Source organism: Rhizobium sp. 2MFCol3.1, from assembly GCF_000377565.1.
GTDB lineage: Bacteria > Pseudomonadota > Alphaproteobacteria > Rhizobiales > Rhizobiaceae > Rhizobium.
In genome coordinates this window covers 54,504-166,635 of record NZ_KB898358.1, presented here as the reverse complement: position 1 = coordinate 166,635, position 112,132 = coordinate 54,504, and the positions used below count along the sequence as shown (strand labels likewise).

At 63.3% G+C, this 112,132-nt stretch carries 116 protein-coding genes and 2 tRNA genes (2 of these 118 only partly in view); 56 read left to right on the top strand and 62 right to left on the bottom strand.

All coding sequences use genetic code 11. The features are described 5' to 3' along the window. Positions 1-148, top strand: partial view of an MATE family efflux transporter gene (locus D460_RS0114315; protein WP_018899247.1) — the 3' portion only. It extends 1,223 nt beyond the left edge of the window; the window shows 148 of its 1,371 coding nt (coding positions 1,224-1,371); its start codon lies beyond the left edge, outside the window; the stop codon is at positions 146-148. A 96-nt stretch (positions 149-244) separates the two neighbouring features. Here the strand turns inward: D460_RS0114315 and D460_RS0114310 are convergent, their stop codons facing one another. The 11 genes from D460_RS0114310 to rsgA form a co-directional block, all read right to left on the bottom strand. Then, positions 245-670 carry a GFA family protein gene (locus D460_RS0114310; protein ID WP_018899246.1) on the bottom strand — a complete coding sequence of 142 codons (426 nt, stop codon included), beginning with the start codon at positions 668-670 and terminating at the stop codon, positions 245-247. A 707-nt stretch (positions 671-1,377) separates the two neighbouring features. After that, positions 1,378-1,917: a GrpB family protein gene (locus D460_RS0114305; RefSeq protein WP_018899245.1), complete on the bottom strand. Its 540-nt coding sequence runs from the start codon at positions 1,915-1,917 to the stop codon at positions 1,378-1,380. Between the two features lie 5 nt (positions 1,918-1,922). Further along, on the bottom strand, positions 1,923-2,537 hold the full coding sequence (gene phnN, locus D460_RS0114300) for a phosphonate metabolism protein/1,5-bisphosphokinase (PRPP-forming) PhnN (RefSeq protein WP_018899244.1): 615 nt from the start codon (positions 2,535-2,537) through the stop codon (positions 1,923-1,925). Continuing rightward, positions 2,534-3,673, bottom strand: a complete 1,140-nt coding sequence (locus D460_RS0114295) for an alpha-D-ribose 1-methylphosphonate 5-triphosphate diphosphatase (protein WP_018899243.1) — start codon at positions 3,671-3,673, stop codon at positions 2,534-2,536. Before D460_RS0114295 ends, phnN begins: the two co-directional genes overlap by 4 nt. A gap of 14 nt (positions 3,674-3,687) precedes the next feature. Continuing rightward, on the bottom strand, positions 3,688-4,383 hold the full coding sequence (locus D460_RS0114290) for a DUF1045 domain-containing protein (protein WP_018899242.1): 696 nt from the start codon (positions 4,381-4,383) through the stop codon (positions 3,688-3,690). Between the two features lie 120 nt (positions 4,384-4,503). After that, on the bottom strand, positions 4,504-5,850 hold the full coding sequence (gene phnE / locus D460_RS0114285; protein WP_018899241.1) for a phosphonate ABC transporter, permease protein PhnE: 1,347 nt from the start codon (positions 5,848-5,850) through the stop codon (positions 4,504-4,506). Further along, positions 5,850-6,830 (bottom strand): phosphonate ABC transporter, permease protein PhnE, encoded by a 981-nt coding sequence (phnE, locus tag D460_RS0114280; protein ID WP_018899240.1) that lies wholly within the window; start codon positions 6,828-6,830, stop codon positions 5,850-5,852. The genes phnE (D460_RS0114285) and phnE (D460_RS0114280) overlap by 1 nt, the downstream gene beginning before the upstream one ends. Before the next feature lie 70 nt (positions 6,831-6,900). After that, positions 6,901-7,812 (bottom strand): phosphonate ABC transporter substrate-binding protein, encoded by a 912-nt coding sequence (gene phnD, locus D460_RS0114275; protein WP_018899239.1) that lies wholly within the window; start codon positions 7,810-7,812, stop codon positions 6,901-6,903. Between the two features lie 87 nt (positions 7,813-7,899). Continuing rightward, a complete protein-coding gene (gene phnC / locus D460_RS0114270) occupies positions 7,900-8,745 on the bottom strand; it encodes a phosphonate ABC transporter ATP-binding protein (protein ID WP_018899238.1) in 846 nt (281 codons plus the stop codon). A gap of 204 nt (positions 8,746-8,949) precedes the next feature. Beyond that, positions 8,950-9,537, bottom strand: coding sequence for an NYN domain-containing protein (locus tag D460_RS0114265; protein ID WP_018899237.1), 588 nt, complete (start codon positions 9,535-9,537; stop codon positions 8,950-8,952). Positions 9,538-9,672: 135 nt separating this feature from the next. Next, the gene (gene rsgA, locus D460_RS0114260) at positions 9,673-10,692 is read right to left on the bottom strand and encodes a ribosome small subunit-dependent GTPase A (RefSeq protein WP_018899236.1); all 1,020 of its coding nucleotides are present in this window, start codon (positions 10,690-10,692) and stop codon (positions 9,673-9,675) included. Between the two features lie 260 nt (positions 10,693-10,952). Between rsgA and D460_RS35950 the strand changes: the two genes are divergently transcribed. Beyond that, positions 10,953-11,876, top strand: a complete 924-nt coding sequence (locus D460_RS35950; RefSeq protein WP_018899235.1) for a DMT family transporter — start codon at positions 10,953-10,955, stop codon at positions 11,874-11,876. Positions 11,877-11,938: 62 nt separating this feature from the next. On the opposite strand, the gene D460_RS0114250 is transcribed toward D460_RS35950, so the two are convergent. The 7 genes from D460_RS0114250 to phnG all read right to left on the bottom strand — a co-directional run bounded on the left by D460_RS0114250 (position 11,939) and on the right by phnG (position 17,440). Continuing rightward, positions 11,939-12,556: a DapH/DapD/GlmU-related protein gene (locus D460_RS0114250; RefSeq protein ID WP_018899234.1), complete on the bottom strand. Its 618-nt coding sequence runs from the start codon at positions 12,554-12,556 to the stop codon at positions 11,939-11,941. Further along, complete coding sequence (phnL, locus tag D460_RS0114245; RefSeq protein WP_018899233.1) at positions 12,553-13,263, bottom strand: phosphonate C-P lyase system protein PhnL; 711 nt, start codon at positions 13,261-13,263, stop codon at positions 12,553-12,555. The genes D460_RS0114250 and phnL overlap by 4 nt, the downstream gene beginning before the upstream one ends. A gap of 65 nt (positions 13,264-13,328) precedes the next feature. After that, positions 13,329-14,105: a phosphonate C-P lyase system protein PhnK gene (phnK, locus tag D460_RS0114240; protein WP_018899232.1), complete on the bottom strand. Its 777-nt coding sequence runs from the start codon at positions 14,103-14,105 to the stop codon at positions 13,329-13,331. A 235-nt stretch (positions 14,106-14,340) separates the two neighbouring features. Then, on the bottom strand, positions 14,341-15,222 hold the full coding sequence (locus D460_RS0114235) for an alpha-D-ribose 1-methylphosphonate 5-phosphate C-P-lyase PhnJ (RefSeq protein WP_018899231.1): 882 nt from the start codon (positions 15,220-15,222) through the stop codon (positions 14,341-14,343). Beyond that, on the bottom strand, positions 15,219-16,328 hold the full coding sequence (locus D460_RS0114230) for a carbon-phosphorus lyase complex subunit PhnI (protein ID WP_018899230.1): 1,110 nt from the start codon (positions 16,326-16,328) through the stop codon (positions 15,219-15,221). The genes D460_RS0114235 and D460_RS0114230 overlap by 4 nt, the downstream gene beginning before the upstream one ends. Positions 16,329-16,331: 3 nt before the next feature. Next, positions 16,332-16,955 (bottom strand): phosphonate C-P lyase system protein PhnH, encoded by a 624-nt coding sequence (gene phnH / locus D460_RS0114225; protein WP_018899229.1) that lies wholly within the window; start codon positions 16,953-16,955, stop codon positions 16,332-16,334. Further along, positions 16,955-17,440: a phosphonate C-P lyase system protein PhnG gene (gene phnG, locus D460_RS0114220; RefSeq protein WP_018899228.1), complete on the bottom strand. Its 486-nt coding sequence runs from the start codon at positions 17,438-17,440 to the stop codon at positions 16,955-16,957. The genes phnH and phnG overlap by 1 nt, the downstream gene beginning before the upstream one ends. 117 nt (positions 17,441-17,557) lie before the next feature. Between phnG and phnF the strand changes: the two genes are divergently transcribed. After that, positions 17,558-18,289 carry a phosphonate metabolism transcriptional regulator PhnF gene (gene phnF, locus D460_RS0114215; protein WP_018899227.1) on the top strand — a complete coding sequence of 244 codons (732 nt, stop codon included), beginning with the start codon at positions 17,558-17,560 and terminating at the stop codon, positions 18,287-18,289. An 8-nt stretch (positions 18,290-18,297) separates the two neighbouring features. On the opposite strand, the gene D460_RS0114210 is transcribed toward phnF, so the two are convergent. The 4 genes from D460_RS0114210 to D460_RS0114195 form a co-directional block, all read right to left on the bottom strand. Further along, the gene (locus D460_RS0114210) at positions 18,298-18,585 is read right to left on the bottom strand and encodes a type II toxin-antitoxin system RelE/ParE family toxin (RefSeq protein ID WP_018899226.1); all 288 of its coding nucleotides are present in this window, start codon (positions 18,583-18,585) and stop codon (positions 18,298-18,300) included. 5 nt (positions 18,586-18,590) lie between these two features. Then, positions 18,591-18,872 (bottom strand): hypothetical protein, encoded by a 282-nt coding sequence (locus D460_RS0114205; RefSeq protein ID WP_026283135.1) that lies wholly within the window; start codon positions 18,870-18,872, stop codon positions 18,591-18,593. Positions 18,873-18,979: 107 nt separating this feature from the next. After that, positions 18,980-19,138 (bottom strand): hypothetical protein, encoded by a 159-nt coding sequence (locus D460_RS35945; protein WP_018899224.1) that lies wholly within the window; start codon positions 19,136-19,138, stop codon positions 18,980-18,982. A gap of 83 nt (positions 19,139-19,221) precedes the next feature. After that, entirely contained in the window at positions 19,222-20,088 is an 867-nt protein-coding gene (locus tag D460_RS0114195; protein WP_018899223.1) for an oxidoreductase, read from the bottom strand. A gap of 87 nt (positions 20,089-20,175) precedes the next feature. Here D460_RS0114195 and D460_RS0114190 point away from each other — a divergent pair, with 87 nt between their 5' ends. Beyond that, positions 20,176-20,577 (top strand): helix-turn-helix domain-containing protein, encoded by a 402-nt coding sequence (locus D460_RS0114190; protein WP_018899222.1) that lies wholly within the window; start codon positions 20,176-20,178, stop codon positions 20,575-20,577. Between the two features lie 62 nt (positions 20,578-20,639). Here D460_RS0114190 and D460_RS0114185 read toward each other — a convergent pair whose 3' ends face one another. The 7 genes from D460_RS0114185 to D460_RS0114155 form a co-directional block, all read right to left on the bottom strand. Beyond that, positions 20,640-21,275 (bottom strand): 2,3-bisphosphoglycerate-dependent phosphoglycerate mutase, encoded by a 636-nt coding sequence (locus tag D460_RS0114185; protein WP_018899221.1) that lies wholly within the window; start codon positions 21,273-21,275, stop codon positions 20,640-20,642. Positions 21,276-21,296: 21 nt separating this feature from the next. Beyond that, complete coding sequence (gene dapB, locus D460_RS0114180) at positions 21,297-22,121, bottom strand: 4-hydroxy-tetrahydrodipicolinate reductase (protein ID WP_018899220.1); 825 nt, start codon at positions 22,119-22,121, stop codon at positions 21,297-21,299. 23 nt (positions 22,122-22,144) lie between these two features. Next, on the bottom strand, positions 22,145-23,932 hold the full coding sequence (locus D460_RS0114175) for an ABC transporter ATP-binding protein (RefSeq protein WP_018899219.1): 1,788 nt from the start codon (positions 23,930-23,932) through the stop codon (positions 22,145-22,147). Positions 23,933-24,049: 117 nt separating this feature from the next. Then, positions 24,050-25,081, bottom strand: coding sequence for a glucokinase (locus D460_RS0114170; protein ID WP_018899218.1), 1,032 nt, complete (start codon positions 25,079-25,081; stop codon positions 24,050-24,052). Between the two features lie 33 nt (positions 25,082-25,114). Continuing rightward, a complete protein-coding gene (locus tag D460_RS0114165; RefSeq protein WP_018899217.1) occupies positions 25,115-25,498 on the bottom strand; it encodes a methylglyoxal synthase in 384 nt (127 codons plus the stop codon). A gap of 105 nt (positions 25,499-25,603) precedes the next feature. Next, complete coding sequence (gene mepA / locus D460_RS0114160; protein ID WP_018899216.1) at positions 25,604-26,677, bottom strand: penicillin-insensitive murein endopeptidase; 1,074 nt, start codon at positions 26,675-26,677, stop codon at positions 25,604-25,606. Positions 26,678-26,806: 129 nt separating this feature from the next. Further along, positions 26,807-27,379: a hydrolase gene (locus D460_RS0114155; RefSeq protein ID WP_026283134.1), complete on the bottom strand. Its 573-nt coding sequence runs from the start codon at positions 27,377-27,379 to the stop codon at positions 26,807-26,809. A gap of 51 nt (positions 27,380-27,430) precedes the next feature. On the opposite strand from D460_RS0114155, the gene D460_RS0114150 reads away from it, so the two are divergent. The 10 genes from D460_RS0114150 to pncB all read left to right on the top strand — a co-directional run bounded on the left by D460_RS0114150 (position 27,431) and on the right by pncB (position 37,670). Continuing rightward, positions 27,431-28,045 carry a TetR/AcrR family transcriptional regulator gene (locus tag D460_RS0114150; RefSeq protein ID WP_018899214.1) on the top strand — a complete coding sequence of 205 codons (615 nt, stop codon included), beginning with the start codon at positions 27,431-27,433 and terminating at the stop codon, positions 28,043-28,045. Positions 28,046-28,159: 114 nt separating this feature from the next. Continuing rightward, entirely contained in the window at positions 28,160-29,998 is a 1,839-nt protein-coding gene (locus D460_RS0114145; protein ID WP_026283132.1) for an extracellular solute-binding protein, read from the top strand. A gap of 158 nt (positions 29,999-30,156) precedes the next feature. Continuing rightward, positions 30,157-31,248 carry a microcin C ABC transporter permease YejB gene (locus D460_RS0114140; RefSeq protein WP_018899212.1) on the top strand — a complete coding sequence of 364 codons (1,092 nt, stop codon included), beginning with the start codon at positions 30,157-30,159 and terminating at the stop codon, positions 31,246-31,248. Continuing rightward, positions 31,248-32,396, top strand: coding sequence for an ABC transporter permease (locus D460_RS0114135; RefSeq protein ID WP_018899211.1), 1,149 nt, complete (start codon positions 31,248-31,250; stop codon positions 32,394-32,396). Before D460_RS0114140 ends, D460_RS0114135 begins: the two co-directional genes overlap by 1 nt. 70 nt (positions 32,397-32,466) lie before the next feature. Then, positions 32,467-32,745, top strand: a complete 279-nt coding sequence (locus D460_RS33040) for a hypothetical protein (protein ID WP_018899210.1) — start codon at positions 32,467-32,469, stop codon at positions 32,743-32,745. Beyond that, complete coding sequence (locus tag D460_RS0114125; protein ID WP_018899209.1) at positions 32,745-33,212, top strand: PIN domain-containing protein; 468 nt, start codon at positions 32,745-32,747, stop codon at positions 33,210-33,212. Before D460_RS33040 ends, D460_RS0114125 begins: the two co-directional genes overlap by 1 nt. Beyond that, a complete protein-coding gene (locus D460_RS0114120; RefSeq protein ID WP_018899208.1) occupies positions 33,212-34,840 on the top strand; it encodes an ABC transporter ATP-binding protein in 1,629 nt (542 codons plus the stop codon). Before D460_RS0114125 ends, D460_RS0114120 begins: the two co-directional genes overlap by 1 nt. A 21-nt stretch (positions 34,841-34,861) precedes the next feature. Continuing rightward, positions 34,862-35,827, top strand: a complete 966-nt coding sequence (locus tag D460_RS0114115; protein ID WP_018899207.1) for a glyoxylate/hydroxypyruvate reductase A — start codon at positions 34,862-34,864, stop codon at positions 35,825-35,827. Positions 35,828-35,912: 85 nt separating this feature from the next. After that, positions 35,913-36,215, top strand: coding sequence for a hypothetical protein (locus D460_RS33035; protein WP_018899206.1), 303 nt, complete (start codon positions 35,913-35,915; stop codon positions 36,213-36,215). A gap of 150 nt (positions 36,216-36,365) precedes the next feature. Continuing rightward, positions 36,366-37,670: a nicotinate phosphoribosyltransferase gene (pncB, locus tag D460_RS0114105; RefSeq protein ID WP_018899205.1), complete on the top strand. Its 1,305-nt coding sequence runs from the start codon at positions 36,366-36,368 to the stop codon at positions 37,668-37,670. Positions 37,671-37,902: 232 nt separating this feature from the next. Here pncB and D460_RS0114100 read toward each other — a convergent pair whose 3' ends face one another. Next, on the bottom strand, positions 37,903-38,622 hold the full coding sequence (locus tag D460_RS0114100; RefSeq protein WP_037111397.1) for a L,D-transpeptidase: 720 nt from the start codon (positions 38,620-38,622) through the stop codon (positions 37,903-37,905). A gap of 238 nt (positions 38,623-38,860) precedes the next feature. Then, positions 38,861-38,950: transfer RNA gene (locus D460_RS0114095), tRNA-Ser, on the bottom strand. 227 nt (positions 38,951-39,177) lie between these two features. Between D460_RS0114095 and D460_RS0114090 the strand changes: the two genes are divergently transcribed. From D460_RS0114090 to deoA, 9 genes are all read left to right on the top strand, one after another. Next, entirely contained in the window at positions 39,178-39,495 is a 318-nt protein-coding gene (locus D460_RS0114090) for a hypothetical protein (protein ID WP_018899203.1), read from the top strand. A 369-nt stretch (positions 39,496-39,864) separates the two neighbouring features. Next, positions 39,865-40,857, top strand: a complete 993-nt coding sequence (locus D460_RS0114085) for a BMP family ABC transporter substrate-binding protein (RefSeq protein WP_018899202.1) — start codon at positions 39,865-39,867, stop codon at positions 40,855-40,857. A 71-nt stretch (positions 40,858-40,928) separates the two neighbouring features. Beyond that, positions 40,929-42,440, top strand: coding sequence for an ABC transporter ATP-binding protein (locus tag D460_RS0114080; protein ID WP_018899201.1), 1,512 nt, complete (start codon positions 40,929-40,931; stop codon positions 42,438-42,440). Positions 42,441-42,447: 7 nt separating this feature from the next. Beyond that, complete coding sequence (locus D460_RS0114075; protein ID WP_018899200.1) at positions 42,448-43,551, top strand: ABC transporter permease; 1,104 nt, start codon at positions 42,448-42,450, stop codon at positions 43,549-43,551. A gap of 11 nt (positions 43,552-43,562) precedes the next feature. Beyond that, positions 43,563-44,534, top strand: a complete 972-nt coding sequence (locus D460_RS0114070; protein WP_018899199.1) for an ABC transporter permease — start codon at positions 43,563-43,565, stop codon at positions 44,532-44,534. Between the two features lie 4 nt (positions 44,535-44,538). Then, a complete protein-coding gene (locus D460_RS0114065) occupies positions 44,539-44,925 on the top strand; it encodes a cytidine deaminase (RefSeq protein ID WP_018899198.1) in 387 nt (128 codons plus the stop codon). Next, positions 44,925-45,731 (top strand): purine-nucleoside phosphorylase, encoded by an 807-nt coding sequence (locus tag D460_RS0114060; RefSeq protein ID WP_018899197.1) that lies wholly within the window; start codon positions 44,925-44,927, stop codon positions 45,729-45,731. Before D460_RS0114065 ends, D460_RS0114060 begins: the two co-directional genes overlap by 1 nt. Continuing rightward, complete coding sequence (deoC, locus tag D460_RS0114055; RefSeq protein ID WP_018899196.1) at positions 45,728-46,504, top strand: deoxyribose-phosphate aldolase; 777 nt, start codon at positions 45,728-45,730, stop codon at positions 46,502-46,504. The genes D460_RS0114060 and deoC overlap by 4 nt, the downstream gene beginning before the upstream one ends. 1 nt (position 46,505) lies before the next feature. Beyond that, positions 46,506-47,813 carry a thymidine phosphorylase gene (gene deoA, locus D460_RS0114050; RefSeq protein WP_018899195.1) on the top strand — a complete coding sequence of 436 codons (1,308 nt, stop codon included), beginning with the start codon at positions 46,506-46,508 and terminating at the stop codon, positions 47,811-47,813. Here the strand turns inward: deoA and D460_RS0114045 are convergent, their stop codons facing one another. The 7 genes from D460_RS0114045 to D460_RS0114015 form a co-directional block, all read right to left on the bottom strand. After that, positions 47,814-48,347, bottom strand: coding sequence for a TIGR02281 family clan AA aspartic protease (locus D460_RS0114045; RefSeq protein WP_018899194.1), 534 nt, complete (start codon positions 48,345-48,347; stop codon positions 47,814-47,816). 161 nt (positions 48,348-48,508) lie between these two features. Further along, positions 48,509-49,138: a uracil phosphoribosyltransferase gene (gene upp / locus D460_RS0114040; protein WP_018899193.1), complete on the bottom strand. Its 630-nt coding sequence runs from the start codon at positions 49,136-49,138 to the stop codon at positions 48,509-48,511. Between the two features lie 133 nt (positions 49,139-49,271). Then, positions 49,272-50,240, bottom strand: coding sequence for an adenosine deaminase (locus D460_RS0114035; protein ID WP_018899192.1), 969 nt, complete (start codon positions 50,238-50,240; stop codon positions 49,272-49,274). Next, a complete protein-coding gene (locus D460_RS0114030; protein ID WP_018899191.1) occupies positions 50,237-51,457 on the bottom strand; it encodes a phosphopentomutase in 1,221 nt (406 codons plus the stop codon). The genes D460_RS0114035 and D460_RS0114030 overlap by 4 nt, the downstream gene beginning before the upstream one ends. Positions 51,458-51,564: 107 nt before the next feature. After that, on the bottom strand, positions 51,565-52,128 hold the full coding sequence (locus tag D460_RS0114025; protein ID WP_245267749.1) for a TadE/TadG family type IV pilus assembly protein: 564 nt from the start codon (positions 52,126-52,128) through the stop codon (positions 51,565-51,567). Positions 52,129-52,142: 14 nt separating this feature from the next. Further along, the gene (locus D460_RS0114020; protein ID WP_018899189.1) at positions 52,143-52,760 is read right to left on the bottom strand and encodes a TadE/TadG family type IV pilus assembly protein; all 618 of its coding nucleotides are present in this window, start codon (positions 52,758-52,760) and stop codon (positions 52,143-52,145) included. A 104-nt stretch (positions 52,761-52,864) separates the two neighbouring features. Then, positions 52,865-53,302 carry a pilus assembly protein N-terminal domain-containing protein gene (locus D460_RS0114015; protein ID WP_026283129.1) on the bottom strand — a complete coding sequence of 146 codons (438 nt, stop codon included), beginning with the start codon at positions 53,300-53,302 and terminating at the stop codon, positions 52,865-52,867. A gap of 401 nt (positions 53,303-53,703) precedes the next feature. Here D460_RS0114015 and D460_RS0114010 point away from each other — a divergent pair, with 401 nt between their 5' ends. The 10 genes from D460_RS0114010 (at position 53,704) to D460_RS0113965 (ending at position 63,229) form a co-directional block, all read left to right on the top strand. Beyond that, positions 53,704-53,892, top strand: coding sequence for a Flp family type IVb pilin (locus D460_RS0114010; RefSeq protein WP_018899187.1), 189 nt, complete (start codon positions 53,704-53,706; stop codon positions 53,890-53,892). Between the two features lie 104 nt (positions 53,893-53,996). Beyond that, entirely contained in the window at positions 53,997-54,509 is a 513-nt protein-coding gene (locus tag D460_RS0114005; RefSeq protein ID WP_018899186.1) for a prepilin peptidase, read from the top strand. A 110-nt stretch (positions 54,510-54,619) separates the two neighbouring features. Then, positions 54,620-55,432: a Flp pilus assembly protein CpaB gene (gene cpaB / locus D460_RS0114000; RefSeq protein WP_026283128.1), complete on the top strand. Its 813-nt coding sequence runs from the start codon at positions 54,620-54,622 to the stop codon at positions 55,430-55,432. An 11-nt stretch (positions 55,433-55,443) separates the two neighbouring features. Then, positions 55,444-56,949 carry a type II and III secretion system protein family protein gene (locus D460_RS0113995; protein ID WP_026283127.1) on the top strand — a complete coding sequence of 502 codons (1,506 nt, stop codon included), beginning with the start codon at positions 55,444-55,446 and terminating at the stop codon, positions 56,947-56,949. A gap of 17 nt (positions 56,950-56,966) precedes the next feature. Further along, positions 56,967-57,701 carry a CpaD family pilus assembly lipoprotein gene (locus tag D460_RS0113990; RefSeq protein ID WP_026283126.1) on the top strand — a complete coding sequence of 245 codons (735 nt, stop codon included), beginning with the start codon at positions 56,967-56,969 and terminating at the stop codon, positions 57,699-57,701. A gap of 17 nt (positions 57,702-57,718) precedes the next feature. Beyond that, a complete protein-coding gene (locus D460_RS0113985) occupies positions 57,719-58,996 on the top strand; it encodes a CpaE family protein (protein ID WP_018899182.1) in 1,278 nt (425 codons plus the stop codon). A gap of 22 nt (positions 58,997-59,018) precedes the next feature. Then, positions 59,019-60,491: a CpaF family protein gene (locus D460_RS0113980; protein WP_018899181.1), complete on the top strand. Its 1,473-nt coding sequence runs from the start codon at positions 59,019-59,021 to the stop codon at positions 60,489-60,491. Positions 60,492-60,495: 4 nt separating this feature from the next. Further along, on the top strand, positions 60,496-61,503 hold the full coding sequence (locus tag D460_RS0113975; RefSeq protein WP_018899180.1) for a type II secretion system F family protein: 1,008 nt from the start codon (positions 60,496-60,498) through the stop codon (positions 61,501-61,503). Positions 61,504-61,516: 13 nt separating this feature from the next. Beyond that, positions 61,517-62,503 carry a type II secretion system F family protein gene (locus tag D460_RS0113970; protein WP_018899179.1) on the top strand — a complete coding sequence of 329 codons (987 nt, stop codon included), beginning with the start codon at positions 61,517-61,519 and terminating at the stop codon, positions 62,501-62,503. A 93-nt stretch (positions 62,504-62,596) separates the two neighbouring features. Continuing rightward, positions 62,597-63,229 (top strand): LysE family transporter, encoded by a 633-nt coding sequence (locus tag D460_RS0113965; RefSeq protein ID WP_018899178.1) that lies wholly within the window; start codon positions 62,597-62,599, stop codon positions 63,227-63,229. 5 nt (positions 63,230-63,234) lie between these two features. On the opposite strand, the gene D460_RS0113960 is transcribed toward D460_RS0113965, so the two are convergent. Beyond that, on the bottom strand, positions 63,235-64,065 hold the full coding sequence (locus D460_RS0113960; protein ID WP_018899177.1) for a tetratricopeptide repeat protein: 831 nt from the start codon (positions 64,063-64,065) through the stop codon (positions 63,235-63,237). A gap of 143 nt (positions 64,066-64,208) precedes the next feature. Here D460_RS0113960 and D460_RS0113955 point away from each other — a divergent pair, with 143 nt between their 5' ends. From D460_RS0113955 to D460_RS0113945, 3 genes are all read left to right on the top strand, one after another. Beyond that, positions 64,209-65,597: a leucyl aminopeptidase gene (locus D460_RS0113955; protein ID WP_018899176.1), complete on the top strand. Its 1,389-nt coding sequence runs from the start codon at positions 64,209-64,211 to the stop codon at positions 65,595-65,597. A 175-nt stretch (positions 65,598-65,772) separates the two neighbouring features. Beyond that, positions 65,773-66,117, top strand: a complete 345-nt coding sequence (locus tag D460_RS0113950; RefSeq protein WP_018899175.1) for a MarR family winged helix-turn-helix transcriptional regulator — start codon at positions 65,773-65,775, stop codon at positions 66,115-66,117. Between the two features lie 16 nt (positions 66,118-66,133). Then, on the top strand, positions 66,134-66,991 hold the full coding sequence (locus tag D460_RS0113945; RefSeq protein ID WP_018899174.1) for an NlpC/P60 family protein: 858 nt from the start codon (positions 66,134-66,136) through the stop codon (positions 66,989-66,991). Here D460_RS0113945 and D460_RS0113940 read toward each other — a convergent pair. From D460_RS0113940 to D460_RS0113905, 8 genes are all read right to left on the bottom strand, one after another. Then, the gene (locus D460_RS0113940; protein WP_018899173.1) at positions 66,984-68,375 is read right to left on the bottom strand and encodes an amidase; all 1,392 of its coding nucleotides are present in this window, start codon (positions 68,373-68,375) and stop codon (positions 66,984-66,986) included. The genes D460_RS0113945 and D460_RS0113940 overlap by 8 nt on opposite strands. 46 nt (positions 68,376-68,421) lie before the next feature. Further along, positions 68,422-69,288, bottom strand: coding sequence for an ABC transporter permease (locus D460_RS0113935; protein ID WP_018899172.1), 867 nt, complete (start codon positions 69,286-69,288; stop codon positions 68,422-68,424). A gap of 1 nt (position 69,289) precedes the next feature. After that, a complete protein-coding gene (locus D460_RS0113930) occupies positions 69,290-70,237 on the bottom strand; it encodes an ABC transporter permease (RefSeq protein WP_018899171.1) in 948 nt (315 codons plus the stop codon). A gap of 497 nt (positions 70,238-70,734) precedes the next feature. Then, positions 70,735-72,264: an ABC transporter substrate-binding protein gene (locus D460_RS0113925; protein WP_026283125.1), complete on the bottom strand. Its 1,530-nt coding sequence runs from the start codon at positions 72,262-72,264 to the stop codon at positions 70,735-70,737. A gap of 190 nt (positions 72,265-72,454) precedes the next feature. Continuing rightward, entirely contained in the window at positions 72,455-73,372 is a 918-nt protein-coding gene (locus D460_RS0113920) for a LysR family transcriptional regulator (RefSeq protein ID WP_018899169.1), read from the bottom strand. Between the two features lie 42 nt (positions 73,373-73,414). Further along, a complete protein-coding gene (locus D460_RS0113915; RefSeq protein WP_018899168.1) occupies positions 73,415-74,410 on the bottom strand; it encodes a P1 family peptidase in 996 nt (331 codons plus the stop codon). A gap of 172 nt (positions 74,411-74,582) precedes the next feature. After that, positions 74,583-74,777, bottom strand: coding sequence for a hypothetical protein (locus D460_RS0113910; RefSeq protein WP_018899167.1), 195 nt, complete (start codon positions 74,775-74,777; stop codon positions 74,583-74,585). Positions 74,778-75,300: 523 nt separating this feature from the next. After that, the gene (locus D460_RS0113905) at positions 75,301-75,942 is read right to left on the bottom strand and encodes a dihydrofolate reductase family protein (protein ID WP_018899166.1); all 642 of its coding nucleotides are present in this window, start codon (positions 75,940-75,942) and stop codon (positions 75,301-75,303) included. 117 nt (positions 75,943-76,059) lie between these two features. On the opposite strand from D460_RS0113905, the gene D460_RS0113900 reads away from it, so the two are divergent. Together D460_RS0113900 and D460_RS0113895 are read left to right on the top strand one after the other, a co-directional pair. Continuing rightward, complete coding sequence (locus D460_RS0113900) at positions 76,060-76,404, top strand: metalloregulator ArsR/SmtB family transcription factor (RefSeq protein ID WP_018899165.1); 345 nt, start codon at positions 76,060-76,062, stop codon at positions 76,402-76,404. 5 nt (positions 76,405-76,409) lie between these two features. Beyond that, complete coding sequence (locus tag D460_RS0113895; RefSeq protein WP_018899164.1) at positions 76,410-76,910, top strand: SRPBCC family protein; 501 nt, start codon at positions 76,410-76,412, stop codon at positions 76,908-76,910. A gap of 7 nt (positions 76,911-76,917) precedes the next feature. Here the strand turns inward: D460_RS0113895 and D460_RS0113890 are convergent, their stop codons facing one another. The 4 genes from D460_RS0113890 to D460_RS33030 all read right to left on the bottom strand — a co-directional run bounded on the left by D460_RS0113890 (position 76,918) and on the right by D460_RS33030 (position 83,397). After that, positions 76,918-79,845, bottom strand: coding sequence for an aminotransferase (locus tag D460_RS0113890; protein WP_018899163.1), 2,928 nt, complete (start codon positions 79,843-79,845; stop codon positions 76,918-76,920). A 150-nt stretch (positions 79,846-79,995) separates the two neighbouring features. Beyond that, on the bottom strand, positions 79,996-80,880 hold the full coding sequence (purU, locus tag D460_RS0113885; RefSeq protein ID WP_018899162.1) for a formyltetrahydrofolate deformylase: 885 nt from the start codon (positions 80,878-80,880) through the stop codon (positions 79,996-79,998). Between the two features lie 182 nt (positions 80,881-81,062). Continuing rightward, positions 81,063-82,331 carry a hypothetical protein gene (locus D460_RS0113880; protein WP_018899161.1) on the bottom strand — a complete coding sequence of 423 codons (1,269 nt, stop codon included), beginning with the start codon at positions 82,329-82,331 and terminating at the stop codon, positions 81,063-81,065. A gap of 4 nt (positions 82,332-82,335) precedes the next feature. Beyond that, entirely contained in the window at positions 82,336-83,397 is a 1,062-nt protein-coding gene (locus D460_RS33030; protein WP_018899160.1) for a glycoside hydrolase family 5 protein, read from the bottom strand. 132 nt (positions 83,398-83,529) lie between these two features. Between D460_RS33030 and D460_RS0113870 the strand changes: the two genes are divergently transcribed. The 4 genes from D460_RS0113870 (at position 83,530) to D460_RS0113855 (ending at position 87,065) form a co-directional block, all read left to right on the top strand. Further along, positions 83,530-85,260 (top strand): GumC family protein, encoded by a 1,731-nt coding sequence (locus D460_RS0113870; RefSeq protein ID WP_026283123.1) that lies wholly within the window; start codon positions 83,530-83,532, stop codon positions 85,258-85,260. Positions 85,261-85,375: 115 nt separating this feature from the next. Further along, entirely contained in the window at positions 85,376-85,717 is a 342-nt protein-coding gene (locus D460_RS0113865) for a hypothetical protein (protein WP_018899157.1), read from the top strand. Between the two features lie 138 nt (positions 85,718-85,855). Beyond that, positions 85,856-86,443 (top strand): sigma-70 family RNA polymerase sigma factor, encoded by a 588-nt coding sequence (locus D460_RS0113860; protein ID WP_026283122.1) that lies wholly within the window; start codon positions 85,856-85,858, stop codon positions 86,441-86,443. Continuing rightward, positions 86,427-87,065, top strand: coding sequence for a DUF1109 domain-containing protein (locus D460_RS0113855; RefSeq protein ID WP_245267748.1), 639 nt, complete (start codon positions 86,427-86,429; stop codon positions 87,063-87,065). Before D460_RS0113860 ends, D460_RS0113855 begins: the two co-directional genes overlap by 17 nt. Positions 87,066-87,108: 43 nt before the next feature. Here the strand turns inward: D460_RS0113855 and D460_RS0113850 are convergent, their stop codons facing one another. Further along, positions 87,109-87,324 carry a hypothetical protein gene (locus tag D460_RS0113850; RefSeq protein WP_018899154.1) on the bottom strand — a complete coding sequence of 72 codons (216 nt, stop codon included), beginning with the start codon at positions 87,322-87,324 and terminating at the stop codon, positions 87,109-87,111. A 297-nt stretch (positions 87,325-87,621) separates the two neighbouring features. On the opposite strand from D460_RS0113850, the gene D460_RS0113845 reads away from it, so the two are divergent. Then, positions 87,622-87,882 (top strand): hypothetical protein, encoded by a 261-nt coding sequence (locus tag D460_RS0113845; protein ID WP_155947749.1) that lies wholly within the window; start codon positions 87,622-87,624, stop codon positions 87,880-87,882. Between the two features lie 176 nt (positions 87,883-88,058). Here the strand turns inward: D460_RS0113845 and D460_RS0113840 are convergent. Continuing rightward, positions 88,059-88,145 (bottom strand) — tRNA-Leu (locus tag D460_RS0113840). 253 nt (positions 88,146-88,398) lie between these two features. Here D460_RS0113840 and D460_RS0113835 point away from each other — a divergent pair. After that, a complete protein-coding gene (locus tag D460_RS0113835) occupies positions 88,399-88,788 on the top strand; it encodes a BA14K family protein (RefSeq protein WP_245267750.1) in 390 nt (129 codons plus the stop codon). Positions 88,789-88,826: 38 nt separating this feature from the next. On the opposite strand, the gene D460_RS0113830 is transcribed toward D460_RS0113835, so the two are convergent. Beyond that, positions 88,827-89,108 carry a SelT/SelW/SelH family protein gene (locus tag D460_RS0113830; RefSeq protein WP_018899151.1) on the bottom strand — a complete coding sequence of 94 codons (282 nt, stop codon included), beginning with the start codon at positions 89,106-89,108 and terminating at the stop codon, positions 88,827-88,829. A 126-nt stretch (positions 89,109-89,234) separates the two neighbouring features. On the opposite strand from D460_RS0113830, the gene D460_RS0113825 reads away from it, so the two are divergent. Further along, a complete protein-coding gene (locus tag D460_RS0113825) occupies positions 89,235-89,972 on the top strand; it encodes a type 1 glutamine amidotransferase (protein ID WP_018899150.1) in 738 nt (245 codons plus the stop codon). Between the two features lie 62 nt (positions 89,973-90,034). Here D460_RS0113825 and D460_RS0113820 read toward each other — a convergent pair whose 3' ends face one another. The 4 genes from D460_RS0113820 to D460_RS0113805 all read right to left on the bottom strand — a co-directional run bounded on the left by D460_RS0113820 (position 90,035) and on the right by D460_RS0113805 (position 94,217). Then, positions 90,035-91,309: a Gfo/Idh/MocA family oxidoreductase gene (locus D460_RS0113820; protein ID WP_026283121.1), complete on the bottom strand. Its 1,275-nt coding sequence runs from the start codon at positions 91,307-91,309 to the stop codon at positions 90,035-90,037. Positions 91,310-91,359: 50 nt separating this feature from the next. Then, positions 91,360-92,187, bottom strand: coding sequence for a sugar phosphate isomerase/epimerase family protein (locus D460_RS0113815; RefSeq protein ID WP_018899148.1), 828 nt, complete (start codon positions 92,185-92,187; stop codon positions 91,360-91,362). 77 nt (positions 92,188-92,264) lie between these two features. Next, on the bottom strand, positions 92,265-93,413 hold the full coding sequence (locus tag D460_RS0113810; protein ID WP_026283120.1) for a Gfo/Idh/MocA family oxidoreductase: 1,149 nt from the start codon (positions 93,411-93,413) through the stop codon (positions 92,265-92,267). A gap of 135 nt (positions 93,414-93,548) precedes the next feature. Beyond that, entirely contained in the window at positions 93,549-94,217 is a 669-nt protein-coding gene (locus D460_RS0113805) for a TetR/AcrR family transcriptional regulator (RefSeq protein WP_018899146.1), read from the bottom strand. A gap of 201 nt (positions 94,218-94,418) precedes the next feature. Here D460_RS0113805 and D460_RS0113800 point away from each other — a divergent pair, with 201 nt between their 5' ends. The 7 genes from D460_RS0113800 to D460_RS0113770 all read left to right on the top strand — a co-directional run bounded on the left by D460_RS0113800 (position 94,419) and on the right by D460_RS0113770 (position 103,162). Then, positions 94,419-95,705 carry an ABC transporter substrate-binding protein gene (locus D460_RS0113800; RefSeq protein WP_018899145.1) on the top strand — a complete coding sequence of 429 codons (1,287 nt, stop codon included), beginning with the start codon at positions 94,419-94,421 and terminating at the stop codon, positions 95,703-95,705. A gap of 5 nt (positions 95,706-95,710) precedes the next feature. After that, positions 95,711-96,673 (top strand): sugar ABC transporter permease, encoded by a 963-nt coding sequence (locus D460_RS0113795; RefSeq protein WP_026283119.1) that lies wholly within the window; start codon positions 95,711-95,713, stop codon positions 96,671-96,673. Then, positions 96,666-97,550 (top strand): carbohydrate ABC transporter permease, encoded by an 885-nt coding sequence (locus tag D460_RS0113790; RefSeq protein WP_018899143.1) that lies wholly within the window; start codon positions 96,666-96,668, stop codon positions 97,548-97,550. Before D460_RS0113795 ends, D460_RS0113790 begins: the two co-directional genes overlap by 8 nt. Before the next feature lie 37 nt (positions 97,551-97,587). After that, a complete protein-coding gene (locus tag D460_RS0113785; RefSeq protein WP_018899142.1) occupies positions 97,588-98,661 on the top strand; it encodes a Gfo/Idh/MocA family oxidoreductase in 1,074 nt (357 codons plus the stop codon). A 22-nt stretch (positions 98,662-98,683) separates the two neighbouring features. Next, the gene (ugpC, locus tag D460_RS0113780; protein WP_018899141.1) at positions 98,684-99,763 is read left to right on the top strand and encodes a sn-glycerol-3-phosphate ABC transporter ATP-binding protein UgpC; all 1,080 of its coding nucleotides are present in this window, start codon (positions 98,684-98,686) and stop codon (positions 99,761-99,763) included. Between the two features lie 77 nt (positions 99,764-99,840). Further along, positions 99,841-100,710 carry a phosphotransferase gene (locus D460_RS0113775; RefSeq protein ID WP_018899140.1) on the top strand — a complete coding sequence of 290 codons (870 nt, stop codon included), beginning with the start codon at positions 99,841-99,843 and terminating at the stop codon, positions 100,708-100,710. A 1-nt stretch (position 100,711) separates the two neighbouring features. Next, positions 100,712-103,162 carry an FAD-dependent oxidoreductase gene (locus tag D460_RS0113770; protein ID WP_026283118.1) on the top strand — a complete coding sequence of 817 codons (2,451 nt, stop codon included), beginning with the start codon at positions 100,712-100,714 and terminating at the stop codon, positions 103,160-103,162. Between the two features lie 18 nt (positions 103,163-103,180). On the opposite strand, the gene D460_RS0113765 is transcribed toward D460_RS0113770, so the two are convergent. Both D460_RS0113765 and uxaC read right to left on the bottom strand, forming a co-directional pair. Next, a complete protein-coding gene (locus D460_RS0113765; RefSeq protein ID WP_018899138.1) occupies positions 103,181-104,635 on the bottom strand; it encodes a mannitol dehydrogenase family protein in 1,455 nt (484 codons plus the stop codon). Next, on the bottom strand, positions 104,632-106,047 hold the full coding sequence (uxaC, locus tag D460_RS0113760; protein WP_018899137.1) for a glucuronate isomerase: 1,416 nt from the start codon (positions 106,045-106,047) through the stop codon (positions 104,632-104,634). The genes D460_RS0113765 and uxaC overlap by 4 nt, the downstream gene beginning before the upstream one ends. A 193-nt stretch (positions 106,048-106,240) precedes the next feature. Between uxaC and D460_RS0113755 the strand changes: the two genes are divergently transcribed. The 4 genes from D460_RS0113755 to D460_RS0113740 all read left to right on the top strand — a co-directional run bounded on the left by D460_RS0113755 (position 106,241) and on the right by D460_RS0113740 (position 109,620). After that, on the top strand, positions 106,241-106,450 hold the full coding sequence (locus tag D460_RS0113755) for a SlyX family protein (protein WP_018899136.1): 210 nt from the start codon (positions 106,241-106,243) through the stop codon (positions 106,448-106,450). A gap of 141 nt (positions 106,451-106,591) precedes the next feature. Beyond that, positions 106,592-107,038 (top strand): PACE efflux transporter, encoded by a 447-nt coding sequence (locus D460_RS0113750; RefSeq protein ID WP_018899135.1) that lies wholly within the window; start codon positions 106,592-106,594, stop codon positions 107,036-107,038. A gap of 94 nt (positions 107,039-107,132) precedes the next feature. Further along, positions 107,133-107,759, top strand: coding sequence for a ribonuclease D (locus D460_RS0113745; RefSeq protein ID WP_018899134.1), 627 nt, complete (start codon positions 107,133-107,135; stop codon positions 107,757-107,759). A gap of 229 nt (positions 107,760-107,988) precedes the next feature. Next, complete coding sequence (locus D460_RS0113740; protein WP_018899133.1) at positions 107,989-109,620, top strand: hypothetical protein; 1,632 nt, start codon at positions 107,989-107,991, stop codon at positions 109,618-109,620. Between the two features lie 105 nt (positions 109,621-109,725). Here D460_RS0113740 and rpsA read toward each other — a convergent pair whose 3' ends face one another. After that, complete coding sequence (gene rpsA, locus D460_RS0113735; RefSeq protein ID WP_018899132.1) at positions 109,726-111,426, bottom strand: 30S ribosomal protein S1; 1,701 nt, start codon at positions 111,424-111,426, stop codon at positions 109,726-109,728. Positions 111,427-111,594: 168 nt separating this feature from the next. Next, positions 111,595-112,132, bottom strand: partial view of a (d)CMP kinase gene (cmk, locus tag D460_RS0113730; protein ID WP_018899131.1) — the 3' portion only. Its footprint extends 113 nt past the window's final position; 538 of the gene's 651 nt are visible here — the last part of the coding sequence; its start codon lies off the right edge, out of view — the gene reads right to left on this strand; it ends in the stop codon at positions 111,595-111,597.

Sequence of the window (112,132 nt, the reverse complement as noted above, 5' to 3'; positions counted from 1 at the left end):
GGTCGCCATCATTGTCATCGCCGCTTTCTTGGACCGAACGGCCATCTGGTTCGCGTTTCCGATCGCTGACGGGCTGACCGTGGCGATCGCTGCGGTGGTTCTCGGCGCGGTCGCGATGCGCGGCGAAGAGCGGATGAGACAGGGGTGATGGAGCCGGAAGCATAAAGATCATTGGCCGCAGGACGCCCAAGCGCGGCGACAGTTCCTGCGGGCATTCAGCCAGCGACCGAGCATCGCCCGTCGTTCACTCGAACGGCTCGAACCAAAGCACGCCGGCGACCTCGGATGTGCCGCCGGCATCGTTGGGGTGGGCGATGCCGTTCATGACCTTTACTTCGGCGAAATCGAAGGGGCTGACGCCTTCGAGGACGGCGACGTTGATGCCGAATTGGCTGGTATTGGAGCGACGCTGGTGGTGGGTGTAGATGCCGCAGGTCTTGCAGAAGTAGTGCTTCGCCGTGCCGGTGTGGAACTGATAGAGCGTCAGATTGTCCTCGCCCTCGACGAACTCGATGTCGTCGAGATTGGCGGAGGCGGCGATGGCGCCGCGCATGCGACAATAGGAGCAGGTGCAGCGGCGGATGGTGTTGAACTCGTCGGTCAGCCGCACCTTGAACTTTACCGTGCCGCAGTGGCAGGCGGCGTTATGCTGGGGTCTTGCGTCGGTCATGGGGTGGTACCTTGTGATGTTGGTCGGACGGTAGAGAAGGGGTGTGTCGGCTGCAAGACGGGATGGGATTTTGTGGGTGACGTTAGCGCCAGGAGCCCCCTCATCCGCCTGCCGGCACCTTCTCCCCGCGGGGGAGAAGAGACAAGTGGCGGCCGCTCGCCCGGTCATCTTCTCAATGTTTCTTAGGGACGTTTCAGGGACGCTCAAGATCGCGCAAAACAGTGCGCCCAGCCCCTTCTCCCCAGCGGGGAGAAGTGCCGGAGCGATAGCGAGGCGATGAGGGGGCCGCGGGCTCAAACGTTGCGACTCCAGCAATACGAACACCGCAAAACCCCGCGCCGGAGACCTCTCCGCGACGGCATGACAAGCTGGGAATGGGCAGGCGACGGTCGGTATAAAGTATGATTGTCAGGCAATATCGCCTGCCCGATCATATCAAGACTTCCGGATATCCAGGCCGACAGGAGCGTCTCTCGGCCTTTCGCTTCCGGAGGGATGAGAGGTCCTGACGACCAAATCACCCACCTTTCAACAACCATCACCGGACGCCGGGCTTGCGCCCTGATGTGTCAGATCCGGTTCGCGACCCGGCTCCCTGTCCAATGACGCTGTCAGTATGGGAGCGACGACCGCGGCGGGGATGGATGGGGACGACGAAATTCTCAAGCGGCTGATATCGCGGCGATTTCTTTCGCCGCGCAACAAAATTATCCCCGCGACGCCGATATCTCGGCCTCGGCGCGGCGCAGCGTCTCGGCAACGAAGGCGCTCTTGCCGCCAGTGTAGTGGTCCCAGTCGCCGGCGGCTTCCTCGGCGAGGCGCTGCTTCAGCGCCTGGTATTCGGCGGCGCGGTCCGGGTGGAGGCGGAGGTGGTCGCGGAAGAGGAGGCGGTCGTGGTGGGCGGGGTTCGCCTCAAGGCAGAGGTAGAGGCGCAGGCCGTAACCTTCGTGCTCGCGGGTGAATGGCAGGCGGCCGTCGCCATGCGGGTCGCCGTGGGCGCGGAAGCCGGAGAGCGTGAGTTTCTCGGTGAGGGTGGCGAGGGCGGCAGCGTCGATCAGGACGGCGTCGAGGTCGATTTTCGGCTTGGCGGCGAGGCCGGGGACGGCGGTGCTGCCGATGTGTTCGACAGCGAGGATGAGGTCGGGCGCGAGCGACAGGAGTTCGTCGCGCGCGGCCTGGAAGAACGAGGGCCAACGCGGATCATACTGGATAACCAGGATTGGTCGATTTGGCCGGATCGGCCGCATCGTCGTCAGCCGATTTCCTGGAGGAAGCCCTCGAGCACCTCGACCATGCGGCGTTCGCCCTGTTCCAGGGACCCGCTATTGTCGAGATCGACGACGTCGTAATCACCGCGCACGGTGAGCGGGCCGCGGGCCAGGCGGGCCATGATGTCTTCGTGGGTCTCGCGGCCGCGGGCCTCCAGCCGGCTTGCCAGCACGTCGGCGCGGGCGGTGACGTTGATCACCTTCAGGCGGGGGAAGACGGCGTGGAAATGGTGCAGCGCCGAGCGTGAGCCGTTGGCGATGACGAGGCTTCCCGCTGACAGCGACACCGAGACTTCCGAGGGGATGCCGTATTTCAGGCCGTGGGCTTCCCACCAGACGGAGAAGCTGCCGGCCTGCTCCATCGAGGCGAAGCCCTGAGGCGAGACGGCGAGATGATCCTCGCCGCCGGCGTCGTGATCGCGGGTGATGACGCGGCGGACGAAATGGACGTCCTGCCGCTGCCTGAAATGCCGGGCGGCGGCTGCCATCAGCGTGTCCTTGCCGGCGCCGGAGGGGCCGACCACGACCACCATGATGCCGTGCTCGGTTCCGGGAACGACGTGGGGCTCGTGCGAGGGATGCGTTTCGTGCGCGGTCATGCGACCCGGCGCCCTTCGCGCCAGACGGAGCGGCTGACCGGAACGCCCTCGTCGCGGAAGACGCGAACGAGATCGGCGCGGAGCCCGGTTGCGATGCGGCCGCGGTCGTTGAGGCTCACGGTGCGCGCCGGCGTCGACGTCACCATGGCGATCGCCTTCGGCAGCGAGATGCTCTCGACTTCGTCGGCGATCAGGAAGGGTGCGTAGAGCAGGCTGAGCGGCACGTAATCGGACGAGAGAACGTCGAGCACGCCGCGCTCAGCGAGATCGCGCGCAGCGATGTTGCCGGAGTGCGACTTGCCGCGCACGATGTTGGGCGCGCCCATGAGAACGCTCATGCCGTTTTCATGCGAGGCCTTGGCTGCGTCGAAGCTGGTCGGGAATTCGGCGAGACGCACGCCGTTTTCGATCGCCTCGTCGACATGGGCGAGCGTGGCGTCGTCGTGGCTGGCGACGGTGATGCCGCGCTCGGCGCAGACCTTCGAGATCGCGACGCGGTGCGGCGTCGAGTTGCGCTCGGATTCAGAGACCCGGCGATCGACGAACTTTGCGAACTCGGCATCGGTGAGGCCGCGCTTCTTCTGGTAGTAGAAGATGTACTGGTCCATGGTCTGGAACTGGCGCTGGCCAGGCGCATGGTCCATCAGCGAGACGAGGCGGACATAGGGGTCGTTTTCGAAATCGGCGAAGTGCTGCAGCACGTTGTCGGCTGAGACTTCGCAGCGCAGGTGGATGAGGTGCTCGGCGCGCAGGCGGCCCTCTTTCTCGGCCTTCTGGATGGCATCGGCCATGTCGCGCATCTCGCCATGCTCGAAGCCGCCGTCTTCGTCGGCGCCCATGCGCAGGCAATCGAAGACCGTGGTGATGCCTGACGTCACGATCTGGGCGTCATGCGCCTGGATCGCCGCCGTCTTGTTCCAGCGCAGGCCGGGGCGGGGCGAATAATGGCCTTCCAGATGATCGGTGTGCAGCTCGACCAGGCCGGGGATCAGGTAATCGCCCTCGAAATCCTCGCCGAGGCGGGAGCTGCCGCTTGCGATATCCTCGATCTTGCCGTCGCGAACGAGGACCGATCCTTCGACGATTTCATCCTCGAGGACGATGCGGGCGTTGGAGAAGACGGTTTCTTTGGTCATGGGCGTCAGATCTTTCAAGGTTTGGCGGCGGCAAGCGGCCACCAGGAATGGGCGGTAAATGGCGCGCCGCGCGTCTCTTCGACGAAAACGGCAAGGCCCGAAATCAAAAGCGGCCGGCCGGTGAAGGCGGCGAAACGCTCGGCGAGAATGGTCTTCATCACCTCGGCGCGCTCTTCCGGCACCTGGCCGGAAAGCGTCATGTGGAAACCGAAGTCATCCATCACGTAAGGATAGCCCCAGCGCAACAGATTGGCCCTCTGGCTTTCGCTGAGCTTGTCCGGATTGCGCCGGGCGATATCGGCTTCAGACAGTGCCGCGCGGAACGGTTCGAAGGACTTTACCACGGAGGCCGCGAATTGCTGAAGCGGCGGATGCAGGGAGCCGGGCACGAGCGCGAAGAACCGGCCGAGCTGGCCGAGCACGAGCTCGGGGATCTCGAAGGCCGGCGTGCGGTCCGCGAAATCCTCGACGGCCTGGATGAGATCCTTTTCGGTGACCGAGGAGGCGAGATGGAACGGCGCCTTGATGGTGGCGTGGAAGGCGTAGCGGCGCGGATCGGCGGTGAGCTCGAACTGCTCGGCGGCCGGGAGATCAGGATAATCGGGAGCCGGATAAGTTTCGCCGGTGAAGGCATCGCGGCCGAGCCAATGGGCAGCCGCCACGTTCAAGGGATCACCCTTCGGCGGCGTGAAATAGAGTGCGTATCGCAAGGCCAGTATCCCGGAAATCTATGTGGATGCGGGAGGCAGTCTGCCGTGATTTGACCGCCCGCCGCAAGCTTGCTTCCGGCTAAAAGATTTCCGTGACAGAATGATGATGATCAAGACCCATCAATGGGTCTTTTTGCCCATCACCCGCGAACGCAGCGCATTGGAGATATTGTCGAAGACGAAGACGACGATGAGGATGAGGAGCACCATGTAGGCGACCTTGTCCCAATCGGAATTGGTCTTCATGGATTCCAGGAGTTTCAGACCGATACCACCTGCGCCGACAGCGCCGATGACGGTGGCCGAGCGGGTGTTGGATTCCCAGAAATAGAGCGACTGCGAGATGAAGATCGGCAGCACTTGCGGCACCACGCCGAAGCGCTGGACGACGACGGGGGATGCACCCACCGACTTGACGCCCTCGCGCTGCTTGTCATCCACATTCTCCAGCGCCTCGGCATAGACCTTGCCCAGCGCGCCGGTGTCGGTGAAGAAGATGGCGGCGATGCCGGGGATCGGCCCGGGTCCGAAGGCGCGGGTGAAGAACAGCGCCCAGATCAGCATGTCGATGGAGCGCAGGAAATCGAAGAGGCGCTTCGTCGCCCAGTTGGCCGAGCGGTTGAGCGTGATATTGCGCGCGGCGATGAAGGCCAGCGGAAAGGCGAAGAGCGAGCCGAGCAACGTACCGACAAAGGCCATGACCAGCGTCTGCATCAGCTTCGACAGGATATCGCCGTGCTGCCAGCTTGCATTGTTGAGGAAATTGTCGAGCACGAGCGAGGCGTTGGACTGCGCGGGATCGATGCGATCACCCGACAGCATGAGGCCGGCGACATCGACGAGGCTCTTGCCCCAGAAGGGCGACTGCGTGTCGAAGAAGAAATTGGCCCAGCCGAGGAAGCGGCGCTGCACATAGACCTGCGTCGAGCGGATTTCCGCCTGGCCCTCGAAGCCGAAGGAGACGGTGACCTTGCTGTCGTCCTGCTTCATGACGGCGGGCGCACCCGGCGGCAGGATGGCGCGATCCTTGGTGATCTCGACAGGATAGAGCTTGCCGCCGAGATAGACGTCGACACGTTCAGGCGTCACTTCCATGCGGTCGGCATCGCTGCCGTAGGTGACGGTGTAGCCGCCGGCAGCCGTCGGCAGCATCCATGCGATGACCGCATCCTTCGGATACTGGCCACGGCTGGTCCATTGCGGCACGACCTTGCCATCGACGAAGCGCAGGCGCGGCTGGGCGCGCCAGGAATACCAGTCCTGGACGTAGATCGAGGCGCGGTCCCAATTGCCGTTGACGAAGGTCGGGATGACCTTGAAGAAATTGAATGCGAGCGCGAGGTAGATGATGACGAGGCCGGCGATGAGCGCGAGACCCCAGCGCTGCATGAAGCTGCGGTGGAAGACCTCGGGATAATTGTCCAGCAGGCGCTGGCGATCGGCGGCGTTGACTGTGAGCGACGACATCAGGCTGCTCCTCGGCCGAATTCGAAGGACTGCTTGCCGATCATGCGGCGGCGGAGCCAGGCGGAGAACTGGTCGACGCAGACGACGGTGATCAGAAGCAGGATGATGATGGCATAGGTCTTCGCGGCGTGATCGCGGCCGATCGCCAGGCTGAAGACCTCGCCGATACCGCCGCCGCCGACGGCGCCGATGATGGTGGAGGCGCGCACGTTGATCTCGAGACGCAACAGCGTGTAGGAGACGAAATTGGGCATGACCTGCGGCAGAATGGCGAAGCGGACGCGCTCGAGCCAGCTGGCGCCGGATGCGCGCAGGCCCTCGTCCGGCTTCATGTCGGCATTCTCGACCACTTCGAAGAACAGCTTTCCAAGCGCGCCGATGGTGTGGATCGACACCGCGATGATGGCCGAGATCGGGCCGATCGACAGGATGGCGGCGAGCAGGCCGGCAATCACGATCTCCGGGAAGGCGCGCAGGATTTCCATGATGCGGCGCACGACCCAGCGGGTGGCGCCGGCGCCGACCAGATTGGTCGAGGCGAAGAAGCAGAGCACGAAGGCGCCGGATGCACCGAGAATGGTCGAGACGATGGCGACGTTGATGGTGATCGCCAGCTGGTAGAAGAAATTCGGGATGTAGAAGCTGTCGGTGATGTAGACGCGGTCGCTGACGTAATCATACTTGATCGAGCCATCGGCATAGGGCGACGGCAGATCGAACATGGCACGGAAGATTTCGAGCGGGCTATCAGGCACGAAGTGCTTCATGAAGTCGAAGAGATAGGGAAGGCGCTCGAAGAACTTGCCCGAATTGGCGCTGTTGGCGAAATCGAGCGAGGCACCGAGGACGATCAGGAACACAACGATCGAGATCACGGTGTAGATACGCCGGGTCCGGACCTGCTGCTGGTAATGATCGAGAATTGTGCGGGAGCCTTGCTGCAGTCCGCCCATGTGGTCGGGTTCGGCCACGTGCGCCATGTTGAGCATCCTTGTTGAACGAACGGCGGCACCATGATGATGCCGCCGCGAGTTTATTCAGAGGTTCGGATCAACCGCCGATAACCGACTTACGAGCGTCGATGATCGTCTGGTAGAAGGACTGGTCGACCGGCGACCAATCGACGTAACCACCGCCGGTGAAGCTGTCGAAGCAGCCCTTGTCGGTCTTCGGCAGTTCGGCGAAGTAGGCGGTAACCTTCTTCTGGATGTCTGCTGGCAGCTTGTTGGAAACCATCAGCGGGCCGTTCGGGATCAGCGGGGACTTCCAGACCTGGACGATATCGTCCATGTCGAGCAGGCCCTTGGTGACCATGATGTGCAGGTTGCCGGAGGTGTAGCCCTGGGCCCAATCGCCGGTGGCGGAGCCGAAGGTGGTGCCGACGTCGAACTTCTTGTCGAGAACGCCGAGAACGAGGTTCTCATGGCCGCCGCCGAAGCCGGTTTCGGAGAAGTACTGCTTGACCGGCATGCCGACATCCTTCGGCAGCGAGACGTTCGGGACGAGGTAGCCCGAGGTCGAGTCCGGATCGGCGAAGCCGAGCTTCTTGCCCTTGGCGTCGGCGAGCGTCTTGATGCCCGAATCCTTGCGGGCGACCATGATCGAGTAGTAGCCGGTCGAGCCGTCTTCCTGCTTGGTGGTCAGAACCGGCGTAACGGCGTTCGGATCCTTGAGGTAGATCGAGGCGTAGGAGGAAGCGCCCATGACAGCGAGGTCGATGGTGCCGCCCAGCAGGCCCTGGATGACGCCGTTATAGTTCGGCGACGGGAAGATCTGGACTTCCGAAACGCCGGTAGCGGCAACGAGGCCCGGCTTGACGCACTCGGTGCGGCGAACCTGGTCGGCTTCGTTTTCACCGCCGTCGAGGCCGATACGCAGGACCTTGACGTCCTGAGCGTAGGCCTGGCCTGCAACGGTGGCGATGGCGATCGTTGCCATCAGGATCTTGCGGAACGCAGACATGGTAGTCTCCTTTGGTGACGTTTGTCAGTGACTTTAAAGTACTGGGGAGCTGTGCTTTTCCGGCTTTTTCCCCCGGCCGGAAACTTGTCAGCGCATGACGGCGGAGGCGGCCATCACGCGGGATACGGCGTCCTGCTGCTTGCCCTTGATGTTATCCAGGCTGGTGGACGTCATGGTCTCGTCGATGCCGGCGCCGTTCTTGTCGGTGCCGTAGATCTCGTTGACGGCGTCGGCCGTCAGTTCGGACGGCTTGCCGTCGAAGACGACGCGGCCGCCGGCCATGCCGACGATGCGCTCGCAATAGCTGCGCGCGGTGTCGAGCGTGTGCAGGTTGGTGATGACGGTGATGCCTTCGCGCTCGTTGATATCGCGCAGCGCGTCCATGACGATCTTGGCGTTCAGCGGGTCGAGCGAGGCAATCGGCTCGTCGGCAAGCAGCATCTTCGGCGCCTGCATGAGGGCGCGGGCAATCGCCACGCGCTGCTGCTGGCCGCCCGAGAGCGTGCCGGCCATCTGCAGCGCCGTCTGCTCGATGCCGAGGCGCTCGAGCGCCGCGATCGCCTGCACGCGCTCTTCGCGGGTGAAGACGCCGAGCAGGCTGAGCACGGTGGAGCGATGGTTCAGACGGCCGAGGATGACATTGGTCATCACGTCGAGGCGCGGCACGAGATTGAACTGCTGGAAGATCATGGCGCAATCGCGCTGCCAGTTGCGCAGCGACTTGCCGCGCAGGCCCGACACCTCGTTGCCGTTGAAATGGATCGAGCCGGAGCTCGGCTCCTGCAGGCGGTTGATCATCCGCAGAAGCGTGGACTTGCCGGCACCCGAACGGCCGATAATGCCGACCATCTGGCCCTGAGGGATGTCAAGCGTCACACTATCGACGGCGATCTTCTTGCCGAATTGACGGGTGACATTCTTCAGCTCGAACATCATGCTCTTCCTCATAGCCCAAACGCGATATGAGGGAGTGCATTAGGCCCGGTCCATGAAGCTCCAATGTCAGTTTTGTGTAAGTGCTGTCACAAACGGGGCTACTGTGGATTGAAACGTGACAGTGGGGTCACAATTCTGTGACAGATGCGGGATGTGGTGAGTGCGATCTCTCGAAGCAGGAGTAGTTATTCGATCACCGCACTATTGAGCCGGCCATGCTACTCGTCGTTCAATATCGGCATGGCAAAGCATTTCGTTAGATGCGGCCCGGTTGGGAAACCCAACAAGAACAATCTGCAACCCTGCGATACGCGCGTATTTCATCGCCGGTATGCAGTCGGTATCGCCGGTCACGAGTACCAGCCTATCGACAGCCTTCGATGCGCAAAAGGTGGCGATATCCAGGCCGATACGCATATCGACGCCTTTCTGTTCGAAATCCGCCTTGAAGTCGTTATCCGTCAACGCCTGTCCGGCCGGCAGAATCTTTTTCGGCTTGAAGCCACGGAATTTCAACACGCCCAGCCTGACAGCGAAGAGATCTTTCGCCGCAAGCTCTCGTAGCCAGGCATCCGATCCTGAGAATGTCTTGGGTGTTGCGGACACCGGCAGCTTGACCGTTCCGCTATACGGTGCGCAATCGTAGTAGAAAAATCGGAAAGCGTCCTCGTCCGGCTCCACGCAGGCTTTGGCCACCTTCTCAATGTAATCGGGATTGTAGTTCATTCCGGCATTTCGCGCCAAAACGCGAACATGGCCGCCATCGATCAAGACCGCAACGTTCTTCAAATAAAAGACCCCCTCGGCTCGTCGCCTTGGGGGTCTCAAGATACGTGCCCGCCTACGGGCGTACGGATATACAGCGATAATGCTACAGCGACGCCATTAGTCAATCGAAATCGTCGGTAAGAGCACCTCCCGCCCTCACCGCCGCTTCTGCAGCACCTTGTTGCCCTTGGGCCCGGTCATCTTCGGGGTGTTCTTGTCGTTTTCCTCGCGCAGCACCCGCCAGCGGGCGAGGCGCTCGGGCGCGAGCGTGCCTGATTTGACGGCGGCCTGGACGGCGCAGCCGGGTTCGTGGTCGTGGGTGCAATCGCGAAAGCGGCAGTGTTCGGCAAGCTCGGTGATCTCGGAGAAGACTTGCTCGATACCTTCTTGCACATCGCTGACATGGAGCGTGCGCATGCCCGGCGTGTCGATGACCCAGCCGCCGCCGGCCATGGCGTGCAGCGAGCGGGCCGTCGTGGTGTGGCGGCCCTTGGCGTCGCGTTCGCGGATGCCGCCGGTTGCCTGCGAGCCCTCGCCGCTCAGCCCCGCCAGCGCATTGACCAGCGTCGACTTGCCGACACCGGAGGAGCCGATCAGCGCCAGCGTCTGGCCGAAGCCGCTCCATGGACCAAGCGCTGCAGCCGCACCGTCGCTCTTGGCGTTGAGCACGACCACCGCGAGATCGCGCTGCAGGGCCTTTGCCTGCGCTTCGTATTCCGCGAAATCAGGGGCGAGGTCGGCCTTGGTCAGCACGATGACGGGCGTCGTCTCCGCCTGGTTGGCGAGCGCCATGTAGCGCTCGAGGCGGGCGACGTTGAAATCGGCGTTGCAGGAGGTGACGATCAGAAGCGTGTCGACATTGGCGGCGCCGAGCTGCTGGCCCTGGCGCCCCTCGACGCGACGCTGCAGCAGCGTGCGGCGCTCCAGCCGGCGCACCAGGCTATCGTCCTCGGGATCGACCATCACCCAATCGCCGACGGCGAATTCGGACGTATTCAGCTGATGCGAGATCTTGAGCCGGATCAGGCCATCCAGCGAGGTGACGCTCAGGCGGCTGCGGTGCACTTCGGCAATACGCCGGGGGATGAGGCCATGATCGTCATCCGTCAGCTGATCGGAAAAGAATTCGGACCAGCCGAGCGAGGCCAGGAATGTCGCTTCGTGATCGGTCGTCAAAGGTTCACCGGGGACTGCGGCGTATGGGTCAAGGTTGGCTCCGTGAAGGGACGTGTGGTGACGCGGACATTAGCGGAAGCTTCGGCGGGAAGATATGGGGTTTGCACCATGAGAGACATCCGGACGGAAAACGCCAGCCGATCCCTGATGCTGTCGGAGCGCCAAGTCACCGGCAGAGATTGGTGCCGTTCGCGCCTCATAGTATCTTGATTTCCCGCGAGACTTTCCCGAAAGCTGCGTCACCCCTCAAGGAAATCTCTATGTTCATCTCGGAAGCCTTCGCCATCGGTTCGGCCACCTGCATCGCGCTCAGCTCGATGTTCATCAACGAGCTTAACGGGCGGGTGCCGTTGATGCAGCTGGCGCGCTGGCAGCTAACTGCGGCTTTCGTGATGACGGCGCTGGCGGCGACGGTTGCCGGCGGGTGGGCGACGCTTGGGGCTTGGCAGCTCGGGTCGCTCTTAGCCTCCAGTGTGTTCGGGATCGTGATTGCCAGCACCACCTATTTCGCGGCGATCTATACGGCCGGGCCGCGCGTGACGGCGCTTTTGTTTTCACTGGCCTCGCCATTTGCGCTGGTGCTCGGTTATGTCGCGCTGGGCGAGACGATCGATCTGCGCCAGGGGTTCGGGGTCGTGCTCATTTTATGCGGCATCGTGATTGCCATCGGCTTTCGCCGGCGTCGGCCGGCGCCGATGATCCCGCTTGCCGATGGCGAGCCGATTGCGGAGCCGGCGCCGTCAACACCACCGGTGTCCATGCTCGGCATAACGCTCGGGGTCGTGACCGCGCTCGGGCAGGCGCTGGGGAGCCTGACGGCGCGGCCGGCGATGGCTGCCGGTGTCGAGCCATTTACGGCGATGGCGGTGCGCTCCGGGCTGGCGGTGATCTGCTTCTGGGCGCTTCTGGCGCTCCCCCGTGTGCGGGCGCAGGCGAACAGCTTTCGGGCGCGGGATTTCGGCCTTGCGGCCACCGCCGCCTTCTTCGGTACGGCGCTCGGGATGTCGCTTCTGATGGCGGCCCTGAAGACCGGCAATGTCGGGATCGTTTCGACGCTGTCTTCGATGACGCCTGTCGTCATCCTGCCGATGGTGTGGCTGCGCAGCGGGCAGATACCGCGTGCGCATGCCTGGGGCGGGGCCGCACTCGCCATCGCTGGCACGGCGCTGATCAGCCTGAGCTAAGGCCCCGGCGCGAATGGCGATCCATCCGCGCCGGAGAGGTTTGATGTAGACCGGTAGACGGCTTATGCCTCGTATCGTGCCAGAAAATCCTCGGCGTTGAGCGCACGAAAATCGGCGAGTGCCACGCGCAACCGGTCGTGTTCCCAATCCCACCATGCAAGCCTGTCCATGCGCTCGCCGATCTCTTTCGGGAAGCGCTCGCGGATCAGCTTGGCGGGCACGCCGCCGACGATGGTGTAGGGCGCCACATCCTTGGAGACGACCGCGCCGGCGCCGATGACGGCGCCGTTGCCGACGCTGACGCCCGGCAGGAGCGTGGCGCCGTGACCGATCCAGACGTCATGGCCGATCGTGACGCGGTTTGAGCGGCGCCATTCGAAGAACTCGGTCTCCATATCCGCGTCCGGCCAGTAATCGGCGGCGCGGTAGGTGAAGTGGTGCAGCGTGGCGCGCCAGGTCGGATGGTTGGTGGCGTTGATGCGCACGGAGGCGGCGATGTTGACGAATTTGCCAATTGTCGCACACCAGATGGCGCCATCCTGCATGACGTAGGAATAATCGCCGAGCTCGACCTCGTCGATGCGGCAGCGCTCCGACAGCTCGGTGTAGCGGCCGAGCGTCGAATTGTTCACCGAGGCGGTCTCGTGGGTATAGGGCTCGAGGCCAATCTTGCGGCTCATGCTGCGATCGGCCTCCGTGGCGAGAACTTCTGCACGTCGAGAATGCGGTCGGCGACGGCCTCGCGCACTTCCTCGTCGTGGAAGATGCCGAGCAGGCCCACACCCTTCTGTTTCTTCTCGGCGATCATCTCGACGACGACGGCGCGGTTCTTTGCGTCGAGCGAAGCGGTCGGCTCGTCGAGCAGGAGGATGGTGTGGTCGGTGATGAAACCGCGGGCGATGTTGACGCGCTGCTGCTCGCCGCCGGAGAAGGTGGCGGGGGGCAACTGCCAGAGCGCTTCCGGCAGGTTGAGCTTGGCGAGCAGTTCGGCCGCCTTTTCGCGCGCGACATCCGCCTTCGTGCCACGGGCGACCAGCGGCTCGGCCACGACATCGATTGCCGCGACGCGCGGCACGGTGCGCAGGAACTGGCTGACATAACCCAGCGTCTGACGGCGCACCTCGATGATGGTGCGCGGATCGGTGGTGGCGAGATCGACGATGCGATCCTGGTGCTTGACCAGGATCTGGCCGCTGTCGACCGCGTAGTTGCCGTAGATCATCTTCAAGAGCGAGCTCTTGCCGATGCCCGAGGGGCCGCCGAGCACGACGCATTCGCCGGAGGCGACGGAGAAGGAGACGTCCGAGACGACGGGCAGCTTGATGCCGTCGCGCAGATGCATGGTGAAGCTCTTGGAGACTTCCGAAACAACGAGTGGCGTTGCCATGATTGACTTCCCTGGTTTCTGGCGACAATCCGTGAGCTTAGCCGGCTTACGGATCACGCTCTCAACTATACCTGCAGGATCGAGGAGACGAGGAGCTGGGTGTAGGGTTCGCGCGGATCGTCGAGCACCCGGTCGGTCAGGCCATGCTCGATGACGTGGCCGTCCTTCATCACCATCATCCGGTGCGACAGCAGGCGGGCGACGGCGAGATCGTGGGTGACGATGATGGCGGCAAGGCCGAGATCGTTGACGAGGCCGCGAACGAGATCGAGCAGGCGCGCCTGGACGGAGACGTCGAGACCGCCGGTCGGCTCGTCCATGAACACCAGGCGCGGGCCGGTGACGAGATTGCGGGCGATCTGCAGGCGCTGGCGCATGCCGCCGGAAAAGGCGCGCGGCTGGTCGTCGATGCGGCTCTCGTCGATCTCGACGCGGCTCAGCCAATCGACCGCGGTGGCGCGGATATTGCCATAGTGCCGATCGCCGATCGCCATCAACCGCTCGCCGACATTGGCGCCGGCAGACACCGTCATGCGCAGACCGTCAGCCGGATTCTGATGCACGAAGCCCCAGTCGGTGCGCATCAGGAAACGGCGCTCGGCCTCGCTCATGTGGTAGAGATCGCGGTACTGGCCGTCGCGCATGTGATACTCGACGCTGCCTGTGGTCGGCATCAGGCGGGTGGAGATGCAGTTCAAGAGCGTGGTCTTGCCGGAGCCGGATTCACCGACGATCGCCAGCACCTCGCCGGGCCAAAGCTCGAAGGAAACGTTCTTGCAGCCGATGCGGTTGCCGTAGAATTTCGAGACGTCGTTGACTTTGAGAAGGGGGGTGTCGGTCATGGCTATGCCTCCGCGAATGTGTGTGTGAGGACATGGAGCGTGGCGGATGGGTTACCCCCCTCTGTCCTGCCGGACATCTCCCCCACAAGGGGGGAGATTGGCTGGATGAAACCACTCGCTCCACTCTCATTGTTTGGCTGGAAGCCTGCCACGAGTTGATCTCCCCCCTTGTGGGGGAGATGCCCGGCAGGGCAGAGGGGGGTATCCCCGGCAGAACGCCGAACTTGAAGCGCCCTCATTCCGCCGCCTCCCGACCCTGCGCCAGCATCTCGCCAACGTGGCCGTGCTCCCGCCGGTCCTCGCAGTGATCCGTATCCGAGCAGACGAACATCCGGCCGCCCTTGTCGTCCAGGATCACCTCGTCGAGATAGACGTCTTCCGCGCCGCAGAGCGCGCAGGGCTTGCCGAAGCGCTGGATTTCGAAGGGGTGATCCTCGAAATCGAGGCTGACGACTTCGGTGTAGGGCGGCACGGCGTAGATGCGTTTTTCGCGACCGGCGCCGAAGAGCTGCAACGCGTCCGACATGTGCATTTTCGGATTGTCGAATTTCGGCGTCGGCGACGGGTCCATGACGTAGCGGCCGGCGACTTTCACCGGGTAGGCGTAGGTCTTGGAGATACGGCCGTTATGGGCGATGTCCTCGTAGAGCTTCACGTGCATGAGGCCGTATTCCTCGAGCGCGTGCATCTTGCGGGTCTCGGTCTCGCGCGGTTCGAGGAAGCGCAGCGGCTCGGGGATCGGCACCTGGTAGACCAGAACCTGGCCCGCGCCGAGCTTTTCTTCCGGGATGCGGTGGCGGGTCTGGATGATGGTGGCATCCTTGGTGTGGGTGGTGACCGCGACATTGGCGACCTTCTGGAAGAAGGCGCGGATGGAGACGGCATTCGTCGTGTCGTCGGCGCCCTGGTCGATGACCTTCAGCACATCATCGGGGCCGATGATCGAGGCCGTGACCTGCACGCCGCCGGTGCCCCAGCCGTAGGGCATCGGCATTTCGCGCGAGGCGAAGGGCACCTGATAGCCGGGAATGGCGATCGCCTTCAGGATGGCGCGGCGGATCATCCGCTTGGTCTGTTCGTCGAGATAGGCGAAGTTGTACGTGGCGAGATCGCTCATTCGGCTGCCTCCTTGAGATCGTCATCGCTGCCATTGCGGGCGGCGTCGAAGTCGTTTCGCATGCGGCGGACGAGGTCGAGCTCGGCCTGGAAATCGACGTAGTGCGGCAGTTTCAGATGCTCGACGAAGCCGGTCGACTGGACGTTATCGGCATGCGAAATCACGAATTCCTCATCCTGCGCGGGGGCGGTGATGTCCTCGCCGAGCTCGCCTGCCCGCAGTGCACGATCGACCAGCGACATGGACATGGCCTTGCGCTCGCTCTGGCCGAAGACCAGCCCGTAACCACGGGTGAACTGCGGCGGCGCCTTGGAGGAGCCCTTGAACTGGTTGACCATTTGGCATTCGGTGACCTGGATGGAACCGAGCGAGACCGCGAAGCCGAGCTCTGGCACATCGAACTCCACCTCGACCTCGCCGATGCGGATTTCGCCGGTGAAGGGGTGGTTGCGGCCATAGCCGCGCTGGGTGGAATAGCCGAGCGCCAAAAGGAAGCCCTCGTCGCCACGGGCGAGCGCCTGCAGGCGCAGGTCGCGGCTCATCGGGAACTCCATCGGCTCACGGGTGAGATCGCCGATCTCGTGATCCTCCGGCATCTCGCCATCGCCCTCGATCAGGCCTTCATGGGCGAGGATTTCCGAGACGCGCATGACGCGGCCGGTTTCGGCTTCGCGCAGCACCGGCTCCTCGACGGCGCCATCCTCGAGCAGCGAGGGGTCGAGCAGGCGATGGGTGTAATCGAAGGTCGGGCCGAGCAGCTGGCCGCCGGGCAGGTCCTTGTAGGTGGCGGAGACGCGGCGCTCGATCTTCATTTGCGCCGTGTCGATCGGCTGCGAGTAGCCGAAGCGCGGCAGGGTCGTGCGGTAGGCACGCAGCAGGAAGATCGCCTCGATCATGTCGCCGCGCGACTGGCGCACGGCGAGTGCCGCCAGCGTGCGGTCGTAGAGCGAGGCTTCGGCCATGACACGGTCGACGGCGAGCGTCAGCTGCGCGACGATCTGCTCGATACCGATGGCGGGGAGCGCGCGATCACCACGGCGGCGATCGGCGAGCAGGCGGTGGGCATTCGAAATGGCGGCCTCGCCACCTTTGACGGCAACATACATGGGTCACATCTCCGTTGCGGTGATCTTGGTGGTGCGCGGCAGGCAGAGGAAACGGCTGCCGGAGGTCAGCACGATGTCGACGCCGCGCGGGAACAGCGCGCGATTTTCCGTCCACAGATGCAGGAAGCGTTCCGGCAGGCCAAGCGGCGCGACGTCGGTGACGGTCTTGATGCCGGGGCCCATCAAAGCGAGGCGGCGACCGCCTTCGAGATCTGGCAGCTCGATGACGAGCGTCGTCGAACGATCCGGATATTCCTGGGTGCCGGAGGCAAACAGGCCGAAGGAGGAGAGCGTGGCGCCTTCATCGACGAAGGCGAAGCGGGCTTCGGCCTTTTCCGGCGTCACCGGCGCACCGGTGTGGAAGCCGAGCCATTGCGGCGTGGCGGACTTGGCCAAGGCAGGCGAGAGCCAGACGGGGGTATCGTGATCACACAGCGTCAGCGCGATGGCGCCAGCTGCGATGCCGAGCGGCGCCGGCGGTTCGGCATCGGGCGACACGGTCTGGATGGTGCCGGGGCGGGCCATGGCATCCATCATCAGCTTGAAGACGCTCTGGGCGTGGAACACCGGCTCGGCGAAGCCGCCGGAGAGAGCATCAGCGTTATGCGTTTCGGTCTTGAGGGGCATCAGTCGTCTCCGCGAACCATGGTGAAGAAATCGACGCGGGTGGCCGCAGTCTCATCGGCCTTCTTGTTATCCGCATCGGCGACACGAGCCGCGATCGGCGCAAGCAGGGTGGTTTCGATGGCGTCGCGAGTGGCTGGTTCCTGCCAGAGCGCATCGAAGATTGCCGAGAGGCGGGCCTTTTCGCGATCGGTGCCGAGCGCCTGGGCATGGCCGATGGTGCCGGAAGCGAGGCGGATGGTGGCGCGGGTGACAGTGACCTCGCCGAGATTGAAGGCGGCACCGCCGCCGCCCATGCGGCCGCGCACCATGACGAGGCCGGTTTCGGGGCCGCGCACGGCTTGCGCCACCGGCTTTTCCGCCAATGCCTGCCAGGCCGCTTCCAGCTCCTGCCGCTCGGCACGGGCCAGCAGGTCGACGGTGCGCTTGCGCGCCCGGTCGCCCTCACTCAGCTCGGTCTTGCCTACCTTCTTTTCCGCTAAGGTCATCGCCACATCCTTTTAAATGTCTATTGATATAGACAACCATACAAGCTATACCTAGACCTAAATCGCCGAGGTGACAAGCGTGTGACATTTCGGGGGCACATAAGATAAAGGGCTAAAATGGCTGGGCAGGTTCAGAGACAGACGGGCGTGGCGCTGTGGCGGCAGATCGCCGACCGGATTCGCCAGGCGATCAGCGCCGGCGCCTACGACGAAACGGGCATGGTGCCGCCGGAGATGACGCTGGCCACGCAGTTCGGCGTCAACCGGCATACGGTGCGCAGCGCGCTGGCGGCTCTGGCGCAGGAAGGGATCGTGCGCGCCGTGCAGGGTCGCGGCACGCTGATCGAGCGCAAGGAACGGCTGAACTTTCCGATCAGCAAGCGCACGCGCTTCAACAGCGGCATCGGCGAACAGGCGCGCGAGACACGCGGGCTGCTACTCGGCCATGGCGAGGAGGCGGCCAGCGACGAGGTGGCGCGCTGGCTGAAGCTTGCGCCGGGGACAAAAGTGATCCGGCTGGAAACGGTGCGCAAGGCGGATGGGCGGCCGGTCTCGAGCGCGACCTCGTGGTTTCCGGCGGCACGCTTCGCGGGCATGCGTGACGCCTACGAGACGACGGAATCGATCACCCGCGCCTTCGCCGAACTCGGCCTATCCGACTACATCCGCGCCACCACCGAAATCACCGCCGCCCACGCCGAAGCCGCCGACCTCTCGGCGCTGGAGCTGACGCCGGGTGCGATCGTGCTGATTACCAAGGCGATGAATACCGATCTCGACGGCGTGCCGGTGCAGTATTCGGTGACGCGCTTTGCGGCCGATCGGGTGCAGTTTACGATCGAGAATTGAGGGGAGGCTCACCGGTTAGAGGCGGAGGGCCACTGCTGCGCGGCGTGTAAGATACGGAGGATGCGGACGGTTTCGCCGCTGATGCTATAGATCAGGAGATAGTGCCGATGCACGACGAACTCCCGCATTCCCTTCACGCGCCCGGGCCGCCCCATCGACGGAAACAAGTCCAGCCGCACCGCGGCGCCGGAAAACACATGGTCCAGTGCAATTGCCGCATTGATATCGGCTGCCCCGACAAACTCAAAGATGGATTGGCGGTCGATCGTCGCCTGGCGCGTCCAATGAACGGCCACGATTGCTAGCGCATCAGCTTCTGGCGCGCCGCATCACGGCGCCGCGCAAATTCCGTCTCCACCTCATCGTTGGATATCAGATCGCCAGAATTGGCGGCATCCAGTCCGATTTGAACTTCACGCCGGAACCACCGGTCATATTCGGCATCGTTCTGCTGGCTCTCCACATACTCACGCATCAAACCCAGAAGCAGTTGCTCCGCGCTCTGATCCTGCGCCTTGGCGGCTTCGCCAAACGCTGTTTTGAGATCTTCATCGATACGAAAGGTAAATACGGCGTCCGGCACGACGTGCTCCATCTGTTACAGAGGCAACAGAATGTAGCACACAGGCATTTCGAACGCCAAATGCCTGCCGACCGGGTGCAGTTCACGATCGAGAATTGAGGGCTATCCTAAGACTTCGGTGCCTTGATGGCCGGAGGCACCGTCAGACATGCCTCATCGAAGTCTCGCAGCATCGCCTTGTCGATGCCGCCGACCTTAAACAACGCCTGCGCGGACGAATGGATGGCCTCGAAGGCATCCGACTTGAACTTACGCCGGGTCGTCATGGTACATCTCCCTACTCGGTCCTGAACGTAGCACCCAGTCCGATCGCTCTCAAGCAGGCGTGCTTGACGCTATTTTAGGCCCCTCACCTCGCCTCCCACGGAAAGTGCCCTGCCCCGTTGCCGGCGTCGAAGTCGGTGGAGAGGCTGAGGTCGCGCCAGGTGGCGTGTTCGGTGGCTCTTTGCGCGTCGTTCTGCTCGATGGCGCGGATGGCGTCGCTGCCGAGCGGCAGACGCAGCGGCGGGTTTTCGAGGCTCGCGAGATGGATGATGGCGGCGGCGGCTTTCGTGGGGTCGCCGGGCTGCCTGCCGTCGTAATCGCGCTGGTAGCGGGCCATCTTGCCGACGGTTTCGTCGTATTCGGGGCGGCCTTCGCGCAACTTGGTTGAGGCGCCGGCGAAATCGGTGCGGAAGCCGCCGGGCTCGACGATGCTGACCTTGACGCCGAGCGGGCCGACTTCGCGGCTCAAGGCTTCCGAGAAGCCCTCGACGCCCCATTTGGCCGCCGCGTAGGGCGCGCGTCCGGCCGGGCCGATGCGGCCGCCGACGGAGGAGACCTGGATGATGTGGCCGGCACCCTGCTCGCGCATCAGAGGCAGTGCCGCCTTGGTGACGATGATGGTGCCGAAGAGGTTGGTTTCGATCTGGGCGCGGAAATCTGTGAGGCTGGTATCCTCGACCGATCCGACATCGCCATAGCCGGCATTGTTGACGAGGACATCGAGCCGGCCGAAGCGCTCGACCGCGGCCTTGACGGCCTGCTCGGCCGATTGCTCGTCGGTCACATCAAGCGAAATCGTCAAGACACTGGCGGGGTAACGCTGCTTGATATCGTCGAGCTGGGCGGGATTGCGCGCGGTGGCGACCAGATTGTGCCCTTTAGCCAAAACCGCTTCCGCAAGCGCCCTGCCGAGACCGCGCGAACTGCCTGTAATCAACCAAACCTGTGACATCGAAAATCTCCTTGATCCGTCGAAAGACCATATAGGCCTGACGGTATCTTCTTGAAAGAAGGTACCGAATGGATCTATACATACCTTATGGTAACTGAACTAAACGATGGTACATTCGACTTCTGCGAGACGCTGACGGATGCCGAGGACGCACTCGCTCGCGAGATGCTGGAGCGCGCCAGCGCCAAGTGGCCGCTGCGCGTCATGCATATCCTTGCCGAGGCCAAGGGGCCGCTGCGCTTTTCACGGGTTCTGGAACGGGTGGAAGGCATCAGCCAGAAGGTGCTGACGCAGACTTTGCGGACGCTGGAGGCCGACGGGCTGGTGACGCGTACGCTCTACCCGCAGGTCCCGCCGCGCGTGGAATACGAGCTGACGCCGCTGGGCGGGGAGCTGCTTGTGGAGGTGGTGGGGCTCTGGCAATGGATCGCCAACCGGCTGCCGGATTTCGAGGCGGCGCGGAAGCCGAAGGGTCAGACGGAAAACTAAGGAACTTTCCGGCTTGTCCGGAGAGGCGCCGCGCATCGGAGAGACGCGCGGCGCGATAATATTTAGTGGGCGCCGGACATGTCGCCGAGGACTTCCTTGGAAGCGACGGTCGAGTCGGCGTTGAGCTTGTAGACCATGGGAACGCCGGTCGCGAGGTTTACGCCGAGGATCTGTTCCTTGGTGAGCTTGTCGAGCACCATGACCAGCGAGCGCAGCGAGTTGCCGTGGGCGGCAACCAGCACGGTTTCGCCGCGCAGGACACGGGGCAGGATCTCGGTCAGATAATACGGCCAGACGCGCGCGCCGGTGTCGCGCAGGCTTTCGCCACCCGGAGGGGGAACGTCGTAGGAGCGGCGCCAGATGTGGACCTGCTCTTCGCCCCACTTGGCGCGGGCATCGTCCTTGTTGAGGCCGGAGAGATCGCCGTAGTCGCGCTCGTTCAGCGCCTGGTCCTTGATCGTCTCGAGGCCGGTCTGGCCGACGTTTTCAAGGATGATCTTCAGCGTGTCCTGCGCGCGCTTCAGATCGGAGGTGAAGGCGATGTCGAACTTGATGCCGGTTTCGGCAAGCGCCTTGCCGCCGGTGTTGGCTTCCTGAACGCCGAGCTCGGTGAGCTCCGGGTTCTTCCAGCCGGTGAAAAGGTTCTTCAGGTTCCAGTCGCTCTGGCCGTGGCGAACGAGGACGAGGGTACCGCTCATTATAAATTCCTCCTGATGAGATCAGTGTTGGGAAAGCCCGAGAACATCGAGCATGGAATAGAGACCCGGCTTCTTGTCGCGCGCCCAAAGGGCCGCCTTGACGGCGCCGCGCGCGAAGATCGAGCGATCGCCGGCGCTGTGGGCCATGGAGACGCGCTCGCCTTCGCCGGCGAAGATGACGGAATGTTCGCCGATGACGGAGCCGCCGCGAAGCGTGGCAAAGCCGATCGTGCCCGCTTCGCGCGCGCCGGTGTGGCCATCGCGGACGCGGACGGAATGGGTGGCGAGATCGATGCCGCGGCCCTTGGCGGCGGCTTCACCCAGAAGCAGCGCGGTGCCCGAGGGGGCATCGACCTTGCGCTTGTGGTGCATCTCGAGAACTTCGATATCCCAATCGGCGGGGTCGAGCGCGCGCGCCGCCTGTTCGACGAGCACGCTCAAGAGATTGACGCCGAGGCCCATATTGCCAGACTTGACGATGCGGGCATGGCGGCCGGCGGCCGAAATCTTCTGTTCGTCCTCGACCGAGCAGCCTGTGGTGCCGATGATGTGGACGATGCGGGCCTGGGCGGCAAGCGCCGCGAATTCATTGGTGGTCGCCGGCGTGGTGAAATCGAGCACGCCATCAGCATGCTGGAAGGCGGCCAGCGGATCGTCGGTGATCGCGATACCGTTGGGGCCGAGGCCCGCGATCTCGCCGGCATCCTTGCCGATGAAGGGCGAGCCCGGGCGGCCGACGGCTGCGTGCAGAGTAACGCCTTCGATCTCATGCACCATGCGGATCAGCGCCTGTCCCATGCGGCCCGCTGCACCAACCACCACCAGTTTCATCGCAGCATCGCTCATGTCAGGCGTCCATCACTCACGTGTCAGAAAGTCTCGGAGGCAGCGGGCCTCTGAAGGTTGTTGAGGCGAGCGTAAAGACCGTCGCTGCGCTTCGCAAGCGTCTCGTGATTGCCCTCTTCGACGACGCGGCCCTGCTGCATGACGACGATCTTGTCGGCGCGGACGACGGTCGAGAGACGGTGAGCGATAACGACGACGGTTCGGCCGGTCATGGCTTCATCGAGCGCCTTCTGGACGGCTGCTTCCGATTCTGTATCGAGCGCGGAGGTCGCTTCGTCGAGAAGCAGGATCGGGGCGTTGCGCACCAGAGCGCGGGCGATCGACAGGCGCTGGCGCTGGCCGCCCGAGAGCGTCACGCCGTTTTCGCCGACCGGCGTGTCGTAGCCTTCCGGCTGGGCGAGAATGAAGTCGTGGGCGTAAGCGAGACGCGCTGCTTCCTCGACCTCGGCATCGCTGGCGTCGGGGCGACCATAGCGGATGTTGTCGCGGATCGAGCCTTCGAACAGATAGGGCTGCTGCGAGACATAGGCCAGCTGCTCGCGCAGCGACTTCTTCGTCACATGGGCGATGTCCTGGCCGTCGATCAGGATCTCACCGGCCTTCGGGTCGTAGAAGCGCGGGATGAGATTGATGATGGTCGACTTGCCGGCGCCGGAGGGGCCGACGAGCGCGGTGGTCTTGCCACCCTCGGCGACCATGTTGACGCCGTCGAGTACATTGTCGTTGCCATAGGCGAAGGCGACATCCTTGAGCTCGATGCGGGCTTCGGTGACGACGAGGGGCTTGGCATCCGGCAGGTCGCGCTGGCGCGGCTCCATGTCGAGCAGCTCGTAGATCATGCGCGCATTGACGGCGGCGCGCTCCATCTGCACCTGCAGCTTGGCAAGACGGCGGGCCGGATCATAGGCCAAGAGCAGCGCGGTGACGAAGGAGAAGAAGGCGCCGGGCGGCACGTTCTGATAGATCGAGCGGTAGGCGGCGTAGGCAAGAACGCTGGCGACGGCGAAACCGGCGAAGCTTTCGGTCATCGGCGCGTTGCGCTCGGACAGCTTGGCGATCTTGTTGCCGCGCTCTTCGGCGGCGACGATGATCTTGTTGATCTTCTGCTCGAGCTGCCGCTCCATCGTGAACGCCTTGACGATGGAGATGCCCTGAATGGTCTCCTGCATGGCGCCGAGCACGTGGCTGTTGAGATCGATCGCTTCCTTGGTGGCCTGGCGCAGGCGCTTGGAGAGATAGCGCAGCGCCAGAAGCAGCGGCGGCGCGAGAATGAGGACGGCAACGCTGAGCAGCGGGTCCTGATAGACCATGACGCCGAGCAGCGACACGAAGGTCAGGAGGTCGCGGGCGGTCGAGGTGATCGTCAGATTGAGGACATCGCGGATGCCGCCGACATTCTGGCTGACCTGGGCGGCGATGCGAGCCGAACGCGCCTCGTTGAAATAGCCGACCGACAGCGTCATCAGATGCACATAAAGACGGCTCTGGTAGCGGGCGACGATGTTGTTGCCGATCTTCGACAGCGCCACCGCCTGGCCATAGCTCGCGAAACCGCGAATGACGAAGGCGATGAAGATGGAGAGGCAGATGACCCAGACGACATCGGCGCGCCGGTTGGCGAAGGCCTCGTCGATGATCGAGCGCATGATCCAGGCGGTGAAGGCCGTCGACAGCGCGACGAGGACAAGACAGCTGATGGCGACGACGTAGCCCCAGATGTGCTCGCGGCCGTTTTCAGCGATGATGCGCTTCAGGACGGCGGTGACCGTGCCGCTGTCGACGGGGCGCTGCTGGGGATCGGGTGAACGCAATAAAGACTTCCTGTCTCGTGACCATGCGAGCCGCTGCTGCGGCCCGCGCTCGAGCGGCTCTATAAAGAGTTGGCGCCCGTTTGGCTAGGTCTGTCCGGGCGCCGGACGCTGGGGGGGCTATCGGCCCCAGCGGCGGCCATCGGTCGACACGCCGAAGGTGTCGGGCCGGCGGGCGTAGGACGAGAGGCCGGAGAGTGCCGCCAGCGGATGGGTGACGACATAGGTCGGGATGGTCGAGAGCAGTGCCGTGTGCGGCGCCTTGTCCTCGAAACCGGCGCGAAACTCGGGCTTGCGCAGAGCGGCCAGGATCTTCTGGCTGATGCCGCCGGACAGGAACACGCCGCCGCGCGCCATGAAGATCATCGCCATGTCGCCGGCAACCCGGCCGAGATAGGTCGAAAACAGCGAGATGGTCTCGACGGCGACCGGGTCGCTTTCGGCCAGCGCGTGCGAGGTGATATCAGCAGGGTCGCTGTACTTCGGCGCGATGCCATCGGCGGTGCAGATGGCGCGGTAGAGATTGACGATGCCGCGGCCGGAGAGGATCTGCTCGGCCGACACGCGGCCCTCGATGGTTTCGACATAAGGGAAGATTTCGAGATCGCGCTTGCTGCGCGGCCCGAGATCGACGTGACCGCCCTCGCCCGGAACCGGGATCCAGACGCCGCGCGCATGCACGAGGCCGCCGACGCCGAGGCCGGTGCCCGGCCCGAGCACGACGCGGGAAGCGACCATGTCCTCATGGGCGTCGGCATTGCCGAGGCGTTCGCGATGTTCCGGCGCCAGATCGGAGATGGCGAGCGCCTGGGCTTCAAAATCGTTGACGACCAGGACATCCTCGATGCCCAGATTTTCGATCATCGACTTCGGACGCACGACCCAATCGCAATTGGTCAGCGGGATCTCGTCGTCGCTGATCGGGCCGGCGACCGCGAGGATGGCGGAACGCGGCTTGATCGCGCTTTTTTCCAGGATGGTGGCGCGGATCGCGTCGTCGATGGTCTTGAAATCGGCGGTGCGCACGTTCGGGAAATTGACCTGTTCGGCGTCGGCCGTCTCGATGATGGCGAAACGGGCATTGGTTCCGCCGATATCGCCGATCAGGATCGGGAAGGGCATGGAGGCGTCGCTGGTATCGAGCTGGTGCATGGCAGGTTCCGTTGTTGCGCGTTCGCGCGCCGCTTATGCGTGAAGATTGGCGATCAGCCTGTCGGCCGTGGCCTCGTTGAGTGCCATTGGGATATCATAGACGATCGCAAGGCGCATCAAGGCCTTGACGTCGACGTCGTGGGGCATTGGGGTCAGCGGGTCGACGAAGAAGATCAGGGCATCGACCTCGCCGGTGGCGATCAGCGCGCCGATCTGCTGGTCGCCGCCGAGCGGGCCACTTTTCAATCGGGTGACATCGAGCGAGGGAGCGGCATCGAGAACGCGGCCGCCGGTCGTTCCGGTCGCGAAGATCGTCCAGTTCGTCCGGAGCGTCTCCTCGTTGCGGCGGGCGAATTCCGCCATGTCGTCCTTCTTCTGGTCATGCGCGATGAGCGCAAGGCACTTGCGGCCGGCCATCAGAAGCTCCCCCTCTAAAATCACTGGCTTAATTCAATCGATTTGACCGCTTCTATACGAAGCGATCAGGGTTTTAAAGAGCGGTGTCGCGGTGTTCAACCGGCATCATTGCGCTGCCGGCTTGTCATCCGGAACAGGGCCGAGATCGGGCAGTTCGTCGTCATTGGCGGCGGGCGGCGCATCGATGGGCTGAGCGCGGAGCACCTCGGCAGCAGAAGGGCCGCCATAGGTCGCGGCGCGCACGGAGGAGACCGCGGGGGCATCGAGAACCGCCTGGCAGGCCTTGGGCAGATCCGACACCATGACCTCGCGCGGCTTGACCGGCTTGGCATCCGGCTTCGGCGGCTTGGGCTTGGCCCAGGGCGCCGGGCTGAACCACCAGGCGAGCGACTTGTCGCAGCCATCGCCGGCCACCACGGGTGCCTGCGGCTTGCAATTGGCGGCGCCCGGCGGGCACTTGATGCGGATGTGGAAGTGGGAATCGTGGCCGTATTCCGGGCGCAGCTTGCCGAGATTGGTGCGATCGCCCGTCCAGGTGTCGCACATCTTCTTCTTGATCGCCGGATTGACGAAGATGCGCTCGACCTGCGGGTAGCTCGCGGCGCGCATCAGGAGACGCGCATGGGCCGGTGTCCAGACATTCGGATTGATCGTCAGGAAGGCGTTCTTCTGCAGCATGGTCGTGAAAGGCAGCGCCTCGCGCTGTTCTGCCGTCATGCGGAAGTTGGGCATCGGCGTCAGCCAGATATCGGCGTCGAGGCCAATCTGGTGCGAGGCGTGGCCCGTGATCATCGGGCCGCCGCGCGGCTGGGCGATATCGCCCACCAGCAGGCCCGGCCAGCCATCATATTTGGCGGCATCGCGCGACAGCTGCTCGATGGTGGAGAGCATCGCCGGATTGCCCCAGCGGCGATTGCGCGACAGGCGCATGGCCTGCCAGTTGGGACCATCGGTCGGAAGCGCCTCGGCGCCTGCCATGCAGCCCTTGGCGTAGAAGCCAAAGGGTTGCGGAGCGCCTTGCGTCGGAAGCTGGACGCCGCCGAAGATCGCCTTGGCGCTGCCGGGGCTCGGCTGTTTCTGCTGGGCGGCGACATCGCCGGCGATAAGGCTGGCGCCGATCGCAGTGGCCAGTGCCAGTTTACCGATTGAAGAGAGCGCCTGCGCGATGCGGAAAGCCATGCCGTATCCTGAACTGCTGCCGACCATAGTCGAGTGATTTGCACCCGTTTTACCGTGAAATGCGATTCTGGTGAATCGATGTTTTTCACGGGCGATTGCGAGACATCGCGTCGGCCGGCAGCGTCGCACTCAGGCGTTGGCGAGGATGTCGGCGGTTTTGCGGATGCGCGACAGGCGCGGGAAGATGCGCTCGCAGGCGAAGGCGTGCATCTCGGCGGTGAACGTCGTCATCGCATCCTCGGCGGCGATGACCGCGTAGTTGTGGGCAAACGCATCGCGGATCGTGGCCTCGACGCCGAAATTGGTGGCGATGCCGGTGAGAATGACCGTCCGGATGCCGCGACGGCGCAGCTGCAGATCGAGCTCGCTGCCATAAAAGGCGCTCCATTGGTGCTTGGTGATGCGGACATCCGGCGTCAGGTCAGCGATCTCGGGCGGTTCGCGCAGCGCCTCGGCCGGCAAGCCACCCTGTGGGAAGGCGATCGGTTCGTCGGTCGGCTGGTTGACAGCGTCGGCATAGTCCGCGGAAAATCCGACGGTGACGAAGACGGTCGTGCCGCCGGCCGCTTTCAGCGACTTGGCGATCGCGGCGGTATTTTCGATGACCTGCTGGGCGGAATGAGGCGCGACGGGCCTGGAAATGATAAAGCCCTGCAGATCTATGGAGATCAGGGCGGTGGTCTTGGGATCGTATAGGGACATGGAAGGCTCCGGAATAAACATGAGGATATCCTCGCAATTGGAAATATGAGGATGCCCTCACAAAAATCAAGTGCCGATTCGATCGATCGCTCGCCGAAGCAAAAGCGCGGGCACGAGCGCGTTGCCATTCTGACCGAGGCGGCCGCCAAGGTTTTTCTTGAGAAGGGCTATGAGGCCGCGACGATGACGGAGATCGCCGCCGAGGCGAAATCCTCGATCGGCTCGCTCTACCAGTTCTTCCCGACCAAGCCGGTGCTGGCCGAAGCGCTGCATATCGAGCGGATGCGGCAGCTGAACGCCGCGCTGGTCGACCTGCAGAACGAGGTCGACGGCAAGCGGGCGTCCGAGATTGGCGACGCGATCTTCGCGCGGCTTGGCGCCTTCCTGGAGGAGTACCGCGAATTTCCGGTGCTGGCGGCGCGGCGCGACATTCCCAAGGAGCGCAAGGTGAAATCGCGGGCGGAGCTGCGCGGCAACATTAAGGCGCTGCTGCAGAAGGCGAGCCCTTCTGTTGGAGACGATCTCGATCTTCTGTCGGCGCTGGTGCTCGAGCTGCTGAGGATCATCGTGACGGCGGCGCACGATCCCGACATCGGCGGCGATCCGCGCATGGTGGCGGAGTTGCGGGGGATGCTGCGCAAAAGGCTGGAGGAAGCGACGGCCTGAGCGGCCGGGCTTGCGCTCACATTTGCGCGAAGCCGGACAAAAAAGGTTGCGTCACCTGTTTTTCGCCAGCATTTCGCCTATCCTCGAAAAAAGCGAAACAATTGGGGCTGGCGAATGGCGCGTGCGTGGTCGAGACTTGGTTTGGTGTTTTCTCTGTTGGGCGCTGCCGCCCTGCCCTTGCAGGCCGTCGCCCAAGAGCCGGTGTTCCGGATCGGAACCTCCACCATCGGCGAGCTGAAATACAAGCCGGGCTTCAAGCATTTCGACTACGTCAACCCGGATGCGCCGAAGGGCGGCAATCTGAGGCTTTCGGCATCCGGCACTTACGACACGTTCAATCCGCTGCTTTCCAAGGGCCAGGCCGCCGTCGGCCTGACGCTGCAGTTCGAGACGCTGATGAAATCGGCCGACGACGAGCTGCTCGCTTCCTACGGGCTGCTGGCCGAAGGGCTTTCCTTTCCCAATGACGTCTCGAGCGCGACCTTCAGGCTGCGCGCCGAGGCGAAGTGGGCGGATGGCAAGCCGGTCACGCCCGAGGACGTGATCTTCAGCTTCGACAAGGTGAAGGAGCTGAACCCGCTCGCCTCCAATTACTACAAGCACGTGGTGAAGGCCGAGAAATCGGGCGAGCGCGATGTGACCTTCACCTTCGACGAGAAGAACAACAAGGAGCTGCCCAATATCCTCGGCCAGCTCGTGGTCGTGCCGAAGCACTGGTGGGAGGGCATCGGGCCTGACGGCAAGCCGCGCGATATCGCCAAGACCACGCTGGAACCTGTGATGGGCTCCGGCCCCTACAAGATCGCCGCCTTCACGGCAGGCGCCACGATCCGCTACGAGCTGCGCGATGACTATTGGGGCAAGGACCTCAACGTGAATGTCGGGCAGAACAATTTCGGCTCGATCAACTACACCTATTACGGCGACCGGGACGTGGAGTTCGAGGCGTTCCGCGCCGGCAACAGCGACTACTGGCAGGAGACGCAGGCGGCGCGCTGGGCCACCGGATACGACTTCCCCGCGGTCAAGGAAGGCCGCGTGAAGAAAGAGGACGTGCCGAATGCGCTGCGCGCCACCGGCATCATGCAGGCGCTGGTGCTGAACACCCGCCGTGACACGTTCAAGGACGAGAAGGTGCGCGAGGCGCTGAACTATGCCTTCGACTTCGAGGAGCTGAACCGCACCGTCGCCTTCAACAGCTACAAGCGTATCGATAGCTATTTCTGGAACACCGAGCTCGCCTCCTCCGGCCTGCCTCAGGGGCGCGAGCTGGAAATCCTGAACGGCCTCAAGGACAAGCTTTCGCCTTCGGTCTTCACCACCGCCTATTCGAACCCTGTCGGCGGCGACCCGCAGAAGAGCCGCGACAACCTGCGAACGGCGATCAAGCTGCTCAAGGAAGCGGGCTGGGAGATCAAGGGCAACCGCATGGTCAACACCGCGACCGGCAAGCCGATGAGCTTCGAGATCCTGCTTTCCAGCCCGATGCTGGAGCGCTGGGCGGTGCCCTACACCAACAATCTCAAGAAGATCGGCATCGATGCGCGGGTGCGCACCGTGGATGCCTCGCAATATACCAATCGCGTCCGCAGCTTCGACTACGACATGATCTGGAACGTGTGGGCGCAGACGATGAACCCCGGCAACGAGCAGGCCGACTACTGGGGCTCGGGTTCCGCCAACCAGCAGGGCTCTCGCAACTATGCCGGCATTTCCGACCCTGCGGTCGATGCGCTGATCCGCATGGTGATATTCGCGCCCAACCGCGACGAGCAGGTGGCGTCGATCAAGGCGCTCGACCGGGTGCTGATGGCGGGGCACTATGTGATCCCGCTGTTTTATCGCGGCACGCAGTCGATCGCCTACTGGAACACGATCAGCCGGCCGGCCGAATACCCGACCTACGCGACCGGTTTCCCCGACGTCTGGTGGTCGTCTTCCGCCAAGAAATGAGCGGACTTGCATTGGCCTGACGGCTGGGCTCCAAATGGGCCCACCGAATCACTTCGGACCATGATCAGCGCCGGTACGGACCGGCAGAGGAAGGCTTGACGATTGAGCGGCGATAGACTGGACAGCCTACGACAGAACTCCCCGGAGGCCGCTCGCTGATGGGAGCCTATATCCTTCGCCGCCTGCTTTTGATGATCCCGACTATTATCGGCATCATGGCCATCTCATTCACCGTCATCCAGTTCGCGCCCGGCGGGCCTGTCGAGCAGGTGATCGCACAGCTGACCGGCGATGCGCAGGGCGCTGACGCCCGGCTTTCGGGCGGCGGCGGCGACCTGATGGGATCGGGCATGGATGAAGGCGGTTCGAAATATCGCGGCGCGCAGGGGCTCGATCCGGAGCTGATCAAGAAGCTCGAAAAGCAGTTCGGCTTCGACAAGCCGCCGCTGACCCGCTTCGGCGAGATGATGTGGAACTATATCCGCTTCGATTTCGGCGAGAGCTTCTTCCGCAACACCTCCGTTCTCGACCTGATCAAGGACAAGCTGCCGGTCTCGGCCTCGCTTGGCATCTGGATCATGATCTTCTCTTACGGCATCTCCATTCCGCTCGGCATCCGCAAGGCGGTGAAGGACGGCTCGACCTTCGACGTCTGGACCTCGGGCGTGATCATCATCGGCTACGCGGTTCCGAGCTTCCTGTTCGGCATCCTGCTGATTGTGCTTTTCGCCGGCGGATCCTTCTACGACTGGTTCCCGCTGCGCGGCCTCGTCTCCGACAATTTCGACCAGCTTTCGTGGTGGCAGAAGCCGCTCGACTATTTCTGGCACCTGGCGCTGCCGCTGATCTCGCTGTCGCTGGCAGCGTTTGCCACGACGACGCTGCTCACCAAGAACTCCTTCATCGAGGAGATCAAGAAGCAGTATGTGGTGACGGCGCGCGCCAAGGGGCTGAACGAGCGCAAGGTGCTCTACGGCCACGTGTTCCGCAACGCCATGCTGATCATCATCGCCGGCTTTCCCGGCGCCTTCATCTCGGCCTTCTTCACCGGCTCGCTGCTGATCGAGAATATCTTCTCGCTCGATGGACTGGGGCGGCTCGGCTATCTCTCGGTGGTTAATCGCGACTATCCGATCGTGTTCGCGACGCTCTACATCTTCTCGCTGCTTGGCCTGTTCGTCAGCCTGATCTCCGACCTGATCTACACCTGGATCGATCCGCGCATCGACTTCGAGCGGAGGGACGTGTGATGGACACCGCCGCAAAGCCCGCGACCGCCACGCCCGTCAAGCCGCCGCGCAAGGGGCTGCTCTCGCCCACCAACATAAGGCGCTGGAAGAACTTCAAGGCCAACCGGCGCGGCTACTGGTCGCTCTGGCTGTTCCTTCTCATTTTCGGGCTCAGCCTGTTTGCCGAATTCATCGCCAACGACCGGCCGATCATCGCCTCCTACAAGGGCGAGATCCTGTTTCCGGTTCTCGTCAATTATCCCGAGGAGAAGTTCGGCGGCTTCCTGGCCGAGACCGACTACCGCTCCGACGTGATCGCCGACGAGATCGAGGCCAATGGCTGGATGATCTGGCCGCCGATCCGCTATTCCTACCGCTCGGTAAACTCCAACATCCCGCACTCGGCGCCAACAGCACCCTTCTGGATGATGAGCGAGCAGGAGCGCTGCTCGGGCTATCCGCAAGGGGTGAACGACCCCAACTGCACCTGGAGCAACCTCAACTGGCTGGGCACGGACGACCAGGCGCGCGACGTGCTCGCCCGCGTGATCTACGGCTTCCGCATCTCGGTGCTGTTCGGGCTGGTGCTGACCATCTGCTCGGCCGTCGTCGGCGTCAGCGCGGGCGCCATCCAGGGCTATTTCGGCGGCTGGACCGACCTTCTTCTGCAGCGCTTCATCGAGATCTGGTCGTCGATGCCGGTGCTTTACATCCTGCTGATCATCGCCGCGATCCTGCCGCCGGGCTTCTTCGTGCTGCTCGGGATCATGCTGCTGTTCTCATGGGTCGGCTTCGTGGGCGTGGTGCGCGCGGAGTTCCTGAGAGCACGCAATTTCGAATATGTCCGGGCTGCGCGCGCGCTCGGCGTCGGCAACCGCACGATCATGTGGCGGCACCTTTTGCCGAACGCGATGGTGGCGACGCTGACCTTCCTGCCCTTCATCCTCTCGGGCTCGATCACGACGCTGACCTCGCTCGACTTCCTCGGCTTCGGCATGCCGCCAGGCTCCCCCTCGCTCGGCGAGATGATCGCCCAGGGCAAGGCCAACCTGCAGGCGCCATGGCTGGGGCTGACGGCATTCTTCGCGATGTCGATCATGCTGTCGCTGCTGATCTTCATCGGCGAGGCGGTGCGCGATGCGTTTGATCCGAGAAAGACCTTCGGATGAGGGCGGCCTCGTCATGGCAGGGGTTTGCGGGTAGAGTTGGTTGTGTTGCAGCTTTTGGAGCGTGGCCGTCATGAACAAGATTGTGCGTGATCATTATCCTGTCGCCAACCTTCCCGAGGATTTGCGGGAGGGATTGGGGGACGTGGCGACGGTGCGTGTGGTCGTCGAATCCGAGCCGCAGGCAAGTCGTGCGGCGCAGAACGACGATCCGCTGCTGCGCGACGGACCTATCGAGGCGCATGAACTGATGACTCTGCGCGAGCGCTATCTTGCCCTAGGCCACCCACGCGTTACCGAGGAAGAGGCTGTTGCCCGCATTCGTGAGCTTCGCGACGAGTGGGACTATTGATGGGTCAGTTCGGTCGGATCTATCTCGACACCAACCTCTTCATTCTTGCGTTCGAGACGGAAAGCGATGTCGCGGTCAAGGCGACCTTGATAATGTCAAAAGCCAAAGCGCAGAACCCGCCACGTTTCGTGACGAGTGAACTGACACTGGCTGAACTTCTGGTGCTGCCCTATCGCCAAAGCAATGCGTGGCTGGTCGGGCTGTATCACCAAGTCTTCAGCGGCTCCTGGCTGGACGTCCAGCCGGTCACCCGCGACATCCTTCTATCGGCCGCTCAGCTCCGAGCGATCAATACAGCCCGGAAGCTGCCCGACGCCGTTCATGTGGCGACGGCGATTGCCAGCGGCTGCACGCACCTGCTTTCCTCCGACAAGCGGATCGGACCGGGGCCGAACGAGGCCCTTCCCTTCGCCCTTGCCAAACCCGACGACGCCACCCTGACCTCCCTGATCGAGAGCCTGTCCTGATGTCCGAACCCTTGCTGTCCGTCCGCAATCTTTCCGTCGCCTTCCACCAGGGCGGCGCGACTTCAGTGGCTGTCGATGGCATTTCCTTCGACGTCAACAAGGGAGAGGTGGTGGCGCTGGTGGGAGAGTCCGGCTCGGGGAAATCGGTGTCGGCCAATTCGATCTTGCGGCTGCTCCCTTACCCCTCGGCCAGCCATCCCTCGGGCGAAATCCTGTTCAAGGGCAAGGATCTCCTGAAAGCATCGGACAAGGTGCTGCGCGAGGTGCGCGGCAACGACATCACGATGATCTTCCAGGAGCCGATGACTTCGCTCAACCCGCTGCACAATATCGAGAAGCAGATCGCGGAGATTCTGGAGCTGCACCAGGGGATCAAGGGACAAGCGGCGCGCACCCGGGTGCTGGAGCTCTTGAACCAGGTCGGCATCCGCGAGCCGGAGAAGCGGCTGAAGGCCTATCCGCACGAGCTCTCGGGCGGACAGCGGCAGCGCGTGATGATCGCCATGGCGCTCGCCAACCGGCCGGAGCTGCTGATCGCCGACGAGCCGACGACGGCGCTCGACGTCACCGTGCAGGCGCAGATTCTTGAGCTCTTGCGACAGCTGAAGGGCCAGCACGGCATGTCGATGCTGTTCATCACCCACGACCTCGGCATCGTGCGCAAGTTCGCCGACCGGGTCTGCGTGATGACCAAGGGCAAGATCGTCGAGACCGGAACGGTCGAGGAGGTCTTCACCAATCCGCAGCATCAATATACCCGCCATCTGCTGGCCTCCGAGCCGCGTGGCGAGCCGCCGCTTGCAGACAGCTCCAAGCCGATCGTGATGCAGGGATCGGACATCAAGGTCTGGTTCCCGATCAAGGCGGGGCTGATGCGCAAGGTGGTGGACCATGTGAAGGCGGTCGACGGGATCGATCTGTCGCTGCGCGCCGGGCAGACGCTTGGCGTGGTCGGCGAATCCGGATCGGGCAAGACGACGCTCGGGCTGGCGCTCACCCGGCTGATTTCCTCGCAGGGGCGGATCAGCTTCGTCGGCAAAGATATAGCCAGCTATTCATTCACCGAGATGCGGCCACTGCGCAACCAGTTGCAGGTCGTGTTCCAGGACCCTTACGGCTCGCTCAGCCCGCGCATGTCGGTAGGCGACATCATCGCCGAGGGGCTGAAGGTGCACGAACGGGGGCTTTCCTACGAGGAGCGCGACCGGCGCGTCTGCTGGGCGCTTGAGGAAGTGGGGCTCGATCCGACCACCCGCTGGCGTTATCCGCATGAATTCTCCGGCGGCCAGCGGCAGCGTATCGCGATAGCCCGCGCCATGGTGCTGAAGCCGCGCTTCGTGATGCTCGACGAGCCGACATCGGCGCTCGACATGAGCGTGCAGGCGCAGGTGGTCGATCTCTTGCGCGACCTGCAGCAGAAGCACGACCTCGCCTATCTCTTCATCAGCCACGATCTCAAGGTGGTGAAGGCGCTCGCCAACGAGGTGATCGTGATGCGCTTCGGCAAGGTGGTGGAACAGGGGCCATCGGCCGATATCTTCCGCGCGCCGAAGGACGACTACACCAAGGCGCTGATGGCGGCGGCCTTCAACATCGAGGCGCGGCCGACGCCCGCAGTGCAACACTAACGACATCAGAGCCCAGACACCATGCCAGCTTCTAAGCCAGCCCCCATTCTCGTCGATCTCAAGTTCAATCCCGATACCGTCGCGCGCATCCTCAAGACCGCCTTTCTCGATCGCGGCAGCATCAATATCGCCGATCCCGAGACGAAGGGCCGGGATCTATCCGATCTCGACTACGCGCTGCTGTGGAAGCCGGATGCGGATCTCTTCGAGCGGGCGCCGAACCTGAAAGTCATCTTTTCCGGCGGCGCGGGGGTCGACAGCTTCATGAACCTGCCCGGCCTTCCCGACGTGCCGATCGTGCGCTTCGTCGACCACAGCCTGACAACGCGGATGAGCGAGTGGGTGGTGATGCAGTGCCTGATGCACCAGCGTGGGCAGGCGGAGCACGACCGATTGCAGCGCCGGCGCGAGTGGGGCCACGACGTGGCGCCGGAGGCATCGGAGCTTACCGTCGGCGTCATGGGTCTCGGTGTGCTCGGCCAGGATGCGGTCAAGAAGCTGACGGTCATGGGCTTCAACGTCATCGGCTGGTCGCGCACGGCCAAAGAGATCGATGGCATCGAGACATTCGACGTGAGCGGGCTCGACGCATTTCTTTCGAAGACCGACATCCTCGTCGGACTGCTGCCGCTGACGCCGGAGACGACCAAATTCTATGACGCGGCGCTGTTTTCCAAACTCCGCCAGGGCGGCGCGCTTGGAAAGCCGGTGTTCATCAATGCCGGGCGCGGCAAGAGCCAGGTCGAGGCCGATATCGTCTCGGCGGTCGAAAGCGGCGTGCTTGGCGGCGCTTCGCTCGATGTCTTCGAGGTCGAGCCCCTGCCTTCGGGGAGCCCGCTATGGGATCTGCCAAACGTCTTCATCACGCCGCATGATGCGGCAAGCTCGGAGGAGAATGCGCTGTTTCGCCATGTGGAGCGGCAGATCGCCCGCTTCGAGCGCGGCGAACCACTGCAATATGTGGTCGACCGCAACCGCGGTTATTGAGGCGGGAACCATCGTTGCCGGTGGCCGTTTCTTTCCCTGATGTTTTAAGGGCGGCCGATGCCGCCCGGTTTGGGAAGGGGCAGGCATGGTCGAGCGGATCGAGAGACCGTGGAACGAAGACGCTCAGGCGCCAAAAGACACGACGACCGGGCGGACCAAACGGAAGTCGCCGACCAGCGTCCGCATCTTACGCATGCTGATCGCGGCCCTGCTTCTGGCGTTCGCCGTCTGGATTCCGGTCGAGATCTGGAGCCGCTATCACCTGCCGCAGCCGGACGAACCCACGCATGCTACGCCGGCCCCTGCTCAGGGCGGCGGCGGACAGTCCGGCACCGAGGCACCGACGCCCGCCGGGCGGGCAAATGCGCCGCAGACAAACGCGCAGTAGGCGGGCGGACGCTTGGCCCGGCTTTCGGGGAAATGGCGGGGTTGTATTTGTTCTGGACATTGCCGGCGCAGTTTTCGATAAGAAAGCGCACAGGCCGGTTGTCGTGCGCCTCTTTCGGCGCCTGCACCCGGATTGGATAGGGTGGAATCGATGGCGAAGACAGATATTGCACGGCGCGTTTACAACCACGCTTGGAAACTCGACCCCATCGTCCGCAGCCTGATCGACACGGACTTCTACAAGCTGTTGATGCTGCAGATGATCTGGAAGCTCTATCCGGATGTCAACGCCACCTTCACCGTCATCAACCGCACCAAGCGGGTGCTGCTTGCCGAGGAAATCGACGAGGGTGAACTGCGCGCGCAGCTCGACCACGCGCGCACGCTTCGCCTCTCCAAGAAAGAGATGATCTGGCTGGCGGGTAACAGCTTCTATGGCCGCGCGCAGATCTTCGAGCCGGAATTCCTGGCCTGGCTGTCGCATTTCCAGCTGCCGGAATACGAGCTTTCGAAGCGCGACGGACAGTACAGGCTCGATTTCCACGGTTCGTGGAAAGAGACCACGATGTGGGAAATCCCCGCACTCGCGATCATCAACGAACTGCGCTCGCGCTCAGCGCTACGCGCGCTCGGGCCATTTACGCTCGACGTGCTCTATGCCCGCGCCAAGGCGCGCATGTGGGAGAAGGTCGAGCGGCTGCGCGAACTGCCGGGCCTGCGCATCTCCGACTTCGGCACGCGGCGGCGCCACAGCTTCCTGTGGCAGCGCTGGTGCGTCGAGGCGTTGAAGGAAGGTATCGGCGCCGGCTTTACCGGCACCAGCAACGTGCTGCTCGCCATGGACAACGATCTCGAAGCGGTGGGAACCAACGCGCATGAGCTGCCGATGGTGGCGGCCGCGCTTGCCGAGACAGACGATGAGCTGCGCAACGCGCCCTACAAGGTGCTGCGCGACTGGAACAAGCTTTACGGCGGCAACCTTCTGATCGTGCTTCCGGATGCCTTCGGCACCGCGGCCTTCCTGCGCGACGCGCCGGAATGGGTGGCGGACTGGACGGGCTTCCGCCCCGACAGCGCGCCGCCGATCGAAGGCGGCGAGAAGATCATCGAATGGTGGAAGAAGATGGGGCGCGATCCCCGGCAGAAGATGCTGATCTTCTCCGACGGCATGGATGTCGATGCAATCATCGACACCTACAAGCATTTCGAAGGCCGTGTGCGCATGAGCTTCGGCTGGGGCACCAACCTCACCAACGACTTCGCCGGCTGCGCGCCGACCGAGATTTCCGGCCTCAACCCGATCTCGATCGTCTGCAAGGTCAGCGACGCCAACGGCCGCCCGGCCGTCAAGCTCTCCGACAACCCGCAGAAGGCAACCGGCGAGCCTGAGGAAGTGCAGCGCTACCTGAAGTTCTTCGGTACCGAGGATCTGGTCGATCAGGCCGTTCTGGTCTGAGGCGCGCTTACCGAGGCATGTGCTTTGGGGATGAGGGAACGGCCACGTGATCTCTTGACAGCGACGTGACGTCAATCTGCCGCCCGACCCCGTTCTTAAGTTAACGGCAGTCGCGTTCCGACGCTGCGTTTACAGCATATTGGCGGGGATGCAAGGCGGCATGCCACCTTGCTTCGTCATCTACATCGATCAGGCGAGACCGGCGCCTCGCTCTCGGGCGCCCGTAATCACCTTACTTGACGACGAGGATCGCCTTGCCGCGAACCCGGTCATAGAGGTCGATGATATCCTGGTTGAACATTCGCACGCAGCCGGAAGAGGCGTTCTTGCCGATCGAGCGCCATTCCGGCGATCCGTGGATGCGATAGAGCGTGTCCTGGCCATCCTGGAAGATATAGAGCGCGCGGGCGCCGAGCGGATTGCTGAGCCCCGGCGGCATGCCCTCTTTCCACTCGCTGAGCTTCGGATTGCGGCCGATCATCGACGGCGTCGGCGTCCAGGTCGGCCATTTGCGCTTCCACTGGATCACGGCCCTCCCCTTCCAGGCGCGGCCCTGTGCGCCCAGGCTGACGCCATAGCGGACCGCGCGGTCGTTCTTCAGGATGAAATAGAGGAACTTGGTCTCGGTATCGACGACGATCGAGCCCGCCGGCTCGTCGCTGTGATAATCGACCTCCTGGCGCAGATAGCGCGGGTCGACCTCTGCATAGCTGATCGCCGGCAGACGATAGCTGCTGTCGTCAAGATCGGCGTAGATCAGCGGATAATCCGGCTTGTCGACCGGGCGCGCCGGCTGCGACACGGCGGCCTCGGCGACGGGTGCCGGTGCCTCGACGGCCGGCGGCTTGGGCATGGCGACATCGACAGGCTGGGAGGGAAGCTGCGTGCAGGCCGCAAGCAGCGAAACGCCGGCCGCCGCGACAAGCGGCCGAAGAATGGAGAGGCTATGCAATTTCAGGGTATCCAATGCGAGAGGTAAGCTGTGATCCCTCTCCCTGGCCGGGCATCGGTGACCAAATTGTGTTCGCTGAGGGAAATACAGAGGGGGCCCGGGAGCTTCGGCGCGGGGTTGTTGGCGGAATGCAACAGGGGGCGTGACGCGCTGGGAATAGGGCGCAAAAAGCCGGCGTTGGCTAACGGATCACACGTCGTTGCGGAGACGGAGATAGCAGCGTCGATTTCCGAGGAAATGGCGGACAAGGTGGGATTCGAACCCACGGTACGCTTTCACGTACACACGCGTTCCAGGCGTGCGCCTTAAACCACTCGGCCACCTGTCCTGCTGCTTGATTTGGCACCCTTCGGCGCAAATCGTTGGAACGGCGCGATATATACCGAGGAATTTTCAGGGATCAACCTAAATCTAACAGTTTTTTGACTTCTTCCAGCAAAAGTGCCGGAATGCGGTCCATTGCGGTTCCGGCGGCAGGGCACTAGTGTCTTGATGTCTTGGAGAATGGGCGCAACTGGCCGGGCCAAATCCGGCGGATCGGTGGCGGAGAGTGTAATGCGTTTCCTTTTGCGTTTGGCGAGCCTGATCGCGCTGGCGGTTGCGGTGATTGCCGGAACGATCGACAGCATCCAGTCCGTGGCGGCATCCTCCGTCGTCATCACGCCGATGGGCGATGCCTGGCAGGACATGAGCGCATCCTCCTTCGAGGCGCTGCAATCGACCATCGCCTACTATATCCACCCCCGCTTCTACACGATCGCCTTCCAATGGCTGATGATGCAGCCTGCCTTCGCGGTGTTCCTCGTGCTTTCGCTGTTGCTGTGGATGGCGGGGTACAAGAAGCCGCCGGTGGCCGGCCGTTTCGCGGCTTAGGTGAGACGCTGGTCTCAGGCATGTTGTCCACATTTATGCTACCTGACGTGGCGGCGATCGCCTTTGAGCTGCCATGCGCGCATGACGCGGACACGAGGCGCATCGCGGCTGGAGGTGCATGGCGGCGCCCCAAATGGCTAGAAAAATCGCATTTTAGCGGTGCTTTTGCGTAAAAAACGATTGCGCTGGCCGGTTTTTACGCAATGTCGGCAATTTTTTACCAGCCGAAAAATTTCTCGTGAATTTTCATTGGAGCCATGCAAGGATGCGGCAAGCCAGGCCTCCGGGGGGAGGTCGGTGTTCCGCAGACATGCCTGAAAACGGGCTTGCGGGAGGACCCCTAACAAATAGCAACAACAGGGCTGCACAATGAAAAAATCCCTTCTGACCGTCCTTGCCGTGGCTGCCATGTCCACGACGGCGCTCGCTGCCGACGTCAAGCCGGCACTGGTCTACGGCACCGGCGGAAAGTTCGACAAGTCGTTCAACGAAGCCGCCTACAATGGCGCCGAGAAGTTCAAGAAGGAAACCGGTATCGCCTACCGCGACTTCGAGCCGACCGGCGACACCCAGGGCGAACAGGCCATCCGCAACTTCGCCAGCCGCGGCTTCAACCCGGTTGTTGCCGTCTCCTTCGCCTGGACCTCGGCGATCGAAAAGGTTGCCGCCGAATTCCCGGACACCAAGTTCATCATCGTTGACGCCGTTGTCGACAAGCCGAACGTCCGCTCGGTCGTCTACAAGGAAGAAGAAGGTTCGTACCTCGTCGGCGTTCTCGCCGGCATGGCATCGAAGACCGGCAAGGTCGGCTTCGTCGGCGGCATGGACATTCCGCTGATCCGCAAGTTCGAGTGCGGCTACGAGCAGGGCGCGCGCGCTGCCAACGCCAAGATGGAAGTGTTCCAGAACATGACCGGCACGACCGGTGCTGCATGGAACGACCCGGTTCGCGGCGGTGAGCTCACCAAAAACCAGATCGACCAGGGCGCCGACGTGATCTACGCGGCGGCCGGTGCAACCGGTCTCGGCGTTCTGCAGACCGCCGCCGACAACAAGAAGTTCTCGATCGGCGTCGATTCGAACCAGAACCACCTGCATCCGGGTTCGGTCCTCACCTCGATGGTCAAGCGCGTCGACCTCGCCGTCTACAACGCCTACACCGACACCAAGGCCGACAAGTTCACCGGCGGCGTACAGTCGCTCGGCGTCAAGGAAGACGGCGTTGCTGCTGCCATCGACGACAACAACAAGGCGCTGATCACGCCTGAAATGCTGGCCGCCGTCGAAAAGGCCAAGGCAGACATCATCGCGGGCACCGTCAAGGTTCACGATTACACCTCGGACAACGCCTGCCCGAAGTGATCCGCGCCTGAAATTGGGCGTATGGCGGAATTGATTTTCGCCATACGCCCTTTTCGTATCTGGAGCCTGCTGTGACTGACACGCCCGCTATCGAACTTGTGGGCATCGACAAGAAATTCGGTGCCGTCCACGCCAACAAAGATATCAACCTCACTGTCGCCAAGGGGTCCATCCACGGCATCATCGGGGAGAACGGAGCCGGAAAATCGACGCTGATGTCGATCATCTACGGCTTCTACCACGCCGATCAGGGCGAGATCCGGGTCAACGGCCAGGCCGTGACGATCAAGGACAGCCAGACGGCGATCGCAACCGGTATCGGCATGGTGCACCAGCACTTCATGCTGGTCGACAATTTCACGGTGCTCGAGAACATCATGCTCGGCGCCGAGGGCGGAGCGCTGCTCGCGAGGGGCGTGGCGTCTGCCCGCGCCGAGCTGAAGCGGCTGGAAAAGGAATACGGCCTCGAGGTCAACCCGGATGCGCTGATCGAGCAGCTCCCCGTCGGCCTGCAGCAACGCGTCGAAATCCTCAAAGCCATGTATCGCGGCGCCGAGATCCTGATCCTCGACGAGCCCACGGGCGTTCTGACGCCGGCTGAAGCCGACCACCTCTTCCGCATCCTCAAAGTGCTGCGCGACCAGGGCAAGACGGTCATTCTCATCACCCACAAGCTGCGCGAGATCATGGCGATCACCGATACGGTGTCGGTCATGCGCCGCGGCGAGATGGTGGCCACCCGCAAGACCGCGGAGACGACGGTCGAGGAACTGGCCGAGCTGATGGTGGGCCGCCGCGTGCTCTTGCGCGTGCAGAAGGGCGAGGCCAATCCCGGCAAGGTCATCCTGTCGGTGCGCAATCTGACGGTGAAGGACGACCGCGGCGTCGTCATGGTCGACAACGTGTCGTTCGACGTGCGGGCCGGCGAGATCGTCGGCGTGGCGGGCGTGGCCGGCAACGGGCAGTCGGAACTTCTCGAAGCGATCGCGGGCATCCGCAAGCCGCATTCGGGCGAAATCCTGCTCGACGGGCAACCGATCGACAAGGCCGATCCGGCGCGGCTGCGCGAGCTCGGGCTCGCACACATCCCCGAGGACCGCCACCATATGGGCCTCGTGCTGAAGTTCGAGGAATACGAAAATTCGGTGCTCGGCTATCACCGCAAACCTGAATACAGCAAGGGCCCGCTGCTCGATCTCGAAGCGATCCGCAAGGATGCGATGGAGAAGATCGAGAAATACGACATCCGGCCGCCGAACCCACGGCTGAAGACCGCCAACTTCTCCGGCGGCAACCAGCAGAAGATTGTCGTCGCCCGCGAAATCGAGCGCGACCCGACGGCGCTGATCATCGGCCAGCCGACGCGCGGCGTCGATATCGGCGCCATCGAATTCATTCACCGCCGGATCATCGAGATGCGCGACGCGGGCAAGGCGATCCTGCTCGTCTCCGTCGAGCTCGACGAAATCCGCGCCCTTTCAGACCGTATCCTTGTCATGTTCGCCGGCCATGTCGTCGGCGAGAAGACGCCCGATGCCGGTGAACAGACCCTCGGCCTGATGATGGCCGGCATTGCCGCGTGAGGCCTTGATGAGCACTGCTTCCACTCCCCTACCCCGCTGGATCAACTACGGCCTCATCCCGATCCTGAACCTTCTCACCGCCTTCCTGATATCCGGCTTCGTCGTCTGGCTGATCGGCGAAAGCCCGATTGGGGCGCTGCAGCTTCTGATCGAAGGCGCGCTCGGGAGCGGCGAAGGCATCGGCTTTACGCTCTACTACGCCACCAGCTTCATCTTCACCGGCCTTTCGGTGGCGGTCGCCATCCATGCCGGGCTGTTCAACATCGGCTCCGAGGGCCAGGCCTATCTCGGTGGCCTCGGCTGCGCGCTGGTGGCGCTGGCGCTCGACAAGTTCGTGCCGTGGTATGTGACCATGCCCGTGGCCGTGATCGGCGCCGGCCTGTTCGGCGCGGCCTGGGCCTTCATTCCGGCCTGGCTGCAGGCCAAGCGCGGCAGCCATATCGTCATCACCACGATCATGTTCAACTATATCGGCGCGGCGCTGATGGTCTATCTGCTGGTGCACGTGCTGATCGTGCCGGGCAAGATGGCGCCCGAGACCCGCACCTTCCTCGAAGGCGGGCAGCTGCCGAAGCTCGGCTGGATCATGGACATGTTCGGCGCCAAGCTGGGCGCGGCTCCGTTCAACGTCTCCTTCATCATCGCGCTGGTGGCGGCCTATTTCGTCTGGCTGCTGATCTGGCGCACCAAGCTCGGCTTCGAGATGCGCACGCTCGGCGTCAGCCCGAGTGCGGCCGCTTACGCCGGCATTCCCTATGCGCGCATCGTCATCATCGCCATGCTGCTTTCGGGCGCGCTGGCGGGGATGATGGCGCTCAATCCCGTCATGGGCTCGTCGGCCCGCCTGCAGGTCGAGTTCGTCGGCGGCGCCGGCTTCGTCGGCATCGCGGTGTCGCTGATGGGGCGCAACCATCCCGTCGGCATCGTGCTCTCGGCGATCCTGTTCGGCATCCTCTATCAGGGCGGCGACTGGATCTCGTTCGAGATGCCCAACATTACCCGCGAGATGATCCTCGTGATCCAGGGTCTGGTGATCCTGTTTGCCGGCGCGCTTGAATATATGTACCGGCCGGCGATGGTGCGTCTCTACCAACAGTTCAAGCGGGCGTAAGGAGCGCGACGATGGAATATTACGACATCTTCATCAGCGTTCTGAGCTCCACCATCCGCCTGTCGATCCCGCTGATCTTCACGGCGCTGGCAGGCCTTTTCTCCGAACGCGCCGGCGTCTTCGACATCGGGCTCGAGGGCAAGATGCTGGGCTCGGCCTTTGCCGCCGCCTGCGTCGCCTATCTCACCGATTCCGCCTGGGCGGGGCTTTGCGCCGGCATCGTCTGCTCGGTGGCGCTGAGTTTCGTGCACGGCTTTGCCTCGATCACCAACCGCGGCAACCAGATCATCTCGGGCGTCGCGATCAACTTCTTCGTGGCCGGTATCACCATCGTGCTCGGCCAGGCCTGGTTTGGCCAGGGCGGGCGCACGCCGCAGCTGGCCGGCGACGCGCGCTTTACGCCGATCACGCTTCCGGGTGCCGACGCGGTGCGCGAGGTGCCGATCCTCGGGCCGCTCTATGCCAACGTCATCTCCGGCAACAATATCCTGACCTACCTCGCCTTCCTGGCGGTGCCGCTTTCGTGGTGGATCCTCTACCGCACGCGCTTCGGTCTTCGTCTGCGCGCCGTCGGTGAAAATCCGGGTGCGGTCGATACCGCCGGCATCTCGGTGAGCTGGCTGCGCTACCGCGCCGTCATCTGCGCCGGCATTCTCTGCGGCTTCTCCGGCACCTATCTGGCGATCGCGCAGTCGGCCGCCTTCATCAAGGACATGTCGGCTGGCAAGGGCTATATCGCGCTTGCCGCACTCGTCTTCGCCAAGTGGAAGCCGGTGCCCGTCATGTTCGCCTGCCTGCTGTTCGGCTTCCTCGATGCACTTGGGAATTTCATGCAGGGCAAGCCGATCCCCGGCATCGGCGAAGTGCCGGTGCAGATCTTCCAGGCCCTGCCCTATATCCTCACCTGCGTGCTGCTCGCGGGCTTCATCGGCAAAGCCATCCCGCCGAAGGCCGGCGGCGCACCCTATGTCAAGGAACGCTAAGACCATGTCCCACGACCTCTTCGAAGCTGCCCGCGGCGCCATGGCATTCGCTCATGCGCCCTACTCCAAGTTCCCCGTCGGCGCTGCGATCCGCGCCGAGGACGGAAAGGTGTATACCGGCGCCAACATCGAGAACCTCTCCTTCCCTCAGGGCTGGTGCGCGGAGCCGACAGCAATCAGCGCCATGATCATGGGCGGAGCGAAGAAGATCGTCGAGATGGCCGTGATCGCCGAGAAGCTGCCGCTCTGCCCGCCCTGCGGCGGCTGCCGGCAGAAGATCTCGGAATTCGCCTCCAAGGATACGAAGATCTATCTCTGCGACGAAGCCGGCGTGCAGAAGACCATGACCATGGACGAGCTGCTTCCCTTCAGCTTCGAGACCGAACTCTGATGCAGGCGGCGCTCGACCTGCTGAAATCGCGGCTCGGCGGGCTTTCGCCGCGCTACGGCGTCATCCTCGGCTCCGGGCTCGGCTCGCTGGTGGCGGAGCTCAAGGATGCGGTTCGTATCCCCTATCAGGACGTTCCGGGCTTCCCCGTCAGCGCGGTTTCCGGCCATGCCGGCGAGGTCGTGGCCGGCACGCTTGGCGGCGCGCCTGTGATCATGCTGTCGGGGCGCGTGCATTTCTACGAGAAGGGCGACGCCAACGCCATGCGGCGGCCGATCGAGGTGTTGAAGGCGCTCGGCGTCGAAGCGCTGATCCTGACGAATTCGGCGGGATCGCTGCGCGAGGATCTGGCGCCGGGATCGGTGATGCAGATCACCGATCACATCAACTATTCCGGCATCAACCCGCTGATCGGCGAGGAGAGCGACCGTCGCTTCGTGGGCATGACCAATGCCTATGACACCGAGCTTGCTGACGCGATGCGGCGGGCGGCGGAGAAGACGGGGACAGCGCTTTCGCAGGGCGTCTACATGTGGTTCTCGGGCCCGAGCTTCGAGACGCCGGCGGAGATCCGCATGGCGCGTATTCTCGGCGCCGATGCGGTGGGCATGTCGACCGTGCCCGAGGTCATCATTGCCCGAATGCTTGAGATGAGGGTTGCGGCGGCTTCCGTTATCACCAACTATGGGGCCGGAATGACCGGTTCGGAACTGAGCCACGACGAAACCAAGGAGATGGCGCCCATCGGCGGTGCCCGTCTTGCCGCCATCCTGAAAGAGATGATCGCGGCTGGAGGAAATGACGCATGAGCAATCACTCGCTGAAGGAAACGGCGGCCGTGGCGCTGTCGTTGCTTGATCTCACCAACCTCAAGGACGACTGCACGGAAGCGCAGATCGAGGCCCTGTGCGCGCGCGCGCAGACGCCCTACGGCAATAGCGCCGCGATCTGCATCTGGCCGCGCTTCGTGGCGCATGCGCGCTCGATCCTCGGCAGCGGCCATCCTGTGAAGATCGCCACCGTCGTCAACTTCCCCTCGGGCGACATGGAAGTCGCCGACGTGGCGGCCGAGACGCGCGAGGCGATCGCCGACGGCGCCGACGAGATCGATCTCGTCATCCCCTATCGCAAGTTCATCGCCGGCAGCGGCCGGGCCGTTACCGACATGGTGGCCGCCGTGCGCGCCGAATGCGGCGAGGCGGTGCTGTTGAAGGTGATCCTCGAGACCGGCGAGATCAAGGATGCGGCGATGATCCGTCGCGCCTCGGAACTGGCGATCGAGGCAGGTGCCGACTTCATCAAGACCTCGACCGGTAAGGTGTCCGTCAACGCGACGCTTGAAGCCGCCGACATCATGCTGCGCGCCATTCGCCAGAGCGGTCGCAAGGTCGGCTTCAAGCCGGCGGGCGGCATTGCCTCGGTGGCGGATGCGGCGCTCTATCTGAGCCTTGCCGAAACGATCATGGCACCCGACTGGCCGATGCCCTCGACCTTCCGCTTCGGCGCTTCCGGTGTGCTCGACGATATCCTCGCGGTTCTTTCCGGCACGCAATCGGCACCGGCGACCGCCGCGAGCTACTGAGATGATCCCGCAGGAGATCATTCGCCGCAAGCGCGACGGCGCGGTGCTGTCCGATGACGATATCCAGGCGTTTATCGCAGCTCTTGCGGCGGGCAAGCTCTCCGAAGGGCAGATCGGTGCCTTTGCCATGGCCGTGTGGTTCAAAGGGATGCGCCGCGAGGAAACCGTTTCGCTGACCATGGCGATGGCGCGCTCCGGCGACATGCTCGACTGGAGCGATCTCGACCGGCCGATCGCCGACAAGCATTCGACCGGCGGCGTCGGCGACAATGTCTCGCTGATGCTGGCGCCGATCGCCGCGGCCTGCGGGCTGGCTGTGCCGATGATCTCGGGGCGCGGGCTCGGCCATACCGGCGGAACGCTCGACAAGCTGGAATCCATACCAGGCTATACGGTTACCCCTGACGCCGCACTGTTTCGCAAGGTGGTGCGCGAGGCGGGCTGCGCCATCATCGGCCAGACGGCTGCGCTGGCGCCGGCCGACGGCAAGCTCTACGCCGTGCGCGACGTCACGGCGACCGTCGATTCCATTCCGCTGATCACCGCCTCGATCCTGTCGAAGAAGCTGGCCGCCGGGCTGCAGACGCTGGTGCTCGACGTGAAGGTCGGCAACGGCGCCTTCATGGCCTCCTCCGACGAGGCCGAGCAGCTGGCACGGTCGCTGGTCGAGGTGGCCAATGGCGCCGGGCTGAAGACCTCTGCTGTGATCACCGACATGAACCAGCCGCTGGCGGATGCCGTGGGCAACGCGCTGGAGATCCGCAACGCGATCGCGTTCCTCGCGGGCGAGAAGAGCGGCACGCGGCTGGAACAGGTGGTTCTTGCCTTCGCGGCCGAGATGCTTGTCCAGTCGGGCGTCGCATCCTCGCGAGAGGATGGCGAGGCGCGAGCGGCCGTGGCGCTATCATCGGGCAAGGCGGCGGAGATATTCGGGCGCATGGCGCATACGTTGGGCGGCCCGTCCGACCTCCTGGAGAAGCCCGACAGCTATCTGCCCACTGCCCCGGCCATCCGGCCTGTCGTGGCCACGCGAAGCGGCTGGCTTGCGGCCTGCAACAGTAGGGATATCGGCATGAGCCTGATCGATCTCGGCGGCGGGCGGCGGCATCCGGATGACCGGATCGACCATCGGGTGGGGTTCAGCGATATCCTGCCGCTCGGCACGCGCGTCGAGCGCGGCGAGCCGATCGCCTTCGTGCATGCGGCGAGCGATGATGCGGCGGAGATAGCGGCTGCGGCGCTTCAGGCGAACTACACGATCAGCGACAGCGCGCCCGCGCTGCCACCAGTCATTTCATCGCGCTTCTGATTACTGCTTCATGCTGAGCGAGCCGTCGGCGACCGCATAAGAGGCGAGCTTCTTCAGGAAGCTCATACCAACCAGCGTCGAGGACAGCGCCTCGTCCTTCAGGACGAAAGCCTCGACGTCGCGCACCCGGATGCCGCCGATCTCGACGCGGTCGAGCATGATATGCGCGGCCTTGGTCTGGCCGTTGGCGGTGTTGACCGAATAGCGGAAATCGAGCTGGTTGGCGGTATAGCCGAGACGGCGGGCCATGGTCTCGTTCAGCGCGACATAGGTGGCGCCGGTGTCGATCAGGCCGGAGACCGACTTGCCGTTGATGCGGAAATCGCCGGTGTAGTGGCCCTGCTGATCGGCCTGCAGGAGCATGCTGGTGCCATTGCCTGAGATTGCGGTCGTGGGCGTGGGATCGACCGCGCCGGAGACGAAATTGGCGGAGATCGGGCCTTCCGGCCGTGCGGGCGTGCTTCCGATGAAGGAAGGAACCTGTGTGGCAAGCACCGCGGCGATGCTTGCGAATATGACTGTACGCAAGAGCATGGAAACAGAAATCCTTCCTGTATAAACCGTGCATCATGCGCGGCCGTATCTTTAGCAGCTAAGCCACAATTGCTGAAAAGTTGCTAACGGCGGAAGGAGATAAGGCCTGGAAACATAGTCCAGGCCCCATGTAACATTTCAAATGGTAAACGGCTCGTTAATTACTTCGTGCCGTACATGCGGTCGCCGGCATCGCCGAGACCGGGCATGATATAGCCCTTCTCGTTGAGATGGCTGTCGATCGAGGCCGTGTAGATCTTCACGTCGGGATGAGCTTCCTGGAAGTTCTTGATGCCCTCCGGGGCAGCGAGCAAGCAGAGGAAGCGGATGTTGGTCGCGCCGCGCTCCTTCAGCTTGTGGATGGCCGCGATCGAGGAGTTACCGGTCGCGAGCATCGGGTCGACCACGATCATCAGGCGTTCGTCGAGCGCTTCGGGCGCCTTGAAATAGTATTCCACCGGCTGCAGCGTGTCGTGATCGCGGTACATGCCGATATGCGAGACGCGGGCGGAGGGAACCAGCTCCAGGATGCCTTCGAGCAGGCCGTTGCCGGCGCGCAGGATCGACACGAAAACCAGCTTCTTGCCTTCGAGGATCGGCGATTCCATCGTCTGCATCGGCGTTTCGATGGTTGCCATCGTCAGCTCGAGATCGCGCGTCACCTCGTAACACAGGAGCGTGGAGATTTCGCGCAACAGGCGGCGGAAGCTGCCCGTCGACGTTTCCTTGCGCCGCATGATGGTGAGTTTGTGCTGCACGAGCGGATGATCGATGACCGTTACGCCGTTCATGGCCGAGCCCTTTCTTTAGCTGTTCTTAGCGCATGTTTCTTCCACGGAATTTGTCTCCGCCGCAAGAGCGGAGGGCAAATTGCACCTATGATCCCCAATCTGGGATCCCCAATCCGACCCGGATCGGGACGGATCAGAGCTTCGCCAGAAGCGCGCTACGGGTTTCCTCGTCGACGAAGGCGGCCTCGATGCCGGTGCGGGTGATCGCATCGATCTCGGCGTCGCTGAAGCCGAAGACGGAGGAAGCGAGCTCGTATTCCCGCTCGAGCGAGGTGTGAAAGAAGGGCGGATCGTCGGAGCTGATGGTGACGCGCACGCCGGCCTCCTTCAACGCCCGCAGCGGGTGCGACTGGAAATCCGGGAAGACCTTGAGCGCGATGTTCGAGCCCGGGCAGACTTCCAGCACGGTGCCGAGGTCAGCCAGCCGCTTGACGAGATCCGCGTCTTCAATAGCGCGCACCCCATGGCCGATGCGGGCTGGGCGAACGGCATCCAGCGCATCTGTAACGCTGAAGGCGCCGCAGACTTCGCCGGCGTGGATGGTGAGGCCGAGGCCGGCGTCGCGGGCGATATCGAAGGCCCGCGCATAATCGGCCACGCGGCCCATGCGCTCCTCGCCGGCGAGGTTGAAGCCGGTGATAAGGGGGTTACGGGCGCTTGCGGCGTATTCGGCGGCGCCGATGACGCTCTCGGGACCGAAGTGGCGCTCGCCGGTGACAATCAGCCGGGCCTCGATGCCCGACGCCGCCTTGGCGCGGCGGATGCCCTCGCAGACGCCTTCGATATAGGCGTCGGCTCCAAGGCCGATGCGCTTGCCGTGATCGGGCGAGACGATGAGCTCGCTATAGATCGTGCCGATCGCTGCGAGCTCGGCCAGATAGGTTTCGGTGAGCAACGCATAGTCCTCGTCGGTCTTGTAGACCTCGGAGATCTTGTCGTAGCACTCGAGGAAGCTTGCGAAATCATGCCAGACATAGGCGCCGTCCTTCAGATAGGCGCTGATGTCGATGTTGTACTTGCGGGCCTGCGCCAAAGTGAGCGCCGGCGGAGCGGCACCTTCCAGATGACAGTGCAGCTCGACCTTCTTCAGATGTGACGTCACAGAAAACTCCTCCCGTGCGGGCCGGCGGGGATGCGCAGATGCTGGGCGATGGTCTCGCCGATATCGGCGTAGCTCGAACGAATGCCGAGATTGCGCGGGCGGTGGCCGGGGCCGTAGGCGATGATGGGAACCCGCTCGCGGGTGTGATCAGTGCCCCGCCACGTCGGGTCGCAGCCGTGGTCGGCGGTGATGATGACGAGATCGCCGGGCTTCAGCTTGCCGCCGACTTCCGACAGGCGCGCGTCGAAGGCCTCGAGGGCTGCGGCATAGCCCGGCACGTCGCGGCGGTGGCCGTAGAGCATGTCGAAATCGACGAAATTGGTGAAGACGAGATCGCCATCCTCGGCGACATCCATGGCGTCCAGCGTCGCATCCATCAGCGCCGCATTGCCGTTGGCCTTGACGACCCGCGAGACGCCCTGGTGGGCGAAGATATCGCCGACCTTGCCGACGGCATGGACGGTGCGGCCTTCCTTCACCAATCGGTCGAGCAGCGTCGGCTCGGGCGGCGGCACGGAGAAATCGCGGCGATTGCCGGTTCGCTCGAACGTCGCCCTGGTTTCGCCGACGAAGGGGCGGGCGATGACGCGGCCGATGTTTTCGCGGTCGAGAAGGGCGCGGGCGATGGCGCAGAAGGTCATCAGCCGCTCAAGGCCGAAATGCTTCTCGTGGGCGGCGACCTGGAAGACGGAATCCGACGAGGTGTAGCAGATCGGCTTGCCGGTGCGGATGTGTTCCTCGCCGTAGCGGACGATGATATCGGTGCCCGAGGCGTGGCAATTGCCGAGGATGCCAGGCACCTCGGCGGCGCGGCACAAGGCCTCCACGAATTCAGGCGTAAAGGCGTCGCCCTCAGTCGGGAAATAACCCCAGTCGAAATTGACAGGCGTGCCCGCGATTTCCCAATGACCTGACGGCGTGTCCTTGCCGCGCGAGACTTCGTTGGCGGAGCCGAAGCTGGCATAGACCTTCTCGGCCATAGGCATGCCCACGGGGATCTTGCCGGATGCCGCCTTTGCGAGGTGCAGGAGGCCGAGCGCCGACAGGTTCGGCAGCTTCAGCGGTCCTGATCGCAGGCCTTCACGATCGCCCAGGCCGGCGGCGCAGAATTCGGCGATATGGCCAAGCGTATCCGCACCCTCGTCGCCATAGGCGGCCGCATCGGGCGCACCACCCACGCCGAAGGAATCCATCACGAATAGAAAGGCACGCGGCATGTTTCACCCGACACTGAAAAGCTGGCGCGCCGGATTGCCGGCCGCCGGGTCACAAGCCTTATAACGGAGACGGAAAGATGGCAAATGCGGGTGCAGGCGCGTGCCGCTCAGCAGTCGCTGCAGAGAACGTTGTCGCCCTGGCGCTGCCGGTAGTAATAGGTGCGGCTGATGGTGATGATGCTGTCGTTCGGCATGAGATTGGGGCCGAAGAGAAACAGCCTGTAGGGCACCGTCAGCTCCGAGCGGACGAGAAAGCTGTTGGCCTTCTTCAAGTCGGCAGGAACGGTGACTGCGGCGTTGACAGCGTAGGGACGGCTGTTGTCCTGCGCCCATGACCATTTAACGGTCGGGTTGGCGGAAGCATCGATCTGGATGCCGGTGACCTTCAGGGTTATGCGGTTGCCCATGTTATAGGGCACGAAGATCGACGCGGCGACATTGGGCATGTCCGAGAGCCAGGACTTGGTCACGGTTTGCTGCTGGGTAATGACATCGGCGACAGTCGCCGCGGCGCGGGAGGCGCGTTTGCTGACGCTGAGGCCGATCGTTACCTCGAACGCCCCGACATAAAGCATGACCAAAATCGGAAAAAGGATCGCGAACTCGATCGCGCCCATTCCGTCGCGATCGCCAGCTAGGCGACGAGATAGAACACCAAGTTTCGAGATCATACCGCTCAGCCTCATCACGGATACTGCTCGTTCTGGAAGGCAGCCGTCGCGACAATCAGAAAGTATGCCGACGATCCGTCGGTCGGCTTCACATTCGAAATATACGGCCGGATCAGATCGGTGATCACCTGCCACTTGTAATAGGCTCGAACCATATTGATGGTTCCCGCCCCGCCCGGCGCATATTGAAAACCCGAGGTGTCGATATCAGCGTTCGCCGCCGTCGATTTCTTCGGAATGGTTGTAGGAATGGCAGCGAAAGTCGCAAACTTCTGAACATCGACGAAAAGCTTGCTCGGCGTTGCCGCTTCCGTCGCCGAGCAGGTGATCAGGATCGAAATCTCCTTGCAGAAGGCGGTGCGGAAGGCGGTTCGGTCGGTGTTCGTGGCGGTGATCTGGCCGGTACGGATCTTGCGGCCCAGCGTATCGACTGCGTTGGACACGAGCTCCTCGCCGGCAAAGGCGATGAATGTCTCGATGATCGCGAAGACCACCATGAAATAAGGAATGGCGAGTAGGGCGAATTCGATCGCGGCGGCGCCGTCACGCGAGCGCCTGAAAGCGGCAATGGACCACCGCCGCCTGCATTGGCGCCGATCCGTCCGTTCCGCTGTTTGATCCAATTCCGTCATGGCCTGTACCCGACACAGCTTCGATCATGCACTTTTAGGTGCCGAACGTTGATTTTCCGTTTCAAGCCGGTTCAGAAATTTAACAACAAGTAAAAGAGGCTCGGTTAGGGGCCGGTCGCACCGGCGCTGGCACCTGCGGCGGCCGTCGTGTCGCTGTGCTGCTCGCAGTTCGGCGTGCAGGACAAAACCGTGCGCTCCGTCTGGCGGAAGACACGCACCGTGTTGGCTTCATCGATGGATACGAGGATGCTCTGATCGAGGATGGCGTTGCCGTCGGCATCGAGCAGGACGAGATTGGTGCTGCCGAAGCTGCGGCCTGTCAGCACGATGGTCTTGGCGTCGGCGACCGTCGCATCCGCCACCTTTGCATTGCCGACGATGACCTTGCTGACGGGACGATCGAGCTTCAATACGCGCGCCTGGTCCATATAGACCCTGAGCATCTGCTGCTGTTGGGCGAAGGCCGGGGCGCAGACAGTTGTGCAAGCCGCCGCGGCGGCAAGAACACTGGCAAGGACTAGCCTTATGCCGCTCGATGACATCTGGATTCTCTCACGATCACGACGCTAACTTACCGGGAGCATAGAAAAAAATGGTGCATGAAACCTTAATATTGCGACCGGCTCGTCCATAATGAGACGTTAACGCGCCAAAGGCAGTAGCGTAACGAGACATACGGCTTTCACGATTGCGGATGAGGTAACGGCATCGCACCCCGCCCCGTCAGAAATCCCTTATGTAGCAGTAACTTCGACATGATATTTAAATTTCTACAGATCTACTGAGGCAGTTACTTACCATAGCCGCTGACTGCTTCTTCTTTACACATTGGTAACCCATTTTTTTAAGCCGATCGAAAGAGCGGTACGTTAGGTTGTGCTCATCCGATCAACGGCAAACAGTTGGCGGACGTGCTGAACATCAACTGGAGTTAGGAGTTATCATGACCAAGCTTGTAAGCCGTTTTCTGAAAGACGAATCCGGCGCGACCGCAATTGAATACGGCCTGATCGCAGCGCTCATTTCCGTAGCGCTCATCACCGGCGCTTCTGCACTCGGCGGTAAACTGAACCAGGTGTTCAGCGGTCTGTCGAACAAGATGAACAGCGCCGTAACCAGCTCGGGCGGCTAATTAGCCTCTCCAAGGGATATACGCCAGACCTTAACGGGTCTGGCGCTAAACATAGGCTCACGCGAACACGCGGTGGGCCTTTTGTCTTAAGGATCGATAGCAGAATGATCGCAGCTTCCGTCTTTGTGATATTCCCGCTGTGCCTCGCAATCGCGGCATTTTCCGATCTGTTCACGATGACGATCCCGAACAGGATCTCCATCATCCTCATCGCGTCTTTCTTCGCCATCGCGCTTTTGACAGGCATGCCGCTTGCCGCGATCGGCAATCATGCTGCCGGCGCGCTTGCCGTGTTTGTCGTCTGCTTCATACTTTTTGCCACCAATACGATGGGTGGCGGCGACGCCAAGCTTCTGACGGCCACAGCACTCTGGTTCGGCCTTAACCCTGCTATCGTTGAGTTTCTCGGCTATGTCGGTATTTTGGGCGGTCTCCTGACGTTGGTCATCATGATGATCCGCACGCAGGCAGATACCATCCTGGCGATCGGCCTTCCGGTTCCGAACTCGATCCTCATGGCCAAGAAGATCCCTTACGGTATCGCCATCGCGATCGGTGGTTTTCTGGCATTTCCGTCTTCGCCGCTGTTCATGAGCGCGCTGGAAGGCCTGAAATAAAGGCGCTTAAGCGCTCGTTAACCTAAGATCGAAGTCTTTCGTTAACTATAATTACACCAATTGGAGCCAATTCTCCGGAACGAATATTTCGATTCCTTGGGGAACGCCTGATGAAACCCGCCCGCATATTGATCCTTGGAGTGGCTGTCGTCGCCGCCGGTCTGGCCGGCGTTCTGGCGATGAGCCTTGCAGGCCGCGGATCGGTCGTGACCCAGGTGCAGCAGGTGGTCGAGAAGGAACCGACCGTCAACGTGCTGGTCTCCAGCGCCAACCTGCCTGTCGGCGCACGGTTTGACGACAAGGCGGCGCACTGGATGGCATGGCCGACAGGCGGCGTCGTCCAAGGCTTCATCACCGAAACGGACAAGCCCGACGCGATCAAGGACCTGCAGGGCGCCGTGGTGCGCATGCCGATCTTCGAGGGCGAACCGATCCGGGCCGAAAAGATCGCCGATTCCAACAGCCGCATCATGTCGTCCCTGCTGCCTTCGGGCAAACGCGCGGTCGCCACCGAAATCTCGGTCGCAACCGGCGCCGGCGGCTTCATCCTGCCGAACGACCGCGTCGACCTCATCATGGTGCGCAAGGAAAAAAGCGGCGACAAGTATCTGACCGAGACCGTGCTCAACAACGTGCGCGTGCTCGCCATCGACCAGCAGGTTCAGGAAAAGGACGACGGTTCGAAGGCTGTGGTCGGCACGACTGCGACGCTTGAGCTGACACCCGACCAGACCAAGGTTCTGGCGGTTGCCCAGCAGATGGCGGACCGCCTGTCGCTGGCGCTGCGCTCGGTTGCCGACGCCCGCGAACCGGACACCAAGGCCGCCGACTACCTGCTCAGCGGCGATAATGGCAGCTCCATCGTTCAGGTCATCAAGTCAGGCGCCATCGTCACCGACAGCGCGCCTTCGAAAGCCGAGTAGAGGAAACGGATATGGGCAACTCAACACGGCACATGAAACATCTGATGGCAGGCTGCCTGTCGCTGACGGTCGGCTTCACCGGCATTGCGCCCAGCTTCCTCGATCCGATCGTCGGCGTCAGCGCGGCTGAGGCCGCCGCCGACGGCATGATCAACATCACCCAGACGGGCCCGGGCGCTCATCGCGCCCTCAAGCTCGGCCTGAAAAAGGCTATCGTCATCGACCTTCCCGTCGATGCGCACGACATCCTTGTTTCCGATCCGAGCATGGCCGACGCGGTGACGCGCTCCTCGCGGCGCATCTACCTGTTCGGCAAGACGGTCGGGCAGACCAACATCTTCATCTTCGGCGCCGACGGCCAGCAGATCGTCAGCCTCGACATCGCGATCGAACGCGACGTCAGCGGGCTGCAGAACAACCTGCGCCGCTTCATTCCCGATTCCAACATCAACGTCGAGATCGTCTCCGACAACATCGTTCTGACGGGTACCGTTCGCACGCCGCAGGACGCCGCGCAGGCGGCTGATCTGGCCGGCGTCTTCCTCAAGGGTGGCGAGGCGACGACGCGGACGGAAACGGCCAGCAGCCAGGGTGGCGGCGACGGCTCGGTGGCGCTGTTTGCGGAAAACCGCCAGCAGTCGCAGGTGATCAACCTGCTGCAGATCGAAGGCGAGGATCAGGTCACGCTGAAGGTGACCATCGCCGAAGTTCGCCGCGAGATCCTGAAGCAGATCGGCTTCGACAACCTGGTTTCCAACTCCGGCGGCCTCAGCGTCGCGCAGCTCGGCGCACCGAACGCGAGTGCCGCGACCGCCACCGTCGGCGGGGGTCTTGCGGCGCTGTTCAAGAGTTCGATCGGCAAGTACGACATCTCGACCTATCTGAGCGCGCTCGAACAGGCGAAGGTCGTCAAGACACTGGCAGAGCCGACACTGACGGCGATTTCCGGCCAGGCCGCCACCTTCAATTCCGGCGGTCAGGTTCTTTACTCGACGACCGACAACAACGGCAACGTGACCGTCGTGCCCTATACTTACGGCATCAACCTTGCCTTCAAGCCTGTCGTCCTGTCTTCGGGCCGCATCAGCCTGGAGATCAAGACCAACGTGTCGGAGCCAGCACCTTCGGTCAGCGGTTCGGCACCGACCTACCAGCGCCGGTCGGCCGAAACGTCCATCGAGCTTCCTTCCGGTGGCTCGATCGCGCTGGCCGGCCTCATCCGCGACAACGTCTCGCAGACGTCGAACGGAACCCCCGGCGCCAACAAGATTCCGTTGCTGGGTACGCTGTTTCGCCAGCGCACGGTGCAGCGCGAAGAGACCGAGCTTGTCATCATCGCGACGCCCTATCTCGTGCGCCCGGTCGCCCGCAACCAGCTGAATCGACCTGATGACAATTTCAGCCCGGAGAACGACGGCGCAGCATTCTTCATGAACCGCGTGAATAAGGTCTACGGCGGCAAGACGCCGGTCGCCGACGCCCAGTTCCACGGTTCAATCGGGTTCATCTACAAATGAGCGAAGCGGGATCAGCAATGGCACAACACAGAGACACGCCGATGGCCAAGATCAAGACCAGCGCCCGTCACCGCGGCTTTTCGACACCGCTGATCGCGGCTGCCGCGATCGCCGCCGCCCTGCTTTCGGGCTGCGCTTCGCGCGACGATCTGACGACGGGCGGCATCCCGGATGATTACCGCCAGCGCCACCCGATCGTGGTGACGGAGGCCGAGCAATCGGTCGACATTCCGGTTGCCTCGACCGACCGCAGGCTCAACACAGCGCAGCGCGACATGATCCGCGGCTTCGCGCAGAACTACGGTTCGCGCGCCACCGGCCCGGTCTACCTCTTGACTCCAGAGGGATCGCCAAACTCTAACGCCGCACGCCAGCTGCGCGGCCAGGTGCGCGCCGAACTCTCCGCACGCGGCATCGCGAGCTCGAAGATCGTCAACAGCTCCTACGTGACGCTCGACGCCAAGGACGCGGCGCCGATCCGCCTCACCTTTGTCGGCACCACGGCGATGACCTCGCAGTGCGGCCAGTGGCCGAAAGACATGATCAACGACTTCAGCAACCAGAATTACTACAATTTCGGCTGCGCGACGCAGAACAACCTCGCGGCACAGATCGCCAACCCCGAAGATCTCGTCGCGCCGCGCGGCATGACGCCGATCGACGCAACGCGCCGCAACGCCGCCATCAAGGAATATCGCGAACGCAGTTCCACGATCGAAGACGTCGGCGGCAGTTCCGCCGGCGGCTTCTGATCAGACCAGGATTGACGATGAGCACGGTTGAATACGACATCACGAACGCCGCCGACCTCCAGCGGGCCGAAGAGGCCATGCGCATGGGCGAGCTGGAAAACATGCGCCCGCTTCCGCGCATCTCCGTGCACGCCTTTTGCGAGAGCGAAGAACTGCAGCGGGTGATGGAGCGCTGCGGCAACGATCGCCGCCTGTCGAAGGTCAGCCTGCGCATCACTAGCGGCGGCATTGCGGCGGCGGCCAACATGTTTGCCAGCGCGCCGACACCGAACCTCATCATTCTCGAGACACGCGCCAATAGCGCCGGCCTGCTCAACGAGCTGGCGCCACTCGCCGCCGTCTGCGACCCCTCGACCAAGGTCATCATCGTCGGCTACCACAACGACATCGCGCTTTATCGCGAGCTGATCCGCAACGGCATTTCCGAATATATCGTGCAGCCGGTCGGCATGGCCGACATCATGACGGCGATGGCGACGATCTTCGTCGATCCGGATGCCGAGCCGCTCGGGCGCAGCATCGCCTTCATCGGCGCAAAGGGCGGCGTCGGCGCCTCGACCATCGCGCATAACTGCGCCTTCGGCATCTCGCGACTGTTTTCGACCGAGACGATCCTCGCCGATCTCGACCTGCCCTACGGAACCGCGAACATCGACTTCGATCAGGACCCGACGCAGGGGATTGCCGAAGCGGTCTATGCACCTGAGCGCCTGGACGAGATGTTCCTCGACCGCCTGCTGACGAAGTGCTCCGAGCATCTTTCGCTGCTGGCGGCGCCGTCCATCCTCGACCGCGCCTATGATTTCGACGGACATGCCTTCCAGCCGGTCATGGACGTGCTGCAGCGCAGTGCGCCGGTGACTGTTCTCGACGTGCCGCACGCCTGGTCCGAGTGGACGCGCTCTGTCCTATCAGCCGCCGACGAGGTGGTCATTTGCGCATCGCCGGATCTCGCCAATCTGCGCAACACCAAGAACCTGATCGACGCGCTGCGCAAGATGCGGCCGAACGATAAGGCGCCGCACCTCGTTCTCAACCAGGTGGGCATGCCGAAGCGCCCGGAGATCAGCCCATCGGATTTCTGCGAGCCGCTGGAATGCGAGCCCGTCGCCATCATCCCGTTCGACAGTAACCTGTTCGGAACGGCAGCCAATAGCGGCCGGATGATCTCGGAGATGGACCCGAAATCGCCGACGGCCGAGATCTTCTCGCAGCTGTCGCACATCGTTACCGGGCGCATCGCCGTCAAGAAGGCGAAGAAGAGCAGTCTTCTCAGCCTCCTGAAACGCAAGTAGCCCACCAGAAGTGGAATAAGGCATGTTCGGAAAACGCGGAAACGAAGGATCTGGCAAGGCGGGCGGCACGATCGCGCCACCGCCGCCTGTTGCTGCGCCTTCCTCGTCGTCGGCGCCTGCCGTCTTCGTCGAGCCGCAGCGCGAGCAGACCCGCCAGCAGGTGGCGCCGCCGCCGATGCAAACGCCGCAGCGCAAGCGCCCTGCCCGCACCGACGAATATTACGACACCAAGGCGCAGGTCTTCTCGGCGCTGATCGACACGATCGACCTGTCGCAGCTCGCCAAGCTCGACGGCGAGAGCGCGCGCGAGGAAATTCGCGATATCGTCAACGATATCATCACGATCAAGAACTTCGCGATGTCGATCTCCGAGCAGGAAGAGCTGCTCGACGATATCTGCAACGACGTTCTCGGCTATGGTCCGCTGGAACCGCTTCTGGCGCGCGATGACATCGCCGACATCATGGTCAACGGCTCCGGCAAGACCTTCATCGAAGTGGGCGGCAAGACACTGGAATCGGAAGTGCGCTTCCGCGACAACGCGCAGCTGCTCTCGATCTGCCAGCGCATCGTCAGCCAGGTCGGCCGCCGCGTCGACGAGTCGAGCCCGATCTGCGACGCCCGCCTGCCCGACGGTTCGCGTGTCAACGTCATCGCACCGCCGCTTGCCATCGACGGGCCGGCGCTCACCATTCGTAAGTTCAAGAAGGACAAGCTGACGCTCGATCAGCTGGTGCGCTTCGGGGCGATCACGCCCGAGGGCGCGACGCTGCTGCAGATCATCGGCCGCGTCCGCTGCAACATCGTCATCTCCGGCGGTACCGGCTCGGGCAAGACGACGCTTCTGAATTGCCTCACCAACTACATCGACCGCGACGAGCGCGTCATCACCTGCGAAGACACGGCCGAACTGCAGCTGCAGCAGCCGCATGTCGTGCGCCTCGAAACCCGCCCGCCGAATATCGAAGGCGAAGGCGAGATCACCATGCGCGATCTCGTCAAGAACTGCCTGCGTATGCGCCCTGAACGCATCATCGTCGGCGAAGTGCGCGGACCCGAGGTTTTCGACCTGCTGCAGGCGATGAACACCGGCCACGACGGCTCGATGGGCACGATCCACTCCAACTCGCCGCGCGAATGCCTCAGCCGTATCGAATCGATGATCGCCATGGGCGGCTATTCGCTGCCGGCCAAGACCGTTCGCGAGATCATATCGAACTCGGTGGACGTCATCGTCCAGGCCGCGCGTCTTCGCGACGGCTCGCGCCGCATCACCCAGATCACAGAGGTGATGGGCATGGAAGGCGACGTGATCATCACCCAGGATCTGATGCGCTACGAGATCGAAGGCGAAGACGCGGGCGGAAAGATCATCGGGCGGCACAAGTCGACCGGCATCGGCAAGCCGAATTTCTGGGACCGCGCCCGCTATTACAACGAAGAGAAGCGGCTCGCCGCGGCGCTCGACGAAATGGAAGAGAAGTCGAAGGATTAAGATTATGTTCGGTTTCGATCCGATCGTGCTGGGTATCGTGCTGCTCGTGGCCATTTCGGCCGGCGCGGTGTGTTACGGCCTGCTGTTCTCGCGGATGGAAACCGAAAAGAAGGCGGCAAGCCGCGTCAGCCGAGTGGCATCCGCCGAACTCGACAAGCAGAGTGTCAAGGCGGCGCGCGACCGCGTCCAGGAAATGTCGAAGCGCCGCAAGTCGATGCAGGACAACCTGAAGGATCTCGAGAAGCGGCAGCAGGAAAACGCCAAGAAGAAGCTGACGCTGAAATCGCGACTGACGCAGGCCGGTCTCTCGATCACGCCCGGCCGTTTCTACATGTTCAGCGCCATCTTCGGCTTTGTCCTGATGTTCGTCGCGTTCCTCGCCGGCGCCCCCACCATGGTGTTGCTCGGGCTGCCTGTTGTGGCCGGGCTCGGGCTGCCGCGCTGGATTCTCGGCTTCCTGATCAAGCGTCGCCAGAACAAGTTCCTCGACGAGTTCCCGAACGCGCTCGATGTGATCGTGCGATCGATCAAATCCGGCCTTCCGCTGAACGACGCGATCCGGCTGATCGCCAACGAAGGCAAGGAGCCGGTCAAGGGCGAGTTCCGGCGTGTGGTCGAGAGCCAGCAGATCGGTCTCAGCGTGCCCGACGCCTGCGCCCGTATGGGCAACCACATGCCGCTGCAGGAAGTGAACTTCTTCGCGATCGTCATCGCCATTCAGTCGCAGGCAGGCGGCAACCTTTCGGAAGCGATCGGCAACCTCTCCAAGGTGCTGCGCGAACGCAAGAAGATGAAGGCCAAGGTCAAGGCGCTTTCGATGGAAGCCAAGGCGTCGGCCGTGATCATCGGCGCGCTGCCGTTCATCGTCGCGACGCTCGTCTACATGACGTCGCCTCAATACATGATGGTGCTGTTCACCGACCCGCGCGGTCACTTGATCATGGGCGCATCGGCGGTCTGGATGTCGATCGGCATCTTCGTCATGCGCAACATGGTCAATTTCGATATCTAACCGAGGCAATGCGATGTCGTCCGATCTTGCGAGTTCCCTGACCGATCCTTCGATGCTGATCGCGGTGCTGGTGGCGCTGGCGGTGTTCGCGACGCTCTACACACTCGCCATCCCGTTCTTCGAGCGCGGCGATCTCAACCAGCGCATGAAGGCGGTCTCGACGGAGCGCGAGCAGATGCGTGCCCGCGAACGCGCGCGCATGAACGCGGAATCGACCGGCAGCAAGGCCTCACTGCGCACGCAGAACAACCGCTCGGTTCGCCAAATCGTAGAGCGCTTCAACCTGCGCGAGGCGCTGGTCGACGAGAACACCATGAACAAGCTGCGCGCGGCGGGCTATCGCTCGGAAAACGCGCTCAACATGTTCCTCGTCGCGCGTTTCCTCCTGCCCTTCTTCTTTTTCGCGCTGGCGATCTTCTGGGTGTTCGGCCTCGACCACCTCGTCGACAAGCCGACGCCGATCCGCTTTCTCGCGACGCTCTGCTTTGCCTATGTCGGCTTCTACGCACCGAACATCTTCATCTCCAACAAGATGAAAAAGCGGCAGCACTCTATCAAGCGCGCATGGCCGGATGCGCTGGACCTGATGCTGATCTGCGTCGAATCCGGTATCTCGATCGAGGCCGCGATGCGCCGCGTCTCCGAAGAACTCGGCGAGGCCTCGCCGCCGCTCGCCGAGGAAATGGTGCTGACGACGGCCGAGCTGTCGTTCCTGCCGGATCGCCGCGTGGCGCTCGAAAACCTCGGCACGCGCACGCAGATCCCGATCGTGCAGTCGGTCGTGCAGGCGCTGATGCAGGCTGATCGCTACGGTACGCCGATCTCGCAGGCGCTGCGCGTTCTTGCTCAGGAAGGCCGCGACGAACGCATGAACGAGGCGGAGAAGAAGGCCGCCGCGCTGCCGCCGAAGCTCACCGTGCCGATGATCCTGTTCTTCCTGCCGGTTCTGGTCGCCGTCATTCTCGGACCGGCCGGTATCCAGGTCGCCGACCGGTTCTAAGCGCCTCGACCGAGCACAGCCGATTTTTAGGATGGACCGCCGCGCGGGGCCGTGTGACATTCGATCACGCAACCCCACCCACGGACCATCGCCATGTCGTCGCTCAGCGTCTTTCTCAGCATTATCGCAACGCTCTCGATCGGCGCGATGAGCCCGGGGCCAAGTTTCGTTCTCGTCTCCAGGATCGCCGTGTCGCGCTCGCGCGTTGACGGGCTTGCGGCGGCTGCCGGCATGGGTCTGGGCGGGGTGTTGTTCAGCATCCTGGCGCTGGCGGGGCTGACGGCCCTGCTCTCGCAGTTCGGCTGGCTCTATCTGGCGCTGAAGATCATGGGCGGGCTCTATCTCGCCTACATCGCCTACAGGATCTGGCGCGGCGCCGGGGAGCCGCTTGAGATCGGCGAGACGACCGCCGCCAACCGCGCCGTCGGCCGCAGCTTCATGACGGCGTTCCTGACGCAGGTCAGCAATCCGAAGACGATCGTCGTCTATGCCAGCATTTTCGCAGCACTCTTGCCGAAGACCATTCCGCTGGAATTGTTCGTGGCGATCCCGCTTGGCGTCTTTGCCGTCGAGGCCGGGTGGTACACGATCGTGGCGCTGGCTTTCTCGGCCCGGCACCCGCGCCTAATCTATCTCGCCGCGAAGAAATGGATCGACCGCGCGGCCGGCGCCGTCATGGCCGGGCTCGGGCTGCAGCTTGTCGTGTCAGGCCTGAGCGGCCGTTAGACCCGTCAGTTGGCGCTGGCTGTCGCGGTGCCGACATCCTTGGCGGCGAGCTTCTGCCAGGAATTCTGCTGCGACATCATCGAGCGGAGATAGGCGACGTTGGCATCGGCCTGTTGCGGCGAGAGTTCGCCGCGGGCGATCTTTTCAGCTTCCGGGAAGCGGCCCTGCAGGCCGACGACGAGCGCGAGATTCTGGCGCACGCGGCTATCGGCCGTCGGCTGGCTTGCTGCCTGGCGCAGATAGGTTTCGGCGGTCCTGAGATCGCGGGTCAGCACGTAGGACATACCGAGGTTGGACAGGATCGACGGCTCGCCCGGCTGCAGATCGAGCGCGTCGCGATAGCGTTGGCGCGCCTCGCTGGACCGGCCGAGCTGATCGAGGATGGCGCCTTGCGCGGAGACGAGCTTCCAGTCGGGACGGTCGGCCGTCTGGGCGCGGCCGATGGTATCGAGCGCCTGCTGCAGCTGGCCGGCGGCGGCCTGCGCCTTGCCGTAAGCGGCCAGCACGTTGCGATCCTGCGGATTGGCGATCGCCACCTGCTGCATGACGGCGAGCGCCTGGGCGTCCCTGCCCTGCATGCGCAGGAGATTGGCGTAGTTGACGCCGTTGACGGGATCGCGCGGGTTCTTGTCGTAGGCCTGGCCGACGCGATCGGTGGCGGAGCGCACTTCCTGATCGTTCATCGTCTCGACCGGCTTGTTCAGCGCGACCGGGATCGAGCCCGTCGTCATCTTGTCCTTGGTGGTGTTGCAGCCGGCCAGCATCAGGGCCAGCATCGCGGTTGCCGCGCACTGGAGAAGACGGGTTTTCGAATAAGTGTCGACCAAAGCAGCCATCGCGGTTTCCTGAAATCAGAAATCGGCGCCTGACCTAAAAGCGGAACAGGGAAAGGCTTTGACGCAATCTACGCTCAAGCAATAGTCTGTTAACCCTAACGGAACGTTAAAATATGATTCCGGACGCCCCCGAAGGATAAGCAATGCCCCCGTTCCAGTTCATCGAGAGACCGACCCCCTTCAACTCCAAGGGCGGCCAGACCCTGCCGATCTTCGCCGTCACGCCGGCGCATATCGAAACCGGGACGATCGATCCGATCGCGCTCGATTGGGCGAAAAAGGCGGGCTACAAGGCCGAGAGCGGCTCGCTGCTGCTGATCCCGACTTCGGAAGGCCATCTCGGCGGCGCTCTCTTCGGCCTCGGCACCAATCCTTCCGAACACCCCTATATCACCGGCAAGCTGGCGCGCGCGCTGCCGGCGGGCGACTGGCACATCGAGACGGCGCCACTGACGGCCAACCGGCTGGCGCTCGGCTTCGGCCTCGGGAGCTACCGTTTCGATCGCTACAAATCCGAAAAGCAGCCGGCCGGAACGCTGATGATCCCGCGCGATGCCGATGCGGCCGATATCAAGCGGCAGCTGGCCGGCGTATTTCTCGCCCGCGACCTGATCAACACCCCCACCAACGACATGGGCCCGAACGAGCTGGAAGCGGCGTTCCGCGGGCTTGCGGCGCACTACAAGGCGGAAATCTCGGTGATCTCGGGCGACGATCTCCGGCATAATTTCCCGCTGGTCCACACGGTCGGCCGCGCCAGCGCCGACGCTCCGCGCCTGATGGAGCTGCGCTGGGGCAAGAAGGGCCACCGCAAGATCACGCTGGTCGGCAAGGGCGTTTGCTTCGACACCGGTGGTCTCGACATCAAGCCCGCCTCCTCCATGCTTCTGATGAAGAAGGACATGGGGGGTGCTGCCAACGTCATGGGTCTGGCGCTGATGATCATGGATGCCAAGCTGAAGGTCGACCTGCGCGTCGTCATCCCCGTGGTCGAGAACTCGATCTCTTCGAATGCCTTCCGCCCGGGCGACATCTACAAGAGCCGCAAGGGTCTGACGGTGCAGATCGACAACACCGACGCCGAAGGTCGCCTGATCCTCGCCGACGCGCTGGCCTACGCCGACGAGGAAGAACCGGACCTTATGATCGACATGGCGACGCTGACGGGGGCTGCGCGCGTGGCGCTCGGACCCGACCTGCCGCCCTTCTTCACCGACGATACGGATCTGGCGCGCGACCTGATGGAATCGAGCATCGAGACCGACGATCCGCTGTGGCGGCTGCCGCTTTATGCCGGCTACGAAATGGACATCCGCGCCAAGTTCGCCGATATCACCAATGCGCCGGCAGGCGGCATGGCGGGCGCGATCACGGCCGCGCTGTTCCTCAAGCGCTTCGTCAGCCATGCCAAGAGCTGGGCGCATTTCGACATTTACGGCTGGGCGCCTTCGGAGCGTCCGCATTCGCCCGGCGGCGGCGAGGCGCAGGCGATCCGGGCGCTTTACCACCACATCCGCGAGAGCGTTCGTTAAAGCAACGCCAGGAAAAGTGTGGCTCGGTTTTCCGTCCGGCGTTACGCACATCGGATCAGCGTCGCGATCGTTAAAATTTTATTCACCCTGTGGGGCGGCAGATTTGCCGCCCCATTGCGTTGTGCGGATACGTGCCGGAAAATGGAACGCAGGCGTAACGAATGCGGGAGGGGCCGTGCCGATCGAATTGACCGCATCTCAGGCGCTCGGGCTCTGGCATGGCGTCTCGCTCGACCAGGTTCGCCACGACGACCGCGATTTGACATTGCGCCAAATGGCGATCCTGCTGCATATCTATCTCGTGCCGCCGCCGCATACCGTGCGCGGACTGGCCGCCGAGCTCAACGTCACCAAGCCCGTCATCACCCGGGCGCTCGATACGATGGGCGAGATGGGGCTGGTGGACCGGGTGCGCGATGACAGCGACCGGCGCAACGTGCTGATCAAGCGCACCGTGGGCGGCGCGCTTTACCTGGAAAAACTGGGCGACCGCGTGCGCGAGCACGGGCGCCGGCTGTGACTTTGAGGACAAGACCATGACCACGCTCGACCGCCGCCTGCACGCCTTCAGGGACGACCTCGCCGAGCGCGGACTGGAAGGACAGGTCATGGCGCAGCGTTTTACCGACGGGACGCCGGCGCGCATCGCAGTGCCCATCGTGGGGCTTCGGCCGCGACCCGACGCGACCGTCGGTATCGACACCGAGCTCTTGTTCGGCGAGGACGTGACCGTGCTCGACCGCGCCGACGGATGGTGCTGGATCAAGGCGCGGTCGGACAATTACGTCGGCTATCTGCCAGAGAGCGCTGTGAGCGACAAGGCGCCCGCGCCGACCCATATCGTCACCGTTCAGCGCACCTTCCTCTATCGCGAGCCGGAGCTGCGCAAACCCTATAACAACATTCTTTCGATGGGCAGCCGCGTCGCTGTTGCCGGCACCGCAGAGGCGCGCGGCAACCACTATGTGACGCTTGAAGACGGCACGGCCATTTTCGCCAAGCATGTGCAGCCGATCGGCGCGCTTGACGGCGCGGACTATGTCGATATCGCCGCCCGCTTTGTCGAAACCCCCTATCTCTGGGGCGGACGCTCCGGACTCGGGATCGACTGCTCCGGGCTGGTGCAGCTTTCCATGCTGATGACCGGCCGAGCCGCGCCGCGCGATACCGACATGCAGGCATCAGCGCTTGGCACACCGATCACCCGCGAGGAGCTGCGACGCGGCGACCTGGTGTTCTGGAAGGGGCATGTGGCGATCATGGAGGATGCGGAAACGATCCTGCACGCGACCGGCCATACCATGACGGTGGTACGGGAGAATTTCGAAGAGGCCGTGCAGCGCATCGGCTGGCTCTACGAACAGCCCAACGGTTATCGTCGACCGATCAGCTGACCGGCGGCTTCGGCCATGCGGTGACGCCGCCCGACCACGTTTCGAAGGCCTTGGACAATCGCAGAACGCGCATGTCGTCGAAGCGGGGGCCGACGATCTGCAGGCCGATCGGCATGCCGGATTTCGAGAAGCCGCAATTGATCGACGAGGCCGGCTGCTCCGACATGTTCCAGGGAACGGTGAAGGCGATGTGCTCGAAGGGCCGGGCCGGATCGTTGGTCGGCGAGGCCCATTCGGCCGGATAGGAGACGATGGGATTGGTCGGCGAGAGCACGGCATCGACCGTCTCGAACAATGCGCCGCAGGCCTTGCGCATCTCGATCGTCTGATTGAAGCCCTTGACGGCGGCAACGCCGCTGACATCGGCTCCGCGCTTCGCCCAGCCGTAGATGTAGGGAAGGATGCTCTCCCGGCGCTCCTCGCTCAGCCCCTCGATATCGCCCCAGAAGCGGGCGCGCCAGAAATTGTCGAGCCCATCGAGCATCGCCCGCGACAGCACCGGGCCGACCGGCACGACGACGGCGCCGGCTTTCTCGAACTGTTTCGCCGCGGCAACGACCGCCGTCTTCACCTCGTCCTCAGCATCGAGACCGCAGCCGGCGTCGAGCATGAGGCCGATGCGCATGCCCGACAGGTCGATATCGAGATCGGTCCAGTCGATATCGTTTGGCGGCAGGCTGGTGCCGTCGCGCCAGTCCGGCCGCGACAGCGTTGCCATGGCGAGCGCCGCATCATCGACCGTGCGCGTCATCGGCCCGGCGCAGCGGCCAACATAATAGGGGTCAACCGGGATGCGGCCGTGGCTGGGCTTGAAGCCGAAAATGCCGGTCCAGCCGGCCGGAAGCCGCACGGAGCCGCCGATATCGGTGCCGATGTGCAGCGGGCCATAGCCGGCTGCCGCCGCCGCCGAGGCGCCGGCGCTGGAACCGCCAGGGTTCTGGCTGACATCCCAGGGGTTGCGGCTGAGCTTGTGGAAGCTCGAGAGGCCGGACGAGAGCATGCCGTAGTCAGGGCATGTGGTCTTGGCGAAGATGATGGCGCCATCCTCGCGCATGCGGGCGGCGATGGGGGCGTCGTCGAGCGCCGGCGTCAGCTCCACGGCTCTGGTGCCGAGGGGGACGGGCTGGCCTTTCGTAGCGATCAACTCCTTCAGCGTGACCGGGATGCCATCGAGCGGGCCCAGCGTTTCCCCCTTCGCCCAGCGTTCGGTCGAGGCCTTTGCCTGCGCGCGGGCGGCTTCGGGATCGTAGAGATAGAGCGCGGCGATGTGCGGCTCCCAAGCTGAGATATGCGGCTCCAGCGCCAGCCAGTATTCCAGCGGAGACAGGCTCTTCGTCGCAAAATGCCGCTTCAGGTCGCGGATGCTCAGGTCGATCTCGGTCATGGCGCGGTCTTTCAAAATGACATTATCAAATCAGCGGCGTCTTCAATCAGCGGCTGGCCTCACGGGGATTCAGGAGATCGCGCAGGCCGTCGCCGAGCATGTTGAAGCCGAGGACGGAGAGCGCGATGGCGAGGCCGGGGAGGATGGCGAGCCATGGGGCAAGGGCAAGATAGGTCTGCGCATCGGCCAGCATCCGCCCCCAGCTCGGCGCCGGCGGGGCAAGGCCGAGACCGAGGAAGCTGAGGCCCGCTTCGGTGAGCACCGCGAGGCCAAGCTGGATGGTCACCTGGACGATGAGCTGGCTCATGATATTGGGCAGCACGTGGCGGAGCGAGATCGCCAGCCGCGTATTGCCAAGCGCGCGGGCGGCGAGCACGTAATCGCGGCTCCAGGCCTGCAGCGCGCTTGCCAGCGCAACACGGGCAAAGACCGGAATGAGGAAGGTGGCGATGGCGGCGATCGCCGTCAGCCGGCCGCCGCCGAGGAAGGCGCCGAGCATCATCGCCGAGAGGATGGGCGGGAGCGCAAAGATGACGTCGCAGACGCGCATCAGAAGCGTTTCGAAGATGCCGCGAAAGGCGGCCGCGGCAAGGCCGGCGATGGTGCCGAGCGTGGCGCCGATGGCGACGGCGACGATCGCGATCGACAGCGAATTCCAGCAGCCGACCATCAGCATGGAGAGCACGTCGCGGCCGAGCTGATCGGTGCCGAGAAGGCCGAAGCCGAGCGGTGGCTGCAGCTTGTGGATGATCTGCATCTTGGCCGGCGGCAGCGGCGTCCAGACGAGCGACACGAGCGCGATGGCCGCGAGGCAGGCGACGATCGCGGCGCCGACGATGAGGTTGACGCGCTTGACGCCGCGCATGCGGCGGCGGCGGCCGATATTTGTTGCGGTCGAGACCAGGGGCGCCATCTCAGATCCCCTTTCTCAGACGCGGGTCGATCGCGAGATAGGAGAGATCGACCAGGAAATTCATGAGGATGACGAGGCCGGCGAAGAACAGCACCACATCCTGCATGACGACGATATCGCGCTGCGACAGCGCCTGATAGGCGAGGCGTCCGAGGCCGGGGAGATTGAAGACATTCTCGACCAGCACGGCGCCGGCCACCAGGAAGGTGGCTTGCAGGCCGAGGATGGTGAGGATCGGCACCAGCGCATTGGGCACCGAATGGCGCCAGAGCACGGTGCCCGATGACAGGCCTTTGGCGCGGGCGGTTCGAGTGAAATCCTCGTGCAGCGTGTCCAGCACCGCCGAGCGGGTAACACGGGTGAGCACGCCCGCCTGCGGCAACGCCAGCGCCACCGCCGGCATCAGCAAGGCCTTCAGCGCCGGCCAGACGCCGGCGCTCCAGCCCGGAAAACCACCCGCCGGCATCAGCCCGAGCGTGGTCGAAAACAGGATGATCAACAGCAGCGCCACCCAGAAGGCGGGGACGGCGATGCTGACCTGCGAGAAGACGGCCGCGACCGCATCGACAATGCCGCCGCGCCTGGAGGCGGCGGTGACGCCAAGGGGGATGGCGATGGCGACGGAGAGCAGGATGGCGATGAGGGCGAGCGGCAGGGTGACGGCGAGGCGCTCGAGGATGAGGCCGGCGACGGGGACGCCGTAGGTGTAGGAGCGCCCGAGATCACCGGTGAAGACGCCTGCCAGCCACTCGGCGTAGCGGACCAGGAGCGAGCGGTCGAGGCCGAGTTCATGACGGAGCGCCGCCAGCGTTTCCGGCGAGGCCGAGGTGCCGAGCATGATTGAGGCCGGGTCGCCGGGCAGCGTGTCCATGACGGCAAAGATCAGCAGCGAGACCACGAGCAGCGTGAGGACGAGGCCGGCGACGCGACGGAGCACGAGGGCGATCATGCGGCGGGCCTTGGGGGCAAGGGGAGATGGAGCGAGCTGCCCGCTGCGAGTCTCTTCTCCCCAGTGGGGAGAAGGTGGCGGCAGCCGGATGAGGGGGCCGCAGACGCGGCGGGCGGGATACCCCCCTCTGTCCTGCCGGACATCTCCCCCACAAGGGGGGAGATCGGCAAGTGGCGAGGTTTACGCCAACCAATGAAGGTCGAGCGAGCGAGCGCGCCCATCCAATCTCCCCCCTTGTGGCGAAGATGTCCGGCAGGACAGAGGGGGGTAACCTTGGCGGGGCTGTACGTGGGGGACCCAGCGCGCGTAGCCCCCTCATCCGACCCTTCGGGCCACCTTCTCCCCGTTGGGGAGAAGGGAAGAGGGAGCGAGCGCCCCGCCACGAGTCTCTTCTCCCCAGCGGGGAGAAGGTGCCGGCAGGCGGATGAGGGGGCCGCAGGCTCGGTGATTACCCTCACCTCTCCATCCTCTCCCACCAACACAAACCCTCCCGCCACCTATTCGTCCCAGGAGACGTTGGTGAGCACGTTCGACGGGATCGGCTCGTTTTCCCAGAGGCCTTTCAGCTTCTTGTCCCAGACGCCGAGCTTGGGCATGACGAAGAGAAAGAGCGCGGGGACGTCGTCGGCGAGGATGGTTTGTGCCTCGGCGTAGATCTTTGCCTGCGCGGCAGGATCGGTGGTTTCCTGGACCTTCTTCATCAGCGCGTTGAAATCAGGATTCTTGTAGTTGAAGTAGTAGGGATCGCGGGAATAGATGTCGATGTCCATCGGCTCGGCGTGGGCGACGATGGTCATCTGGTAAGAACGGTCCTTCATCACGTCCTGGACCCACTTGGCCGGGAATTCGGTGGGTTCGATGGTCATGGTCACGCCGATTTCGGCGAGCATGGCCTGCATGACCTCGGCGCTGCGCGGCGCATAGGCCATCTGCGGCGACTTGATGGTGAAGCTGAAGCCATCGGGGTAGCCGGCTTCCGTCAGCAAAGCCTTGGCCTTTTCGGGATCGTAGGGGAGCTTGGCCGTCAGGTCGACATAGCCGGGATCATTCGGCGTGTAGTGGCTGCCGATCGGCGTGCCCAAGCCGGACCATGCGCCTTCGATCACCGTCTTGCGGTCGATCGCCATCATCAGGGCCTGGCGCACGCGCTTGTCGTTGAAGGGCTTTTCGGCATTGTTCATGCCGGCCACGACCTTAAGCTCGGTGTTGCCGATCTTGGTCGTCAGCCTCGCATCGCCATCGAAAGAGGTCATCAGCTCCGGTGCTGCGAATTCGGGGATGGCGTCGACGTCGCCGGATTTGAGCGCCGCGGCCTGCGCCTGCGGATCGGCGATGAAGCGGAAGGTCACCTTGTCGAGCGCGACCGAGACATCCTTGTTCCAATAGCCGGCGTTCTTTTCCAGCTCGACCTTATCGCCCTTGGCCCAGCTAACGAACTTGAACGGGCCGGTTCCAACAGGCTTGGTCTTGTCATCGGCCGCTGAGTTCGGCGCCACCATGACGGAGGCGGGCCAGCCGAGCCAGTAGAGCAGGCTGCCGGTGGGCTCGGAGAGATGCAACACCAGTGTCGCGGCATCGGGCGTATCGATCGAGGCTATCGAGGCGAAGAAGCGTTTCTGCGGATTGACGGAATCTTTGCCGCGAGCACGGTCGAGCGCGAACTTGGCGGAGGCGGAATCGAAGGCCTGCCCATCATGGAAGGTGACGCCTTCGCGCAGCTTGAACGTATAGGTCAGTCCATCCGGCGAGATCTCCCAGCTTTTCGCCAGCTGCGGCTGAACCTTGCCGGCCTCGTCGATCGTCACCAGGCCCTCGAAGACGTTCTGCCAGGTGACCTGGCCGATGGCGACGGGGGCGGCGATCGTCGGGTCGAGGCCTCTGGGCTCGATGGTCATGCCGAGGCTAAGCGTCGTCTTGGCGGCTTCAGCCGGCGTCAGGCTGAGCATCACCAGGCCGGCCGAGACGGCGGCCCCAAGCGAAAGACGACGAACGAGACGCGCGGAAGGCGCGAACGAAAGCTTGATCATCATGTCCCCTTCATGGCCGCCGCTTGCTGCAACTGGCCGATTGCCGATAGAGTGTCATTGCGCCTGTGCACACACAATGACGATTTTGTGTGCTCAGTGTAGCCGAAAGAGCTACACAGGAATTTTTCCCGCGATGCAAGCCCAAGGCGATCCAAGTCCAAGACCGTCGGTTGGCGGCCGTTGCATTTCCTCAGCCCTTGCCGACAGGGCTGCCGGCGCGCTCGCGCATGAAGCGCTCGATGAAGTCGAGAAGCTTGGAGGCGGCAAACGATAGCTGGCGATCGGGCGCCACGCAAAGATCGACATGGGTGCGGATGGCGCTTCTGGGCGCCAGCGGCACGGCGCGGAGCTGGCCCGCCTCGATCTCGCGGCGCACCGTCAGCGCCGGCAAGAGCGTGGCGGCGGCACCGCTCAGCACCAGTTCCTTCAGCATCTCCAGCGAACTGGTGACGAAGACGGCATCAAAGCTCAGCCCCGCCTTTTCGAACAGCGCATCGAAAGCCTGGCGAAAGCCGAAAGACTGGTCGGGCAGCGCCAATGGATAGTCGGCTATATCCTTGAGGTTCACCTCCTGCCGCTCGGCCGCCGGATGGCCTGTCGCGACGATCAGGTCGTAGGCGATCTCGGAGCGCAGCCTGACCTTGGTGCCCGCGACGGCCGGCGCAAACAGGGTGACGGCGATATCCGCCTCGCCGCCATTGACCGCCTCGACGGCCTGGCGGGCGCTGGAGATGGTGACCTCGAAATGCAGCTTGGGATATTTGAGGCTGAATTCGGCCAGCGCCGGCGCCAGGAGATTGGCGACGGTGGCGCCATTGGCGTGGATGGCGACGCGGCCGGCCTGCAGGCCCTTCAGATCCTCGATCAGCTGGCCGACATGATCGAGCTCGCGCAGGGTGCGGCCGGCGCGGGCGGCGAGCAGCTCGCCGGCGGCCGTCAGCTTGACGCCACGGGCGCTACGCTCCACCAGCGGCGCGCCGAAATGATATTCGAGGTTCTCGATCTGTCGGCTGATCGCTGTCGGCGCGACGTTCAGGTTTTCGGCGGCCTGGCGCATCGAATTGGTGCGGACCAGTTCGTCGAAATACATCAGGGCGCGTATCTGCATCTCACCGTCTCCGCATTCGGACCAATGCCATCCTCTAATCCATCACAGGCGATCGGCATAGCGGTCCCGCCATGCCGGCTGGGCGCCTTTTACTGGAAGGGCCGTCGCCTCGTAGACGCCGCGGGCGATGGCGCGGGCCATCACAAGCGTGGCGAGGTGGCAAAGTTCCAGAAAATCGGGTAGCCCGCCGAGTGGCTTGGCGCCGGTGGCAGCCGAGAAGATGGTGTCGCCATCGAGCGGCAGATGCGCGGGCAACAGCGCACGAGCAAAGCCGTCATGGCCCATGATAGCGAGGCGATGGGCTTCGGCCTTGGTCAGCACGGCATCGGTGACGATGGCGCCGATGGTCGTGGCGGTGGTGTTCATGCCCTTGAGGCGCATGGCGGTATCGCGCGCGCCGATTGCCTGCGGAAGGCCGAGGCCGCCGAATTCATTGTCCTCTTCGAAAGGCGCCGACCAGAAATGCGGTCCCTCGCCCACCGTGGCGGAACCGAGCGCATTGACGGCGACGATGGCAGCGATGGTGTGGCCAGCCGACGAGCGGGCGCTGGCAGAGCCGAGGCCGCCCTTGAAAGTGGCGGTGGTGGCGCCGGTGCCGGCGCCGACGGTGCCGAGCGCGAACGAACCCTTCGCGGCAGCGCGGAAGGCTTCGTAGCCGAGATCGCGGTAGGGCGATTGCAGGCCCCAATCCTTGTCGCCGCCGTTCAGGAGGTCCATCAGGATCGCCTGCGGGACGATGGGCACGCGCTGGTTTCCAACAGGAAAGCCCCGACCCATGGCGCGCAGGCCGGCCTGGACGCCACCGGCGGCATCAAGCCCGAAGGCGGAGCCACCTGACAGCACGAAGGCGTCGACCTCGGCCACCGTCATGGAGGGGTCGAGCAGCGCGGTATCGCGGCCGCCCGGCGCGCCGCCGAGCACGACGCCGGAGGCCACCGCCGGCTTATCGAAGACGATGGCGGTGACGCCGGAGCCGAGGCCGAGATCCGTGGCGTGGCCGACGGAGAGACCTTCGATATCGGTGAGCAGATTGAGCAAGTGCGGCGTCCTTCTCGTCGGTGGGCTTTTCGCGAACAGGGCGATCGGCAGGGGGGCGATAGGACGATATGGGAGGGCAAAAAACAAGACCGGCCCCGCTTCAGGCGGGACCGGTCAGATATCCTCGAATTGTTTTCGCCCGGCCATTTCAAGCCGGCATCGAACCATGCCCTCAGGCATGGATGGGTTTGGGATGACGGCGGGTCATCAGATCGTGGATCGCGTGCTTGACCTCGGCCGGCGAGCTGAAGTGCTGCTCGTCGAGATCGTGGACGTGATACTTCACGGCGATGAATTTCAGCCGGTTTTCATCCGGAATGACGATGCCAACGGGCACGCCTGCGTATTCGATAACTTCTTTTTTCATGCATAGAACTCCTGCCGCGCGGAGTGCGTCGGCGATGGCGAATTGACTTGTCTTTTACCGTTTAAGGGGGGACGAAGGTCACATTCGACAGTTCGGGCGGGAGAGAGCGCCCGGACGGTCATTGCCAAGCACCGGGCGCATCAGGAGCGTGGCAAGAATATCAAAGTCGTTCATGTCTCGTTCCTTTCTTCTGCGTCGTGCTTGCTTCGGGCCCCGGGGCATGCCGGGACCGGCGGTTGGTGTTCCGTATAATCTACCTTATTTGTAGAGAATACATAACGAACTGTCGGAAACATATTCCGAAACGTGTCAAAATGTCGGCGATTAGGAAAATATCATTCCGCCAAATCCGAATTCACGAGAAGACCATTAGCAGGTCTTTGTGCACTTGGTATGACGATACGGAACTCTCCGTCGCTCGCAGCCAGAGATAGGGAGTGCGTCTGATTCCGGCAATGGGGCTTTTGATTAAAAGTCTGTAAGCCGCGAAATGACCGAAATGGTTAACGGGTGCAAGCGGCGATTAACGCTTGAAAGTCAGATGGATCGTGCCGCTGGGCGCGGTTTCGGATTTGACCGTGTAACCCGCTTCGAGGCCACGCAAATCATCCCAGAGCCGGATGCCGCGACCCAAAAGGATCGGCGTGATCGCCACATGAAGCTGATCGACAAGACCGGCCTTCAAGAAATCGCGCGCGACCGTCGGCCCGCCGCCGACGCGCACATCCTGGCCGTTGGCAGCCTTGGTCGCCTGCGCCAGCGCGTCGATGGGGTTGGCGCTGATGAAATGGAACGTCGTGCCGCCGGCCATCTCGATCGACGGGCGCTCCCTGTGCGTGAGGACGAAGACCGGGCAACCGAAGGGCGGCTCGTCGCCCCACCATCCGCGCCAGTCCGGATCATCGGGAAAATTGTGCAGGCCGAACATGCCGGCACCCATGATCTCGGCGCCGATATTCTCGAAATAGGCCCGCGCATACTCATCGTCGAGGCCGGTGGTGCCGCTGCCGCTCGTGTCCTTGAACACACGCTCGCGGAAAGTCCGCGTGGCCATGTAAGCGCCGACGAGCCGTGCCCAGTCTTCGCCGAACGGGACTTCTGATGTCTGGTCCGTCGTCGTCGCGAAACCATCCAGCGAGATCATGAGATCGATACGAACTGCCACCGTGTTATCCTCTTCACAGGTCAAATACTAAGGTCATTACCTTTGTATCAGGTCAAATTACTAAGGCAAGTACCTCTCTAATATTGACCCGCAACCCGGCCTGCCGTAAAAAACGACATGCCCTATCACTCGACCCCGCTCGACCTCGCCTTTCACGCCCTCAGCGACCCCACGCGCCGCGCGGTGGTCTCGCGGCTGGCCGAGGGCGAGGTATCGGTCAGCATCCTGGCGGAGCCATTCGACATGGCCCTGCCCTCCTTTGTCCAGCATCTGAAGGTGCTTGAAGATTGCGGGTTGATCGCCAGCGAGAAGCGCGGCCGCAGCCGCTGGTGCCGCCTGGTGCAGGCGCGCTTCGACGAGGCCGCTGACTGGATGGCGTCCGAGCGGCTGCGCTGGAGCCAGCGGCTGGATCGGCTGGAGACTTATCTCGATAATACGCAAGATGAAGTGGGAGGAGATTGAAGCACATGGCAGATCCGTTTGACAGCTGGTCGCTGGACCGCGAAATCGTGCTGGTGAAGGTCATCAATCATCCCCGCCACAGGGTCTTCGCGGCCTGGATGGACCCCAATGCTTTGGCGCAATGGTATGGCCCTACAGGACTTGCGATCGAGAGCATCGAGGCCGATATCCGCGAAGGCGGCGTTTGGCGGTTCGATATGGTGGGCATGTTCGAGGGCCGGGAGCAACGCTTCCCCAATCTCATGCGCTTCCTCGAGATCGTGCCCAACGAGCGGATCGTCATGGACTACGGCACGCCCGACCCCGAGGACCCCGATCGCTTCAGGGTGACGGTGACCTTCGACGAGCAGACCGACGGCAAGACGGTGCTGACCATGCGCCAGCTGCATCCGACCCGCGCGCGGCGTCAGTTCGTCATCGGCTTTGGCGCCGTCGAATACGGGCTGCAGACGCTGGATGGTCTGGTGGCCTGGCTGGATGGCCAGGCAGGCGGGGCGGCAGAGTAAAGGCCGCTCACCAGCCCTCGGACAGTACCTTCTCCAGCATGTCGGCGAAGAAGTCGGCGCTTTCGGCGGCAAGGCAGAGCGGCGGCTTGATCTTCAGCACGTTGAGGTGATCGCCGGTCGGCTGCATGATGACGCCGAGCTCGAGCAGGCGCGCGCAGATCGCCGCCGTCTCCTCAGTCGCCGGCTCCAGCGTTTCGCGGTCGCGGACGAACTCGACGCCGAGATAAAGCCCCATGCCATGCACCGCGCCGATGAGCGGATGATGATCCATCAGCGCCACCAACCGGCCCTTCAGCCGATCGCCGATCTCGCGGGCGTTCTGCTGCAGCGCCTCGTCGGCCATGATGTCGAGCACGGTGATGCCGACGACGGAGCTGACCGGGCTGCCGCCGGCGGAGGAGAAGAAATAGCCCTCCTTCTCCAGCGAATCGGCGATCGCCCGCGTGGTGATGACGGCGCCGAGCGGGTGGCCGTTGCCCATGCCCTTGGCGACCGTGATGATATCGGGCACCACCTGCTGCTCTTCGAAGCCCCAGAAATGATGGCCGAGCCGGCCATAACCGACCTGCACCTCATCGGCGATGCAGACGCCGCCACGGGCGCGCACCTGGCCATAGACGGCGGCGAGATAGCCGTGCGGCAGCGCGATGCCGCCGGCATTGCCGTAGACCGGCTCTGCGATAAAGCCCGCCAGCCGCTCGCCGCTGGCATCGATCAATTCCAGCGCGGCAAGAACGCTCTGCAGATAGTCACCGGTGGAATCGGGACCGCGAAACTCGCCGCGATAGGTGTTGGGCGCGGCGACCGGATGGACCCAATCGGGCCGCGTCGTCAGCGCCTGCGGATTGTCGGCGATCGAGGTGGAGACGGCATCGCTCGCCACCGACCAGCCGTGATAGGCCTCCAAGAGGCTCAGCATGTTGCGCGCGCCGGTGTGGGCCCAGGCGAGGCGCAGCGCCAAGTCATTGGCCTCCGAACCGGAGTTGACGAGGAAGACGGTGTCGAGACCTTCAGGGGCCAGAGCCGCCAGCCGCTCAGATAGATCGGCGACGGCGGCATAGTGAAAGCGCGAATTGGTGTTCAGCCGCAGCCATTGTTCGCCGACGGCATCCGCCAGGCGCGGATGGCCGTGGCCGAGAATGGTGACGTTGTTGACCATGTCGAGATAGGCGCGGCCCTCGACATCGAACATGTGTTCCTTCCAGCCGCGCTCGATGCGCGGCGGGGTCTCGTAATAATGCTTCTGGGCGGCGGCGAAATGGGCCGTGCGAACGGCAAGGATTTCCGCGTCCACGGGCTTGGGTGCTTTGACGCCCTTGCCGAGCAAGGCCGCCGGCGACGGGCAGAGCGCCGACCAGGCGAAAACTTCGGCGGGCGTGCAGAAAAGCGGCGGCTCGACACCTTTCAGTGTCGAGAGCTGCACGCGCAAGCCGCCGAGCGAACCCTGCTCGCCGGAGACCACGCCGATTGCCTGGCCAGCTTCGAGCTCGGCGCCATCCTCGACCGAGGGGTCGAGGCCATCGAGATGAAGGCTGATATCGGCACCCTCGAGCACGAGATGGTGGTTCTGCCAGCTGATGCGCCCCGAGAACGGCGCCGAAATCGTGTTGCCAGCGGCCAGGCAGATATCGGCATGCAGGGCGTAGGTGGCGGACGGCCTGGCGCTCAGCAGGCGGGCGCGCGACAGCCTGTATTCGCCGTAGCGGGTGGCAGCGGCATCGGCCTCGGAGGCCGCGCGGGCAAGCAGGCGCCAGTCCATATCGCCCTGGCCCCAATTGCCGGCGGCGAAGTGCTGGCTTTCGACGCCGAGGTCGACATAGAGCATGTTCTGGAGATCGAGATCGGGCAGCAGCGGATGCCAATGCTCGGTCGCCACGCCGGGAAGTTCGATGCCCGCCGTCTTCAGGATCGCCGTTTCCATGAGATCGAAGGGAACGGCGATGGCGGTATCGAAGATGCGCTGCTCGAGCACGAGGTTGGCGCGGACATATTCGTTTTCGGGATCGATGGAAATCTGCTGCTCGCTGCTCGCCACCAGAATGACGGCGCGGGCGACGACCAGCGGCCAGAGCGCCCTGAGCTCCTCTTCCTTCAGCGGATAGACCTCATGATAGGCCCTGACGGCGGGGAGCACGAAGAAGGCGTCGCCATCGGCCTGATGCAGCAGCGAGGCGCAGGTGACGGCGAGATCGCCGACCAGCCAGCCGCGGATGATATCGCCGAAATCGATGACGCCATCGGGAATGAGGCGGCCCTTTTCATCGCGACGGCTGACGACATTATCGCCGGTGACGTCGTGATGGACGGCCTGCAGGCGCAACGCCGGCGCGAAGGGCTGCACGCGACGAACGGCGGCGACCATGTTCTTGGCGATGCGGTCACGCGCGGCACCATCGGTGATCGCCGACAAGAGCTGTACGGCGACCGGGCCGGCGCGGCGCAGGTCCCATTGCAGGTTGCGGTCGAGGCCGGGGTGATCGAAATCGGCCAGCGACTTCGCGAGATTGGCGCAGAGCGCGCCTAGCGCCGCCACGGATTGCCGGGGGAGATGCGAAGGCTTGGTCAGCCCCTCGCCTTCGAGATATTCCAGCAGGCGAACCTGATAGGTCTGGTCGCGGATGACGGCGGCGACGATGTCCTGGCCGTCGGTGGAGGCGACCACGCGGGGCACGCGCGGCGCGCTCTCGATGCCGGCGAGATGACGGATCGCGGCATTCTGCGCCTCGAGCTCGATCGTCTCGTAGATCATGTGGCAGATCTTCAGGACATATGTCCGATCGCCGGTATCGACGCGGTAGTTGCGGTCCTGCTGGCTTCCGAGTTCGCTGAGCTGGCCCGACAGACCGTAACGCGACTGCAGTATGTCTCCGGCTTCCTCGGCCGTCACATCAGGACGCGGAAGCTCGAGACGCTGAGCGAGCGTTTCATCGGTCATGGCATTCCCCCACCGCACGATTCGATCCTGCACAATAAGCAGATAATCGACAGCTTGCTATCGGCAAGCAAGGGATCGGGCGTCATCACTAGGAATTACCGGCCCAGGAATTACTGGCCACGGAATTAGAGGACGCCCGATACCAAGTGCTTAGCCCATGCGCTCGGAGGCATAGCTGCCCGGGCTTGCCGGGAAGACCACGGTGCGGTTGCCGTTCAGGAACACGCGATGGTGGATATGGGCATGGATAGCGCGGGCGAGAACCTGGCTCTCGACGTCGCGACCGATCGAGACGTAATCGTCCGCCGATTGCGCATGGGTGATGCGCGCCGTGTCCTGCTCGATGATCGGACCTTCGTCGAGGTCGGCGGTAACGTAGTGCGCGGTGGCGCCGATCAGCTTCACGCCACGCTCATAGGCCTGCTTGTAGGGGTTGGCGCCCTTGAAAGACGGCAGGAAGGAGTGGTGGATGTTGATGATGCGGCCGGACATCTTCTTGCACATGGCATCGGAGAGCACCTGCATGTAGCGGGCGAGCACGACGAGCTCGGTGCCAGTCGATTCGACGATCTGCATGATCTGCGCTTCGGCCTCGGGCTTGTTTTCCTTCGTCACCTTGATGTGGTGGAAGGGAATGTCGTGATTGACCACCACCTTCTGATAGTCGAAGTGGTTGGAGACGACGCCGACGATATCGATCGGCAGCGCACCGATCTTCCAGCGGTAGAGCAGGTCGTTCAGGCAGTGACCGAAACGCGAGACCATCAACAGCACCTTCATCCGCTGGTCGCCGTCGTGGATTTCCGCGGTCATCTCGAACTTCTCGGCGATCGGCTGGAAGCCTTCGCGGATCGCAGACAGCGTCGCACCTTCTTCGGAGATGAAGCTGACGCGGGTGAAGAACATGCCTGTCGACAGGTCATCGAACTGCGAGCTGTCGATGATGTTGCAACCCTTATCGGCCAGGTAGGTCGAAATCGCCGCCACGATGCCGCGTGTCGATTTGCAGGCTACCGTCAATACATATTGCGTCATGCGTCACGTTCCTTGTTTAAGCGTCGGCCTTGTTCAAGCGTCGGCCTTTTAAGCGTTAGTCTGGGGCGACCGTCGAGCCTGCTTAGATCAAAGCGACATGGCCGATCAAGCACGACGCTCACGCCGCTGCACCAAGTTTATCGAGAAGAGCGGCTTCAGTGGCCGGAACATCCCATCGACCGTCAGCTTACGGCGTTTCCTATCGGAGTCCGTTCACTTTGCGTCGTGGAACCGCGCATCCCCGCCGTGGCCTTGGTGCCCTCGTTGAATTTGAGGAAGCCGACGAGAAGCCAGCCCAGGCCGGCGGTCTTCATGGAGAAGATCGCGGTCGAGCCGATCATCAGGTTCAGGAACATGAAGAGCGACAGGGAATGGCAGAGCCGCTTCTGGTTCGGCGTCTGGCCGGCCGGATAGAAGGAGACGAAGAGCCAGAACATGATCAGGCCGAAGATGGTGGCGCCGTAGGTGATGTAGACGTAGCCGCTGTCGACGAAGGTGGTGGCCTTGTCGAGTTCGAGGCCCATCGTGGCCGGCAGGTCCATGGCGATGATATTTCTGACCGTGCCGCTGATGCGGCCGACGAAGTCGTCGTCATGGGCGTTCGGTTTGTAGGCATGGATGATGAAGCCGACCATGACGATCCCCGGCATCATCAGGAAACTAAAGATCTTCGGGATGAAGGGATAGATGACATAGCCGGCGGCGCTGACGATGGCGAAGATCAGCATGGTGCGGGTGTCGTTGGTCACCAGGATGAGCACGACAGTGGAGATGAAGATAAGCCGATCGAACAGCGTGATCCGGTTGGCGAAGCTCACCAGATAGATGACCATGACGCCGCAGAAATTGGCGAGCGACACCTGTTCGAGGAAAATCGACGACGAACGGTGGTCGATGAGGCCGAAGGAGAAGCGCCCTTCGAAGCCGAGCGCGCCGCGAAAAAGGCCGACGTCGCTATAGGTGGCGGGGGGCACGCCGCGGGTATTCTGGAAATACTCTGCCGGATGGACCAGCGCCACATAGGCGGGCGTCGAGATGATCTCGCAAACCAGCACGGCCAGAACCGTGAGGCAGCAGATCTTGAAGGCGAGCCGCAAAGTTCGCTCGTTGCTCCAGCGGCCAAGCACCGTGAAAGCAAAGATGATCAGGACGTTGCGCAGATGATCGATATAGCCGGCCTTGTTGATGACCATCACGTAGACAGTCAGCACGATCGTCGCGAGGAGATAGCCGAGAGGAATGATATCCTCCTCGAATATTCCCTTCTTCAGGATATAGCCGAAGCTGTAGGCAAGGATCAGGATTTCGCTCATCACCACGGCGGTTGGTGTCAGCGGCATGATGTTGTGATTGATGAAGGCAAGGATGGCGTTATAGGTCACGCCAAGCACGCTGACAGCAAGGATGCTGTAGTCGATCGGCTCCTTAGCGGTCGTGCCCTTGCCTGCCATAGCCTCAATCCACCAGTGTCTTGCACTTGGCCTTGTCGGCGGGCGGCGCTTTAATGGCGTTTTCCAGCGCCGTCATCTGCTGGCGATCCTTGCCGTTGCGCGGCTGGACGTTCAGCGTCTCGGTCTCCGGCCACCAGTCGCCGGCCACCCAATAGGTCCAGCCGATCCAGACATCCGGGTTTGCCTGCATGTGATTGAGCACGCGGCCGAGGCCTGCCACGCAGGCCTTGTCCTGCGACACGCCGAACTCGCCGAGGAAGACGCGCGTGTTGTTCTTCTTCGCCCAGTCAGTCATTGCAGTCACCGCGTTGAGCGCGCTGTCGTTGCCGCTGCATTCGGCGTGCATGCCGGACGAATCCTGGTCGAAATACTGATGCACCTCGTAGGCGTAGTTCTTGCGCGGGTCGCGAACGCCAAGCATGACCGTGCCGTTGGCGCCGCCCGGCGCATCCGCCTGCCAGGAGTGCGCGCCGGTGAAGCGGGTGCCGGGAACGAGGATCAGATTGTTCGCCCCCGTCGCGCGGATCGTGCGGATCGCCGCATTGGCGGCCTTCAGCCAGGCATCGGCGCCGATGTCATAAGGCTCGTTCATAAGGCCGAAGATCACATCTTCCTGATTAGAAAATTCGATCGCCAGCCGCGCCCAGAATTCCGCGAAGGCGGTATCGGTGACCGGCGGCGTGCCGATCATGACCTTGTCGTAGTGGGCGTAGTTGTGCGGATCGAGAATGATGGTCAGGTGCTGCTTGCGCAGAAGCTCGACCGCTTCCTTCAGCCGCTGCAGCTCGGCCTCGTCGAGCGGCTTTCCAAGCTGAGGCTGCAGGCGCTCCCAGAGGAAGGGAAGGCGCACGGTGTTGAAGCCTTTCCTGGCGAAATAGGCGATGGTGTCCTCGGAGGGATAGGCATAGGCCTTGAAAACCTCGCCGCCGCGCTCGCCGAATTCAGCGCCCGAGAGGTTGATGCCCTGCAGGCATGTGCCCTGCGCGCTGGCGCCACCGGCCTGGAGCAAGATCGTTGCCAGGACGGCCGCCGCGAGGCGCCGCCGGGGGGAGGATTTGTCGCTCATTTGATACCGCTTCCAGGCTTCAGCCGATCATTCGTCTTCATGCTCTCCCGGCATCTTAACGGTCCGTTAGCTAAGGATTTCTAAAGTCGAGCGCACCTCGCCCGTATTTTGAGGCGAGCAACGAGCGCGCGCATGAACCAGTTTGACAGGAACAAGGTTGGCCGGCTGCCACAATGGCGCAGCTATGAGCCGCCGAATACCGAGCCCAACCGGGCCGGCACGCCCGGACCGGTGTTACGCCCGTCCGACTTCGTGCCCGTCAAGCCCGCGCCTACCTCGCTGATCACAGACGCCGCCCCACAAGACACGCAACCGCAGAGCCGGTCGAGACCGGTACCGCCGCCGCCCGTCGCCGAACCCGCGCGGACGACTGAGCGCGACGACCCGATCCAGCCGAGCGCCGACGCTTCGCCTCGATCCGCCAGCACCGTCGCGCGCGAGGCGGCACCGGCACCCCTTACGACGCCGGTGACCGAGACCGTCGCTACGCCCTTGATGGCGCCCGCCGTCGTCCACGTGCCGGAACAAAGCGGACCGTTGCTCGACACCCGCTCGGCGATCCAGGCGATCTGGAACAAGCGCCTTCTCATTCTTGGTCTCTCCGTGCTCGGCGCGGTTGCCGGCGCCGTCGTGCTGCCGATGTCGACGCAGAAGTTCACGGCCAACACGACGCTCTACTTCGACCCACGCCAGATCGGCCTCAACGATCCCAGCACGCAGGCCTCAGGCCCCTCGCCCGAGATGATCTCGGCGATGATCGACAGCCAGGTGCAGATCCTGAGTTCAGGTAACGTGATGCGCCGCGTCGCCGATGCGATGAAGCTCGACCAGGATCCGGAATTCAATGCCGGACGGGCCGATAGCGCCGCCGTTATCAGCGCGCTGCAGAAGGCGCTCGTCATCACCCGCCAGAGTTCCACCTATGTGGTCTCCATGGACGTCACCACGAAGAACGCCGAGAAATCCGCGCGGTTGGCCAACCAGGTCGTGGCCTCCTTCCTGCAGGAAGAAGACGGCGCAAGCTCGGGCCTCTATCAGGACACCTCGACCACGCTCGACAACCGCCTGACCGACCTTCGCCAGAAGGTGCAGGAGGCCGAGCAGGCTGTGGAGACCTACCGCGCCGACAACGACATGGCCTCGACGCAGAACGGATTGATCTCCGATCAGCGCCTGGCCTCGCTCAACACGCTGCTGGTGACTGCGCAGGACAAGACTATCCAGGCCAAGGCGCGCGCCGATGCAGCGGCCAACCTGCGTTTCGAGGACGTGGTCGGCGGTACATCGCAGGGCGGCGGCGTTTCGACCGCGCTCGCAACGCTTCGTCAGCAATATTCGACGCAGGCCGCCATGGTGAGCAGCCTCGAGAGCCAGATGGGCACGCGCCATCCGCGCCTGCAGGCGGCGCGCTCGTCGCTGAACAGCATATCCGACCAGATCCGTGGCGAGCTGCAGCGGCTGGCGAGCACGGCGCAGGGCGAATACCAGCAGGCGAAGAAGGCCGAGGACGCCGTCTCCAAGGAGCTGTCGGTTCAAAAGGCGCTGCAGGTGAACACCTCCGACAAGCAGGTCGAGCTCAACGAATTGCAGCGCAAGGCGACCGCCGCGCGCGACATCTACGAGACCGTGCTGAAGCGTTCCGGCCAGACCAGCGAAGAGCAGAGCCTGTCGCGCAGCAATGTGCGGGTGATCTCGCAGGCCGAGCCGCCGCTGAAGGCCAATGGGCCGGGCAAGACGGCGCTGCTGATTGCCGGCGTCATCGGCGGGTTCTTCGCCGGCTTCCTCCTCGGCGCGGGCTTTGCCATCCTCGCCAGCCTCTTCGCCCACCCGACGTTTCGCGGCTACTTCCGCAAGCCGGCATAGGCTCGCATGAGGTCACGTTTGCGGGAGCGGCGCGTGCTTCCGCTTGATGCATTAGAGTGGCGTGCTTACATCCAGGGCATTGATAGAGAGACCGGCAAACGGCCGGAGGGAATTGATGCGGCTTGGTAATTTCGAAAAAATCGTTCTTGTGGCGCTGACGCTTTCCAGCGGCGTTCTTCCCGCGCCGGCGTTTTCGACCGACTGGGGCCGCGCCGGCCAGGGCCGGGTGCAATCGGCCTATCCCTATCCCAACCTACCCGGCGTCAAGGCGCCGACCGATCCGTCGCTGGAGCCGAAACTGACCTGCCGGACCGAGACGCAATTCGTGCGCCGGCGCTATGACGAGATCTTCCGCTCCGGCGGCATGCCGATGACCGTCTATGTGTGCGATCGCGACGGCGTGATTTCCACCGGCAGCCAGGTGCCGCTGCGCGGCCACTACCAGCCCGTCCGCTAAGCGGGCCTTTTCCCCTCCTCATCAGGTTTCAGCTCGTGCCCGCGACGCTTTTTAAGCGATGCGGCCTTGCGAGGTCTGCGAAATATTTCCAAGGTCCGGTAACAACTGCATGTGCCCGTTCGTAGAGGATGATGTCGGGTGAATTATTCGGCGCGTGAAGAGGAATGGGCAGACTGGATGCGGCGGGCGCTTGATGGCGACGCGCAGGCCTATCAGCGTTTTCTTCTGGCGGTGACGCCGCATCTGCGGGCCATGGCACGGCGGCGCTGCGAGCAGTTCGGCGCGCCGGCAAGCGAGGCGGAAGACGTGGTGCAGGAAGTGCTGCTCGCCGTGCATCTGAAGCGCGGCACTTGGGATCCGGCGCGGCCGATCGGCCCGTGGCTGTCGGCCATCGTGCGCAACAAGCTGATCGACAGCCTGCGCCGGCGCGGGCGGCATGTCAGCGTGCCGATCGAGGATGTGATGGAAACGGTGGCCAGCGACGACGAGGCAGCCGATGCGATGGACCGGCTCGACGCCATCCACCTGTTGGAACGGCTGAAGGATCCACAGCGCGACATCGTTCGCTCGATCTCGATCGGCGGCGCGGGGATCAGGGAAACGGCGGAGCGGCTGAAGATGAGCGAGGGGGCGGTGCGCGTTTCGCTGCATCGCGCGCTGAAGAAACTTGCCGCCTTTTATCGCGGCGAGACGGACGATCGGAGTGGACGTGTTGAAGACGAATGAGCTGATCAGCCTGTTGACCGAGGATGCGCCCGTGCGGATGCGGCTGGGGCGCGCGCTAAAGACTGCGCTTGTCGCGGGCGTCGTCGTTTCGGCGCTGATCCTGGTGTTCGCGATCGGTATCCGCCACGATATCGCGAGCATGGTGGGGACCGTCCGCGTGCTCTCCAAGGTGAGCCTGATGCTGGTGCTCGCCATTCTCGCATCGACGATCGTGTTTCGCATCGGCCGCCCCGACGCCCCCGTCAACGCTAGCGTCTGGGCGCTTCTGGCGCCGACGGGCCTGCTTGCAGCCGCCGTCCTGATCGAGCTCCAGGTGCTGCCGCGAGAGCTTTGGGAACCGCAGATGATGGGGCACAATGCGGCCTATTGCCTGATGCTCATCCCGCTTTTGTCGATCGCGCCGCTCTTGGGCTTCATCCTGGCGCTTCGCGCCGGTGCGCCGCGTCGGCCGGCGCTTGCGGGCGCTGCAGCCGGCCTTGCCGCCAGCGCCATCGCGTCAGCGCTCTACGCCTGGCATTGCGTCGACGACAGCCCGCTCTTCGTCGCCACCTGGTACACGATCGCAATTGCGCTCGTGACCGCCATGGGCGCGGCACTCGGGCGTCGTTACCTCAGATGGTGATGATCAAGCGGCGGTCCGAACGACCACCCTGCATGCGGGATTGCTAACCGCTATTGGCGACGTCGCCATCGACCGCCTGCTGCTGCGTCGCCTTCGGCCCGACCGGCTGCACGACGTCGTCGATCCGGTGCCTGGTGCCATAGCCGATGATGGCGCAGGCGACGATGACGGCCATCAGCAGACAGGCAAGCACGCCCGTCAGATCGACCCTCAGCGTGGAACCGCCGCCATTATCGGAAGAAGACGTCACGTTGGTCATGCGGCACCCGGTCCCTCGAATACTATCGATGAATATCGTCGCCCTCCCAGCGGGACGAACTAAGCATCATTCGAAGAGGATGGAAAGAGATTGGGGCTTATCTAAGGGATCGATCGCGCGATAATACTTGGCAGAGTTGCAGCAAAACATGGCTACGCGGGCAGGGGTAGAAATAATCGTGCCGGCACTTGCGATGAGGCAGTAATGAATGGTCCGGTGTACACGCTATGCGCTTGAATGGAGCGCAGGTGCAAGTTAAGGCGGTGGGACTCTATAAACATCGGGATACTCAGGGCCATGTTCTTTACTCGCATCGGAAAAGTTGTCGCCCACCTCATTTTCTGGTTTGGCCTCATCCGTGTTTCGGCGGCATTATTGATTGCCTTTAATACTCCTGACCTGGAAACGAATGCAGCGTTCTCGCGCCGCTATCTTGGAACGGCGACGAGTGGCGAGGCTTTTTCCGACAAAATCTTCCTTTATATCATCGCAGCCATCATTCTCGGCGTTGTCTGTGAGATCAGCGCGAGGCAAGTGAAAGTTGGCGTCGATGCATGAGGAGCAATTCTCACCGACTTAAAATGTATCGGCTGCCTTCCGAAGCGCCCTTTGGAAGGCGCTTTAACACATTCCAAGACAAGCCCCGTGAGGGCTTCCGGTGAACCGGAAAGCGTATCAAAGATATCTGCTAAGTCTTGAAATAATTGAGAAATCTAGGTTTCTCAAAAATGGAATGGTGCCCAGAAGAGGACTCGAACCTCCACACCCTTTCGGGTACCAGCACCTGAAGCTGGCGCGTCTACCAATTCCGCCATCTGGGCGACGGAGAGCCATGTACGGGGGTGGCCCGTTGGTGTCAACAGGGTTTTTGAAGTTTTTCTGACACCACGCAAAAAAGTCTTGGGCCAAGGCCGGGAAAGGTGGGTTTTTGGGCGCTCGGGGATTTCGGGCGGTGCCAAGAAAGCTTGGGCGCACTATATGTGCCTCAGGGAAAAGGATGGTGCGATGCGCGTTTTTCAGAAATTTCCGGTTGTTGTGATTCTATCCGTGATGCCGCTCAGCCAGATTTCGGCCATGCCGACGGTGCCTGCTCCCGAGGTGACGGGCAATCGCGATATCATTCGCGTGCAGACCATGTGCGATTCTCGCGGCTGCTTCACCTTCGGCCAGAGGCAGTCGTTCACGCCATCCTACATACAGCCGAACTACCGGCCGCCGACCGCGACGGGCCCGACCTATTATCGTCCACGCGCGGCGGGGCCGGCGCCGAAATATTACGACACGCAGCCGCCGGCCCGCTACCAGCCATCGCAGCCACAGGCGCGGACCGCGCGGCCAAACACGCCCGATCGCAATTTCCATGTCGATTGGTGCCGCAACCAGTATCGCAGCTACAATCCGAGGACGGATCGCTTCGTCACCTATGAGGGGATCTACAAGACCTGCAACTCGCCTTACGATTAGGAGCGAGCTGAGCCTGCCGGGTGTGGCTTAGCTTTCCTTCACACCCGGTCGGTGTGGCCGAGGTCGCGGTCGGGGTCGATGATATCGCGGATGCGCTGCTTCAGCTCCTTGGGGCCGGGAAAGCCGCCGTCGCGCTTGCGCTCCCAGACAAGCTCATCATCGACACGGATCTCGAAATTGCCGCCGGTGCCGGGGATGAGCGCCACTTCACTGAGACTGTCGGTGAAGGTCTGCAGCAGCTCCTGCGCCATCCAGCCGGCGCGCAGCAGCCAGTTGCACTGGGTGCAGAGGATGGTCACGCGGGCTTTCTTCTCGGTCATGGGGGCTTTCTGTCGTCTCGTTCCGGTGCGCCGAGCTTACGAAGTGGCCGGGTGCCGCGCAACGGATATTGCAATGCACAGCGGCTTGGTGTTCTTCCTGAATTTGCAGCAAGACAGGAGATGCCGATGCGGGTTGCGATCATCGAGAACATGAAGAACACGCCGCTGGGTTCGCTCGGCATCGCGCTTGCCGAAGCCAATGCCGCGCTCGACATCTACCAGCCCTATCTCGACGGCCGGCTGCCGCAGAGCATCTTCGAGCATGACGCGCTTGTCGTGCTGGGTGGGGAACAGGACGCGCTCGACGATGCGAACTACCCCTATCTGCCGGCGCTCGGGCGGCTGATGCAGCGCTTTTGCGAGGCGGGCAAGGCGGTGATGGGCATCTGCCTGGGATCGCAGATCCTGGCGCGTGCCTATGGCGCGGAAAACCATCTTGGCCGGCAGCTGGAGTTCGGCTGGAAACCCGTCGAGATGACGGCCGAGGGCAAGGCCGATCCGCTGCTTTCGGGCCTCGATGCCCATTTCACCACCTTCGAGTGGCACAGCGATACTTTCACACTGCCTCAGGGCGCTTGCCTGCTTGCGACCAGCCCACTCGTGCGCAACCAGGCCTTCCGGCTCGGCCGCGCGACCTATGGCACGCAGTTTCATTTCGAGGCCAGCCGTGCGGTGGTCGAGGGGTGGACGACGGGCTTCGAGGCGACGATCGAGCGGATGGAGCCCGGCTGGCTGAAGCGCCATCCCGATCTCGCTCCCGTGGATGGCGCCGCGGCCGATGCCAGCGGCCTTGCGATCGCCCGCAACTGGGTTGCGATGATCGAGGTCGCGGCGGCGAAGGAAGCGGTCGCCATCGGCGCCTGAGGATAGTGCCGATGGCGCCAGCCATCGGCTTACATCAACCCGCCTTCGTCGGCCGGTTTGCCTCAGCCCGCTTTCAGGCCCGGGCTTGCATCGCCACCCGTGAGTTCCGGCATGAGGTCAGCGATCTTGACCACCTTGCCGCTACGCGCACTCGACAGTGCGGCGATCCCCGTCAGCACCGACATGGCGCCGGCGCGGGTGCCGGCGCGCTGGCCGAGGCGGTCTTCCATGCCAGGCTTGAAGATCATGTTGCGCATGCGGTCGTCCCCACCATAGTGGCCGCCGGAGAAATGCGGCACGACGATGCGCTCGACCGGCTCCCTGCCCTTCGGAAAGTTGCGGATCAGGAGGATCGTATCCTCATCCGGCGTTTCCCAAGGCTGCTTTTCGAACTGCCTCAGCTCGATCCGCCCCTCGGTGCCGTTGAAGGCGATGTGGTGGCCTTCGATCGGCTGGAAGGTGTTCAGCGAATAGGAGACGTGGACGTTGTTCCTGTAACGCAGGCTGACGACCATTGTGTCGGGGATATCGATATCCTCGCGATAGACGCAGCCATCGCGGAAATAGCCGTCAATCTCCGAGGGGTCTTCGTACAGCGCGTCGAGGAAGGGATCGGCCTCAAGATCGAGGTAGTAATCGCATTCCCCGGTGTGCGGACAGAGCTTGCAGCGCGGGCCACGGAACGGGCCCTTGCGGCCGTAATTCTGCAGGTCGGCAAACGAGGTGACGGCCTCGGGGTCGCTGTCGAGATACCAGTTCAGGAGATCGAAGTGGTGGGTGGCCTTGTGGACGAAGAGGCTGCCGGAATTTTCCGTATAGGCGTGCCAGCGGCGGAAGTAGTCGGCGCCGTGCTTGGTATCCAGGTACCAGTGGAAATCGACGGAGGTGACGCGGCCGATCTCGCCTGAGGAGAGCAGCTCCTTGATCCTGGCAGCCGTCGGCGCGTAGCGGTAGTTGAAGGAGACGTCGACGCGCTTGCCGCTGCGCTTTTCGGCATCGAGGATGCGGCGGATCTTGCCGACTTCCGTCGTCATCGGCTTTTCGGTGATGACGTCGATGCCCGCCTCCAGCGCGCGCACGACGATGTCGTCATGGGTGTAATCGGGCGTGCAGACGATGACCATGTCGACTTCATGCTCGGCGAGCATGGCGTCGATATTCTCATAGATGGGGGCGTTGCTGCCGATCATGGTGCGGGCGCGTTCGGCGCGCAGCGAATTGGTGTCGACGATCGCCACCAGATCCACATGCTCGCGCCAGCCGGCCAGCAATTCCTTGCCCCACATGGTCGTTCCGCGATTTCCGGTGCCTATCAGTGCGAAGCGGCGTTTCTCCATCGAATGATCCTCCTTCATGCGTGCGGAAACGGGTATGTTGTTTTGCCGGCTCAAATCCGGCAGCAGTCGTGGAAGCGCTCGACGCAGGTGCGGATCACCTCGTCGGCCGGGCGTTTCCACCAGTTCTCCGCCGAGAATATCTCGACCTCCTGCGCGCCATAAAACCCTGATACCTCCACCATCCGTCTTATGCCCTTCAGGTCGATGACGCCATCGCCCATCATGCCACGGTCGGTCAGCATGTCCCGCGTCGGGACCAGCCAATCGCAGATGTGGTGTGCGAGAATACGCTTTAGCTGACCCGCGCGGGTGATCTGGCGTGCAAGATCCGGGTCCCACCAGACATGGTAGACATCGATCGCAACGCCCACCCCCTCGCCCAGCGTCTCGCACATGTCGAGCGCCTGGCCGAGCGTGTTCACGCAGGAGCGGTCGGCCGCATACATGGGATGCAGCGGCTCGATCGCCAGCGGCACGCCGCTGGCGCGGGCATGCGGCAGCGTGGCGGCGATGCCGTCCGCCACCATGTTGCGCGCTTCATCGATGTTCTTCGAGCCGCCGGCGAGCCCGCCGACCACGAGCACGAGGCAATCGGCGCCCAGAGCCGCTGCCTCATCGACGGCGCGCTTGTTGTCGTCGATCGCGGATTGGCGGTCCGCCGCCGTGGCTGCCGGAAAGAAACCGCCTCGGCAGAGGCCGGTGAGCTTGATGCGGTTTTGGCGGACGATGCGCACCGCCTCGTCGAGCCCGACCTTGGCGACCTGATCGCGCCAGGGGGCGATCGAGGTGATGCCGTGCTTGAGGCAGAGATCGACGGCTTCGGCGAAGCCACATTGCTCGCGTATGGTCGCGAGATTGATGGAGAGATCGTCTACCATGTTTGCCAGGCCCCGCTTTCATGCGGGGTCCCAGGCGCGATCACCATGGATACATAGCGCGCTATATCAGGCATGGCTCAGAACTCCAGCGCGGGCACATCAAGCCAGCGGCGTTCGGCCCAGGATTTCAGCCCGAGTTCGGCGAGCTGCACGCCCTTGGCGCCGGCTTCCAGACCATAGGGCCAAGGCGCATCCTCGGCGACATGGCGCAGGAACATCTCCCACTGCGCCTTGAAGCCGTTGTCGAAGGCCTGCGTGTCCGGCACCTCGTCCCAGGTCTTGTAGAAATCGATGGTCTGCGGTTGGTCTGGGTTCCAGACGGGCTTGGGCGTATTGACGCGGTGCTGGGTCCAGCATTTCGTCAGCCCGGCGACGGCCGAACCGTGGGTGCCATCAACCTGGAAAGTGACCAGATCGTCGCGGCGCACGCGTACCGCCCAGGACGAATTGATATGGGCGATCGCCCCGCCTTCGAGCTCGAAAGTGGCATAGGCGGCGTCATCGGTGTCGCAATGATAGGGCTTGCCCTGTTCATCGACGCGGGTGCCGATGTGGGTGGCGCCGAGGCAGGAGACCGATTTGACCTCGCCGAAGAGATTGTCGAGCACGTAGCGCCAGTGGCAGAGCATGTCGAGGATGATGCCGCCGCCATCGGCCTTGCGGTAATTCCAGGAGGGGCGCTGCGCCGGCACGCCCCAATCGCCCTCGAAGACCCAGTAGCCGAACTCGCCGCGCACGGAGAGGATCTTGCCGAAGAATCCGCTATCGCGCAGCAGCGCAAGCTTGCGCAGGCCGGGCAGGAAGAGCTTGTCCTGCACGACACCATGCTTGAGGCCCGAGGCGCGCGCCTTGCGGGCGAGCGCGATGGCGACTTCGAGATCGTCCGAGATCGGCTTTTCGCAATAGACGTGCTTGCCGGCATCGAGCGCCCGCGACAGGAGCTCGGCGCGCATCAGCGTGGTGCCGGCATCGAAGAAGATCTGGTCGTCGGGATTCTTGAGCGCCGCGTCGAGATCGGTAGACCAGCGCTTGATGCCGTGGCGCTTCGCCAGCTCTTCCATCTTGCCGGCGTTGCGGCCGACGATGATGGGGTCGATCTCGAGCTTCTCGCCTGATTTAAGCGTCAGGCCGCCCTGATCGCGGATCGCCAATATCGAGCGGACGAGGTGCTGATTGTAGCCCATGCGGCCCGTTACGCCGTGCAGAATTATTCCTAGACGTGCCATGTCTGCCTCCCTGCAAAACTGCGTTGCAATGCCGGACGCGCGATGCCGCGCGGCTCCTCCCGGCCAGTAACCAAACAGTTACTTGATGGCAGAGGAGAAGCGGCGCTGTCAATAGCCGGGGCTAAATTTCAGCGATCAGGCTTTGATCGAGGCGAGCGTGACGTGAACGATATGGCGTTCCCAGGCGTCGAGATTGCCCTTCTCCTGAAGGTCGCGGCCGAAGATCGTCGAGAGCGTGTACTGGTTGGAAATGTAGAAATAGCCGAGCGAGGCGATGGTCAGATAGACGTTCAGCGGATCTGCGGCATCGATGAAAACACCCGTCTTCTTGCCGCGGTCGAGCACCTCGGTCAGCTCGACGATCAGATGCGAATGAAGCTCCTTCAGTCGCACCGACTGGCGCAGCCAGCGGGCGCGGTGCAGGTTTTCGGTGCCGAGCAGGCTCAGGAATTCGGGGTGCTTGAGAAAATAGCGCCAGGTGAACAGTGCCAGCTCGGCGATCCCCTCCTCCGGGCTGCGGTCGCCGATATGCAGCTCGCGCTCGGCGGTGCGGATGCCGACATAGGCTTCCTCCAGCACATGCAGATAGAGCTGCTCCTTGTCGCCGAAGTAGTGATAGAGCATGCGCTTGTTGGTGCCGGCACGCTCGGCGATGGCATCGACGCGGGCGCCGCCCATGCCGTTTTCAGCAAACTCCCGGGTCGCGGCTTCGAGAATGGCGGCGCGCGTTCGCTCGGGATCGCGCTGCAGAACGCGCTCTTGTGAGCGCCGCTTGGCCGGTTTCTTCTCTCCGCTGCCATCCATCCCTACTACCCTTTCCTTTGAACCTCGCGCTCATAGTTGTTTATGAACAGATTGTAAAAAACCAAGCCTGACGATCCCGCCGCCACATGTCGCTTGACAGTCCCGGTGCTTCTTCATAGCTTGTAACCAAATAGTTATTTGTTGCAAGAGAAACCAGCCGGGAGCGTGTGGAGGCGCTCCCCAAGGGAGGAGGAAAAACAGATGACGTTTCGTGTGAGCAGACGCAATTTCGTTGCGGGAGGAGCCACGCTTCTTTCGCTGTCCGCACTGGGGCCAGGGGCTTTTGCCGCCGATGCCCGACTGCGGCTCTTGTGGTGGGGTTCGCAACCGCGCGCCGACCGCACCAACAAGGTTTCGGATCTCTACAAGGCCAAGAACTCAGGCACGTCGATAACAGGCGAGTTCCTGGGCTGGAGCGATTACTGGCCGCGCCTGGCGACCCAGGTTGCCGGTCGAAACGCGCCCGACGTGATCCAGATGGATTACCGCTATATCGTCGAATATGCACGACGCGGCGCGCTTGCCCCGCTCGAATCCTACATGCCGTCGAAGCTCAATCTCGACGATTTCGATCCGGCGCAGATCGAGGGCGGCAAGGTCGACGGCCATCTCTATGGCGTCAGCCTCGGCGCCAACTCGGCGGCAACCGTCGTCAACACGGTGGCGCTGCAGGAAGCCGGCGTCGAGATGCCGACCAACAAGACGACCTGGGAAGAGCTCGGCAAGATGGGCGCCGAGATCACCAAGGCGGGCAAGCGCAAGGGCTTCTTCGGCTTTGCCGACGGCAGCGGCGCGGAGCCGCTGTTCGAAAACTACGTGCGCCAGCGCGGCAAGGCGCTCTACACGGCGGATTCGAAGATAGCCTTCGGTGCCGACGACGCATCCGAGTGGTTCGACATGTGGGCCAAGTTCCGCGAGGCGCAAGCCTGCGTGCCGCCCGATGTGCAGGCGCTCTACAAGGACACGATCGACACCGCGCCGCTGACGCTCGGCAAGGCCGCGATCGACTATGCGCACAGCAACCAGTTCGTCGGCTTCCAGGCCGTGGTCAAGGACAAGCTGACGCTCAACAACTACCCGCTGATCAAGGCGGACTCGAAGGGCGGCCACTACCGCAAGCCGTCGATGTTCTTCTCGGTCTCGGCGCAGTCCAAGGCGCTTGAGCAGGCCGTCGACTACGTCAACTTCTTCGTCAAGGATCCAGAAGCCGCCAAGGTGCTCGATGTCGAGCGCGGCATCCCGGAATCGAAGGCGATGCGTGACGTCGTGGCCGGCATGCTCGATGATGTCGGCAAGATCCCGCTGAACTATGTGGCCAATCTCGGCGATCTCGCCGGGCCGCTGCCGCCGCCGCCGCCATCAGGCGCCGGCGAAGGCCAGACCGTTCTGCGCCAGCTTGCCGAGCAGGTCGCCTTCGGTCAGGTCACGCCAGCCGATGCCGGCAAACAGCTTGTCGACGAGATCACGCGCCTTCTCGCGCGGGGTTGACCGACATGAGCAATGCGATGCGCGCGACGGCTGACCGGGCCGCGACGGCGGAGCAGTATCAGGGAGTGGTCGCCGACAGCCGTTGGCGACGCCTCCTTGCCGCCAACGGACCGGGATATCTCTTTCTTCTTCCATGGCTGCTCGGCTTCCTGGGGCTGACGCTCGGGCCGGCGCTGGTGTCGCTCTACCTGTCGTTCACGGATTTCGACATGATCCGCTCGCCGGAATGGGTGGGGGCCGCGAACTATGTGCGCATCACCACCGCGGACCCGAAGTTCGCGGCGGCGATGAAGGTGACGCTGACCTATGTCGTGTTGTCGGTGCCGTTCAAGCTGATCTTCGCGCTTCTGGTGGCGATGGCGCTCAACAAGGGGGTGCGGGGGCTGACCTTTTACCGCGCCGTCTTCTATCTTCCGTCGCTGCTTGGCGGCAGCGTGGCGATCGCCGTTCTGTGGCGGCAGCTCTTTGCCGGTGACGGCCTGGTCAACGCAGCACTCTCGCACATCGGCATCCAGGGACCGAGCTGGATCTCGCATCCAAGCTACTCGATCTATACGCTTGTGGCGCTCAGCGTCTGGCAGTTCGGCTCGCCGATGATCATCTTCCTCGCCGGTCTCCGCCAGATCCCGACCGACATGTACGAGGCGGCCAGCCTCGACGGGGCCTCGAAGTTCCGGCAGTTCTACAAGATCACCCTGCCGCTGCTGACGCCCGTCATCTTCTTCAACGCCGTGGTGCAGACGATCGATGCCTTCAAGGCGTTCACGCCCGCCTTCATCATCTCCGGCGGGTCGGGCGGGCCGATCAATTCGACGCTGTTCTACACGCTCTATCTCTATCAGGAGGCGTTCGGGAACTTCCGCATGGGCTATGCGTCCGCTCTTGCATGGATCCTGGTGCTGATCATCGCCGTGTTCACCGCCTTCTCGTTCCTGTCCTCACGCTACTGGGTGCATTACGATGACTAACGGGATCACATCCGCGGTCGCCGCGCCGCCATCCGACATCACCAAGCGCAGCCTGCCGGCCTCGATCGTCGTTCACACGCTGCTGATCATGGCCTCGCTGCTGATGCTCTATCCGCTCTTGTGGATGGTGTCGGCCTCGGTGCGGCCGGAGAACGAGATCTTCTCGTCGACCTCGCTCATCCCGTCGTCGATCGATTTCACATCCTATGTGCGCGGCTGGAGCGGGCTCGACATCACCTTCGGGCGCTTCTTCTGGAACTCGCTGGTGATTTCGCTTCTGACGGTGACCGGCAATGTCGTCGCCTGTTCGCTGGCGGCCTATGCCTTCGCGCGGCTGCGCTTTGCCGGGCGGAACTTCTGGTTCGCCATCATGCTCGGCACGCTGATGATCCCCTATCACGTGACGCTGATCCCGCAATATGTGCTGTTTCTCAACCTCGGCTGGGTGAACACCATCCTGCCGCTGGTCGTGCCCAAGTTTCTCGCCAGCGACGCCTTCTTCATCTTCCTGATGGTGCAGTTCTTCCGCGGGATCCCGCGCGAGCTCGACGAGGCAGCGATGATGGATGGCTGTAGCGCCTGGCGGATCTACTGGAAGATCATGCTGCCGCTCTCGCTGCCGGTGCTGGCGACGGCGGCGATCTTCTCCTTCATCTGGACCTGGGACGATTTCTTTGGGCCGCTGATCTACCTCAACGACATGGACACCTACACGATCCAGCTCGGCCTGCGCACCTTCGTCGATTCGAGCAGCACATCGGACTGGGGCGGGCTGTTCGCCATGTCGACGCTGACGCTGGTGCCGGTGTTCTTCTTCTTCCTGTTCTTCCAGCGGCTGTTGATCGACGGCATCGCCACGACGGGCATGAAGCGTTGAGACCGGCCGCAATGAACATGCCAAAGAGACCTACCCCATGAGCATAAAGAGAGTTGCGATCATCGGCTGCGGCATCGGTCGCTCGCATATCGTCGAGGGTTATCTGCCGCATCCCGACAAGTTCGAGGTAGCCATTCTCTGCGACCTCAACGAGGCACGCCTTGCCGAGGTGGCCGACGAGTTCGGGATCGCCGGACGCACCACCTCGTTTGCCGAGGTTCTGACCGACGAGAGCATCGACATCGTCGACATCTGCACGCCGCCGGGCATCCATCTCGAGCAGGTGGTGGCAGCCCTTCAGGCGGGCAAGCACGTGATCTGCGAGAAGCCGCTCACCGGATCGCTATCAGGCGTCGACGAGATCATGCGCGTCGAAAAGACCGCCAAGGGCGTGCTGATGCCGATCTTCCAGTATCGCTACGGCGACGGCGTGGAGAAGGCGAAGCGGATTATCGAGGCGGGGATCGCGGGCAAGCCCTATATGGGCTCGGTCGAGACCTTCTGGCTGCGCACGCCCGCCTATTACGCCGTTCCCTGGCGCGGCAAATGGGCAACCGAGCTCGGCGGCGTGCTGGTGACGCACGCGCTGCACCTGCACGATATGCTGCTGCACCTGATGGGGCCGGCGACACGCGTCTTCGGCCGCGTCGCGACACGCGTCAACGACATCGAGGTCGAGGACTGCGCCTCGGCGAGCCTGCAAATGGAAAACGGCGCCTTCGTCTCGCTCTCCTGCACGCTCGGCTCGCAGCAGGAAATCAGCCGGCTGAGGCTGCATTTCGAGAACGTCACCTTCGAGAGCAACCACCAGGCCTATTCGCCGGGCAAGGACCCGTGGACGATCCTTGCCGCCAATGACGAGGTGCAGCGCCGGATCGACGCCGTGATCGGCGACTGGCAGCCGGTGGCACCGCGCTTCACCACGCAGATGGCGCATTTCCACGCCCATCTCGAAGGTAACGGCCCGCTGCCCGTCAGCACCCAGGATGCGAGGCGGGCGCTGGAGCTGGTGACCGCCATCTATCAATCGTCGGACAGCGGCCAGGATATCGCCCTGCCTGTTGGACCCGACAGCCCGAAATACGCCGACTGGCGCGCAAGAACCCGGTAACGGACAGACAAGGAACCAAGAGATGGCAACAAGCGTCGTTCTTCAGAAGGTCGAGAAACGCTATGGCGCGCTTGACGTCATCCACGGCATCGATCTGGCGATCGATCCAGGCGAATTCGTCGTCTTCGTCGGTCCGTCCGGCTGCGGCAAGTCCACGCTGCTTCGTATGATCGCCGGGCTGGAGGAGATCTCCGGCGGCGCCCTGATGCTCGACAATGAGCGGATGAACGAGGTGGCGCCGGCCAAGCGCGGGATCGCCATGGTGTTCCAGTCCTACGCGCTCTACCCGCACATGTCCGTCTACAAGAACCTCGCCTTCGGGCTGGAAACGGCGGGCTACAAGAAGGCCGATATCGAGCCGAAGGTGCAGCGGGCAGCACAGATCCTGCAGATCGAGAAGCTTCTGCAGCGCAAGCCGAAGGCGCTCTCAGGCGGGCAGCGGCAGCGGGTCGCGATCGGCCGCGCCATCGTGCGCGAACCGCGCATCTTCCTGTTCGACGAGCCGCTCTCCAATCTCGACGCCGAACTGCGCGTGCAGATGCGCGTGGAGATTTCGCGGCTGCACCGCAGCCTCGGCAATACGATGATCTACGTCACCCACGACCAGGTGGAGGCCATGACCATGGCCGACAAGATCGTGGTGCTGAACTCCGGACGCATCGAGCAGGTTGGCGCGCCGCTCGACCTCTACAACAACCCCGCCAACCGCTTCGTCGCCGGCTTCATCGGCAGCCCGAAGATGAACTTCCTGCAGGGCAAGATCGAAAGCGTCGGCGGCAACGAGACAACGATCAATGTCTGCGGCAACAGCGTGCGGCTGCCGCGCCGCGTCTCGGCACAAGCCGGAGAAAGCGTGACCTTCGGCATCCGCCCGGAGCATCTGTCGCTGATCGACAAGGGCGGTATCGCGCTCTCGTCAGTCAACATCGACCTTCTGGAAAACCTCGGCGGCGCGACGATGCTCTACACGACGACACCGGACAAGCAGCAGCTGACGATCGCGCTCGACGGGCAGCAGAAGGTGGAGCGCGGAGCCAACGTCACCGCCTATTTCGACCCGGCGCGCTGTCATGTCTTCGACGGCGCGGGCTCGACGATCTAGCCCGGTCATTTACCCCGCTTGACAGCACAGCCCGCTCTGGCCAAGATTTCAATAGGATAGGCCGCGAGGGGGACAGCGTGACGCCTGAAGACCGTATACATGCGCTTGGCATATGGAATGGTCCGATCGATATCTCGGCGATCACGGGAGGCATCACCAACCGCAACTATCTGGTCCGCGACGGCACGCTGAAGCGGGTCGTGCGGCTGGGCGACGACATCCCCGTCCATCACATCAGCCGATCGAACGAACTGGCGGCGAGCAAGGCGGCGCATGCGGCGGGGCTCTCGCCCGCGGTGATCCACCACGCGCCGGGCGTGCTGGTGCTCGACTACATCGAGTCAAAAGCGCTGACGCCCGAAGATCTGCGCGACGCCGGTACGCTGGAGCGCGTGATCCCGCTGGTGCGCGCCTGCCACCACGATATCGCACGCGAATTTCGCGGCACGGCCACGATCTTCTGGGTGTTTCACGTGGTGCGGGACTATATCGCGACGCTCGATGCCGCCGGCAGCCCCTATCATCAGCTATTTTCCGATCTCCTGATCAAGGCGGAGCGGCTGGAGCAGGCGGCCGGGCCGTTCGAGATCGCCTTCGGCCACAACGACATGCTGGCCGCCAATTTTCTCGACGACGGCAAAAGGCTCTGGCTGATCGACTGGGACTATGCCGGCTTCAACACGCCGCTCTTCGATCTCGGTGGGCTCGCCTCCAACAACGAGTTCTCCGAGGATGCGGAGCGGGCGATGCTGGAGGCCTATTATCAGGCGCCGCTGACACCGGATCTCTGGCGACGCTACCAGGCGATGAAATGCGCCTCTCTCTTGCGCGAGATGCTGTGGAGCATGGTGTCGGAAATCCACTCGACCATCGATTTCGACTACGCCGCCTATACCGCCGAAAACCGCGCGCGCTTCGAGCGCGCCTATGCCGAACAGGATCAATGACATGACGAAGGAATTGCCCAGGACCGCCAAGGTTGTCGTCATCGGCGGCGGCATCATCGGCTGCTCGACGGCCTATCACCTCGGCAAGCTCGGCTTGACCGATACCGTGCTCTTGGAGCGCAAGAAGCTGACCTCGGGCACCACCTTCCATGCCGCCGGCCTTGTCGGCCAGCTCAGGACCAGCGCTAACATCACCCAGCTGCTCGGCTATTCCGTCGATCTCTACAAGCGGCTGGAGGCCGAGACCGGGCTTGGCACCGGCTGGAAGATGAATGGCGGCCTGCGGCTTGCCTGCAACGAGGAGCGCTGGACGGAGGTGAAGCGGCAGGCGACCACGGCGCAATCCTTCGGGCTCGACATGCAGCTTCTGACGCCGCAGGAAGCCTTCGACCTCTGGCCGCTGATGACAACAGACGACCTGATCGGCGCCGCTTATCTCCCAACCGACGGCCAGGCCAATCCCTCTGACATCACGCAGGCGCTCGCCAAGGGCGCGCGCATGGCCGGCGTCTCGATCTTCGAGGATACGGAAGTGATCGACCTCGAGATCGACAAGGGCCGCATCCGCGCCGTCATCACCGCGCAGGGCCGCATCGAATGCGAGCGCGTCGTCGTCTGCGCCGGGCAATGGACGCGCAATTTCGCGGCGCGCTTCGGGGTGAACGTGCCGCTGGTCTCGGTCGAGCATCAATACATCATCACCGAATCCTTCGGCGTGCCCTCCAACCTGCCGACGCTGCGCGATCCCGACCGGCTGACCTATTACAAGGAAGAGGTGGGCGGCATCGTGATGGGCGGTTACGAGCCGAACCCGATCCCCTGGGCGACATCGGGCATCCCCGATGGTTTCCACTACACGCTGCTCGACAGCAATTTCGACCATTTCGAGCAGATCATGGAGCAGGCGCTCGGCCGCGTGCCGGATCTCGAAAATGTCGGCGTCAAGCAGCTTCTGAACGGGCCGGAGAGCTTTACGCCTGACGGTAACTTCATTCTCGGCGAAGCGCCGGAGCTCAAGAACTTCTTCGTCGGCGCCGGCTTCAACGCCTTCGGCATCGCATCGGCCGGCGGCGCCGGGATGGCGCTGGCGGAATGGGTCTCGAAGGGCGAGCCGCCCTACGACCTCTGGCCGGTCGATATCCGTCGCTTCGGCCGTCCGCATTTCGACACCGACTGGGTGCGCACCCGCACGCTGGAAGCCTATGGCAAGCACTACACGCTGGCCTTCCCCTTCGAGGAATACTCCAGCGGCCGCCCCTGCCGCAAATCGCCGCTCTACGACCGGCTGAAGGCGCAGGGCGCATGCTTCGGCGAGAAGCTCGGCTGGGAGAGGCCGAACTGGTTCGCCGATCTCTTCGCCAACGAGGAACCGAAGGACGTCTACAGCTACGAGCGGCAGAACTGGTTCGAGGCGGTGGGCCGCGAGCACAAGGCAGTGCGCGAGGCGGCGGTGATCTTCGATCAGACCTCATTCGCCAAGTTCACGCTGAAGGGACGCGACGCGGAGAGCGCCCTCTCCTGGATATCAGCCAACGATGTGGCCAGGCCGGTGGGCTCGCTCGTCTACACGCAAATGCTGAACGACAAGGGCGGCATCGAGTGTGACCTTACCTGCGCGCGCATCGCCGAGGACGAGTATTACATCGTCACCGGCACGGGCTTCGCGACCCACGACTTCGACTGGATAGCCCGCAATATTCCTGACGACATGCATGCCGAACTGGTCGATGTGACCTCGGCCTATTCAGTATTGGCGCTGATGGGGCCGAATGCACGAGCCGTGCTGCAGAAGGTCACGGGCACCGACGTCTCCAACGCCGCCTTCCCCTTCGGTCGCGTGAAAACCATCGGCGTCGCCGGCTGCCCGGTGCGCGCGCTGCGCATCACCTATGTCGGCGAGCTCGGCTACGAGCTGCATGTGCCGATCGAATACGCCACCACGGTCTATGACGCGCTGATGGCGGCCGGCGCTCCGCTGCATCTGGTCAATGCCGGCTATCGGGCGATCGAGAGCTGCCGACTGGAGAAGGGATATCGCGCCTGGGGTTCGGATATCGGGCCCGACCATACGCCGATCGAAGCCGGGCTCGGCTGGGCGGTGAAGACGAAGAAGACCACGCCGTTTCGTGGCCGCGAGGCGATCGAGCGGCAGCTGGCCGAGGGCGTCAAGAAGATGCTCGCCTGCTTCGTGCCTGATGATCCCGACGTGGTGCTGCTCGGCCGCGAGACGATCTACCGCGACGGCAAGCGCGTCGGCTGGCTTTCGAGCGGCGGCTTCGGCTACACGGTGGGCAAGCCGATCGGCTATGGATATGTCCGCAACGCCGAGGGCGTGAGCGAGGAATTCGTGCTGTCGGGCCAGTATGAGCTCGACGTCGCGCGGGTGCGGGTGCCGTGCAAGGTGTCGCTGACGCCGCTCTATGATCCCGAGATGGCGCGGGTGAAGGCTTAGGCGCTACACCCGCTCCGATCAGAACAACGGCAGTTTGTTGTCCTGGATGAGGATGTCGAGCTTGTTGGCCACATCCTCGGTCCAGGCGAGGTTTTCCGTGAGCGCGGCCGGGAAGAGGCCGGGGAGCGTGAACAGCGCGGCGGCGACGGCGCCGCCGTTGCGTGGGATGTCCGCCAGCAATGCCGCGATCTCGGCGGCGCGGGGGTCACGGAGTTCGTAGGCCTTGCCGTTGCGGTCGATACCGAGCGCGTAGCGCATCCAGGCGGCGACGGCGATGGCGTAGGTTTCGGCCTTGCTGCCATCGGCCAGTGCTTCCATGGCTGGCTCCAGCAGGCGCTGCGGCAGCTTCTGGGTGCCGTCCATGGCGATCTGGTAGGTGCGGTGGGCGATCGCCTTGTTTGCAAAGCGCGCTGTCAATTCGTCGGCATAGGCTTCCAGATCGATGCCGGGGACCGGATCGAGCGTGGCTGCGGCAGCGTTCATGTGGCGGCGCGCGAGGGCGGCCAAGCCTGTGTCGTCCATCACGTCGCGGATGAATTCATAGCCGCCGATATAACCGAGATAGGCGAGCAGCGAATGCGCGCCGTTCAGCATGCGCAGCTTCATCTTCTCATAGGCCGAGACATCCTCGACCATCAGCGCGCCGGCTTTTTCCCATTGCGGGCGGCCGTTGGCGAAGCTGTCCTCGATAACCCATTGTGTGAAGGGCTCGGTCTCGATCGCGACAAGATCGACACGGCCGATGAGCGTTTCGGCATCGCGATAGGTGGCCTCGGTGCTGGCAGGCGTGATGCGGTCGACCATGGTCGAGGGGAACGGAACGTTGCTCTCGATCCACGCCTTGAGCTCGAGATCGACGCGGCCGGCGAAATCGAGGACGAGGCGCTTCAGCACCGCGCCGTTGCTCGGAAGGTTGTCGCAGCTAAGGGCAGTGAACGGTGCTACGCCCTTGGCGCGGCGGCGGGCGAGGCCCTCGACGAGATAGCCGATGACGCCGCGGGGCGCGTGGCGGCTTTGAAGGTCGGCTGCGATATCCGCATGCTTGAGATCGAGACCGCCGGTGGCGGCATCGAAGCCATAGGCCTTTTCCGTTACCGTGAGGCTGACGATGCGGATGGCGGGATCCTCGAGCCGGGCCAGCAGTTCGTCGGGATTGCGGGTCGCGACATGGGCTTTCAGGATCGGGCCCATGACATGGGCGACCGTGCCTTCCGTGTCGCGCACCAGCATGGTGTAGAGGCCGTTCTGCTCGTTCAGATGATCGGCGACGTCGGCGGTGCGCAGGCTCGCCACCTCGATCCCCCAATCGCCGCCGCCAAGCGCCAGCGCCGCATCCGTATAGGGCGCGAAGTGGGCGCGGAAGAATGCGCCGGGGCCGAGATGCAGGATGCCCGGCTTCAGCACATCCCGATTGAAGGCGGGAAGCTTGGCTGAATGTGCGAGGCCGGTGAGGCGCGTCAGTCGTTCGGTCACAGCTTGTAGGCCTTCTTGGCGTTGCCGTAGGAGAGATCGGCGGCGGCGATTGCCGCATCCTGGCGCGATATCCGGTGCTCGGCGGCCAGCGTCGCCAGGAAGCCGCAGACTTCGCGGCGCCAGACATCATGGCGGGCGGGGATGGAGAGCAGCGCGCGCGTGTCGTCGTTGAAACCGGCCATGTTGGCGAATCCTGCGGTCTCGACCACCTGGTCGAGATAGCGGCGAATGCCGGCCGGGCTGTCGTGGAACCACCAGGGCGGGCCGATCATCAGGCAGGGCCAGTGGCCGGCCATCGGCGCCAGCTCGCGGGCGTAGGTGGTTTCGTCAAGCGTGAAGAGCAGGACGCGCAGGCCCGGCGCATGGCCGTATTTCGCGAGAAGTGCCGACAGCCCGCCGACCCAATCGGTGGGCGTCGGGATGTCGGCGCCCATGTTCGGGCCGCGCGTCTGGAAGAGTTCGCGGTCGGTGTTGCGGCGCGAGCCGGCGTGTATCTGCATGACCATGCCGTCTTCCGCCGAAAGCCCGGCCATCTCGGTCAGCATCTGGCCACGGAAGAGCTCGGCTTCACCTTCTTCGAGCGTACCCTTGTGCGCCCGGTCGAGCAGCCGCTGCTTGTCGGAATGCGGGAGATCGGCGGTGAAGGCGGTGGGGACGCCGTGGTCCGTCGCGGTAGCGCCGAACTGGCGGAAATAGGCGCGGCGCTTGCGATGTGCGTCGATCAGGCCATCCCAGCTCGCGACGTCGCAGCCGGTGAGCTCGCCGAGCTTCACGAGGTTTTCGCGGAAACCGACGGCATCGGGATCGGTGACGCTATCGGGGCGATAGGTGGTGCGCACACGGCCGATCCAGCCGTCCTCGGCCATCTTCTGGTGATGCGGCAGCTGGTCGAGCGCGCCCTCGGTGGTGGCGATCGTTTCGATGCCGAAGCGCTTGTGGAGCGCGCGGGGACGGAACTCCGGCAGGGCCAGCTGCGCGTTGATATGATCGTAGAGCGCATCGGCATTGCCTGATGTCAGCGGCTCCTCGCAGCCGAGCACGGCCGACATGGCGTGATCAACCCAGAGGCTCGACGGCGTGCCGCGGAAGAGATGGTAGTGCGCCGCAAAGGTGCGCCAGATGTCGCGGCCGGACGAGACGGGCTTGCCGTCGAGGCGGGGAACGCCGAGGTCGTCGAGCTTGACGCCGACGCTGTGCAGCATGCGGAAGAGATAGTGATCGGGAATGACGAGCAGCGAGGCGGCGTCCTCGAAGGGCTTGTCTTCGGCGAACCAGGAGGGTTCCGTGTGCCCGTGCGGGCTGACGATCGGGAGCCCGCTGACGCTCTCGTAAAGCTCGCGCGCTATGCTGCGCGTTGCCGGATCGGCCGGAAAGAGCCGGTCCGGATGCAGAAATCCATTGCCGATATCCATCTGTATTCCTCCCTGGTGCCTATCGGCCTAGCGCACAAAAAAAGATGCGGCAAGGGCTTTTAGTAACCAAACGGTTCACTTTGTGAATCGGCGGCGGCCCCTCTCGAAACGATTGACCTTGCGGCCTATTTCCGCTTTGGAGAGCGCAATCACATGACCGGTTCATCTGGCCGGTCGTGGCAAGGAGAGCCCGATGTCTGATCAGACCGATCGTATCACCCAACTCGAGGAAACCATCGCCCACCAGGCAAAGACGATCGAGGAACTGTCCGACCAGCTGACGGAGCAGTGGAAGGTGGTCGAGCAGACGCGCGCCAAGCTGGACCGGCTGACCGAGCGCTTCCTTTCGCTCGAAGAACAAGCGCTGGAAGCGCCGGCGATCACAAGGCCGCCGCACTACTGATCCTCACAGCCTTTCCTCACAGTCTTTCCTCACAGTCTTGCGCTTCGATGTCCTGATCCTTATATAAGCGCTTGTGAGGACGACCTCCGCCGTATGGGCTTAAACTCGGGACGACCCGGCATATTCCCATAGGGGCATTTCATGAGATCCGTCTCCGACCGTATCCGCCACGCCATCAGCTTTGAACTCATTGGTCTCGCCATCATCACGCCGCTCGGCGCGTTTGCCTTCGGCATGCCGATCGCCGATATCGGCGTCGTCGGCGTTGCCAGCGCCACGGTGGCGACGGCGTGGAACTATCTTTACAATCTCGGCTTCGACCATGTGATGCAGCGCCTGACGGGCGGCACGAAGAAGAGCCTTGGCGTTCGCATTCTGCACGCCGTGCTGTTCGAGGGTGGTCTGCTTGTGGCGCTATTGCCGCTGATTGCCTGGTATCTCGGCGTCACGCTGGTGCAAGCGTTCCTGATGGACGTGTCCTTCGCGCTCTTCTATCTGGTCTACGCCTTCGTCTTCAACCTCGCTTACGACCGCATCTTCCCGCTGCCGGACTGGCAGGCGAAGGCGCCCGACGCCGTGCGCGGCTGATTGATACCACGCCGCGCCAAATGGCGTGGTTTGCGATCGCCGCTTTCAGGTCTATATAGCGCCAGGACATCATTATTCAGCGAAAGACGACAGCATGGCCGCGACGATCCGTTACCACGAAGGCGACATTTCCGCCGCCGATGCAGCTCGCTATACCGGCGCGATCGCGATCGATACCGAAACGCTGGGCCTCGTGCCGCGCCGCGACCGGCTCTGCGTCGTCCAGCTTTCGCCGGGCGACGGTTCCGCCGACGTGATCCGTATCGCAGCCGGCCAGACGGAGGCGCCAAACCTCGTGGCGCTTCTTTCGGATCCGACGCACGAGAAGATCTTCCACTACGGCCGCTTCGATATCGCCGTGCTCTTCCATGCTTTCGGCGTGACGACGACGCCGGTGTTCTGCACCAAGATCGCCTCGCGCCTCTGCCGCACCTATACGGACCGGCACGGGCTGAAGGACAATCTCAAGGAGATGCTCGAGGTCGATATCTCGAAGACCCAGCAATCCTCCGACTGGGGTGCTGAGACGCTGTCGCAGGCACAGCTCGAATATGCGGCGTCCGATGTGCTCTATCTGCATGCGCTGCGTGACAAGCTCACCCACCGCCTCATTCGCGACGGGCGGTTCGAGCATGCGACCGCCTGCTTCGCCTTCCTTCCCACCCGCGCCAAGCTCGACCTGCTCGGCTGGGACGAGACGGATATTTTCGCGCACAGCTGAGATTGCTTGCAGGCTTCTCACCACGCAAAGCCCAAGTGTGCCGCCACGCACCGAATGATTAGTGCTTCGTTAACGGTGAATCACTAGGATGCTCATTAACTTCTGAGCATTCCGTGGCGCGATGCAGCGTCCTCCAGGCACGCGACATCGCCGGAGAATGCAAACAGCCCGATGAACGCGGCTTTCCTGTAACCTGCTTCAGCGCATTTTACGAAAGAGGAAGCATGCCATGTTGTCTCCGGTTCGTGCAGCGTCAAGCTCAAGCTTTCCCTCGCAGGGCTCTACCTCGGCGCTGAGCGCCAGCGACATCGTGCGCAGTGTCACCGCGGTTGCGCCCGTCAACCAGGTCGAGAGCCCGGACCTGACATCCGGCGCCACCGCCAAGCTCAACATCCTGCTGCTTGCCGTTCGCGCCCGCATGGTCGAGGCGCTGCTCAATGTGCTGACCGCCACCGGAGAAGCGCTTTCGCAGCCGCGCGACGATAACGAGCCGGACCTCGTCTTCGCATCGCGGCTGGCGGACGCGATCCAGAAACTGCCGGCCGCCAAGATCGAAGTGATCGAGCGCCAGCTGGCAGCCCAGGGCCACGCGATCCCGCTGCGGCTGCTTGCCGAAGCGCTGCAGAACCCGGCCGGCCCCGCCGCGACGCGCATCGCAGCCTATCTCGAAACCATCGGCACGAGGGATCGCGATCTCGCGACACGCGCCGTTCTCAAGTCCTACAGCCAGAACGACGGTTCGCCGGCGCGCCCGGAGCAGCGGCCCGAGATCAGCCTGCATCGCGATACGGTCACATCAGCGCCGCGCGCCACGACGGCGGCGTCCGAGAGCGCTGGAGCCAGGAATGCGCCGACGTCGGCGGCGGCAGCTGGGACCACGGGCCACGAAAGCGAAGCGACCGCGCAGGTCGCGGTGACCGACGAGGCACCAATGGCTCCTGTCGCCGAGCGGGCGGATCCCAAGGTTGCGATGACCGCCGCAAGCGCCACGCTTTCGACCGACGAAGCGGCGGAAGCGCCTGTGGCAACGGAGGCGTCCGCTCTCCCGGCCGAAGCCGAAGCAACCGAGGTCGCGGCTGAGCCGGCAGTCACGCGCGACACCAAGGCCGATCCGATCATCCCGAAGAGCTGGGTCGGCATTCCGGCTTCGCTGTCGAAGGACGAGACCGACATGATCGTGGTCATCATCCGCGATCAGGCGACCGAGACGCTGCTCGAGGCGACGGACGTCGAGCCGGCGGTCGATATCGACGTCCTGCTCGACGACACGCTGATCGCCGACATACCCGATAATCTGAAGCGCCCCGCCGAACAGATGCTGATGGCGAACGGGCTTGCGAAGCCGATGACAGCGCAGGCAGCCCCCTCGCCGCTGGAGGCGGTGGCGGCACAGGCGGCTGCGCAGCAGCCGGCACAGGCGGATACCGACACGCCATCGGCAACGCGGCAGATGATCGACGCCACCTACGCGCCCGTGCTGATGAAGGTCATCGAAGGCGTGCCCTATGCGCCGCAGCCCTACGACTTCGCCAAGGACGAGACCGACGATGCCGGTTCGCGCGAGATGAACCGCGAAGACCACAACGGCAATATCGACCAGGGCGACGAGAACGAAGACGCCGAGCGGGAGGGCGACGAACAGAATGGCGCGGACGAGGCGGAGACGCTTGAGGGGCAGGTGCTTGCTACTGATGACAGCGACGACGCCGCATTCATGGCAGCGCAGCAATCCGCGATCGCCGCCCCGGTGCTCGACGAGGCGGGCGAGCCTATCCTGATGCTGCCGGGTCCCGGCCTGCCGATGGCGCCGGCAAGCGATGAGGCCTATGCGCGCTACCGGCGGATGATCGGCTGGGAATAGCCGGCACGGAACGGGCGCGAGCCGCAACGACCAATCCTTCAAAACAAAGAACCCGCCGGAGCGATCCGGCGGGTTCTCTTATTCTTCAAGCCTGACGGCTGGCGATTATTCGCCGCGGTTCTTCAGAGCCGCGCCGAGGATGTCGCCGAGCGAAGCGCCAGAGTCGGACGAACCGAACTGAGCAACGGCTTCCTTCTCTTCAGCGATTTCCAGAGCCTTGATCGAAAGCATGACCTTGCGGTCCTTCTTCGAGAAGTTGGTGACGCGAGCGTCAACCGTCTGGCCAACCGAGAAGCGCTCCGGACGCTGGTCGTCGCGATCGCGAGCGAGGTCAGCGCGGCGGATGAACGAGGTGATGTCTTCGTGGTCTACGAGCTTCACTTCGATGCCACCGTCGTTGACGGCGATGACTTCAGCCGAAACAACAGCGTTCTTGCGCAGGTCGCCGGAAGCGGCAGCTTCGCCGACCGAGTCCTTGCCGAGCTGCTTGATGCCGAGCGAGATGCGCTCCTTTTCGACGTCTACATCGAGAACGACAGCCTTAACGACGTCGCCCTTGTTGTATTCTTCGATGACCTGTTCGCCCGGACGGTTCCAGTCGAGGTCAGAGAGGTGCACCATGCCGTCAACATCGCCGTCGAGGCCGATGAACAGGCCGAATTCGGTCTTGTTCTTGACTTCGCCTTCGACTTCAGTGCCGGCCGGATGGTTGCGAGCGAATGCCGCCCACGGATTTTCCAGGGTCTGCTTGAGGCCGAGCGAAATACGACGCTTGGACGGATCGACTTCGAGAACGACGACTTCGACTTCCTGGCTCGTGGACAGGATCTTGCCGGGGTGTACGTTCTTCTTGGTCCAGGACATTTCCGAGATGTGGATCAGGCCTTCGATGCCCGGCTCCAGCTCGACGAACGCACCGTAGTCGGTGATGTTCGTGACGGTACCGGAGATCTTCTTGCCTTCCGGATACTTGGCCTGGATGCCATCCCACGGATCCGACTCGAGCTGCTTCATGCCGAGCGAGATGCGGTGGGTTTCCTGGTTGATGCGGATGATCTGAACCTTGACCTGCTGGCCAATGGACAGGATTTCCGACGGATGGTTCACACGGCGCCATGCCATGTCGGTGACGTGCAGCAGGCCGTCGATGCCGCCGAGGTCAACGAACGCACCGTAATCGGTGATGTTCTTGACGACGCCGTCAACAACCTGGCCTTCTTCGAGGTTCTGAACGATTTCAGAACGCTGCTCGGCACGGGACTCTTCCAGAACCGTACGACGCGATACGACGATGTTGCCGCGACGCTTGTCCATCTTGAGGATTTCGAAGGGCTGCGGGTTGTGCATCAGCGGGGTAACGTCGCGGATCGGACGGATGTCGACCTGCGAACGCGGCAGGAAGGCGATGGCACCGTCGAGGTCAACCGTGAAGCCGCCCTTGACCTGGTTGAAGATAACGCCTTCAACGCGCTCACCAGCTTCGAACTTGGCTTCGAGCTTGACCCAGCTCTCTTCGCGGCGAGCCTTTTCGCGCGACAGAACAGCTTCGCCGAGAGCGTTTTCGATGCGCTCAACGTAAACTTCGACTTCGTCGCCGACCTTGAGCGTGCCGTCCTTGGCCTTGGCGCCGAATTCCTTGAGCAGAATGCGACCTTCGACCTTGAGGCCAACGTCGACAACGGCGGAGTCCTTCTCGATTGCCGTTACGATACCCTTGGTTACATAGCCTTCAGCCAGATCGTTCTTGGCAAAGGATTCTTCCAGAAGGGCCGCGAAATCTTCGCGAGAGGGAGTAGCTACTGACATGAAATCTCCTGCGTGTCCGGATTTCTGGACACGTATGCGCCGGTTGGTTCGTGTTGAATGAGCCTGATCCCCGTCCGCCCTCTCATCGAAGGCAATCCGGCGCTTGGACGGAATTTCAGGCTGTCGTTCAAGGCGGTCAGGGCAAAGCCTGGCGGAACGCCTCAAATCCTAGTTTCGGTTCAAGGCGGCATCGATGACCGATTTCGCGGCTTGAAACGCGGCTTCTATACTCATTTCCGACGTATCAAGCAAGTGCGCGTCGTCGGCTGGTTTCAAAGGGCTGTCGGCCCGTCCCATGTCGCGTTCGTCGCGTCGCTTGACGTCTTCGAAAATCGCCGCGAAATCGGCGTAGATCCCTTTTGCCTTGATCTCGTCGAAACGGCGCCTCGCGCGCACTTCCGCCGATGCCGTCACATAAAGCTTCACCGGTGCCTGCGGGAAGACCACCGTTCCGATGTCGCGCCCATCAAGCACCGTGCCCGGCGTGCGCTCCGAAAACTTGCGCTGCGCCTCGACCAACGCGCGGCGCACCGACGGCATCACCGCGATCTTCGAGGCGGCTTCGCCGATCTCGTGCTTCGACAGGATATCGCGATCGAGACCGGCGAGTTCAACCTCGCGGGCCATTTTTTCCGCCGTAAGCTCGTCATCGAGCGGCAGGCCGGCATCGAGCAGCGCCTTGGCGGTGGCACGGTAGGTCAGCCCG

Coding starts and splice junctions, on each gene's coding strand:
- D460_RS0114310 (WP_018899246.1), bottom strand. CDS start 670: ATGACCGACGCAAGACCCCAGCATAACGCCGCCTGCCACTGCGGCACG.
- D460_RS0114305 (WP_018899245.1), bottom strand. CDS start 1,917: ATGCGGCCGATCCGGCCAAATCGACCAATCCTGGTTATCCAGTATGAT.
- phnN (WP_018899244.1), bottom strand. CDS start 2,537: ATGACCGCGCACGAAACGCATCCCTCGCACGAGCCCCACGTCGTTCCC.
- D460_RS0114295 (WP_018899243.1), bottom strand. CDS start 3,673: ATGACCAAAGAAACCGTCTTCTCCAACGCCCGCATCGTCCTCGAGGAT.
- phnE (WP_018899241.1), bottom strand. CDS start 5,850: ATGTCGTCGCTCACAGTCAACGCCGCCGATCGCCAGCGCCTGCTGGAC.
- phnE (WP_018899240.1), bottom strand. CDS start 6,830: ATGGCGCACGTGGCCGAACCCGACCACATGGGCGGACTGCAGCAAGGC.
- phnD (WP_018899239.1), bottom strand. CDS start 7,812: ATGTCTGCGTTCCGCAAGATCCTGATGGCAACGATCGCCATCGCCACC.
- phnC (WP_018899238.1), bottom strand. CDS start 8,745: ATGTTCGAGCTGAAGAATGTCACCCGTCAATTCGGCAAGAAGATCGCC.
- D460_RS35950 (WP_018899235.1), top strand. CDS start 10,953: ATGTTCATCTCGGAAGCCTTCGCCATCGGTTCGGCCACCTGCATCGCG.
- D460_RS0114250 (WP_018899234.1), bottom strand. CDS start 12,556: ATGAGCCGCAAGATTGGCCTCGAGCCCTATACCCACGAGACCGCCTCG.
- phnL (WP_018899233.1), bottom strand. CDS start 13,263: ATGGCAACGCCACTCGTTGTTTCGGAAGTCTCCAAGAGCTTCACCATG.
- phnK (WP_018899232.1), bottom strand. CDS start 14,105: ATGACCGACACCCCCCTTCTCAAAGTCAACGACGTCTCGAAATTCTAC.
- D460_RS0114235 (WP_018899231.1), bottom strand. CDS start 15,222: ATGAGCGATCTCGCCACGTACAACTTCGCCTATCTCGACGAACAGACC.
- D460_RS0114230 (WP_018899230.1), bottom strand. CDS start 16,328: ATGTATGTTGCCGTCAAAGGTGGCGAGGCCGCCATTTCGAATGCCCAC.
- phnH (WP_018899229.1), bottom strand. CDS start 16,955: ATGCCCCTCAAGACCGAAACGCATAACGCTGATGCTCTCTCCGGCGGC.
- phnG (WP_018899228.1), bottom strand. CDS start 17,440: ATGACCTTAGCGGAAAAGAAGGTAGGCAAGACCGAGCTGAGTGAGGGC.
- phnF (WP_018899227.1), top strand. CDS start 17,558: ATGGCTGGGCAGGTTCAGAGACAGACGGGCGTGGCGCTGTGGCGGCAG.
- D460_RS35945 (WP_018899224.1), bottom strand. CDS start 19,138: ATGACGACCCGGCGTAAGTTCAAGTCGGATGCCTTCGAGGCCATCCAT.
- D460_RS0114195 (WP_018899223.1), bottom strand. CDS start 20,088: ATGTCACAGGTTTGGTTGATTACAGGCAGTTCGCGCGGTCTCGGCAGG.
- D460_RS0114190 (WP_018899222.1), top strand. CDS start 20,176: ATGGTAACTGAACTAAACGATGGTACATTCGACTTCTGCGAGACGCTG.
- D460_RS0114185 (WP_018899221.1), bottom strand. CDS start 21,275: ATGAGCGGTACCCTCGTCCTCGTTCGCCACGGCCAGAGCGACTGGAAC.
- dapB (WP_018899220.1), bottom strand. CDS start 22,121: ATGAGCGATGCTGCGATGAAACTGGTGGTGGTTGGTGCAGCGGGCCGC.
- D460_RS0114170 (WP_018899218.1), bottom strand. CDS start 25,081: ATGCACCAGCTCGATACCAGCGACGCCTCCATGCCCTTCCCGATCCTG.
- D460_RS0114165 (WP_018899217.1), bottom strand. CDS start 25,498: ATGGCCGGCCGCAAGTGCCTTGCGCTCATCGCGCATGACCAGAAGAAG.
- mepA (WP_018899216.1), bottom strand. CDS start 26,677: ATGGCTTTCCGCATCGCGCAGGCGCTCTCTTCAATCGGTAAACTGGCA.
- D460_RS0114155 (WP_026283134.1), bottom strand. CDS start 27,379: ATGTCCCTATACGATCCCAAGACCACCGCCCTGATCTCCATAGATCTG.
- D460_RS0114150 (WP_018899214.1), top strand. CDS start 27,431: ATGCCCTCACAAAAATCAAGTGCCGATTCGATCGATCGCTCGCCGAAG.
- D460_RS0114145 (WP_026283132.1), top strand. CDS start 28,160: ATGGCGCGTGCGTGGTCGAGACTTGGTTTGGTGTTTTCTCTGTTGGGC.
- D460_RS0114140 (WP_018899212.1), top strand. CDS start 30,157: ATGGGAGCCTATATCCTTCGCCGCCTGCTTTTGATGATCCCGACTATT.
- D460_RS0114135 (WP_018899211.1), top strand. CDS start 31,248: ATGGACACCGCCGCAAAGCCCGCGACCGCCACGCCCGTCAAGCCGCCG.
- D460_RS33040 (WP_018899210.1), top strand. CDS start 32,467: ATGAACAAGATTGTGCGTGATCATTATCCTGTCGCCAACCTTCCCGAG.
- D460_RS0114125 (WP_018899209.1), top strand. CDS start 32,745: ATGGGTCAGTTCGGTCGGATCTATCTCGACACCAACCTCTTCATTCTT.
- D460_RS0114120 (WP_018899208.1), top strand. CDS start 33,212: ATGTCCGAACCCTTGCTGTCCGTCCGCAATCTTTCCGTCGCCTTCCAC.
- D460_RS0114115 (WP_018899207.1), top strand. CDS start 34,862: ATGCCAGCTTCTAAGCCAGCCCCCATTCTCGTCGATCTCAAGTTCAAT.
- D460_RS33035 (WP_018899206.1), top strand. CDS start 35,913: ATGGTCGAGCGGATCGAGAGACCGTGGAACGAAGACGCTCAGGCGCCA.
- pncB (WP_018899205.1), top strand. CDS start 36,366: ATGGCGAAGACAGATATTGCACGGCGCGTTTACAACCACGCTTGGAAA.
- D460_RS0114090 (WP_018899203.1), top strand. CDS start 39,178: ATGCGTTTCCTTTTGCGTTTGGCGAGCCTGATCGCGCTGGCGGTTGCG.
- D460_RS0114085 (WP_018899202.1), top strand. CDS start 39,865: ATGAAAAAATCCCTTCTGACCGTCCTTGCCGTGGCTGCCATGTCCACG.
- D460_RS0114075 (WP_018899200.1), top strand. CDS start 42,448: ATGAGCACTGCTTCCACTCCCCTACCCCGCTGGATCAACTACGGCCTC.
- D460_RS0114070 (WP_018899199.1), top strand. CDS start 43,563: ATGGAATATTACGACATCTTCATCAGCGTTCTGAGCTCCACCATCCGC.
- D460_RS0114065 (WP_018899198.1), top strand. CDS start 44,539: ATGTCCCACGACCTCTTCGAAGCTGCCCGCGGCGCCATGGCATTCGCT.
- D460_RS0114060 (WP_018899197.1), top strand. CDS start 44,925: ATGCAGGCGGCGCTCGACCTGCTGAAATCGCGGCTCGGCGGGCTTTCG.
- deoC (WP_018899196.1), top strand. CDS start 45,728: ATGAGCAATCACTCGCTGAAGGAAACGGCGGCCGTGGCGCTGTCGTTG.
- deoA (WP_018899195.1), top strand. CDS start 46,506: ATGATCCCGCAGGAGATCATTCGCCGCAAGCGCGACGGCGCGGTGCTG.
- D460_RS0114045 (WP_018899194.1), bottom strand. CDS start 48,347: ATGCTCTTGCGTACAGTCATATTCGCAAGCATCGCCGCGGTGCTTGCC.
- upp (WP_018899193.1), bottom strand. CDS start 49,138: ATGAACGGCGTAACGGTCATCGATCATCCGCTCGTGCAGCACAAACTC.
- D460_RS0114030 (WP_018899191.1), bottom strand. CDS start 51,457: ATGCCGCGTGCCTTTCTATTCGTGATGGATTCCTTCGGCGTGGGTGGT.
- D460_RS0114025 (WP_245267749.1), bottom strand. CDS start 52,128: ATGATCTCGAAACTTGGTGTTCTATCTCGTCGCCTAGCTGGCGATCGC.
- D460_RS0114020 (WP_018899189.1), bottom strand. CDS start 52,760: ATGACGGAATTGGATCAAACAGCGGAACGGACGGATCGGCGCCAATGC.
- D460_RS0114015 (WP_026283129.1), bottom strand. CDS start 53,302: ATGTCATCGAGCGGCATAAGGCTAGTCCTTGCCAGTGTTCTTGCCGCC.
- D460_RS0114010 (WP_018899187.1), top strand. CDS start 53,704: ATGACCAAGCTTGTAAGCCGTTTTCTGAAAGACGAATCCGGCGCGACC.
- D460_RS0114005 (WP_018899186.1), top strand. CDS start 53,997: ATGATCGCAGCTTCCGTCTTTGTGATATTCCCGCTGTGCCTCGCAATC.
- cpaB (WP_026283128.1), top strand. CDS start 54,620: ATGAAACCCGCCCGCATATTGATCCTTGGAGTGGCTGTCGTCGCCGCC.
- D460_RS0113995 (WP_026283127.1), top strand. CDS start 55,444: ATGGGCAACTCAACACGGCACATGAAACATCTGATGGCAGGCTGCCTG.
- D460_RS0113990 (WP_026283126.1), top strand. CDS start 56,967: ATGGCACAACACAGAGACACGCCGATGGCCAAGATCAAGACCAGCGCC.
- D460_RS0113985 (WP_018899182.1), top strand. CDS start 57,719: ATGAGCACGGTTGAATACGACATCACGAACGCCGCCGACCTCCAGCGG.
- D460_RS0113980 (WP_018899181.1), top strand. CDS start 59,019: ATGTTCGGAAAACGCGGAAACGAAGGATCTGGCAAGGCGGGCGGCACG.
- D460_RS0113975 (WP_018899180.1), top strand. CDS start 60,496: ATGTTCGGTTTCGATCCGATCGTGCTGGGTATCGTGCTGCTCGTGGCC.
- D460_RS0113970 (WP_018899179.1), top strand. CDS start 61,517: ATGTCGTCCGATCTTGCGAGTTCCCTGACCGATCCTTCGATGCTGATC.
- D460_RS0113965 (WP_018899178.1), top strand. CDS start 62,597: ATGTCGTCGCTCAGCGTCTTTCTCAGCATTATCGCAACGCTCTCGATC.
- D460_RS0113960 (WP_018899177.1), bottom strand. CDS start 64,065: ATGGCTGCTTTGGTCGACACTTATTCGAAAACCCGTCTTCTCCAGTGC.
- D460_RS0113955 (WP_018899176.1), top strand. CDS start 64,209: ATGCCCCCGTTCCAGTTCATCGAGAGACCGACCCCCTTCAACTCCAAG.
- D460_RS0113945 (WP_018899174.1), top strand. CDS start 66,134: ATGACCACGCTCGACCGCCGCCTGCACGCCTTCAGGGACGACCTCGCC.
- D460_RS0113940 (WP_018899173.1), bottom strand. CDS start 68,375: ATGACCGAGATCGACCTGAGCATCCGCGACCTGAAGCGGCATTTTGCG.
- D460_RS0113935 (WP_018899172.1), bottom strand. CDS start 69,288: ATGGCGCCCCTGGTCTCGACCGCAACAAATATCGGCCGCCGCCGCCGC.
- D460_RS0113930 (WP_018899171.1), bottom strand. CDS start 70,237: ATGATCGCCCTCGTGCTCCGTCGCGTCGCCGGCCTCGTCCTCACGCTG.
- D460_RS0113925 (WP_026283125.1), bottom strand. CDS start 72,264: ATGATCAAGCTTTCGTTCGCGCCTTCCGCGCGTCTCGTTCGTCGTCTT.
- D460_RS0113920 (WP_018899169.1), bottom strand. CDS start 73,372: ATGCAGATACGCGCCCTGATGTATTTCGACGAACTGGTCCGCACCAAT.
- D460_RS0113910 (WP_018899167.1), bottom strand. CDS start 74,777: ATGAAAAAAGAAGTTATCGAATACGCAGGCGTGCCCGTTGGCATCGTC.
- D460_RS0113900 (WP_018899165.1), top strand. CDS start 76,060: ATGCCCTATCACTCGACCCCGCTCGACCTCGCCTTTCACGCCCTCAGC.
- D460_RS0113895 (WP_018899164.1), top strand. CDS start 76,410: ATGGCAGATCCGTTTGACAGCTGGTCGCTGGACCGCGAAATCGTGCTG.
- D460_RS0113890 (WP_018899163.1), bottom strand. CDS start 79,845: ATGACCGATGAAACGCTCGCTCAGCGTCTCGAGCTTCCGCGTCCTGAT.
- purU (WP_018899162.1), bottom strand. CDS start 80,880: ATGACGCAATATGTATTGACGGTAGCCTGCAAATCGACACGCGGCATC.
- D460_RS0113880 (WP_018899161.1), bottom strand. CDS start 82,331: ATGGCAGGCAAGGGCACGACCGCTAAGGAGCCGATCGACTACAGCATC.
- D460_RS33030 (WP_018899160.1), bottom strand. CDS start 83,397: ATGAGCGACAAATCCTCCCCCCGGCGGCGCCTCGCGGCGGCCGTCCTG.
- D460_RS0113870 (WP_026283123.1), top strand. CDS start 83,530: ATGAACCAGTTTGACAGGAACAAGGTTGGCCGGCTGCCACAATGGCGC.
- D460_RS0113865 (WP_018899157.1), top strand. CDS start 85,376: ATGCGGCTTGGTAATTTCGAAAAAATCGTTCTTGTGGCGCTGACGCTT.
- D460_RS0113850 (WP_018899154.1), bottom strand. CDS start 87,324: ATGACCAACGTGACGTCTTCTTCCGATAATGGCGGCGGTTCCACGCTG.
- D460_RS0113845 (WP_155947749.1), top strand. CDS start 87,622: ATGTTCTTTACTCGCATCGGAAAAGTTGTCGCCCACCTCATTTTCTGG.
- D460_RS0113835 (WP_245267750.1), top strand. CDS start 88,399: ATGCCGACGGTGCCTGCTCCCGAGGTGACGGGCAATCGCGATATCATT.
- D460_RS0113830 (WP_018899151.1), bottom strand. CDS start 89,108: ATGACCGAGAAGAAAGCCCGCGTGACCATCCTCTGCACCCAGTGCAAC.
- D460_RS0113825 (WP_018899150.1), top strand. CDS start 89,235: ATGCGGGTTGCGATCATCGAGAACATGAAGAACACGCCGCTGGGTTCG.
- D460_RS0113820 (WP_026283121.1), bottom strand. CDS start 91,309: ATGGAGAAACGCCGCTTCGCACTGATAGGCACCGGAAATCGCGGAACG.
- D460_RS0113815 (WP_018899148.1), bottom strand. CDS start 92,187: ATGGTAGACGATCTCTCCATCAATCTCGCGACCATACGCGAGCAATGT.
- D460_RS0113810 (WP_026283120.1), bottom strand. CDS start 93,413: ATGGCACGTCTAGGAATAATTCTGCACGGCGTAACGGGCCGCATGGGC.
- D460_RS0113805 (WP_018899146.1), bottom strand. CDS start 94,217: ATGGATGGCAGCGGAGAGAAGAAACCGGCCAAGCGGCGCTCACAAGAG.
- D460_RS0113800 (WP_018899145.1), top strand. CDS start 94,419: ATGACGTTTCGTGTGAGCAGACGCAATTTCGTTGCGGGAGGAGCCACG.
- D460_RS0113795 (WP_026283119.1), top strand. CDS start 95,711: ATGAGCAATGCGATGCGCGCGACGGCTGACCGGGCCGCGACGGCGGAG.
- D460_RS0113790 (WP_018899143.1), top strand. CDS start 96,666: ATGACTAACGGGATCACATCCGCGGTCGCCGCGCCGCCATCCGACATC.
- D460_RS0113785 (WP_018899142.1), top strand. CDS start 97,588: ATGAGCATAAAGAGAGTTGCGATCATCGGCTGCGGCATCGGTCGCTCG.
- ugpC (WP_018899141.1), top strand. CDS start 98,684: ATGGCAACAAGCGTCGTTCTTCAGAAGGTCGAGAAACGCTATGGCGCG.
- D460_RS0113770 (WP_026283118.1), top strand. CDS start 100,712: ATGACGAAGGAATTGCCCAGGACCGCCAAGGTTGTCGTCATCGGCGGC.
- uxaC (WP_018899137.1), bottom strand. CDS start 106,047: ATGGATATCGGCAATGGATTTCTGCATCCGGACCGGCTCTTTCCGGCC.
- D460_RS0113755 (WP_018899136.1), top strand. CDS start 106,241: ATGTCTGATCAGACCGATCGTATCACCCAACTCGAGGAAACCATCGCC.
- D460_RS0113750 (WP_018899135.1), top strand. CDS start 106,592: ATGAGATCCGTCTCCGACCGTATCCGCCACGCCATCAGCTTTGAACTC.
- D460_RS0113745 (WP_018899134.1), top strand. CDS start 107,133: ATGGCCGCGACGATCCGTTACCACGAAGGCGACATTTCCGCCGCCGAT.
- D460_RS0113740 (WP_018899133.1), top strand. CDS start 107,989: ATGTTGTCTCCGGTTCGTGCAGCGTCAAGCTCAAGCTTTCCCTCGCAG.
- rpsA (WP_018899132.1), bottom strand. CDS start 111,426: ATGTCAGTAGCTACTCCCTCTCGCGAAGATTTCGCGGCCCTTCTGGAA.